91 protein-coding genes and 3 tRNA genes are annotated in these 91,680 nt (G+C 51.6%); 36 read left to right on the forward strand and 58 right to left on the reverse strand.

Annotated features, from left to right (window positions below; translation table 11 throughout):
* Positions 1 to 59 precede the first annotated feature (59 nt).
* From amtB to GTPT_RS14395, 5 genes are all read right to left on the reverse strand, one after another.
* Complete coding sequence (amtB, locus tag GTPT_RS14375) at positions 60 to 1,346, reverse strand: ammonium transporter AmtB (protein ID WP_025902463.1); 1,287 nt, start codon at positions 1,344 to 1,346, stop codon at positions 60 to 62.
* Positions 1,347 to 1,377: 31 nt separating this feature from the next.
* Positions 1,378 to 1,716: a P-II family nitrogen regulator gene (gene glnK, locus GTPT_RS14380; protein WP_025902464.1), complete on the reverse strand. Its 339-nt coding sequence runs from the start codon at positions 1,714 to 1,716 to the stop codon at positions 1,378 to 1,380.
* Between the two features lie 229 nt (positions 1,717 to 1,945).
* The gene (locus GTPT_RS14385; RefSeq protein WP_280513346.1) at positions 1,946 to 3,736 is read right to left on the reverse strand and encodes a SmdB family multidrug efflux ABC transporter permease/ATP-binding protein; all 1,791 of its coding nucleotides are present in this window, start codon (positions 3,734 to 3,736) and stop codon (positions 1,946 to 1,948) included.
* Positions 3,737 to 5,506, reverse strand: a complete 1,770-nt coding sequence (locus tag GTPT_RS14390) for a SmdA family multidrug ABC transporter permease/ATP-binding protein (RefSeq protein ID WP_029989989.1) — start codon at positions 5,504 to 5,506, stop codon at positions 3,737 to 3,739. It abuts the gene before it with no gap.
* Between the two features lie 24 nt (positions 5,507 to 5,530).
* A complete protein-coding gene (locus GTPT_RS14395; RefSeq protein ID WP_025902467.1) occupies positions 5,531 to 5,992 on the reverse strand; it encodes an Lrp/AsnC family transcriptional regulator in 462 nt (153 codons plus the stop codon).
* 112 nt (positions 5,993 to 6,104) lie between these two features.
* On the opposite strand from GTPT_RS14395, the gene GTPT_RS14400 reads away from it, so the two are divergent.
* Positions 6,105 to 7,142, forward strand: coding sequence for a PLP-dependent cysteine synthase family protein (locus tag GTPT_RS14400; RefSeq protein WP_025902468.1), 1,038 nt, complete (start codon positions 6,105 to 6,107; stop codon positions 7,140 to 7,142).
* A gap of 82 nt (positions 7,143 to 7,224) precedes the next feature.
* Positions 7,225 to 7,920, forward strand: a complete 696-nt coding sequence (queC, locus tag GTPT_RS14405) for a 7-cyano-7-deazaguanine synthase QueC (RefSeq protein ID WP_025902469.1) — start codon at positions 7,225 to 7,227, stop codon at positions 7,918 to 7,920.
* Between the two features lie 204 nt (positions 7,921 to 8,124).
* Here queC and GTPT_RS14410 read toward each other — a convergent pair whose 3' ends face one another.
* The 8 genes from GTPT_RS14410 to bolA form a co-directional block, all read right to left on the reverse strand.
* On the reverse strand, positions 8,125 to 8,460 hold the full coding sequence (locus GTPT_RS14410) for a ComEA family DNA-binding protein (protein WP_025902470.1): 336 nt from the start codon (positions 8,458 to 8,460) through the stop codon (positions 8,125 to 8,127).
* A gap of 142 nt (positions 8,461 to 8,602) precedes the next feature.
* Positions 8,603 to 10,471 (reverse strand): peptidylprolyl isomerase, encoded by a 1,869-nt coding sequence (ppiD, locus tag GTPT_RS14415; RefSeq protein WP_029989987.1) that lies wholly within the window; start codon positions 10,469 to 10,471, stop codon positions 8,603 to 8,605.
* A 243-nt stretch (positions 10,472 to 10,714) separates the two neighbouring features.
* On the reverse strand, positions 10,715 to 10,987 hold the full coding sequence (gene hupB / locus GTPT_RS14420) for a nucleoid-associated protein HU-beta (protein ID WP_025902472.1): 273 nt from the start codon (positions 10,985 to 10,987) through the stop codon (positions 10,715 to 10,717).
* A 198-nt stretch (positions 10,988 to 11,185) separates the two neighbouring features.
* Positions 11,186 to 13,537 (reverse strand): endopeptidase La, encoded by a 2,352-nt coding sequence (lon, locus tag GTPT_RS14425; protein ID WP_025902473.1) that lies wholly within the window; start codon positions 13,535 to 13,537, stop codon positions 11,186 to 11,188.
* A gap of 193 nt (positions 13,538 to 13,730) precedes the next feature.
* Positions 13,731 to 15,002, reverse strand: coding sequence for an ATP-dependent protease ATP-binding subunit ClpX (gene clpX / locus GTPT_RS14430; protein WP_025902474.1), 1,272 nt, complete (start codon positions 15,000 to 15,002; stop codon positions 13,731 to 13,733).
* A gap of 126 nt (positions 15,003 to 15,128) precedes the next feature.
* Positions 15,129 to 15,752, reverse strand: a complete 624-nt coding sequence (gene clpP / locus GTPT_RS14435) for an ATP-dependent Clp endopeptidase proteolytic subunit ClpP (protein WP_025902475.1) — start codon at positions 15,750 to 15,752, stop codon at positions 15,129 to 15,131.
* 343 nt (positions 15,753 to 16,095) lie between these two features.
* Positions 16,096 to 17,400, reverse strand: coding sequence for a trigger factor (tig, locus tag GTPT_RS14440; protein WP_025902476.1), 1,305 nt, complete (start codon positions 17,398 to 17,400; stop codon positions 16,096 to 16,098).
* A gap of 295 nt (positions 17,401 to 17,695) precedes the next feature.
* Positions 17,696 to 18,010 (reverse strand): transcriptional regulator BolA, encoded by a 315-nt coding sequence (gene bolA / locus GTPT_RS14445; RefSeq protein WP_025902477.1) that lies wholly within the window; start codon positions 18,008 to 18,010, stop codon positions 17,696 to 17,698.
* A 278-nt stretch (positions 18,011 to 18,288) separates the two neighbouring features.
* On the opposite strand from bolA, the gene GTPT_RS14450 reads away from it, so the two are divergent.
* From GTPT_RS14450 to GTPT_RS14485, 8 genes are all read left to right on the forward strand, one after another.
* Complete coding sequence (locus GTPT_RS14450) at positions 18,289 to 18,867, forward strand: lipoprotein (RefSeq protein WP_025902478.1); 579 nt, start codon at positions 18,289 to 18,291, stop codon at positions 18,865 to 18,867.
* A 44-nt stretch (positions 18,868 to 18,911) separates the two neighbouring features.
* Positions 18,912 to 20,378, forward strand: a complete 1,467-nt coding sequence (ampG, locus tag GTPT_RS14455) for a muropeptide MFS transporter AmpG (RefSeq protein WP_029989985.1) — start codon at positions 18,912 to 18,914, stop codon at positions 20,376 to 20,378.
* Positions 20,379 to 20,769: 391 nt separating this feature from the next.
* Positions 20,770 to 21,696 carry a cytochrome o ubiquinol oxidase subunit II gene (gene cyoA / locus GTPT_RS14460; RefSeq protein WP_025902480.1) on the forward strand — a complete coding sequence of 309 codons (927 nt, stop codon included), beginning with the start codon at positions 20,770 to 20,772 and terminating at the stop codon, positions 21,694 to 21,696.
* A gap of 3 nt (positions 21,697 to 21,699) precedes the next feature.
* The gene (gene cyoB, locus GTPT_RS14465; RefSeq protein ID WP_025902481.1) at positions 21,700 to 23,682 is read left to right on the forward strand and encodes a cytochrome o ubiquinol oxidase subunit I; all 1,983 of its coding nucleotides are present in this window, start codon (positions 21,700 to 21,702) and stop codon (positions 23,680 to 23,682) included.
* Positions 23,682 to 24,296: a cytochrome o ubiquinol oxidase subunit III gene (locus GTPT_RS14470; RefSeq protein ID WP_025902482.1), complete on the forward strand. Its 615-nt coding sequence runs from the start codon at positions 23,682 to 23,684 to the stop codon at positions 24,294 to 24,296. Before cyoB ends, GTPT_RS14470 begins: the two co-directional genes overlap by 1 nt.
* Entirely contained in the window at positions 24,296 to 24,625 is a 330-nt protein-coding gene (locus GTPT_RS14475; RefSeq protein WP_025902483.1) for a cytochrome o ubiquinol oxidase subunit IV, read from the forward strand. The genes GTPT_RS14470 and GTPT_RS14475 overlap by 1 nt, the downstream gene beginning before the upstream one ends.
* A gap of 12 nt (positions 24,626 to 24,637) precedes the next feature.
* Positions 24,638 to 25,528, forward strand: a complete 891-nt coding sequence (gene cyoE / locus GTPT_RS14480; RefSeq protein WP_025902484.1) for a heme o synthase — start codon at positions 24,638 to 24,640, stop codon at positions 25,526 to 25,528.
* Positions 25,529 to 25,664: 136 nt separating this feature from the next.
* Complete coding sequence (locus GTPT_RS14485; RefSeq protein WP_025902485.1) at positions 25,665 to 27,041, forward strand: MFS transporter; 1,377 nt, start codon at positions 25,665 to 25,667, stop codon at positions 27,039 to 27,041.
* A gap of 63 nt (positions 27,042 to 27,104) precedes the next feature.
* On the opposite strand, the gene GTPT_RS14490 is transcribed toward GTPT_RS14485, so the two are convergent.
* Positions 27,105 to 27,596, reverse strand: coding sequence for a YajQ family cyclic di-GMP-binding protein (locus GTPT_RS14490; protein WP_025902486.1), 492 nt, complete (start codon positions 27,594 to 27,596; stop codon positions 27,105 to 27,107).
* Positions 27,597 to 27,727: 131 nt separating this feature from the next.
* Here GTPT_RS14490 and panE point away from each other — a divergent pair, with 131 nt between their 5' ends.
* Entirely contained in the window at positions 27,728 to 28,648 is a 921-nt protein-coding gene (gene panE, locus GTPT_RS14495) for a 2-dehydropantoate 2-reductase (RefSeq protein WP_029989983.1), read from the forward strand.
* The gene (gene yajL, locus GTPT_RS14500) at positions 28,602 to 29,201 is read left to right on the forward strand and encodes a protein deglycase YajL (RefSeq protein WP_025902488.1); all 600 of its coding nucleotides are present in this window, start codon (positions 28,602 to 28,604) and stop codon (positions 29,199 to 29,201) included. The genes panE and yajL overlap by 47 nt, the downstream gene beginning before the upstream one ends.
* Positions 29,202 to 29,257: 56 nt before the next feature.
* On the opposite strand, the gene thiI is transcribed toward yajL, so the two are convergent.
* Positions 29,258 to 30,706: a tRNA uracil 4-sulfurtransferase ThiI gene (gene thiI / locus GTPT_RS14505; RefSeq protein WP_025902489.1), complete on the reverse strand. Its 1,449-nt coding sequence runs from the start codon at positions 30,704 to 30,706 to the stop codon at positions 29,258 to 29,260.
* 238 nt (positions 30,707 to 30,944) lie between these two features.
* On the opposite strand from thiI, the gene xseB reads away from it, so the two are divergent.
* The 3 genes from xseB to dxs are packed head-to-tail and all read left to right on the forward strand — an operon-like array spanning position 30,945 to position 33,971.
* A complete protein-coding gene (xseB, locus tag GTPT_RS14510) occupies positions 30,945 to 31,187 on the forward strand; it encodes an exodeoxyribonuclease VII small subunit (RefSeq protein ID WP_025902490.1) in 243 nt (80 codons plus the stop codon).
* The gene (gene ispA / locus GTPT_RS14515; protein WP_029989981.1) at positions 31,187 to 32,086 is read left to right on the forward strand and encodes a (2E,6E)-farnesyl diphosphate synthase; all 900 of its coding nucleotides are present in this window, start codon (positions 31,187 to 31,189) and stop codon (positions 32,084 to 32,086) included. The genes xseB and ispA overlap by 1 nt, the downstream gene beginning before the upstream one ends.
* A gap of 19 nt (positions 32,087 to 32,105) precedes the next feature.
* Entirely contained in the window at positions 32,106 to 33,971 is a 1,866-nt protein-coding gene (dxs, locus tag GTPT_RS14520) for a 1-deoxy-D-xylulose-5-phosphate synthase (RefSeq protein ID WP_025902492.1), read from the forward strand.
* 62 nt (positions 33,972 to 34,033) lie between these two features.
* On the opposite strand, the gene pgpA is transcribed toward dxs, so the two are convergent.
* The 6 genes from pgpA to nrdR form a co-directional block, all read right to left on the reverse strand.
* Positions 34,034 to 34,543, reverse strand: a complete 510-nt coding sequence (gene pgpA, locus GTPT_RS14525; protein WP_025902493.1) for a phosphatidylglycerophosphatase A — start codon at positions 34,541 to 34,543, stop codon at positions 34,034 to 34,036.
* On the reverse strand, positions 34,530 to 35,507 hold the full coding sequence (gene thiL, locus GTPT_RS14530; RefSeq protein ID WP_025902494.1) for a thiamine-phosphate kinase: 978 nt from the start codon (positions 35,505 to 35,507) through the stop codon (positions 34,530 to 34,532). Before thiL ends, pgpA begins: the two co-directional genes overlap by 14 nt.
* A 65-nt stretch (positions 35,508 to 35,572) precedes the next feature.
* On the reverse strand, positions 35,573 to 35,992 hold the full coding sequence (gene nusB / locus GTPT_RS14535; protein ID WP_025902495.1) for a transcription antitermination factor NusB: 420 nt from the start codon (positions 35,990 to 35,992) through the stop codon (positions 35,573 to 35,575).
* A gap of 16 nt (positions 35,993 to 36,008) precedes the next feature.
* Positions 36,009 to 36,479 (reverse strand): 6,7-dimethyl-8-ribityllumazine synthase, encoded by a 471-nt coding sequence (gene ribH / locus GTPT_RS14540; protein WP_025902496.1) that lies wholly within the window; start codon positions 36,477 to 36,479, stop codon positions 36,009 to 36,011.
* Positions 36,480 to 36,572: 93 nt separating this feature from the next.
* Positions 36,573 to 37,676 carry a bifunctional diaminohydroxyphosphoribosylaminopyrimidine deaminase/5-amino-6-(5-phosphoribosylamino)uracil reductase RibD gene (ribD, locus tag GTPT_RS14545; RefSeq protein WP_029989979.1) on the reverse strand — a complete coding sequence of 368 codons (1,104 nt, stop codon included), beginning with the start codon at positions 37,674 to 37,676 and terminating at the stop codon, positions 36,573 to 36,575.
* Positions 37,673 to 38,131 (reverse strand): transcriptional regulator NrdR, encoded by a 459-nt coding sequence (gene nrdR / locus GTPT_RS14550; protein ID WP_025902498.1) that lies wholly within the window; start codon positions 38,129 to 38,131, stop codon positions 37,673 to 37,675. The genes ribD and nrdR overlap by 4 nt, the downstream gene beginning before the upstream one ends.
* Positions 38,132 to 38,313: 182 nt before the next feature.
* On the opposite strand from nrdR, the gene lysM reads away from it, so the two are divergent.
* The 3 genes from lysM to GTPT_RS17175 all read left to right on the forward strand — a co-directional run bounded on the left by lysM (position 38,314) and on the right by GTPT_RS17175 (position 39,930).
* Entirely contained in the window at positions 38,314 to 38,748 is a 435-nt protein-coding gene (gene lysM / locus GTPT_RS14555) for a peptidoglycan-binding protein LysM (protein WP_029989977.1), read from the forward strand.
* A gap of 7 nt (positions 38,749 to 38,755) precedes the next feature.
* Positions 38,756 to 39,307, forward strand: coding sequence for a DUF3251 domain-containing protein (locus tag GTPT_RS16780; protein WP_051170724.1), 552 nt, complete (start codon positions 38,756 to 38,758; stop codon positions 39,305 to 39,307).
* A gap of 224 nt (positions 39,308 to 39,531) precedes the next feature.
* Positions 39,532 to 39,930 (forward strand): GFA family protein, encoded by a 399-nt coding sequence (locus GTPT_RS17175; RefSeq protein ID WP_071780102.1) that lies wholly within the window; start codon positions 39,532 to 39,534, stop codon positions 39,928 to 39,930.
* 98 nt (positions 39,931 to 40,028) lie between these two features.
* Here GTPT_RS17175 and GTPT_RS14565 read toward each other — a convergent pair whose 3' ends face one another.
* From GTPT_RS14565 to queA, 6 genes are all read right to left on the reverse strand, one after another.
* Positions 40,029 to 40,451: a GNAT family N-acetyltransferase gene (locus GTPT_RS14565; RefSeq protein WP_029989974.1), complete on the reverse strand. Its 423-nt coding sequence runs from the start codon at positions 40,449 to 40,451 to the stop codon at positions 40,029 to 40,031.
* 736 nt (positions 40,452 to 41,187) lie between these two features.
* The gene (gene secF / locus GTPT_RS14575) at positions 41,188 to 42,156 is read right to left on the reverse strand and encodes a protein translocase subunit SecF (RefSeq protein WP_025902501.1); all 969 of its coding nucleotides are present in this window, start codon (positions 42,154 to 42,156) and stop codon (positions 41,188 to 41,190) included.
* A gap of 10 nt (positions 42,157 to 42,166) precedes the next feature.
* Positions 42,167 to 44,014, reverse strand: a complete 1,848-nt coding sequence (gene secD, locus GTPT_RS14580) for a protein translocase subunit SecD (protein ID WP_071780097.1) — start codon at positions 44,012 to 44,014, stop codon at positions 42,167 to 42,169.
* 25 nt (positions 44,015 to 44,039) lie between these two features.
* Positions 44,040 to 44,372, reverse strand: coding sequence for a preprotein translocase subunit YajC (gene yajC, locus GTPT_RS14585; RefSeq protein ID WP_025902503.1), 333 nt, complete (start codon positions 44,370 to 44,372; stop codon positions 44,040 to 44,042).
* Positions 44,373 to 44,397: 25 nt separating this feature from the next.
* Positions 44,398 to 45,522 carry a tRNA guanosine(34) transglycosylase Tgt gene (gene tgt / locus GTPT_RS14590; RefSeq protein WP_025902504.1) on the reverse strand — a complete coding sequence of 375 codons (1,125 nt, stop codon included), beginning with the start codon at positions 45,520 to 45,522 and terminating at the stop codon, positions 44,398 to 44,400.
* Between the two features lie 84 nt (positions 45,523 to 45,606).
* Positions 45,607 to 46,677 carry a tRNA preQ1(34) S-adenosylmethionine ribosyltransferase-isomerase QueA gene (gene queA, locus GTPT_RS14595; protein WP_029989970.1) on the reverse strand — a complete coding sequence of 357 codons (1,071 nt, stop codon included), beginning with the start codon at positions 46,675 to 46,677 and terminating at the stop codon, positions 45,607 to 45,609.
* 102 nt (positions 46,678 to 46,779) lie between these two features.
* On the opposite strand from queA, the gene GTPT_RS14600 reads away from it, so the two are divergent.
* From GTPT_RS14600 to GTPT_RS14610, 3 genes are all read left to right on the forward strand, one after another.
* Positions 46,780 to 47,361, forward strand: coding sequence for an acyl carrier protein phosphodiesterase (locus GTPT_RS14600; protein ID WP_029989968.1), 582 nt, complete (start codon positions 46,780 to 46,782; stop codon positions 47,359 to 47,361).
* Positions 47,362 to 47,474: 113 nt separating this feature from the next.
* The gene (locus GTPT_RS14605; protein ID WP_025902507.1) at positions 47,475 to 48,077 is read left to right on the forward strand and encodes a peroxiredoxin C; all 603 of its coding nucleotides are present in this window, start codon (positions 47,475 to 47,477) and stop codon (positions 48,075 to 48,077) included.
* A gap of 480 nt (positions 48,078 to 48,557) precedes the next feature.
* On the forward strand, positions 48,558 to 49,856 hold the full coding sequence (locus tag GTPT_RS14610) for a mechanosensitive ion channel family protein (protein WP_051170723.1): 1,299 nt from the start codon (positions 48,558 to 48,560) through the stop codon (positions 49,854 to 49,856).
* A gap of 39 nt (positions 49,857 to 49,895) precedes the next feature.
* On the opposite strand, the gene proY is transcribed toward GTPT_RS14610, so the two are convergent.
* From proY to phoB, 5 genes are all read right to left on the reverse strand, one after another.
* Entirely contained in the window at positions 49,896 to 51,266 is a 1,371-nt protein-coding gene (proY, locus tag GTPT_RS14615; protein WP_029989965.1) for a proline-specific permease ProY, read from the reverse strand.
* A 66-nt stretch (positions 51,267 to 51,332) separates the two neighbouring features.
* A complete protein-coding gene (brnQ, locus tag GTPT_RS14620) occupies positions 51,333 to 52,652 on the reverse strand; it encodes a branched-chain amino acid transport system II carrier protein (protein ID WP_025902510.1) in 1,320 nt (439 codons plus the stop codon).
* A 390-nt stretch (positions 52,653 to 53,042) separates the two neighbouring features.
* Entirely contained in the window at positions 53,043 to 54,146 is a 1,104-nt protein-coding gene (locus tag GTPT_RS14625; protein ID WP_029989963.1) for a cobalamin-independent methionine synthase II family protein, read from the reverse strand.
* A gap of 221 nt (positions 54,147 to 54,367) precedes the next feature.
* The gene (gene phoR / locus GTPT_RS14630) at positions 54,368 to 55,684 is read right to left on the reverse strand and encodes a phosphate regulon sensor histidine kinase PhoR (protein ID WP_025902512.1); all 1,317 of its coding nucleotides are present in this window, start codon (positions 55,682 to 55,684) and stop codon (positions 54,368 to 54,370) included.
* A 14-nt stretch (positions 55,685 to 55,698) separates the two neighbouring features.
* A complete protein-coding gene (gene phoB / locus GTPT_RS14635) occupies positions 55,699 to 56,388 on the reverse strand; it encodes a phosphate response regulator transcription factor PhoB (RefSeq protein WP_025902513.1) in 690 nt (229 codons plus the stop codon).
* A 193-nt stretch (positions 56,389 to 56,581) separates the two neighbouring features.
* On the opposite strand from phoB, the gene sbcD reads away from it, so the two are divergent.
* On the forward strand, positions 56,582 to 57,814 hold the full coding sequence (gene sbcD, locus GTPT_RS14640) for an exonuclease subunit SbcD (RefSeq protein WP_025902514.1): 1,233 nt from the start codon (positions 56,582 to 56,584) through the stop codon (positions 57,812 to 57,814).
* The gene (locus GTPT_RS14645; RefSeq protein ID WP_029989961.1) at positions 57,811 to 61,488 is read left to right on the forward strand and encodes an SbcC/MukB-like Walker B domain-containing protein; all 3,678 of its coding nucleotides are present in this window, start codon (positions 57,811 to 57,813) and stop codon (positions 61,486 to 61,488) included. Before sbcD ends, GTPT_RS14645 begins: the two co-directional genes overlap by 4 nt.
* A 41-nt stretch (positions 61,489 to 61,529) precedes the next feature.
* Here GTPT_RS14645 and qhpR read toward each other — a convergent pair whose 3' ends face one another.
* Together qhpR and GTPT_RS14655 are read right to left on the reverse strand one after the other, a co-directional pair.
* The gene (gene qhpR, locus GTPT_RS14650; RefSeq protein WP_025902516.1) at positions 61,530 to 62,600 is read right to left on the reverse strand and encodes an AraC-like transcriptional regulator QhpR; all 1,071 of its coding nucleotides are present in this window, start codon (positions 62,598 to 62,600) and stop codon (positions 61,530 to 61,532) included.
* Between the two features lie 151 nt (positions 62,601 to 62,751).
* Positions 62,752 to 63,756, reverse strand: coding sequence for a phosphotransferase enzyme family protein (locus GTPT_RS14655; protein ID WP_029989960.1), 1,005 nt, complete (start codon positions 63,754 to 63,756; stop codon positions 62,752 to 62,754).
* Positions 63,757 to 64,021: 265 nt separating this feature from the next.
* On the opposite strand from GTPT_RS14655, the gene eat reads away from it, so the two are divergent.
* Both eat and rdgC read left to right on the forward strand, forming a co-directional pair.
* Positions 64,022 to 65,389 carry an ethanolamine permease gene (gene eat / locus GTPT_RS14660; RefSeq protein WP_025902518.1) on the forward strand — a complete coding sequence of 456 codons (1,368 nt, stop codon included), beginning with the start codon at positions 64,022 to 64,024 and terminating at the stop codon, positions 65,387 to 65,389.
* Positions 65,390 to 65,597: 208 nt separating this feature from the next.
* The gene (rdgC, locus tag GTPT_RS14665) at positions 65,598 to 66,509 is read left to right on the forward strand and encodes a recombination-associated protein RdgC (RefSeq protein ID WP_029989958.1); all 912 of its coding nucleotides are present in this window, start codon (positions 65,598 to 65,600) and stop codon (positions 66,507 to 66,509) included.
* Between the two features lie 45 nt (positions 66,510 to 66,554).
* Here rdgC and ppnP read toward each other — a convergent pair whose 3' ends face one another.
* Positions 66,555 to 66,839: a pyrimidine/purine nucleoside phosphorylase gene (gene ppnP / locus GTPT_RS14670; RefSeq protein ID WP_025902520.1), complete on the reverse strand. Its 285-nt coding sequence runs from the start codon at positions 66,837 to 66,839 to the stop codon at positions 66,555 to 66,557.
* A gap of 382 nt (positions 66,840 to 67,221) precedes the next feature.
* The gene (gene aroL, locus GTPT_RS14675) at positions 67,222 to 67,746 is read right to left on the reverse strand and encodes a shikimate kinase AroL (RefSeq protein ID WP_025902521.1); all 525 of its coding nucleotides are present in this window, start codon (positions 67,744 to 67,746) and stop codon (positions 67,222 to 67,224) included.
* 356 nt (positions 67,747 to 68,102) lie between these two features.
* Between aroL and GTPT_RS14685 the strand changes: the two genes are divergently transcribed.
* Complete coding sequence (locus tag GTPT_RS14685) at positions 68,103 to 68,786, forward strand: DUF2076 domain-containing protein (protein WP_025902523.1); 684 nt, start codon at positions 68,103 to 68,105, stop codon at positions 68,784 to 68,786.
* Between the two features lie 30 nt (positions 68,787 to 68,816).
* Here the strand turns inward: GTPT_RS14685 and GTPT_RS14690 are convergent, their stop codons facing one another.
* Positions 68,817 to 69,260, reverse strand: a complete 444-nt coding sequence (locus tag GTPT_RS14690) for a YaiI/YqxD family protein (RefSeq protein ID WP_029989957.1) — start codon at positions 69,258 to 69,260, stop codon at positions 68,817 to 68,819.
* Positions 69,261 to 69,411: 151 nt separating this feature from the next.
* Between GTPT_RS14690 and proC the strand changes: the two genes are divergently transcribed.
* Entirely contained in the window at positions 69,412 to 70,224 is an 813-nt protein-coding gene (gene proC, locus GTPT_RS14695) for a pyrroline-5-carboxylate reductase (protein ID WP_025902525.1), read from the forward strand.
* A 257-nt stretch (positions 70,225 to 70,481) separates the two neighbouring features.
* On the opposite strand, the gene GTPT_RS14700 is transcribed toward proC, so the two are convergent.
* The 4 genes from GTPT_RS14700 to GTPT_RS14710 all read right to left on the reverse strand — a co-directional run bounded on the left by GTPT_RS14700 (position 70,482) and on the right by GTPT_RS14710 (position 72,002).
* Positions 70,482 to 70,787, reverse strand: a complete 306-nt coding sequence (locus GTPT_RS14700; protein ID WP_025902526.1) for a PsiF family protein — start codon at positions 70,785 to 70,787, stop codon at positions 70,482 to 70,484.
* 100 nt (positions 70,788 to 70,887) lie between these two features.
* Positions 70,888 to 71,145, reverse strand: a complete 258-nt coding sequence (locus GTPT_RS14705) for a sigma-S stabilization anti-adapter protein IraP (protein WP_025902527.1) — start codon at positions 71,143 to 71,145, stop codon at positions 70,888 to 70,890.
* Positions 71,146 to 71,370: 225 nt separating this feature from the next.
* Positions 71,371 to 71,532, reverse strand: a complete 162-nt coding sequence (locus tag GTPT_RS17670) for a hypothetical protein (RefSeq protein ID WP_162832846.1) — start codon at positions 71,530 to 71,532, stop codon at positions 71,371 to 71,373.
* 176 nt (positions 71,533 to 71,708) lie between these two features.
* Entirely contained in the window at positions 71,709 to 72,002 is a 294-nt protein-coding gene (locus GTPT_RS14710; RefSeq protein WP_025902529.1) for an I78 family peptidase inhibitor, read from the reverse strand.
* A 355-nt stretch (positions 72,003 to 72,357) separates the two neighbouring features.
* On the opposite strand from GTPT_RS14710, the gene GTPT_RS14715 reads away from it, so the two are divergent.
* A complete protein-coding gene (locus GTPT_RS14715; protein WP_025902530.1) occupies positions 72,358 to 73,011 on the forward strand; it encodes a CPBP family intramembrane glutamic endopeptidase in 654 nt (217 codons plus the stop codon).
* 38 nt (positions 73,012 to 73,049) lie between these two features.
* Here the strand turns inward: GTPT_RS14715 and GTPT_RS17590 are convergent, their stop codons facing one another.
* A complete protein-coding gene (locus tag GTPT_RS17590; protein WP_145959570.1) occupies positions 73,050 to 73,247 on the reverse strand; it encodes a hypothetical protein in 198 nt (65 codons plus the stop codon).
* Between the two features lie 160 nt (positions 73,248 to 73,407).
* On the opposite strand from GTPT_RS17590, the gene GTPT_RS14725 reads away from it, so the two are divergent.
* Both GTPT_RS14725 and GTPT_RS14730 read left to right on the forward strand, forming a co-directional pair.
* Complete coding sequence (locus GTPT_RS14725) at positions 73,408 to 73,599, forward strand: hypothetical protein (protein ID WP_025902531.1); 192 nt, start codon at positions 73,408 to 73,410, stop codon at positions 73,597 to 73,599.
* 58 nt (positions 73,600 to 73,657) lie between these two features.
* Positions 73,658 to 73,894 (forward strand): hypothetical protein, encoded by a 237-nt coding sequence (locus tag GTPT_RS14730; protein WP_025902532.1) that lies wholly within the window; start codon positions 73,658 to 73,660, stop codon positions 73,892 to 73,894.
* Positions 73,895 to 73,938: 44 nt separating this feature from the next.
* On the opposite strand, the gene GTPT_RS14735 is transcribed toward GTPT_RS14730, so the two are convergent.
* The 4 genes from GTPT_RS14735 to adhP form a co-directional block, all read right to left on the reverse strand.
* Positions 73,939 to 74,367: an OsmC family protein gene (locus GTPT_RS14735; RefSeq protein WP_025902533.1), complete on the reverse strand. Its 429-nt coding sequence runs from the start codon at positions 74,365 to 74,367 to the stop codon at positions 73,939 to 73,941.
* A gap of 90 nt (positions 74,368 to 74,457) precedes the next feature.
* Entirely contained in the window at positions 74,458 to 75,606 is a 1,149-nt protein-coding gene (gene lldD / locus GTPT_RS14740) for an FMN-dependent L-lactate dehydrogenase LldD (RefSeq protein WP_025902534.1), read from the reverse strand.
* A 2-nt stretch (positions 75,607 to 75,608) separates the two neighbouring features.
* Positions 75,609 to 76,388, reverse strand: a complete 780-nt coding sequence (lldR, locus tag GTPT_RS14745) for a transcriptional regulator LldR (RefSeq protein WP_025902535.1) — start codon at positions 76,386 to 76,388, stop codon at positions 75,609 to 75,611.
* A 345-nt stretch (positions 76,389 to 76,733) separates the two neighbouring features.
* On the reverse strand, positions 76,734 to 77,753 hold the full coding sequence (gene adhP / locus GTPT_RS14750; protein ID WP_029989956.1) for an alcohol dehydrogenase AdhP: 1,020 nt from the start codon (positions 77,751 to 77,753) through the stop codon (positions 76,734 to 76,736).
* A gap of 396 nt (positions 77,754 to 78,149) precedes the next feature.
* Here adhP and GTPT_RS14760 point away from each other — a divergent pair, with 396 nt between their 5' ends.
* Positions 78,150 to 78,749, forward strand: a complete 600-nt coding sequence (locus tag GTPT_RS14760; RefSeq protein ID WP_025902538.1) for a nitroreductase family protein — start codon at positions 78,150 to 78,152, stop codon at positions 78,747 to 78,749.
* A 42-nt stretch (positions 78,750 to 78,791) separates the two neighbouring features.
* Here the strand turns inward: GTPT_RS14760 and GTPT_RS14765 are convergent, their stop codons facing one another.
* Positions 78,792 to 80,081 (reverse strand): cystathionine gamma-synthase family protein, encoded by a 1,290-nt coding sequence (locus tag GTPT_RS14765; protein WP_029989955.1) that lies wholly within the window; start codon positions 80,079 to 80,081, stop codon positions 78,792 to 78,794.
* A gap of 464 nt (positions 80,082 to 80,545) precedes the next feature.
* On the opposite strand from GTPT_RS14765, the gene GTPT_RS17880 reads away from it, so the two are divergent.
* The 3 genes from GTPT_RS17880 (at position 80,546) to GTPT_RS14775 (ending at position 81,708) form a co-directional block, all read left to right on the forward strand.
* Positions 80,546 to 80,761 (forward strand): hypothetical protein, encoded by a 216-nt coding sequence (locus GTPT_RS17880; RefSeq protein ID WP_241964886.1) that lies wholly within the window; start codon positions 80,546 to 80,548, stop codon positions 80,759 to 80,761.
* Positions 80,762 to 80,848: 87 nt separating this feature from the next.
* Positions 80,849 to 81,361: an RNase A-like domain-containing protein gene (locus GTPT_RS17885; RefSeq protein WP_244875082.1), complete on the forward strand. Its 513-nt coding sequence runs from the start codon at positions 80,849 to 80,851 to the stop codon at positions 81,359 to 81,361.
* A gap of 20 nt (positions 81,362 to 81,381) precedes the next feature.
* On the forward strand, positions 81,382 to 81,708 hold the full coding sequence (locus tag GTPT_RS14775) for a contact-dependent growth inhibition system immunity protein (protein WP_235501119.1): 327 nt from the start codon (positions 81,382 to 81,384) through the stop codon (positions 81,706 to 81,708).
* Between the two features lie 238 nt (positions 81,709 to 81,946).
* Here GTPT_RS14775 and rplS read toward each other — a convergent pair whose 3' ends face one another.
* From rplS to ffh, 5 genes are all read right to left on the reverse strand, one after another.
* The gene (gene rplS / locus GTPT_RS14780; protein ID WP_025902542.1) at positions 81,947 to 82,294 is read right to left on the reverse strand and encodes a 50S ribosomal protein L19; all 348 of its coding nucleotides are present in this window, start codon (positions 82,292 to 82,294) and stop codon (positions 81,947 to 81,949) included.
* 42 nt (positions 82,295 to 82,336) lie between these two features.
* On the reverse strand, positions 82,337 to 83,101 hold the full coding sequence (gene trmD / locus GTPT_RS14785) for a tRNA (guanosine(37)-N1)-methyltransferase TrmD (RefSeq protein WP_025902543.1): 765 nt from the start codon (positions 83,099 to 83,101) through the stop codon (positions 82,337 to 82,339).
* A gap of 35 nt (positions 83,102 to 83,136) precedes the next feature.
* Entirely contained in the window at positions 83,137 to 83,685 is a 549-nt protein-coding gene (gene rimM / locus GTPT_RS14790; RefSeq protein WP_025902544.1) for a ribosome maturation factor RimM, read from the reverse strand.
* 24 nt (positions 83,686 to 83,709) lie between these two features.
* On the reverse strand, positions 83,710 to 83,958 hold the full coding sequence (gene rpsP, locus GTPT_RS14795; protein ID WP_025902545.1) for a 30S ribosomal protein S16: 249 nt from the start codon (positions 83,956 to 83,958) through the stop codon (positions 83,710 to 83,712).
* A gap of 146 nt (positions 83,959 to 84,104) precedes the next feature.
* The gene (gene ffh, locus GTPT_RS14800; RefSeq protein WP_025902546.1) at positions 84,105 to 85,466 is read right to left on the reverse strand and encodes a signal recognition particle protein; all 1,362 of its coding nucleotides are present in this window, start codon (positions 85,464 to 85,466) and stop codon (positions 84,105 to 84,107) included.
* Between the two features lie 170 nt (positions 85,467 to 85,636).
* Between ffh and GTPT_RS14805 the strand changes: the two genes are divergently transcribed.
* Together GTPT_RS14805 and GTPT_RS14810 are read left to right on the forward strand one after the other, a co-directional pair.
* The gene (locus tag GTPT_RS14805; protein ID WP_029989951.1) at positions 85,637 to 86,428 is read left to right on the forward strand and encodes a cytochrome C assembly family protein; all 792 of its coding nucleotides are present in this window, start codon (positions 85,637 to 85,639) and stop codon (positions 86,426 to 86,428) included.
* A 27-nt stretch (positions 86,429 to 86,455) separates the two neighbouring features.
* Positions 86,456 to 87,739 (forward strand): HlyC/CorC family transporter, encoded by a 1,284-nt coding sequence (locus tag GTPT_RS14810; protein ID WP_025902548.1) that lies wholly within the window; start codon positions 86,456 to 86,458, stop codon positions 87,737 to 87,739.
* Positions 87,740 to 87,831: 92 nt separating this feature from the next.
* Here GTPT_RS14810 and luxS read toward each other — a convergent pair whose 3' ends face one another.
* The 6 genes from luxS to GTPT_RS14845 all read right to left on the reverse strand — a co-directional run bounded on the left by luxS (position 87,832) and on the right by GTPT_RS14845 (position 91,638).
* Positions 87,832 to 88,347 (reverse strand): S-ribosylhomocysteine lyase, encoded by a 516-nt coding sequence (gene luxS / locus GTPT_RS14815; protein WP_029989949.1) that lies wholly within the window; start codon positions 88,345 to 88,347, stop codon positions 87,832 to 87,834.
* A 147-nt stretch (positions 88,348 to 88,494) separates the two neighbouring features.
* Entirely contained in the window at positions 88,495 to 90,057 is a 1,563-nt protein-coding gene (gene gshA, locus GTPT_RS14820) for a glutamate--cysteine ligase (protein ID WP_029989947.1), read from the reverse strand.
* Positions 90,058 to 90,277: 220 nt separating this feature from the next.
* Complete coding sequence (yqaB, locus tag GTPT_RS14825; protein ID WP_025902551.1) at positions 90,278 to 90,844, reverse strand: fructose-1-phosphate/6-phosphogluconate phosphatase; 567 nt, start codon at positions 90,842 to 90,844, stop codon at positions 90,278 to 90,280.
* A 468-nt stretch (positions 90,845 to 91,312) separates the two neighbouring features.
* Positions 91,313 to 91,389: transfer RNA gene (locus GTPT_RS14835), tRNA-Arg, on the reverse strand.
* Positions 91,390 to 91,433: 44 nt separating this feature from the next.
* Positions 91,434 to 91,510: transfer RNA gene (locus tag GTPT_RS14840), tRNA-Arg, on the reverse strand.
* Between the two features lie 51 nt (positions 91,511 to 91,561).
* Positions 91,562 to 91,638 (reverse strand) — tRNA-Arg (locus GTPT_RS14845).
* Positions 91,639 to 91,680: the final 42 nt, after the last annotated feature.

Below are 91,680 nucleotides of genomic sequence, written 5' to 3' on the forward strand. Positions count from 1 at the left end.
AGGGCGATAATCTATCGCCCTTTTTACATTCCGGGTCATCGCCCGGTATAAAGACTCACTTACTGGTTGTAAGCATTCTCGCCATGACTGTTAACATCCAGACCTTCACGCTCCTGATCTTCAGGAACACGCAGTCCGACAAGCAGGTCAGCCACTTTAAAGGCGATAAAGGCAACCACACCTGACCAGACCAGCGTGACCAGGCAGCTCAGCAGCTGAACCCAAATCTGATGGCCCATCGTGACACCGGCAGCATAGCCTACGCCACCCAGTGAAGAAGAGGCGAAGACACCGGTCAGGATACAACCTATGATCCCGCACACACCGTGAACACCAAACACGTCACAAGGGTCATCAACACGCAGGAAACGTTTCAGCGAGGTAACACCCCACAGACCTGCCAGACCCGCTACCAGACCAATGATCAGCGCGCCGCCAACACCGACATAACCACAAGCCGGTGTGATAGCGACCAGACCAGCGATGAAACCAGAGCTTGCACCCAGCAGTGAAGGTTTACCACGCAGAACCCACTCACCGAACACCCAGGTCAGAACCGCACCTGCCGTTGCAACCACCGTATTCAGGAATGCCAGGGCAGCGATTTCGTTAGCAGAAGCCGCCGAACCGGCGTTGAAACCAAACCAGCCAACATACAGGATAGCAGTACCGATAAAGACCATCGGCAGGTTATGAGGTTTAAACGCCTCTTTACCGAAACCGGCACGTTTGCCCAGCATGTAGGCCCCCACCAGCGCAGCAACTGCCGCATTAATATGGACAACGGTACCGCCGGCAAAATCCAGCGCACCATCCAGAGCCAGCAGACCACCGCCCCAGACCATGTGAGCAATCGGGAAATAAGAGAACGTTGCCCAGATCAAAGTGAAGATCAGCACTGCAGAGAAACGTACACGTTCAGCTAAACCACCCAGTACCAGGCCCACGGTAATACAGGCGAAAGAGGCCTGGAAGGCAACATGGATATACTGATAGATAGTGCCCATGACAGCTTTCAGCTCAATCCCTTTCAGCATCACCCACTGGAAACCGCCAAAGTAGTTGTTACCGTCAGCAAATGTCAGAGAATAACCGTAGATAACCCAAATGACACACACCAGAGAGAACGTTACCGCGACCTGGGTCATCATAGAAAGAACGTTTTTACCGCGGATCAGACCACCATAAAAAAGCGCGATACCCGGCACTGACATAAATAATACCAGTGCGGTACAAATCATCATAAATGCATTATCTGCCTGGTCTGCAACTGCAGGCGCAGCAAACGCCAGTGAAGGCGAAAGGGCCGCTCCGGCTAAGGCCAGTTTTGTCAGAAGTTTATTCATTTTTTCCTTACCTCAACAATCAACGGCTAAATTAAAGCGCAGCTTCGTCTGTTTCACCGGTACGGATACGAATGACCCGCTGCAGTTCAGACACGAAAATTTTCCCATCACCAATCTTACCGGTGTAAGCAGCTTTACTAATAATATCAATAACTTCATCCAGCTGATCTTCGGCGATAGCAATATCAATTTTTACTTTAGGTAAAAAATTCACACTATACTCCGCACCGCGATACAGCTCAGCGTGCCCTTTCTGGCGACCGAAGCCTTTCACTTCAGTGACGGTCAGGCCCTGGATACCCACGGAAGATAATGCTTCACGCACGTCTTCTAACTTAAATGGCTTAATCACCACGGTTACCAGCTTCATATCACTCCCTCCGGGTATTGAAATTATCAGTTACATTGAACCTGAACTATCTTAAGCAAATGGCATGCCATCTGTTTAATTTCATGAATTATTTTTCCGGTGTGCGACCAGCGCGGGATTTTCAGACGACAGAGAGTGGCGGGGATAAAAAAAAACAGATCCGATGCACCACAATAAGGCCGGAGGCACTATTGTGGTGCATTCGTCAGAACAGTCTGATTAAAATGTCCTAATTCAGTGCATTGCAGGTTGAAGTTAACTCAGGGGTGCGATGTGATAGTTCATTACAGGCCTGCTGTAGCTGATACATCTGCAGATAGCGTCCGCGGTGTTCCAGTAATTGCTGATGTGTCCCCTGTTCAATAATTTCTCCCCGGTCCAGGACCAGGATCTTATCCGCAGAAGTGATGGTAGATAACCGGTGAGCGATCACCACCAGGGTGGTATTTTTGCGTACCTGTTGGAGTACCTGCTGGATCGCTTGTTCGGTACCGGAATCGATACTGGCCGTTGCTTCGTCCAGAATAAGTAACATCGGGATATCGACCAGGATCCTGGCCAGTGCCAGCAATTGCTTTTGCCCTGCGGATAAACTTTTCCCCTGCTCTCCCATCAGGGTATGAAGCCCCCCGGGCAGAGACTGAAACCAGTCCATAAGTTTCACCTGTTTCAGCGCATCGATAACCTTTGCTTCTGAAATCTCTCTGCCCAGACAAATATTCTCCAGTAACGAATCGGCCAGGATCACCGGATCCTGTTGAACCATGCCAATCCCCTGACGAAGCACATCATGGCTTAACTGAGAAATTTTCCGTCCATCCAGCGTTATTTCCCCCTCCGCAACGGGGTAATAGCCCATCAGCAAACTTGCCAGGGTACTTTTTCCGCTTCCCGTATGTCCTGCCAGCGCCAGAAAGCCGCCGGAGGATAAATGGCAGTGAATATTTTTCAGTACAGGCTGACCCGGCTTATAGGCAAAGGATAAATTATTAATGGTCAGGGTTCCGGTTTTCAGTGCCCGGCTATCCGTGCCATATTGCTGGGCCGGCGCATCCATCAGTTCAAAAATCCGTTCGGCCGAGACTACCGCCTGCTGTAACAATGACTGCCGGGTGGTGAGTTCAATTAGCGGTTCCTCGATACGTCCCAGATAGGCGATAAACGCATACAGTACCCCCACTTCAAAATGTCCGGGAGCCGACAGGCTGAATAACAGTACCAGCAGAGACAAGATAATCGCCGAAAACAGATTTAATAACGGACGCAGTAAGAAAGCGTCCAGCCGCAGTATTTTCATACGCGCCTGATAGTGGTTTTCGTTGTGTTGGCGGAGCTGCTCCGCAAAATGCTTCTGCCGCCGGAACTGCTGGATCACCGTCATTCCGCTGATCACCTCATTGAGGCTGTTATTAATATCGGCAAGAAAGGTTCGTACCTGACGGGCGATACCGGTACTGTAACGCTGGTAGATAATCATCACGGCGATAACCAGAGGAAAAATACAGGCGGCAATCAGCGCCATTTTCCAGTCCAGAATAAACATGGCCACCAGCATCGAAATAATCAGGATCCCGCTGCGTAATGCACTGCCTACTACCGAGATGTATAAATCCCTGACCACTTCACTGTCATTGGTCACCCGGGAGACAAGCTGCCCCACCGGCCGGGTATCGAAGGCCGATAAAGGCTGCCGTAATGCTGCATCCATCACTTCGCAACGAATTTTTCTGACCACACCGATGGCCACCTGGTTAAACAATAATGACTGACGGTAATTAAAAACCGCCGCCAGAATTTGTAACAGTAAAAAACCGCCCCCCAGAGCCAACACCGGCACCCACTGCCATTGTCGTGTACTGATAATATGATCAATAAAATAACTCACCAGCGCGGGGCCGGTCACCTGTGCCGCTGATGCCATCACCAGTAAAAGTACCGCTACGATCAGCTGCTTTTTCCAGCCCCGTCCGTAGGACAGCAAACGCATTAATGTTTTCAGGAAAGAGACCGGCTGCGACACTTAGTGCTCCTTTGGCTGCGGGTGTTCGATATGCTGAGAAAGGGATTCAGCCATTTTCTGATATTGCGACATCTCCCGGTACCATCCTGCCTCTTCCGCCAGCACTGCCGCTGTTCCGCGCTGGGTGATACGGCCCTGCTGCAGCACCAGAATCTCATCGGCTCCCCTTAACGCAGAAAGACGGTGAGCTGTGATGATCACGGTTTTACCTGCACGCCACTCCTGCAGACGAGACAGGATGCGATGTTCTGTTTCACCGTCAACCGCCGAGAGCGCATCATCCAGGATCAGAATTTCCGCATTCATCAACAGCGCCCGGGCCAGTGAGATCCGTTGTTTTTGTCCGCCGGAAAGCATGACGCCCCGCTCTCCCACCTGCGTATCATATCCGTCCGGTAAGTGCAGAATATCTTCATGGACAGAGGCGAGCATGGCCGCCTGCTCTATCTGATCCCGGCTGGCCTGCGGGGCCCCCAGCGCAATATTATTCGCAATAGTGTCTGAAAACAGGAACGGTGTCTGATTAACCACCGCCAGGCGCTGACGCCAGCCATCCAGCAATAATGCAGGCAATGGATAGCCGTGATAGTCAATATGTCCTTCACTAAGATCATAATGGCGCTGAATCAGTGAAAGTAAGGTCGTTTTACCACTGCCTGTCGGCCCGCAGATCCCCAGCATCCCCCCTGGCGGTAAACGAAAATGGATCCCGCAGAGGATATCAGTATCCGTACCGGGATAGCTGAAACGGGTAATCTCAGCCTCCAGCTCCCCGCGGGTTTCCGGCAGCGACTGATCCCCGTCGGGTAACAAAGAAGGAAGCGACAGCAGTGCAGAAATACGCGTCCACGCCGCACTCCCCCGTTCGACGATATTGAACATCCAGGCCAGTGCCAGCATCGGCCAAATCATTAAGCCCAGATACATGACAAAACTGGTGAGCTGTCCCAGAGTCAGTTGCTGGTGCCAGACCATCCAGCCCCCTCCGGCAATGGCCAGAAAGTTTGAACAGGCGATGGCCAGATAGATCGTCGGCTCAAACAGAGCATCTACCCGCGAGACACGAAGGTTATCCCTGCTGGTCTGTTCCGTAGTCTCAGCAAACTGAGCCGAACGATGATGTTCGAGCCCGAAGGCTTTGATCATTCGGATACTGGTCAGACTTTCCTGGGCCTGATCGTTCAGTGACGAGAAAGCGGCCTGTGCGGAACGGAAACGCTGATGTAATTTTTTACCACAACGATTAATGACCCATGCCATTAACGGCATGGGTAGCAGTGCCGCCAGTGTGAGCTGCCAGCTGATTTGTGTGCTCATCACCACCAGCACCGCCAGCCCCATCACCAGCGAATCAATCAGCGTCAGAACCCCTTCTCCGGCAGCAAAGACGACCCGGTCCACATCGTTGGTGGCCCGGGCGAGCAGATCCCCGGTCCGGTACTGACTGTAAAACATCTGACTTTGCTGGCTGAGCTGACGATAGTATTTTTCACGCAGTACCAGCGCCAGCCGGTAAGATGCGCCGAACAGAAGGATCCGCCAGACATATCGCAACAGATAGGTCAGCAGTGCTGTAATTAAGATAAGCGCAATCCAGCCCGTCAGCTGTCGCGTCCCCAGGGTATGGTGAGTCACCCCATCCACAATAATACCGACCAGCCGGGGCGGGACTAACTGCATCAGAGAAATAATAATCAGCAGACTGACCGCGCCGGAGTAGCGCCGCCATTCTGAAGAGAAATACTCACGTAAATAGCTAAATAACTGCACAAAGAGATCTCATGATGTCGCGTATCAGACGCTGAGCGGAATGGCCGTGGTATATTTAATTTCTTCCATCGCGAAACTGGAGGTGACTTCAGTCAGACCATCAAGGCTTTCGGCCAGCTTTTTATACAGGGCATCATAACTTTTCATATCAGCGACCTGAATACGCAGCAAATAATCATATTCCCCTGCCATCCGGTAACACCCCATCACTTCCGGTAAGCCGTTGATCAGGTCAGAAAAGATCTGATACCACGCTTTGCTGTGTTGCCGCGTTTTTACAAACATAAAGGCGGTCAGCCCCAGCCCCAGCTTTTCACCATCCAGCAGGGTGACGCGGCGGCGTATAATGCCATTATCTTCCAGTTTTTTCAGCCGCTTCCAGCAAGGCGTGGACGTCAGGTTTACCGCCCCGGCCAGTTCCTGAAGGGACAATGTGCTGTCCTCCTGCAACAGAGAAAGCAGCTTTCGGTCAGTTTTATCTATCATTTTGTCCTCGGGGAGAATAATTTTCTCTTATCCTGGCATTTTAAACCGTATTTGGTGACCTTTTTTTCCGCAGGGTGCTTTATGCTATTTTTTTATTTCCGGAGATAAAACCATGGCTGACACCTGGGTACGCGATGCTGTTAACGAAATTAATGCTGACTTCCGGCGCTCTGCCGATACACACCTGATACGCTTTAGCCTGAAAGAGTTTCCGGGAATTCATTTCTATCTGAAAGATGAGAGTACACATCCCAGTGGCAGTCTGAAACACCGGCTGGCACGTTCACTCTTCCTTTATGGCCTGAGCAATGGATGGATTAATCAGCATACACCGGTCATCGAAGCCTCTTCCGGTAGCACAGCCGTTTCTGAAGCCTATTTTGCCCGTCTGCTGGGGTTACCGTTTATCGCCGTAATGCCAGCCAGCACAGCCCGGCGAAAAACAGAACAAATCAACTTCTATGGCGGGCAGTGTCATTTCGTGGCAACCTCATCTGAGATCTATCATCAGTCTGCACAGCTGGCCCGCGAACAGCAGGGACATTATATGGATCAGTTCACCTACGCGGAACGGGCCACTGACTGGCGCAGCAATAATAATATTGCAGAAAGTATTTTTCGTCAGATGCAGGATGAACCCTACCCGGTGCCCCATACTCTGGTAATGAGTGCAGGTACCGGGGGTACCTCTGCCACGCTCGGTCGTTACATCCGCTATCGCGGTGCCCCTACCCGCCTTCTGGTGACCGATCCTGAAAACTCCGTTTTTTATGACTACTGGAAACACCGGGATCCCGGACTGACGCATCCTTCCGGTAGCAGGATTGAGGGTATTGGTCGTCCGCGGGTAGAGCCGTCGTTTCTTCCGGATGTTATCGATGAAATGCTGAAAGTCCCCGACGGAGCCTCACTGGCCGGGATGTACGCACTGGAGAAAATCCTCGGTCGACGTGTAGGGCCTTCTACCGGGACTAATTTCATCGGTATGCTGCATGTTGCTGAGAAAATGAAAGCCCGCGGTGAGCGAGGCTCACTGGTAACATTAATCTGTGACAGTGGCGAACGTTACCCGGATACCTATTACAACCCAGAATGGGTCGCAGAAAATATCGGTGACATCAGCAAATTTCAGTCACAACTTTCCTGCTAAAAAAACGTTCTGTGCCGTCGGTTTTGTTCTTTTGTCCGTCAGGCGGTAACATAGGCAGGTATTTTTGACGGGAATAGTGATAATGAAAAGCGCTGTTGTAGTTTTTAGTGGCGGGCAGGATTCCACTACCTGCCTGATTCAGGCCCTGAATCAGTATGATGAAGTACATTGCGTCACTTTTGATTACGGTCAACGTCATCGTCAGGAAATTGACGTTGCCCGCCAGCTCAGCCAGCAACTCGGTGCCTGCGCCCATAAGGTACTGGATGTAACGTTACTCAACGAACTGGCGATTAGCAGCCTGACCAGAGACAATATTCCGGTACCTGCTTATAGCCCGGACAGTAATGGACTGCCGAGTACCTTCGTCCCGGGCCGGAATATTCTGTTTCTGACCCTCGCTTCCATTTATGCCTATCAGGTGGATGCAGAGGCCGTCATTACCGGTGTATGTGAAACTGATTTTTCCGGCTATCCGGACTGCAGAAACGATTTCGTCAAGGCACTGAACCATGCCGTCGAACTGGGTATGGCCCGTAATGTTCGTTTCGAAACGCCCCTGATGTGGCTGAATAAAGCAGAGACCTGGGCACTGGCCGATTACTGGAAACAACTGCCTCTGGTACGCACTGCAACACTGACCTGTTATAACGGTATTCAGGGCGATGGCTGTGGCGAATGTGCGGCCTGCCATCTCAGGGCCCGGGGCCTGGAGGATTACCAGCAAAACGCGCATGCCGTCATGGATGCGATGAAGCAAAAAACCGGTCTGGCATAATCGCTCTGAAGCACAGGGAAACGTAACAAGCGTTACCCTGTGCTTTCAGACGCACAACTCCCGGGTTAATGTGACTCCCTCGCTGTTTTTATCCTTTTCATTCTCCCCGCCTGCATCCCCTCTGCGGCTTCCCGCGGTCGGTCGTCAACGGTGTAATATGCTTTGTCCCTTCGCTGAACGGTAACCCCCCAAAGCGGACCGGTGTCAGAGTGTCAGCCGGCTGAGATTGCGTTCGACCAGGCTGGTGCCCATTCCCGGAACTTCTGCCAACTGCTCCACCGAGGTAAAAGGCCCGTACTGCTCACGATATTCCACAATCGACCGGGCTTTCTTTAATCCAACCCCGTTCATCGCCTCTGCCAGCATTTCTGCCGTGGCCTGATTAATGCTGACTTTTCCGGTACCGCTCTGTTCTTCCGCCGCCGGGGGGACCGGACGACCACTGACTGTTGCGGTATGAGCGGCCAGGCTCTGAAAACTGCAGGCTGCAATGGCTAAACAGAGTGAAAAAATCCAGAAGCGTAATTGTCCCTGTAACATAGTAATGGCTCTCCATCGGTGAAAGTTCAGCCATACAATGACAGAGCGGCTTGTCTCGTGACAAAGAGCTCCGCCTGAAAAAACGAAAGGCTGCAAGAAGCAGCCTTTCGGGTTACAGAGTGACATTATTTTATGCGATCAATTACTCGGATTGTGCCGCAGCTCCGAACTTGATTTTCGCATCATGACGCAGGTTCTGTAAAAGCGCGGCAAAGACCAGTTGCGCGTTATTCTGGGTTACGCCATTAACCAGCTGAGTCACCTGGGCTGCCGGTAAGGTCCCCGGGGTAACCTTATCCAGTGACAGAATAACAACATTACCCAGCATGTCTTCACTGACGCCATAAGCTGGTTTACCGGCTTCCGGCTGTGGCAGTTCAAAGGCCGCCGCTGTCACAGCATTCTGGCTGTTACGGCTCAGCGTCTCAGAAGCACCAAACTTCAGTCCCGCAGCGTCAAAGGCGGTTGTTTTACCGGCTTTCAGTTCATCAATAACAGACGCTGCCTGAGTGCGGGCCAGCTGCATCGCTTTATCATGTTTAATACGATCAGCAATCTGCGCTTTTACCTGATCCAGCGGTTTCACTGCTTCAGGTTTGTGGTCTGAAATGCGGACCACAAAGGCTCTGTCGCCGTCGACAGTGATAATGTCAGAATTGCTGCCCGCAGCACCATTACTCCCGAGCAACGTACCGCCAAACACTACCTGCTTAACCGGATCAAAGTTCAGCGCCGCAGGCACAGAGTCACGGCTGAACCAGTCAGTTTCAACAGATTTCACCCCGGCAGCACTTTCTGCACCGGCAAGTGAGGTATTGTTATTGCTCGCGGCATCACTCACTTTCTGCTGTAATTTATAGAACTCGCTAACCGCAGCATCCTGAGCGGCTTGCTGCGCCACTGCGTTATAAACCGCGGACAGTGGCTGAACCTGCTCAGGATGGATGTCATCCAGACGGGCAATCAGGTAACCGACAGAACTTTTGATCACGCCCGACAACTGACCTTTCTGCGTCAGTCCGGCATTTTTCAGCTCATCCGGCAGCGTGTCCTGCTCCAGCCAGCCCATATCTCCGCCTTTACGTGCAGAAATGGCATCAATAGACTTTTCTTTTGCGAGGGTAGCAAAATCCGCCCCCTGCTTCAGTTGTGCCAGAATAGCCTGAGCATCAGCCTCAGTTTTTACCTGGATAACACTGAAGCGGGTCTGCTGTTCCTGAGTATAATCGCTCTTATGGCTGTCATACCATGCCTGAACCTGTTGCTGAGTCGGCGTTTTTTGCAGCGCCGAAGCATCCAGTTCAATATAGCTGACGCGGAATTGTTCCGGAGTCATAAAGCTGTCTTTATGCTGCTGATAATAGCTGCTGATTTCGTCATCAGATGCGGTCTGTTTCGCCGCAAGAGCATCTGTATTGAACGCTGCTTCACGAATATCCCGGGTCTGGGCCACCAGACTGACTAACTGCTGAGTCTCGTTCTTCAGCATAAAATCAGTGTTAGTCAATGCATTGACAATCTGACTGGTCACCAGGCTTTTACGCAGCGCCGCAGCATACTGGTCGGCCGTGTAACCCATATTGTTAATCAGGCTATTAAAACGGGCATTATCAAACTGGCCGTTAGTCTGGAAGGCTTTCTGGGCGAAAATAGCGTCTTTGATTTGCGCATCACTGACATCAAGGTTCAATGACTTCACATATTGTTGCATCAGAGTCTGGTCAATCAGATCAGACATGGCCTGCTGACGCATCTGCTGCATAAATTGCGGGTTAGCGGCCAGTTGAGAGAACTGCGCTCCCAGCTGTTGCTGTTCCCGGTTGCGTTCGTTGTTAAACGCATTCTCAAGCTCTGCCCTGCTAATCGTCGTGCCATTAACTTTTGCAGCGTAATCGCTATTACCACCAATCAAATAGTTACCCACGCCGGTCAGCACGAATGAAACAATGATCAGTCCCAGTATAATCTTCAGCACGATGTGGCTAGAGGCCGTGCGTAAATTGTCCATCATGGTATGGCAACACTCCGCTGTAGTGTAAATATGACGCTTTACCGTCGCCGTTCAACTCAAAAACCAGCTGACTGCGATGTCAGTAGTTTTTCATCGTTTTTGGTGATGCAGCCGTCGGATCTGATTTTTACCGGTATCCGGTAAAAAAAAGGCACATCACCATGATGTGCCTGTATGTTACATGAGAACGTCTGCACAGTCCTCAATGCATGAAAGAAATTCCTTTCATGTTGCTAAAATTTATTAATTAACAGAGTCTTTCAGCGCTTTACCTGCACGGAAGCCCGGAACTTTACCGGCCGGGATAGTAATTTCTTTACCGGTCTGAGGGTTACGTCCGGTGCGCTCAGCCCTTTCGCGTACTGAGAAAGTCCCGAAACCGACCAGAGCGACTTCATCACCCTCTTTCAGTGAATCAGTCACTGCGCCCATAAAGGCATCCAATACACGTCCGGCCGCAGCCTTGGAGATATCCGCATTTGCAGCAATTTTGTCGATCAGTTGTGATTTATTCACTCTATCATCCCCTTTTAATTTTTCACTTCACCACAAGGCTTTTGCCCGGGTAAAGAACCGCCTTGTTATAGCAAGCATCTTAGCCCGATACAACGGTATTCAATCTTAATCTTCATTTCCGGCATTCGCTGACTGAAATCCGGTAAATATCGCCGGGTAACGACGATATTTACCGTTCAGCGGAGCCCCGCGGACGAACTATTTACTGACAACCTCAAACCCTTCCGGCGCACGTTCCAGCGCCAGACGCAGGACTTCTTCGATACGTTTAACCGGGTGAATTTTCAGGTCAGCAATCACATTATCCGGAATCTCTTCCAGGTCACGCTTGTTTTCGTCAGGGATCAATACAGTTTTAATCCCGCCGCGGTGTGCCGCCAGCAGTTTTTCTTTCAGGCCACCGATAGGTAACACCTGGCCACGGAGCGTTATTTCCCCGGTCATCGCCACATCGGCACGAACAGGGTTGCCTGTCAGGCTGGAGACCAGCGCGGTACACATAGCGATACCTGCACTCGGGCCGTCTTTCGGTGTTGCCCCTTCCGGAACGTGGACGTGGATATCCCGTTTCTCATAGAAATCACTGCTGATCCCCAGAGAATCGGCACGGGCACGGACAACGGTCAGTGCCGCCTGGATAGATTCCTGCATCACCTCGCCCAGAGAGCCGGTATACGTCAGCTTACCTTTACCCGGTACACTGGCGGTTTCGATGGTCAGCAGATCCCCGCCGACTTCAGTCCATGCCAGACCGGTGACCTGACCGATACGGTTTTCCTCGTCGGCTCGTCCGTAGTCAAAACGCTGTACGCCCAGGAACTCCTTCAGGTTGTCGCTATTGATGGTGATATGTTTCTGGTTTTTATCCAGTAACAACGCCTTCACTGCTTTACGACACAGCTTGGACAATTCACGTTCCAGGCTACGCACGCCGGCTTCCCGGGTGTAATAACGGATAATCCCCATCAGCGCACTGTCTTCAACCGTAATCTCTTTCGGCTTCAGCGCATTACGCTCAATCTGTTTCGGTAACAGGTGACGTTTAGCAATGTTCAGCTTTTCGTCTTCGGTATAACCGGACAGACGGATCACTTCCATACGGTCCAGCAGCGGTGCCGGAATGTTCATGGAGTTTGAGGTCGCGACAAACATCACGTCGGACAGGTCATAATCCACTTCCAGGTAGTGATCGTTAAATGCGATATTCTGTTCCGGGTCCAGCACTTCCAGCAATGCTGAGGCCGGGTCGCCGCGCATATCAGACGACATTTTGTCAATTTCATCCAGCAGGAACAGCGGGTTTTTCACCCCGACTTTCGCCATTTTCTGGATGAGTTTGCCTGGCATTGAGCCAATGTACGTCCTGCGGTGCCCACGGATTTCTGCCTCATCACGAACGCCGCCCAGTGCCATACGCACATATTTACGGCCGGTCGCTTTAGCGATGGACTGACCCAGAGAGGTTTTACCAACACCCGGAGGCCCCACCAGGCAAAGGATAGGCCCTTTGATTTTATTCACACGGCTCTGAACCGCTAAATATTCAAGGATACGATCCTTAACACGCTCCAGACCGTAATGGTCGGTATCCAATGTCTCCTGTGCCTTACGCAGATCTTTTTTGACCTTGCTTCGGCCCGTCCAGGGAACCTGAACCATCCAGTCAATATAACCACGCACCACTGTCGCTTCTGCAGACATCGGTGACATCATTTTCAATTTCTGCAGCTCAGCTTCCGTTTTTTCTTTTGCCTCTTTCGGCATTCTGGCAGCATCAATTTTACGTTGCAGCGCTTCAAATTCGTCGGGTGCGTCGTCCATCTCGCCGAGTTCTTTCTGAATCGCTTTCATTTGCTCATTCAGATAGTACTCGCGCTGGCTTTTTTCCATCTGCTTCTTGACGCGGTTACGGATGCGTTTTTCAACCTGCAGCAGGTCAATTTCAGACTCCATCATCGCCATCAGGTATTCGAGGCGCTCAGTGATGTCAGTCATCTCAAGCACAGACTGTTTATCCGCCAGCTTCAGCGGCATATGCGCAGCAATCGTATCCGCCAGACGCGCCGCATCATCGATATTATTAAGCGATGTCAGCACTTCCGGAGGGATTTTTTTGTTCAGTTTTATGTAGCCTTCAAACTGATTGACTGCGGTACGGACCAGAACTTCCTGTTCACGTTCTTCAATCTCTGCAGACGCCAGAAAGTCTGCACGGGCTACAAAATGGTCACCGTCATCGGCGAGGGTTTCGATATGTGCACGCTGTAACCCTTCAACCAGTACTTTGACCGTACCATCAGGAAGTTTCAGCATTTGCAGGACAGAAGCAACAGTACCGACTGAAAAAAGATCACCGACGGCGGGTTCATCTGTTGATGCTTCTTTCTGAGCCACCAGCAGGATCTTTTTATCGTTGTCCATCGCTGCTTCCAGACAGCGTATCGATTTCTCGCGCCCAACAAACAACGGAATAACCATGTGCGGATAAACCACCACATCGCGTAATGGCAATACGGGGATTTCAATGCGTTCGGAACGCTCAGAAGTCATAGAGCTCTCTCTTAGTTAATTTCCGCCAGGTAACAGGCTGCCACCCTATTTGTCTGACCAGGGTGCTTAAGGCCCAAAGATAATTGAGTATATGGGGATGTTGACACGACATTCAATGTCATAAATGCGAGAAAAATGAAAGGGGAAGCAATTTTCCCCTTTCATTGGTTACCGGAGTGCAGAAATTGCTGAATTATTCGCCGGAAGCCTGTACTTCCTGCGTGCTGTAGATCAGCATAGGTTCGGATTTGCCTTCAATGACAGAATCATCAATGACGACTTTTTCAATCCCTTCCATAGACGGTAAATCGTACATGGTATCCAGTAAAGCGGCTTCCACGATTGAACGCAGACCACGGGCACCGGTTTTACGGGCCATCGCTTTTTTGGCAATCGCCGTCAGTGCTTCATCGCGGAACTCAAGCTCTGCACCTTCGAGGCCGAATAATGCCTGATACTGCTTGGTCAGGGCATTTTTAGGCTCACGCAGGATCTGGATCAGCGCTTCTTCACTCAGTTCGTTCAGCGTAGCCACCACCGGCAGACGACCGATAAACTCAGGGATCAGACCAAATTTAATTAAGTCTTCAGGTTCAACCTGAGACAGTAATTCACCTTCAGTCGCTTTCTGAGACTTATCTTTCACCGTGGCACCAAAACCAATTCCTGAGCCGGTTTCGACACGCTGAGCAATGACTTTATCCAGTCCGGCAAAAGCACCACCGCAGATAAACAGAATTTTAGAGGTATCGACCTGTAAAAATTCCTGTTGCGGATGTTTACGTCCACCCTGAGGCGGAACGGCAGCCACCGTACCTTCAATCAGTTTCAGTAAGGCTTGCTGAACGCCCTCACCGGAAACATCGCGGGTGATTGACGGGTTATCCGATTTACGGGAAATTTTGTCAATTTCGTCAATATAGACGATACCGCGCTGTGCTTTCTGCACATCATAATCACATTTTTGCAGCAGTTTCTGGATGATGTTTTCCACATCCTCACCCACATAACCTGCTTCGGTCAGGGTGGTGGCATCTGCCATCGTGAAAGGCACATCCAGTAAACGCGCCAGGGTTTCAGCCAGTAAGGTTTTACCGCTACCGGTCGGGCCAATCAGCAAAATGTTACTTTTACCCAGTTCAACGCCGTTGCTGGTATCCCCATTACGCAGACGCTTGTAGTGGTTGTACACCGCTACTGACAGAACTTTTTTGGCTTTTTCCTGGCCAATCACGTAATCATCCAGATGAACACGTATTTCACGTGGCGTAGGCAGGGCGCTACGTTCACGATGCGGTGCAACTTCTTTAATTTCCTCTCGGATAATGTCGTTGCATAAATCGACGCATTCATCACAGATATACACTGACGGTCCGGCAATCAGTTTACGCACTTCATGCTGGCTCTTGCCGCAAAAAGAGCAGTACAGCAACTTACCTGAACCGTCTTTGCGCTTCTCTGTCATCAGTTAACCTCTTTATAGTTTCGGCTGCCCGCCTGTGACCCGGGGTCTGGCGGGCGATACCCGGCAATACACTCTCTGCTACTTCAGACTGCACGTCTGACATTGAGTGCAGTGTAGCAAAAAGTTTTATTTACGTTGCGTCAGAATTGAGTCGACCAGACCATACTCTACCGCTTCTGATGCTGAGAGGAAACGGTCACGCTCGGTATCCTCAATGATCTGTTCCAGCGGTTTGCCGGTATGTTTGGCCATCAATTCATTCATGCGCTGTTTCACCTTCAGGATTTCACGGGCATGGATTTCGATGTCCGATGCCTGTCCCTGGAATCCACCCAACGGCTGGTGGATCATGACACGTGAATTCGGCAGGCAGAAACGTTTACCTTCTGCGCCCGCCGTCAACAGGAATGCCCCCATTGAACACGCCTGCCCCATACAAATGGTGCTCACATCAGGCTTGATAAACTGCATGGTGTCATAAATTGACATCCCGGCGGTAATTACGCCACCTGGTGAGTTAATGTACAGGTAGATATCTTTCTCAGGGTTTTCAGCTTCCAGAAAAAGCATCTGAGCCACAATCAGGTTAGCCATGTGGTCTTCAACCTGACCAGTCAGGAAAATCACTCGCTCTTTAAGTAAGCGGGAAAAAATGTCGTATGAACGCTCACCGCGCGAGGTCTGCTCAACCACCATTGGCACCAGAGCCATCTGTGATGCTGTCATTTCACGTTCGCCACTGTATGACATAACCGTCTCCTGAATAAAGTTCGTTGGTAACACTCTGTACCGATTTTACGTTAGGAAAGCTACGATTCCCACGAAACCTGCCTCCCTCCGACAACGTCAGGACGGTTAATCAGCCAGTTTCTTTTCACACTCCCTCATATGTGGGGATAACTGCCAGTAATTCAAGCATAACAATCTTTTGAGGATTCGCGAAGATTATGCATGAGTTTGCCGGATAATCTGCCAGTAAATTGAGGAAATATAAAGAAAAAGTATGCCTGCCCGCCGGAAGGTCGCGGTATAAGTAAAAAAGCCCGTGACCATCAGGTTCACGGGCTTCATTTCAGTACACTTCAGACATCGCTTATGCTGTCTGAGCCTGGTTCATCAGGTCCTGGAAGCTGGCCGCTTTTTCGGTAACTTTTGCTTTTTCAAGCAGAACATCTACCGCTTGCTCTTCCAGAGCGACATTACGCATGTTTTCCATCAGCTCTTTGTTTTTGCCGTAGAATTCGATCACTTCCTGTGGATCTTCATACGCAGAAGCCATTTCTTCGATCAGACCTTTAACGCGGTCTTCGTCAGCTTTCAGTTCGCTGGTGCGGATAACTTCACCCAGCAGTAAACCGACAACAACGCGACGTTTAGCCTGCTCTTCGAACAGTTCACGTGGTAATTCCAGCGCCTGAGCTTCGTTACCACCAAAACGCTGTGCCGCCTGACGACGCAGAACATCAATTTCGCTGTCGATCAGCGCAGCCGGAACATCGATATCATTGGCTTTGATCAGGCCATCGATAGTCTGGGTTTTGATGTTGTTACGTACAGCATTTTTCAGTTCACGTTCCATGTTCTTACGAACTTCGGTACGCAGACCGGCAACCGATCCGTCAGCCACACCGAAACGTTTCACGAACTCTTCGGTGAATTCAGGCAGTTCACGCTGTTCTACTTTTTTCAGAACAATCGCAAACTTCGCTTCTTTACCTTTCAGGTTCTCGGCGTGGTAATCTTCCGGGAACTGAACGTCGATGGTGAATTCTTCACCGGCTTTGTGACCCACCAGGCCATCTTCGAAACCAGGGATCATGCGACCCTGTCCCATTGCCAGTACGAAGTCAGATGATTTTCCGCCTTCAAACTCTTCACCGTCAACAGACCCTGTGAAGTCGATAGTGACACGGTCTTCAGCAGTGGCGGCTTCGCTGGTTTCTTTCCAGTCAGCCTGCTGTTTACGCAGAGTATCCAGCATGGTATCGACATCTTCGTCTTTCACTTCTACCTGTGGTTTTTCAACCTCGATAGCGTCCAGACCTTGCAGTTCGATTTCCGGGTAAACTTCAAACTCTACCGCGTAGGTGAAATCTTCACCGGCTTTGTACTCACCAGGGACATACTTAGGAGCGCCCGCCGGGTTAATTTTTTCTTTGATGATCGCATCAATAAAGTTGCGGGACATCAGTTCGCCCAGCACGTCCTGACGCACGGAAGCACCGTAACGTTGTTCGATGATGTTGGCAGGCACTTTGCCTTTACGGAAACCATCGATGCGGACTTTCTTAGCTACATCAATCAGTTCTTTCTTCACCGCAGTCTCAATGCTGTCAGCAGCAACTGTGATGGTAATGCGACGGCCCAGGCCCTGTGTGGTTTCAACTGAAACTTGCATCTTGTTACCTCAAAAAATCACGTGCTCGGTCAACTTCAGACATCACGCATTAATGAATACGCACTATCCAACAACCGGGACGGCTTCCGTGAAGAATACTCCGTTCCCTGTTACCAGAAGCGTCCCGAAGACATTCCGGAAAAATAGACGCAGCATTATAGCGGCATCGGCTGAATGAGTCGAGGTGCCACATGCAGTGGATCAGGGCACTGACGCTGATTTTTGATCCATGCTGGTTATTTTTCATAAAAAAAACGGCCGGATGGCCGTTACCGGGAGTGGATCGCGTGACGGGTTATGCCTGTAACCCGGCTCCGCGGCAGTCAGGAGACGCGGGAACCGTATCCTGCAAGCCCTGCCATTCAGTCGTCGTATAGGTATGGAGCGCAAGGGCATGAACCGGGCCCGCAAGCTCTTCAGATAACACACTGTAGATTGCGCGATGCCGGGCCAGAAAACGCTGCCCCGCAAAGCGGTCAGTGACTATCACCACTTTAAAGTGGCTTTCTGAACCGGCAGGCACGTTGTGACGATAGCTCTCATCCTGAACATCAAGATGGACAGGCTGAAATTCGTTGCGTAACTTTTCTTCTATTAATCCCCGAATCATCTCTGTTACTCCTGGCTTGCGAGCACGCTGCCCTTCATTATCAATATTAGTTTGTTTTTCAGGAACACGGCACCTGTCTGCAAAAAATTACGTGCTATTTAATAGACGATTAAGCATGATAGTGCGGTGACATCCGCGGACTATGGATGAGTTATTCGCTGAAATCCAGAGACTTTTACAGATTCTTCTGACAGCATTCCCGGGTATGCTGCCTCAGGTTCTGCCGGCACACTTTGTTGCGGGCTATATTGTTTTTATCATGTGATGAGAAAATTTGTATGTTAAAACGCGTAATCTTCCCTCTGCTGGCGGCGTTTGCCCTCGCTGGCTGCGCTACCAGCAGTAACACACTTGATGTCACCCCTAAAATGACATTGCCTCAGCAGGATCCCAGCCTGATGGGTGTCACGATTAGCGTAAACGGTGCTGACCAACGTACCAGCCAGGCGCTGGCCCAGGTCAATCGTGATAACCAGCTGGTTACCCTGACGCCGTCACGTGATTTGCGTTACCTGTTGCAGGAAGTGCTGGAAAAACAGATGACCGCGCGCGGTTATATGATTGGCCCTAACGGTGCCGTTGACCTGCAGATTATTGTCAACAAACTCTATGCTAACGTCACCCAGGGGAATCTGCGTTACAGCATTACCACTAATGCGGATATTTCTATTATCGCAACGGCGAAGAATGGTAACCGTCAGGTCAAAACCTATCGTCAGACTTATAGTGTTGAAGGAGCCTTCAATGCGACTAACGAGAAGATTACCAATGCCGTGAATACTGCGATGAGCGATGTCATTTCTGATATGGCTCAGGACACCAGCATCAATGACTTCATTAAACAAAACGCCCGCTGAATGATATGATTGCTGCATGAATTTTCATCATGCAGCAGGGTGTCATGCGTTCAGACTATTTAAAAATTTTCAGCCAGCGTAACTTTACTGTTCTGCTATTACTGGGGTTTTCGTCAGGCTTACCGCTGGCATTAACGTCCGGTACACTTCAGGCCTGGATGACCGTTGAAAATATCGACCTGAAAACTATCGGTATTTTCTCTCTGGTCGGACAGGCCTACGTCTTTAAGTTTCTCTGGTCCCCCTTCCTGGACCGTTATTCTCCGCCGGTACTGAGCCGTCGCCGGGGATGGTTATTAATCGCGCAATGTGCCCTATTGATAACCATCGCTGCCATGGGCTTTGTTCAGCCGTCCGGTCATCTGACCTTACTGGCATTGCTGGCCGTGCTGGTCGCCTTTTGTTCGGCCTCACAGGATATCGTGTTTGATGCCTGGAAAACGGATGTGCTGCCGGCAGAGCAACGCGGGAGCGGTGCGGCAATTACCGTACTCGGTTACCGGCTCGCCATGCTGGTATCCGGGGGGCTGGCCCTCTGGCTGGCGGACCGTTTCCTTGGCTGGCATGCTACCTACTGGCTGATGGCTCTGCTGATGCTGCCCGGGATCCTCGGAACCCTGATAGCAAAAGAGCCGGAAATAACCGCCGTCCGTCCGCTGACCCTTCGTGAAGCCGTGGTCGCCCCCCTGCTTGACTTCTTCGGCCGTAATAATGCCTGGTTGATGATCACTCTGATTATCCTGTATAAACTCGGTGATGCTTTTGCGGGCGCGCTGAGTACCACCTTCCTGATCCGTGGCCTGGGCTTCAATGCCGGCGATGTCGGGCTGGTGAATAAAACGTTCGGGTTACTGGCAACCATCATCGGTGCCCTGTATGGCGGGGTTCTGATGCAACGGCTAACCCTGTTCCGCGCACTGATGTGGTTTGGTATCTTTCAGACGGTGTCCAATCTGGCTTACTGGTTACTGAGTATCACTCCGGCACACCTGTGGAGTATGGCCAGCGCCGTCTTTATCGAAAATCTGTGCGGGGGGATGGGCACTGCTGCATTCGTCGCTCTGCTGATGGCCTTGTGTAACGCATCATTTTCAGCCACACAGTTCGCATTACTGTCTGCACTCTCAGCGGTGGGCCGGGTCTATGTGGGGCCGGCCGCTGGCTGGCTGGTCGAACTTTGGGGATGGCCGCTGTTCTATGCCTTCACCGTCTTCGCCGGTGTTCCCGGGTTGTTGTTGTTGCTGATTAGCCGTCACAGCCTCAACGGACTGACTCAGCAAACCTCTTTTCCTCGGCGAACCACCTTTCCTGCCGCCTATCGTCTGGCTTTCCGGGTGTTTCTCGCCGGTTGTCTGGTACTTTTGGCCTGGCTGTCTACACTTATTCTGTCAGCGTTACATTGGTTACCCGCCGGATTTCAGGATGCGCCTGTTTTTGAAACAGGAATGGCCATTCTCTGCCTCGCCGTATTGTTCGGCGTGACACTCGATTTCCGGCAGATCAAAAAGTGACGTTAACTGCGTCACCTGAAGCAGGGTGAAACGTTATTTTACTTCACCCGCTTCACCTCTGTTAACAACTGCCCCAATGACAGCCAGCCGGTTGCGGTCATTATCGGTAAAATTGTTAACAAAAGGTTAAATTCTGATTTTTTGTAAAGAACGGGGAGCATTATAGCGATTAAGGAATAGTCGCGGGGAGTGCAGACCTGCCGGATAGAGTACTGACTAACTGACTGACGTATCTTAGTTTTTTAACCAAAGCCCACTTTTGTTAAATTTATCTAAAGGAAAGGATACATCCTCATGACAAAACCTCAATTTAGTTTACAGTAAAGAAACCTTACCGTAAAATGCCACCACACTTAAACGACAATAAGCCCTTTGTCATTGAGGTCGTTAAATGAGACTCAGGAAATACAGTAAAAGTTTGGGGATTTTGTCACTTATCACCGGCGCAGTGTTACTCAGTGGTTGTGATAGTGCCTTATTAAATCCCAAAGGTCAGATTGCAATGGAGCAACGTTCACTGATTATGACAGCCTTCGGCTTGATGTTAGTGGTGGTGATCCCTGTGATCTTTATGGCTATCGTGTTTGCCTGGAAATATCGGGCGTCGAATACGAACGCTAAATATTCACCTAACTGGTCACACTCAAATAAAGTAGAAGCTGTGGTGTGGATAGTGCCTATCCTTATCATTCTCTTCCTGGGTGTGTTGACATGGAAATCAACCCACGCACTTGAGCCCGCAAAACCTATTGCTTCAGATGTAAAACCTGTACAGATTGACGTCATTGCCCTCGACTGGAAATGGTTGTTTATCTATCCGGAACAAGGGATAGCAACCGTCAACCAGATTGCCTTCCCGGTCAATACGCCGGTCAGTTTCAGAATTACCTCGAACTCCGTCATGAACTCCTTCTTTATTCCTACTCTTGGCAGCCAGATCTATGCGATGGCGGGAATGCAGACCAAACTGCACCTGATTGCCAATCAGCCGGGAATTTTTGATGGTATTTCGTCGAACTTCAGCGGTCGCGGTTTCTCTGGTATGAAGTTCAAAGCCATTGCGACCAAAGATAACGCAGACTTCCTGCAGTGGGTAGATAAAGTGAAGGCGTCGTCAAATACGCTGACCACCATGGATCAATTCAACCAACTGGCAGCACCGAGTGAGAATAATCCCGTGGAGTACTTCTCTACCGCTAATCCGCAACTGTTCAACGAAGTTGTCGATAAGTTCATGGCACATGACGGGAATATGACCATGTCTCAGCACGAAGGCATGGATATGAGCCATCAGGCTACCGCCGGAGCAGGGGAATAAACCATGTTAGGAAAATTAAGTTTAGCGGCGATCCCATTTGACGTACCTATCGTTATGGTGACCTGTTCCGCTATTATTATTGTGGGTATCGCTATCCTGGCGGCTATCACTTACTTCGGTAAGTGGCAGTATCTGTGGTCGGAATGGATCACCTCCATCGACCATAAAAAGCTCGGTATCATGTACATTATCCTGGCGTTCGTCATGCTGTTGCGTGGTTTCGCCGATGCTATCATGATGCGTAGCCAGCAGGTACTGGCTTCAGCAGGTGAGGCAGGCTTCCTGCCCCCCCATCACTACGATCAGATCTTCACCGCTCACGGCGTGATTATGATCTTCTTCGTGGCGATGCCTTTTGTCGTCGGACTGATGAACATTGCCGTGCCTCTGCAAATTGGTGCGCGTGATGTCGCCTTTCCGTTCCTCAATAACCTCAGCTTCTGGTTTACCGCAATCGGTGTGATTCTGGTGAACCTGTCTCTCGGGGTCGGGGAATTTGCACAGACTGGCTGGCTGGCCTATCCGCCGCTTTCCGGGAGCGAATACAGTCCCGGGGTCGGGGTCGACTACTGGATCTGGAGTCTGCAATTATCCGGTATCGGGACGACGCTGACAGGGATCAACTTCTTCGTGACTATTCTGAAGATGCGTGCACCTGGCATGACGATGTTCAAAATGCCGATCTTTACCTGGGCATCGCTCTGTACCAACGTACTGATTATTGCTGCGTTCCCGGTACTGACGGTGACTCTGGCACTGCTGACGCTTGACCGTTATCTGGGCTTCCATTTCTTTACTAATGAAATGGGCGGCAACATGATGATGTACGTCAACCTGATCTGGGTCTGGGGACATCCGGAAGTGTATATTCTGGTGCTGCCGGTCTTCGGGGTCTTCTCTGAAGTCACTGCGACCTTCTCCAAAAAGCGGATGTTCGGCTACACCTCAATGGTGTGGGCAACCGTGGCAATTACCGTACTGTCGTTTGTTGTCTGGCTCCACCACTTCTTTACCATGGGTGCCGGAGCGAACGTCAACGCCTTCTTCGGTATTATGACCATGATTATCGCTATCCCTACCGGGGTAAAAATCTTCAACTGGCTGTTCACCATGTATCAGGGTCGCGTTCAGATGACCGCGCCGATGCTCTGGACCGTAGGTTTTATTATCACCTTCTCTGTGGGCGGAATGACCGGGGTGCTTCTGGCCGTGCCGGGTGCTGACTTTGTCCTGCATAACAGCCTGTTCCTGATTGCTCACTTCCACAACGTGATTATCGGTGGTGTGGTCTTCGGTTGTATGGCGGGTGTCACTTACTGGTTCCCGAAAGCGTTCGGCTTCACGCTGAATGAAACCTGGGGTAAACGTTCTTTCTGGTGCTGGATCATCGGTTTCTTCGTCGCCTTTATGCCGCTGTATGCGTTAGGCTTCATGGGAATGACCCGTCGTCTGAGTCAGAACATCGACCCGCAATTCCATCCGCTGCTGGTGGTGGCCGCCTGTGGTGCCGGGATTATCGCGCTGGGTATTCTGTGTCAGCTCATTATGTTCTGGGTGTCTGTCCGTGACCGCGACCAAAACCGTGATCTGACCGGTGACCCGTGGGGTGCCCGTACACTGGAGTGGTCTATCTCCTCCCCTCCTCCGGTTTATAACTTTGCCGTGATCCCTGAAATTCATGAACGTGATGCTTTCTGGGAAATGAAGGAACGCGGTGAGGCGTACCAGCAGCCCGCGCATTATGAAGCGATTCATATGCCGAAAAATAGCGGCGTTCCGGCCATTATCGCGCTGTTTGCCACCATTTTCGGTTTTGCCATGATCTGGTGGATTTGGTGGCTGGCGGGAATTTCCTTTGTTGCCATTATCGCGCTGTGGATTGCTAAAAGCTTCGATGAAGATGTGGATTACTATGTCTCTGCCGAAGAGGTCGAACGGACTGAACGCAAACACTTTGAAGAACTCAGCAAAGCAGGTGTGAAATAATGTCTTCTCCAACTCTGTCTAAACAGCACGACGCCCATGCAGCGCATGGGCATCACGATGCAGGAGCCAATAAAGTCTTTGGCTTCTGGATCTACCTGATGAGTGACTGCATTATCTTTGCAACACTGTTTGCTACCTATGCGGTGATGGTGCATAACACCGCCGGGGGGCCTTCAGGTAAGAATTTCTTCGAACTGCCTTATGTTCTGGGTGAAACAGCACTATTGTTGTTCAGCTCAATAACCTACGGCTTCTCTGTCATCGCCATGAACAGAAACAGCAAAAATGCCGTAGTCGGCTGGCTGGTGCTGACTTTCCTGCTCGGCCTTGGCTTTATCGGTATGGAGATCAATGAGTTCCACCATCTGATTGCCGAAGGCTGGGGGCCGCAACGCAGTGGTTTCCTGTCCGCTTTCTTCACGCTGGTCGGCACGCATGGTCTGCACGTGACCTGTGGCCTGATCTGGATGCTGGTTCTGATGTATCAGGTCGCGACCCGTGGGCTGAATGCGGCTAACCGTACCCGTATCATGTGTCTGAGCCTGTTCTGGCACTTCCTGGATGTGGTTTGGATCTGTGTATTTACCATTGTCTATCTGATGGGGGCCATGTAATGAGTCATACTGTAAATGAGCATGGTGCATCTCACGGGAGTCTGAAGTCTTATATTACGGGCTTTATTCTTTCTGTCATCCTGACGGGGATCCCGTTCTGGATGGTGATGGAGGGCAGTGCAGAAAAAAGCACAACGCTTGTGGTGGTCGTTCTCTGTGCGGTGGTTCAGGTGATCGTTCACCTTGTCTGCTTCCTGCATCTGGACCGTAAGTCAGAGGGGGGCTGGAACCTGGTGGCCATCGTCTTCTCAGCAATCATTATTCTGATTGTTGTCGTTGGCTCACTCTGGATCATGTGGAATCTTAACTACAACATGATGCCCCACTAAGAGTTATACGTCATGATTAAGCAATACCTGCAAGTGACAAAACCAGGAATTATTTTCGGAAATCTAATTTCTGTGGTGGGTGGGTTTTTACTGGCCTCCAAGGGCAGTATTAATTACACCTTATTCCTCACATCTATGGTCGGCGTATCATTAGTGGTGGCATCGGGTTGTGTCTTTAACAACGTGATCGACCGTGATATCGACCGGAAAATGGAGAGAACGAAGAACAGGGTTCTCGTGAAAGGACTCATTTCCGCGAAAACCAGCCTGGTGTATGCGACCCTTCTGGGTATTGCTGGCTTTATGATGTTGTATTTTGGCGCCAATCCACTGGCAATGTGGTTATCAGTGATTGGCTTCATCGTCTACGTCGGCATCTACAGCCTCTATATGAAGCGTCATTCGGTGTACGGCACGTTAATCGGGAGTCTTTCAGGGGCAGCCCCCCCTGTTATCGGTTACTGTGCCGTATCGAATGAATTTGATGCCGGAGCCATTATCCTGCTGGCAATCTTTAGCCTCTGGCAAATGCCGCATTCCTATGCCATTGCCATTTACCGGTTTAAAGATTACCAGGCCGCTAATATTCCGGTATTACCGGTGGTGAAAGGGATCCCGGTCGCTAAACATCATATTACCATTTATATTCTGGCCTTTATGATAGCAACACTGATGCTCTCTCTGGGCGGATATGCAGGCTACAAGTATCTGGTGGTAGCTGCGGTGGTGAGTCTCTGGTGGCTCGGTATGGCCCTTTCCGGCTATAAGCGTACCAATGATGATCGCCTCTGGGCCAGGAAGTTATTTGTCTTCTCTATTGTTGCCATTACCGCTCTCAGCGTGATGATGTCCGTCGATTTTATGACCCCGACATCAAAAGATCTGCTGACTTACGTCTGGTAACTCCCCTCCCCTGTCAGATCAACAAAGGCGCGACATACGCGCCTTTTCTTTTTTTGTTACTTCTGTTTGTAAAGTATTATTTTACCGGGCTTGTTGTGCACCTTACTATAGCGTCAGTCAATAAAAAGAGGTTTTGATGAACGATAATAAAATGACGTCGCTGGAACGGAGAGCAACATGGGGACTCGGCACCGTCTTTTCGCTACGGATGCTGGGTATGTTTATGGTGCTGCCCGTATTAACGACCTATGGTATGGCCCTGCAGGGGGCCTCTGAAGCGCTGATTGGTTTAGCCATTGGCATCTATGGTTTAGCTCAGGCCGTATTCCAGATCCCGTTCGGGTTACTGTCTGACCGTATTGGCCGCAAACCCTTAATCGTCGGAGGGCTGTTGTTATTTGTACTGGGTAGCGTCATCGCCGCCTGTACGCAGTCTATCTGGGGAATTATTCTCGGGCGCGCTTTACAGGGTTCCGGGGCCATTGCCGCGGCAGTGATGGCGCTGCTTTCTGACCTGACCCGTGAACAGAACCGTACCAAAGCGATGGCATTTATCGGTATCAGCTTTGGGGTCACTTTTGCCATTGCCATGGTGATAGGCCCGGTGGTTACCCATATCCTGGGTCTGCATGCCCTGTTCTGGATGATTGCGATACTGGCTACCCTCGGCATTATTATTACGCTGGCCATTGTCCCTTCCGCCAAAGATCATGTACTGAACCGTGAGTCCGGCATGGTAAAAGGCAGCTTTAAAAAGGTGCTGGCCAGCCCGCGGTTACTGAAGCTGAATTTCGGGATCCTTTGCTTACATATCCTGCTCATGTCGAGCTTTGTGGCTCTGCCAGGTCAGTTCGAAAATGCAGGTTTCCCGCCATCACAGCACTGGAAAGTCTATTTTGTCACCATGCTGATTGCATTTGTGGTCGTCATGCCTTTCGTCATCATTGCCGAAGTAAAACGCAGGATGAAAGCGGTATTTATCAGTTGTGTCGCCCTGCTGGTCATTGCAGAAATTATTCTTTGGGGAGCAGGCACACACTTCTGGACCCTGGTGGTCGGCGTACAGGTGTTCTTTATCGGTTTTAATCTGATGGAAGCGATTCTGCCTTCACTGATCAGTAAAGAATCACCGGCAGGCTATAAAGGAACGGCGATGGGCGTCTATTCCACCAGCCAGTTTATCGGTGTCGCTATTGGCGGTAGCCTGGGCGGCTGGATCTTCGGTCATATGGATGCGCAAACCGTTTTCCTGGCCGGAACCCTGCTGGCCGTGGTCTGGCTGCTGGTCAGTCTGACCATGAAAGAGCCACCGTATGTCAGCAGCCTGCGACTGGTGTCAGATCAGCTGCACCATACTCCCGGCCTTGAGCAGAAATTATCCGCCGTCGAGGGTGTTTCCTCGGTCATGATGGTACCGGACGAAAACAGTATCTATGTAAAAATTGACAGTAAAGTCACCAGCCGCGAAGCGCTGGAAACGCTGATTGCAGAGTATCAGCCTCAGCAGGCGTAATATCAGCCCCTGTCATACAAAAACGCGGCCCGGAGAGAGCCGCGTTTTTTTTACCGGAACCAGTTAGTCACGGAAGTTTTTGAACTGGAAAGGCTGGCCCAGGTTGCCGCCGCGAACCAGTGCCATCGCACCCTGAAGATCATCGCGGGATTTTCCGGTCACCCGTAATGACTCCCCCTGGATCTGCGTCTGGACTTTCAGCTTGCTGTCTTTGATCAGTTTTACGATTTTTTTGGCGACATCCGTTTCGATGCCCTTTTTCAGTTTCGCGTCCACAGACCAGTTTTTACCGCTGTGTTCGATCTCTTCAGGCACTTCCAGCGCTGCCCCTTCAATTCCGCGCTTTAATAATTTCTCACGCAGAATATCCACCAGTTGTTTCACCTGAAAATCCGATTCCGAACTGATCTTAATGGTTTCATTTTTTTCGTTTAATTCAACCGCAGCAACCACGTTACGAAAATCAAAACGGGTAGATAATTCGCGGCTGGCATTTTCTACCGCATTGCGCACTTCCTGAAGTTCAACTTCAGAAACAATATCGAAAGATGGCATATTCTCTTCTCCTGATTCGGTGTTGCCATGCATAATACGCAGATCGACGCGGTAAAAAAATGCCTGAGCCTGAAAACATCAGACCCGGCAGCGAAAACCGGTATTTTTGTCGCCGGCTATCCGGAGTTATTATGAAAATTACGGTACTGGGGTGCGGAGCCCTGGGACAACTATGGCTGTCAGCCTTACACCGTCAGGGACATGAGGTTCAGGGATGGCTACGCAATGCTCATTCCGGCACCCACGTTCATATCACCGCTCCTGACGGAGAAATGCATCGTCACTGGTTTCCGGCCAATCGCCAGGCATTGCTTGCGGACTGCGAGTTACTACTGGTAACGCTTAAAGCAGCACAAATTTCGTCCGCCGTTCTGCAAATTCAGCCCTTATTGCCCTCCCGCTGCATTATCGTACTGATGCATAACGGGATGGGGGTGGTTGATGAGTTACCTCCCCTGCCCCAGACTGTACTGCGGGCGATTACGACGCATTCCGCCTGGCGTCAACAGGGACGGGTCATCCATGTTGCCCATGGGGTCACGCATATCGGGCCTGTGGCCAGCAATGAAAACCATCTCAGTCCGCTGGCTGACCTGCTGCATGAGGCATTACCGGAAGTGGCCTGGCATAACGATATCCTGCCCGCCTGCTGGAATAAGCTGGCCATCAATTGTGTGATCAATCCGCTCAGCATTAAATACGACTGTACTAACGGTGAACTCCTGCAGTACGGCGGTGAAATTACCACGCTCTGTGAGGAGATAGCCGCAGTAATGAACCGTGAGGGCCTGCATGCCGATGCCAGGCAACTGGAGCAGAATGTGACCCATGTCATGCAGAACAGCGCGGCTAACTATTCATCTATGCTGCAGGATATCCGCACGGGGCGCACAACAGAAACAGACTATATTACCGGCTACCTGCTGCGTAAGGCTGCCGGGTATGGTCTTGCGGCCCCCGCAAATCGCGAATTATATCAGAGAGTAAAAATAAAGGAGTCGGCCAATGGGCACCCAAAAATCAGTGCTGGTTTGTCTGGCGCATGGCAGTGAAGAAACCGAAGCGGTTACCGTTATCGACCTGCTGGTCAGGGCAGGCATTCACGTCACTACAGCCAGTACAGAAAGCGATGGTGAACTGCTGATCACCTGCTCCCGTGGCGTCAGATTACAATGCGATACCGCGCTGGTCTCCGTTGCGGATCAGCCTTTTGATGCACTGGTTCTGCCAGGGGGACAGAAAGGGGCTGAAACCTTCAGCGAAAGCGTCCTGTTGCTGGAAACCCTCCGTCAGTACCGGACAACCGACCGGATTGTCGCTGCCATTTGCGCAGCACCGGCGCTGGTGCTGGCAGCCCATGAGCTTTTCCCGGACGGAAATATGACCGGCTTCCCTGGCCTGCGCGAAAGTATTCCGGCAAAACAGTGGGTCGAACGCCGGGTCGTCTGGGATCCACGAGTGAACCTGCTGACCAGTCAGGGACCGGGGACCGCGTTTGATTTTGGGCTGAAACTGATTGATCTGCTGGCAGGCCCTGACACCGCCCGGGAAGTGGCTGAACCTCTGGTTCTGGCCCCGGGGATCTATAACTACCAGGAAATCTGATACAAAAAAGCCCGTGATAAGGTGAGTTATCACGGGCTTTCAGAGGTTATCTGCCGTTACGGACGATACACTTTCACATTCGTATAGCCCTGCTCATGCAGGTAAAGTGCCTGCAGACGACTCATCACTCCCCGATCACAATACAGAAGCCAGGTACGGCTCTGGTCAAGGTCAGCAAACTGGCTGCCGAGCTTATAAAACGGCAGCGATTTGATCTCGACATTCCCCGCCTGTAACGGGTTCTCTTCGTATTCATCGACCGACCGGATATCCAGGATACTGTCGTTTTCACCGAACGCATCCACCGTTTCAATCTCAACCACATCGCGGGCCGCTTGCTCCGCAATCTCGCGAATATCCAGATTGCTGGCTTCTTCAACCACTTTTTCCAGGATACCGAAATCGAAGTTTTCTTCTTCGGCCAGGATCTTACTCTTCAGCGCTTTCACTGTCGGACTTTTGGAGATCACACCACAGTATTCCGGCATGGTACGGGCAAAATCTTCCGTCCCGATCTTACGCGCCACATCAATGATATGTTCTTTATCATGAGAGATCAGCGGGCGCAGGATCAGTGTGTCACTGGCATTATCAATTAAGCGCAGATTGGTCAGCGTCTGGCTGGAGACCTGGCCGAGTGCTTCACCGGTCACCAGCGCCTGCACGCCATAGCGCTCTGCCACCATGGAGGCAGCACGAACCATCATGCGCTTAAGCACAACCCCCATCTGGCCGTCATCGATATTTTCGAGGATGGCACCCACAACAGGTTCAAAGTCGATGGCGACAAACCGGACACGGTGCGAACGACCGTAACGGGTCCAGAGGTAATGAGCCACCTGCCGCACACCAATCTCATGGGCAGCGCCCCCGAGATTGAAGAAACAATAGTGCACCCGGCATCCGCGACGCATCAGCATATAGCTGGACACACCGGAATCGAACCCACCGGAGATTAGCGATAAAACATCTTCCTGCGTCCCGATAGGGAAGCCGCCAATACCTTCATGCCGTTCGGTCACCAGCAACAGACGGTCATCGTCGATTTCCAGGTTAACCGTCACTTCCGGACGGGTTAACCGGACAGAGGCGGAAGGAATGTGCTGGTTCAGTCCGCCGCCAACATAACGCTCAACATCCTGTGAGCTGAACTCATGTTTCCCGCGGCGTTTAGCACGGACACAGAAGGTTTTACCTTCCAGTCTTTCACGGTTTAATGCCAGGGTCTGCTCAAAGATGTCGTGCATATCGGTGTAAGTATGTTCTTCCACCGCCAGGATATGATGGATCCCGGGAATACGCGTCAACTCTTCGGCAATTACCGGTTTCAGCGCTTCATTTTTTGAACGGACGACAATGTGGTCCCAGTGACGAACAACTTTGATCTCTTCGTCGACGGTTTTCAGGATATTGCGAATATTTCCGTTAAGGATTTTAATAAAACGCAGTCGTACAGACTGGCTTTTAATCGTGATTTCCGGAAACAGTTTTATGATAAACTTCATGGCGGCACAGGCTTATTCAGGGAAAATAAGTGTTAATAACTTACACACTTAACTGTTAAAATCAGAGAATGGCGGACAGCTTCGGAGATGTCCCGCATCCAGGATGCGCGAGTATATCATCTTTGTTGCGACTCTGCTTCTGCAACCTCTGTCACATTGATCATTTTGCTAATCGTTTGTGGTCAGCTACCATAAGTGATTACAATTGAATATATAAATCGTTGAGCCGGTGTCTACTATGCCTAAAAAAACCGAACCTTCTGTCAGCTTTGAACAAGCGCTGCAGGAGCTGGAAAGCATTGTCCGTCGTCTGGAAGGGGGGGAATTGCCATTAGAAGAAGCCCTGAACGAATTTGAAAAAGGCGTAAAGCTTGCCAAAACCGGCCAGCAAACATTACAGAAAGCCGAGCAACGGGTGCAGATCTTACTGAAACCGGATGAAAATGCCGGCCTGAATGCCTTCACCCCGGACAGTCACTAATGGATTTGTCGATATTACTGGCCACCTATCGTCAGCGGGTGGATAACACATTAACCCGATTACTTAATGACCTGCCCTTTCAGAGTTCTCCACTGGTGAATGCCATGGAGCACGGCGTATTGTTAGGCGGCAAGCGTATGCGGCCGTTTCTGGTCTATGCTACCGGTCATATGCTGGGGGTTCCGCTCCCGGTGCTGGATATCCCTGCCGCGGCCATTGAATGTATTCATGCCTACTCATTGATCCATGATGATCTGCCTGCGATGGATGATGATGCATTACGACGGGGGCAACCGACCTGTCATATCGCTTTTGGTGAAGATACCGCCATTCTGGCCGGTGACGCCTTACAGACTCTGGCTTTCACTGCCCTGAGTACTCATCCGATGCAGGACGTCACGGCAGAAACCCGGCTGGCCATGATCTCCGAACTCGCCACCGCCAGTGGCGCTGCAGGTATGTGTGGCGGACAGGCGCTGGATTTAGCCGCGGAAGGAAAATCCGTCGGTCTGGAGGCACTGGAGACTATCCATCGCCATAAAACCGGCGCATTAATTCGTGCGGCAGTCAGAATAGGTGCCTGTTGTGCCGGCGAAAAAGCCCTGCCGTTGCTGCCGGAACTTGATCGTTATGCCAGTTCTATCGGGCTGGCTTTTCAGGTTCAGGATGACATCCTCGATGTTGTCGGCGACACCGAGGTTATCGGTAAACGCCAGGGGGCCGATATCGCCCTCGGGAAAAGCACCTACCCGGCCCTGCTTGGCCTTGAAGGGGCCCGCGAAAAGGCCCGCCTGCTCTGCCAGGAAGCCATGGATGCATTGGATAAGCTCGCCGAAAAATCTTTCGATACCGCCTCATTACAGGCGCTGGCGGGTTATATAATTGAACGTGATAAATAACATCCATAATGAGTCACTGATGAGTTTTGATACCACCCAATACCCGACACTGGCGCTGGCAAGCACAGTGCAGGAATTACGTCTATTGCCAAAAGAGAAGCTCCCTGCCCTGTGTGGTGAGCTGCGTCAATACCTGCTCGACAGTGTCAGCCAGTCCAGCGGCCATTTTGCCTCCGGACTGGGGGTCGTCGAACTGACGGTCGCTCTGCACTATGTTTACAATACACCGTTCGATCATCTGGTCTGGGATGTCGGTCATCAGGCATATCCGCACAAGATCCTGACCGGCCGTCGTGACCGTATCGGCACTATCCGTCAGAAAAACGGGCTGCACCCGTTTCCGTGGCGCGATGAAAGTGAACACGACGTACTGAGTGTTGGTCATTCATCAACCTCGATCAGTGCCGGACTGGGCATGGCGGTAGCGGCAGAAAAAGAAGCCGCAGGACGCCGCACCGTCTGTGTGATAGGTGACGGTGCCATTACCGCAGGTATGGCCTTTGAAGCCATGAACCATGCCGGCGATATTAAGCCGGACATGCTGGTGATCCTGAACGATAACGATATGTCGATTTCAGAGAATGTCGGGGCGCTGAATAACCGGGTGGCCCAAATCCTCTCCGGAAAAACCTATTCACGGTTGCGGGAAAGTGGCAAACGCGTTCTGACCGGGCTGCCGCCAATCAAAGAGCTGGTAAAACGTACCGAAGAACACCTGAAAGGAATGGTTTCCCCGGGTACATTATTCGAAGAGCTTGGCTTTAATTATATCGGTCCGGTCGACGGTCATGATGTGCTGACACTGGTCAGTACATTAACCAATATGCGTAACCTGAGCGGCCCGCAATTTCTGCATATCATCACCCGTAAAGGGAAAGGCTACGCACCGGCAGAACAGGATCCTATTGCCTGGCATGCGGTACCGAAGTTTGACCCGGCCAGCGGAGCGCTGCCTAAGAGCAAAGACGGCATTCCCACCTATTCCAAAATCTTCGGCGACTGGCTGTGTGAAATGGCTGCACAGGACGATAAGCTGATGGGGATCACCCCTGCGATGCGTGAAGGCTCCGGGATGGTCCGTTTTTCCCGCGAATATCCGCAGCAATATTTTGATGTCGCGATTGCCGAACAACATGCGGTGACCTTTGCCGCAGGCATGGCCATTGGCGGCTATAAACCGGTCGTGGCGATTTACTCGACCTTTCTGCAACGTGCCTACGATCAATTGATCCATGATGTTGCTATTCAGAAACTGCCGGTGTTGTTTGCTATTGACCGCGGAGGTATTGTCGGTGCCGACGGACAGACCCACCAGGGCGCCTTCGATATTGCCTTCCTGCGCTGTATTCCGGACCTGGTGATCATGACCCCGAGTGACGAAAATGAATGCCGGAACATGCTGTATACCGGTTATCACCATCAGCAGGGGCCAAGTGCGGTGCGCTATCCGCGGGGTAATGGTCGCGGGCTGGAAAGTGAGCCGCTGCAACAGTTACCGCTGGGTAAAGGCCTCGTGAAACGTCAGGGAGAAAAAATCGCTATTCTGAACTTCGGGACGCTGTTGCCTGAAGCCGAAAGCGTGGCCGAATCACTGAATGCTACCCTGGCTGATATGCGCTTTGTGAAGCCTATGGATGAAGCTCTGGTGCTGCAACTGGCAGAAAGCCACGACATGCTGGTGACGCTGGAAGAAGGTGCTATTAGCGGGGGTGCCGGTAGCGGAGTGAATGAAATTCTGATGGCAGCACGTCGCATGACACCGGTACTGAACCTGGGGCTGCCTGACCGCTTTATTTCACAGGGCACTCAGGATGAAGTTCGTCATGACCTGGGGCTGGATGCAGAGGGAATTCTGGCGGCTATCGAACGCTGGCAGGCGCTGTAAGCAGAAAGTCAGATTCGGCAACGGGTTTGCCGAATCTGACCCGTTTCTGATTGGGACAAGACTCAGAAAGGAATGAATGCAGGAAAGTAGTGCGCTACCGCAAAGATTAACGCCGCAGAGATCACCCCGGCGACAATATCATCAACCATGATCCCCATACCTCCCCGGACATTGCGGTCAAACCAGCGGATTGGCCAGGGCTTCCAGATATCGAAAACGCGGAAAACAACGAACCCTATCGCAATCCATTGCCAGTGGTGATTCGGGATCGCCACCAGCGTTATCCACATACCGATAAATTCATCCCAGACAATACTGCCGTGATCATGAACACCCATATCTTTTGCGGTTCTGTGGCAGAGATAAACGCCCAGACAGATCCCCAGCAACACAATCAGATAATAGAGTTCCTGCGGTAACTGGATCAGAAAATACCAGAACGGTATCGCCGCCAGCGACCCGGCCGTCCCCGGCATCACCGGGCTAAGCCCGCTACCGAAACCTACGGCAAGCAGGTGCCACGGATTAGTCAGTCGCAGACGTGAGATGACTTGCTGTCTATTTCCGGCCAAAATGATCGTATCCTTTCACATGTATCGTGGCAGGTTTACCCTGATCCAGCAGAACCAGCCCTTCACTCTCCGGCGCAATCTGGCCGATACAGTGATAGGGAACCCCCAGGTGGTCAAGGGACACCGCCAGCGCACCCCGATTGATCTCCGGTACGGTGAAGCATAGCTCATAATCTTCGCCGCCACTGAGTGCCCAGCGCTGTGCCTGCTCTTTACCAAACCCTTCTTTCAGTGCTGTAGAAAGTGGCAAGGTATCAATATTAATTCTGGCACCGACCCGGCTGTTCTTCAGAATATGGCCTAAGTCTGCCAGCAGGCCGTCCGAAATATCAATCGCTGACGTGGCGAGATCTCTTAACGCCTGCCCCTGAAGAATACGCGGTACCGGACGAAGGTGACGCTTGATCAATGCCTCATAGATGGCCGGGTCATCGGTACGGACATGATGCTGCAACAGCGCCAGCCCTGCGGCACTGTCCCCCAGGGTTCCGGTCACAAAGATCCAGTCTCCGGGTTTCGCACCATTACGTTTCAGCGCCCGCCCTTCCGGGATCAGCCCGTGAATACCGAGCGTCATACTGAGCGGACCCCGGGTGGTATCCCCGCCAATCAATTGCATGTCGTAATAATTCAGAAGTTCAAACAGGCTGTCACTGAATGCCTGCAACCACTCTTCATCGACAGAGGGTAATGTCAGTGCCAGTGTCAGCCAGGCAGGATCTGCGCCCATGGCAGCAAGGTCACTGAGATTGACCGCTAAGGCTTTGTAACCAAGGTCTGAAGGGTGGATATCACGCAGGAAATGTATCCCTTCCACCAGCGTATCGGTACTGATCGCCAGGGTCTTTTTTTCAGGGACATTAAGAAGAGCGCAATCGTCTCCGATGCCTTTAACAACATCACGACGAGAGCTGGTAACACGATTAAAATAACGAGCAATGAGCTCAAATTCGCCACAGGACATAAGCGGGATCACTAAGCAGGTACGTTATTGATATAAAAAAGGCCGGAGAACCGGCCTGAGTATCATTACTTACGATTCGGACGAATTTGTGGTGCTGCTTTATCCAGAACGCCATTCACAAACTTATGGCTGTCTTCGGCACCAAAGACCTTCGCCAGCTCAATGCCTTCATTGATAGCGACTTTATAAGGCACGTCGTCACGTTTGCTCAGTTCGTACAGCGCAATACGTAAGGCGGCTTTTTCAACCTGGCCCAGTTCATCCAGACGACGGGTCAGGTAAGGCTGCATCAGACCATCAAGATAGGCACTGTTGTTCGCGACACCAGCCAGTATTTCGCGGAAATAGTTAACATCAACATCTTTGACGTCCTGTTCCGCCAGAAACTGGTATTCCACATCGGAAATGTCATTATTGGATATCTGCCAGGAATAGAGTGCCTGGAGGGCACACTCCCGGGCACGGCGGCGAGCAGCAGGTTTCACAAAATTCCCCTTAAGATCAGGCGTTAATAGCTTCTAATACATTAATCATTTCAAGTGCGGTCAGTGCCGCTTCGGCACCTTTATTACCCGCTTTAGTACCGGCACGCTCAATAGCCTGCTCGATATTTTCGGTCGTTAACACTCCGAAGGCGACAGGAATGTCACTGTTCATTGCCACGCTGGCAATCCCTGAACTGGCTTCCCCGGCCACAAATTCAAAGTGCGCTGTTCCGCCACGGATCACCGTGCCAAGCGCGATCACCGCGTTATATTTGCCGGTGTTGCACAGCGCGCGCGCAGCCAGAGGTAATTCGTAAGCTCCGGGTACCCAGACGACGGTAATATTTTCATCTTTCACCTGACCAATACGTTTCAGCGCATCGATAGCACCGTCCAGCAGACTGTCATTGATAAAATTATTAAAACGGGCAATGACAATGGCAACGTTAGCTTCAGGCGTTGCTACAGCAGCTTCGATAATTTTCATACACTTCCTTTCAGGTAAAAGTCGGGTCGCCCGGCAAGGGGGGCGAATTTTAGCATACTCTTTCGCGCTCTGCTCTCGCTTTTGCGCAAACTCTCATTCCGGGCGTAAAATAACCCGTAAGTCATCACCGATACGGCGAACATCCTCAAAACAAAATGCCGGGGCCTCGGCCAGCCGGGTAAGCCCCGGTAAGGCACAGAGCCCGCGGGCTTCATTACCGAGAAGCTTCGGCGCCAGGTAAACAATTAATTCATCCACCACCCCGGCACGTATCAGAGCACCGGCCAGGGTCGCCCCGGCTTCGGTCCAGACACTGTTGATCTGCTGGCGGCCTAACTGCATCATCAGCGCGACGAGATCAAACCCGCCGTTGTGTTCCGGCACCACTATCTGCTTCACCGTGTCAGGCCATTCCCCGTCGGGGCGGGAACGTATCAGCCAGGTTTCGCCTGGCCCGGAAAACACCGACTGTGCTGGCTGTAATTGCTGCTGCCGGTCGGCTATTACGCGGATGGGCTGGCGAAGACAGGCTTCTCCGCCGATGGCCGCCAGCGTCTGACTGTCCAGTGAACCGGCACGCACGGTGAGCGCGGCATTATCCGCAATAACCGTTTTCGCCGTGCTGAGAATGGCATGACTCTGTGCGCGGAACTGCTGCACATCCCTGCGGGCGGCATCGGAGGTGATCCACTGGCTTTCGCCGCTCGCCATGGCCGTTCTGCCATCCAGCGAAGCCCCCAGTTTCAACTGTAGCCACGGAAATCCGGTACGCATACGCTTCAGAAAACCACGGTTCAGGGCTTCCGCTTCCTGTTGCATCAGACCATGACTGACCTCAATCCCGGCCTGGCGCAGCCGATACAGCCCCCGGCCTGCCACTTCCGGATTCGGATCCTGCATCGCCGCAACCACACGGGAGACTCCGGCCGCAATTAAGGCATCACAACAGGGAGGGGTCCGGCCAAAATGGCTGCATGGCTCCAGCGTGACATAAGCCGTGCCGCCGCGCGCTGCCTCTCCGGCGGCACGCAAGGCATGGACTTCCGCATGAGGCTCCCCGGCCCGCTGATGCCACCCTTCCCCGACAATCTGCCCGTCACGGACAATCACACACCCGACATTCGGGTTCGGTGCGGTGGTAAAGCGGCCCCGTCTGGCAAGTTCCAGCGCCCTGGCCATAAATACCTGATCAGTCATTCACGTTTATCCTGTAACCGGGCAATTTCTTCGCCGAACTCGCGGATATCCTCGAAACTGCGATACACAGAGGCAAAGCGAATATAAGCCACTTTATCCAGCATTTTCAGCTCATCCATCACCAGATTACCCAGCATTTTACTGGGCACTTCTCTCTCTCCGGTGGCCCGCAGATGTGCTTTAATCCGGTGAACTGCACTGTCCAGCGCGTCCGAACTCACCGGACGCTTTTCCAGTGCTTTCATCATGCCGCGCATCAGTTTATCTTCGTCAAAGGGTTCACGCACATCGTCACTTTTTACCACTCTTGGCATCACCAGTTCCGCGACCTCAAACGTGGTAAACCGCTCATGGCAGACCAGACACTGACGACGACGGCGTACCGACGACCCCTCACTGACCAGCCGGGAGTCTATGACCTTGGTATCTACGGCTGCGCAAAACGGACAATGCATCGAATTATTCCCAAGCTTAAGTAATCATTCAGTCTAGTGTAACGCGAAGACATCGTTAACTAAATGTATTCACGTGCGGTGACTTTCATTTTGCCGCAACCACGTTATTCTTTATCTCTGTTTACGACTATGCTTAATGTGTTTATCGTAAATATTCACAAAAAAATCAGGAGTCAATGAGTATGGGTTTATTTAGTTTTGTTAAAGAAGCGGGTGAAAAACTGTGGGATTCCGTCTCTGCCGATGATGGCAGCAAAATCCAGGATCATTTAAAAAAGCTGGGCATTCCTGACAGCGATAAAGTGAATGTCAGTGTTAATGACGGGACAGCAACCGTGACCGGTGATGGCCTGAGCCAGGAACTGAAAGAAAAAATCCTGGTTGCCGTCGGTAACGTGGCAGGGATCACCCATGTGGATGACCAGGTCAGCACCAGCGGCCCGGAAACTACCCCGACAATCTATACCGTAAAATCCGGAGACACACTGAGTGCTATCTCTAAGCAGGTTTACGGAGATGCTAACCAGTACAACAAAATCTTTGAAGCGAACAAGCCTATGCTGACAAGCCCGGACAAAATTTATCCGGGCCAGGCACTGCGTATTCCACAGGCATAATATCCGCATGAAGAGTACCCGTCTCAGCATCATTGCCGTTTCATTATTACTTGCGGGATGCAGTTCGTCACAGCCCCCGGCACGGCTGACCGACAGTGTCGGTCAGCTAAACCGGGATCTGAGCCGGTTATCCGCCCAGTCAGAGGCCGTCACTTATCAGCGGCAGCTCAATGCGGCGTCCACCCGCGGTGCCTGGCTACTGCCTCTGGCGGACAGCCCGGTGTCTCTCATTACCGCGCAAGGTAAGGTGCTGACCCGGCTGGCCCCGGTAAGCCCCGGGGGCTTGCCGGTATTGCTGGTCAAAAACCAGCAGACCGGGTCGCTGCCCCCTTTTACCATCACAGCCGAACTGGCGGTAGTTTCTGCTAAGGAAGGATACCGGAATGCTGTGCCGGTTATTCTGAAACGCCAGGTACTACAGCGGGCTGTCCCGCTGGCACCGTCTGAACAGGCCCGCTTTATTCTGCCGGAAGTCAGGCTTAAAGGTGACCAGGTGCTGGTGGTCAATGTTCATCAGTTTATGCCGGAAATTTCAGCCGCAGTGACGCGCCCCCGCTAACGGGGAGACGAGTCCTGATATCGGTTGACCGTTTTCTGACGGTAAAACGCCTGATGAATCTTATCAGGCGTTTTGTATTATGGACTATGCCCCGAAATCGCTATAAAGCCGTTTAAGCGGTGAGCGCAATAAGGCTTATGTTAAACGGACTGAATAATGAGAGACCTTACAACAAAATCTATGGTAAGAATCAGATACCAGAAAGGGGAAATTTAAGGGTGAAAATGAAAGGAAGTTGCCTTTGTAAAAGTATCCATTATGAGTGTGATGCGTTAATTAATGGGATAGTCAATTGCCATTGTAATACATGCAGAAAGGCGCATGCGGCTCCTTATGCTCCAACTGCCGGGGTTAAACGAGAACATTTCAGGTGGCTTGAAGGAATTGAATATTTAAACTCCTATGAATCTTCCGCTGGAAAAGTTCGCCACTTTTGTTCGGTTTGCGGCTCTCATCTTATGGCGGAGCGTGTGTCTCAAGATCATGTGATACTACGTGTAGCCACTTTAGACGAGGCTCCCCCTGATACAGTTATTTCTCATATTTGGTGTTCACATGATGTTTCATGGCTAAAAGAAAATAAGGGAGTACCTCATTTCGATGAGTGGCAAACGGATGAGTGATCGAAATACCTATCGGCCCCTTACAGATATCTGATGTGGTCAGAGGGTATTTATGTCAGGAAAAAGCCGTCCATTGCCGTTATACTCAACTGAAGGGCTTATGTTAAATCTGTTTTAGTCAGATAATGCCTCTGAATTCCTTCATCCGGAAAATCGGGCAGGCTCATCTGAAGTTGATAGCCTTGCTTCACGTAAAACGGGAGCGCTTGAAAGCTAAAAGTATCAACTAAACCATGCTTACAACCTGTTCGCTTCCCCTCCTGCTCTGCCGCTTTCATTAGCATGCTTCCCAGGCCGGAGCCTCTGGTCTCTTCGCTTACCCACAGGTAATCGATACAAACCCACTTCCCCTTCTTAGATGCAATCAGTCCGCCTACCATTAACCCTGCCTCATTCCGGCAATAAGCGCCAAACTGCCCCCATGCACGCGTATCAATGAATTGGTTATTATAGTTCCGTAATCCGCTGAAAAGCTCTTCCCGATCAGAATCTGTAACGTTCGATACTATTTCTACCTGCATCCTTAATACCTTTTATTGAAATAATGATTCAATATTAAAAAGTTAAATAGATATGTCAACATGCATTGATTTTAGAATGTCTGGGTTAGTGATAGATGAGCTTATGTTAAGTAAGTCGATGTCATGACCCGGGGAAAACCTTCTTTTATGCTCTTTTCAGGCAGGCATTTTCGGGGATTAATAAATACTGGCGAAAAATAGGCTCATAACCTAAGAAGGATACCCTGAAAATATACAGAAAAACGTTATATCTACTTAAGACGCTAAAGCATAACAATGCCCTACTTGAAAACATCAATCACAGAAAACTGGACAGGTACGACAACACGAAGATCCTTCGCGATGCCTGTAACACTATAGAGGCTGAATGACGACATCGGTGAGTTTTTTAACCGAAGCCTGCTATGTGAGCTTTATTGCTACAGGCGTATGTTAAAAGAGAGTATGTTGAGTATTGTGCCTGAAACCTAACGGAGCTGTAGTGTCCAACTAAAACTGGCCAGCGGGTTAGCGTTTTTTAACTCTCTGTTTTCCGATGCGTTGGGTGGTCATCCACCGTTTATTCGTTCTGCCAGCAGTTACCGGCAACTGTCATGAAGCGGGTAATACCGTTCCTCTGTCACGCTCTCCGCAAGAAGATCAGGAACGTGTCAACGCTATTCAGGACCGGTCACGGGAAATAAAAAAGGCAGCCCGCAACGGGCTGCCTTTTTCAGAGTAATGACGGGAAATCGTATTACGGTAACAACGATTTCTGATCCGCACCCTCTTTTTCAACTTTCTGAACCAGCATATGTTCACGCTTCATGCCCAGCTTCAGTGCCAGTGCAGATGCCACATAGATAGATGACACTGTACCGATAGTGATACCGATTAACATGGTCAGCGAGAAGCCACGCAGTAATTCACCACCGAACAGGAACAACATCAGTACTACCACCAGGGTGGTTGCTGAGGTCATAATGGTTCGGCTCAGAGTCTGCGTCAGTGAAACGTTAACGATGTCATACGGTGTTCCGCGGCGGATCTTACGGAAGTTCTCACGAATACGGTCAGAAACCACGATGCTATCGTTCAGAGAGTAACCGATAACCGACATCAGAGAGGCGATAATGGTCAGATCAATTTCGATATGGAATAACGACAGAACCCCCATCGTAATCACTACATCGTGCGCCAGCGCCAGTACCGCCCCCAGAGCCAGTCGCCACTCAAAACGGAAACCGACATACACCAGGATACAGATCAACGCGACAAGCAGTGCCATCGCCCCTGACTGGGCGAGATCACTACCGACACTCGGTCCGACAAACTCGATGCGTTTCACTATCGCCGTCTGGCTGGTCGCCTGATTAATGACAGAAACGACTTTCTCCCCCAGCTCCTGCCCGACATTTCCGGCATTCGGGGATAAGCGAACTACCACATCACGGCTGCTGCCAAAGTTCTGGACTTCCGGCTCCATGAATCCGGCATGTTGTAATGCCTGACGCATGATATCCAGCTCACCGGGTTTCTCCAGAGTAATTTCAATCACCGTACCGCCGGTGAAATCCAGACCCCAGTTAAATCCGCGGACACCCATGACGACGATAGACGCTATCAGCAGGATCCCGGAGATAGCGAAAGCCAGATAGTCCCAGCGCATGAAGTCATAGACTTTACGGCCATAATTTAACTGTTCAACACTATATTGCTGTGCCACTACGCGCTCCTCAAATTGACAGCTTGTTGATACGTTTGCCGCCATACAGCAGGTTCACGACTGCACGTGTCCCGACAATTGCTGTGAACATGGAGGTCGCAACACCGATGGCCGTTGTGATAGCAAATCCTTTAATGGACCCGGTACCGACGGCGTACAGGATGATTGCAGTAATCAGCGTCGTAACGTTGGCATCTACAATACTGGAGAACGCACCGCGATAGCCTTCGTGGATGGCCTGCTGCACACTGCGACCATTACGAAGTTCTTCTTTTATGCGTTCATTAATCAACACATTCGCATCGACGGCGACCGCAAGGGTTAACACAATCCCCGCAATACCCGGCATGGTTAAGGTTGCCCCCGGCAGCAGCGACATTATCCCGACAATCAGGACCAGGTTGGCAATCAACGCTGTCGTGGCAATTACACCAAACTTTTTATAGTACAGGACCATAAACAGGATAGAGGCAATCAGTCCCCACAGGCAGGCATGCAGACCCTGATTAATGTTCTGTTGACCCATGGTCGGACCGATAGTGCGTTCTTCAACAATCTGAATCGGCGCAATCAGTGCCCCGGCACGCAGCAGTAACGATAACTGACGGGCTTCGTTCGGATTGCTGATACCGGTAATACGGAAGCTGTTACCCAGACGTGACTGAATATTTGCCACGTTGATAACTTCTTCTTCTTTTTCCAGAATCGCACGACCTTTGGCATCTTTCTTACCGCTGTCTTTGTACTGCACAAACAGGGTTGCCATCGGTTTACCGATATTGTCCTTGGTATAATCAGACATCATATTTCCGCCGGCACTGTCGAGGGAAATGTTGACCTGAGGCTGGTTATACTCATCCATACTGGACGTGGAATCGGTAATATGGTCACCGGTCAGGATCACACGCTTGTACAGCACCACAGGCTGACCATCACGGGTCATCTTAACTTCAGAATCTCCCGGCACACGGCCCTGAGCTGCCGCCGCAGGATCAACGGAGGTGTTGACCGGACGGAACTCCAGCGTTGCTGTCGCGCCCAGGATCTCTTTAGCGCGCGCAGTATCCTGGATACCCGGTAATTCGACAACGATACGGTCAGTTCCCTGACGCTGTACCAGTGGCTCTGCCACACCCAGCTGATTCACACGGTTACGCAGAATATTAATGTTCTGCTGAACTGCGTATTCACGGGCTTCGCTCATCCGGGCATCGGTCATGACTGCGGTCAGGGAGTTATTTCCTGCAGAGTTAATGACTAAATCACTGTGACGCGGGGTGAGGTAGCTGATGGCTTTATCACGATCAGCGGCATTCGCGAAACTGATGGTGACACCATAGTTGGCCGCTTTACCGATAGTGGTGTACGGGATGTTCTGAGCACGTAAATCACTACGCAGGCTGTCGGAGTTTTGTTCCTGCAGCTTACCCAGTGCTGTGTCCATATCCACTTCCATCAGGAAGTGAACACCACCACGCAGGTCCAGGCCCAGTTTCATCGGTTCTGCTGATACCATTGCCATCCAGGCCGGGGTTGCCGGTGCCAGGTTTAGAGCCACAACATAGTTGTCACCCAACCCGCTCACCAGGGCTTCACGGGCACGGAGCTGGATATCGGTATTATTAAAGCGGGCAAGAATGGCACCATTTTCCAGGGCAATGGATTTACTCTGGATATGGTCCTGCCGGAGAATATTCTGGATCTGATCCAACGTTTGCTCACTGGCGGCGGCACCCCGCGCGCCAGTGACTTGCACGGCCGGATCCTCACCATACAGGTTGGGAAGTGCATACAGCAGACCGAGAAGGAGAACCACGATCAGCATGATGTACTTCCACAAAGGATAACGGTTTAACACGGCAATTCCCTTAGGGAAGAAAAAATTACAGCGCCTTCATTGTGCCTTTCGGCAGGACGGCAGCCACGAAATCACGTTTGATCACGACTTCAGTCGTATCATTCAGAGCAATAACCACATAACCGGTCTCTGACACTTTGCTGATGCGGCCCACTAATCCGCCGTTGGTTAATACTTCATCGCCTTTGGTGATTGAGTCCATCAGCTTCTTGTGTTCTTTAGAACGCTTCTGCTGCGGGCGCAGAATCATGAAGTAAAAGATCAATCCAAATACGACCAGCATGATCACCATAGAATACGGACTTCCCTGGGACGGGGCACCCGTAGCGGCAACAGCGTCAGAAATGAAAAAACTCATTAAATTTCCCTCATTGGATTTATAGTCAAACGTTTAAGGCAGGGACGTCTTTCCCCTTCCTTTGATAAAAATCAGTGACAAATTGCTCTAAATTACCGTCTTCAATCGCCTGACGTAAACCGGCCATCAAACGCTGATAGTAACGCAAATTGTGAATAGTGTTCAGCCTTGCACCTAAAATTTCATTACAACGGTCCAGATGATGCAAATATGCACGGGTGTAATGGCGACAAGTGTAACAATCACACTCTGCATCCAGTGGTGAGGTATCATCTTTATGCTTAGCATTACGGATTTTCACCACCCCGTCGGTCACGAACAGATGACCATTACGGGCGTTGCGTGTTGGCATCACGCAATCGAACATATCGACACCACGACGTACGCCTTCAACCAGGTCTTCGGGTTTTCCGACGCCCATCAGGTAACGAGGCTTGTCTTCAGGGATCTGCGGACACACATGCTCAAGGATGCGATGCATATCTTCTTTCGGCTCACCGACAGCCAGACCGCCCACAGCGTACCCATCAAATCCTATCTCTACCAGTCCTTTAACAGAGACATCTCGTAAATCTTCGTAAACACTGCCCTGGATAATACCGAACAATGCATTTTTATTCCCGAGAGAATCAAAGCGGTCCCGGCTACGTTTTGCCCAGCGCAGCGACATTTCCATGGAGCGCTTCGCATAATCGTGGTCGGCAGGATAAGGCGTACACTCATCGAAAATCATCACGATATCGGACCCGAGATCGTACTGAATTTCCATCGACTTTTCGGGATCCAGGAAAATGGCATCTCCGTTAATCGGGTTACGGAAATGTACCCCGGCCTCGGTGATCTTACGGATATCCCCCAGGCTGAAGACCTGGAAACCGCCGGAGTCGGTCAGGATAGGCCCCTGCCACTGCATGAAGTCGTGTAAGTCACCATGTAACTTCATGATTTCCTGACCAGGACGCAACCATAAATGGAAGGTATTCCCCAGGATAATCTGCGCTCCGGTGTCTTTGACTTCTTCCGGCGTCATTCCTTTGACCGTACCATAGGTGCCCACCGGCATAAATGCCGGGGTTTCGACCACACCGCGATCGAATACTAAACGACCGCGACGGGCACGACCTTCGGTAGTAATTAATTCAAACTTCACACAACCTCCACCAGAGAAACAGTCTGATGTTAAGAGTTAAACATCTGAGCAGCGGCGGTTTCCGGACGGAAAACGCCAGCCATTTTATTCCCCGACCTGCTGTTCAGCCGCCTGAGGATTTTTAGTAATAAACATCGCATCACCGTAACTAAAGAAACGGTATTGCTCTGCGACCGCCTGCTGATATGCCTGCATCGTATTCCGGTAACCGGCAAACGCGGAGACCAGCATGATAAGCGTGGATTCAGGCAGGTGGAAGTTGGTGATCAAAGCATCAATCACCTGATATTGATATCCCGGATAAATAAATATCTGCGTATCATCAAAAAACGGCGCGATCAGGCTCTCTCCGGCGGCCTGCGCGGCGCTCTCCAGAGAACGCACAGAGGTCGTTCCGACGGCGACCACTTTATTGCCACGGGCTTTACAGGCCAGCACAGCATCCACCACGTCCTGAGGGACTTCGGCATATTCCGAGTGCATTATGTGGTCTTCAATACTGTCCACCCGTACCGGCTGGAACGTACCGGCACCCACATGCAGGGTGACAAACGCCATTTCAACGCCTTTCGCGCGCAGAGCCTCCAGCAGACCACCATCAAAATGCAGACCAGCGGTCGGTGCTGCCACGGCGCCGGGACGGGCACTGTAGACCGTCTGGTAGAGTTCACGATCAGACTCTTCATCCGGGCGGTCAATATAAGGCGGCAAGGGCATATGCCCGACCTGATTCAGGATCTCCAGGACGGTACGTTCATCGTCAAAAGCAATCTCGAATAAAGTGTCATGCCGGGCCACCATGGTGGCTTTCACACTTTCGTCATCGCCTAACAGCAAGTCGCTGCCAGGCTTCGGCGCTTTTGAAGCACGAACATGGGCCAGCACCCGGTGCTCATCCAGCACCCGCTCGACCAGCATCTCTATCTTACCGCCACTGGCTTTGCGTCCGAAGACTCTGGCCGGGATCACCCGGGTGTTGTTGAACACCAGTAAATCACCGGCATGCAGTTTTTCCAGCACATCGGTAAACACCCCGTGGGTGAGCTCGCCTGTCGGGCCGTCGAGGGACAGCAGGCGGCAGCTGCTTCGTTCTGCCCGCGGGTAATGGGCAATCAGTGACTCAGGCAGTTCAAAATTAAAATCAGCAACGCGCATGGCGGAATATTCCGGGCAAAAAATCAGGCGGCATAGTGTAACGGAAAAGCCGGGATTACTGAACCTCTGGCTGTCAGGTCGGAGTTCGGCCTATAATACCCTATGAATTTTCTTGCACATCTGCACCTGGCCACACTGGCCGAAAGCTCGCTGCTCGGGAACCTGATGGCCGACTTTGTCCGCGGTGATCCGGACACCCAATGGGATAGCGCCACCGCTGAAGGTATCCGTCTGCATCGCCGGCTGGATAGCCTGACCGATGCGTTACCGGAAGTCCGTGCTGCCCGCCTGCTCTTCCGGGAGGAGACCCGCCGTGTCGCCCCGATAACCCTGGATGTCATCTGGGACCATTTTCTGGCCCGCCATTGGGATCATTACTGTCCGGCAACCCCGCTAAGTACCTTTTGCCGGCAGGCCGAACGGCAAATCCGCCCGTTTCTGCCTGATACGTCTGACTCTTTTCGCAAACTCAACCAACTGATGTGGCCGGAACGCTGGCTGGAAAAATACGGTCAGCCGGAACGGCTGGAGCTGGTGCTGAACGGCATGGCGAACCGTCGCCCGAAACTCGACCAGTTACGTCATTCTTATCAGGATTTTGTGGAGAATTATTCAGCACTGGATGCGTTATTTTCTGTTTTTTATCCGCGCCTTATGCAACTTGCAACAGAAAAAAGGCTGTAAAAGCACGTTTCGGCTGTCATACTCTTGTCAGCAAATGAAACGATGATAATCTACAGAAAATGACATACCTCTGTGGTGTGTTGTTGTTAATCCCTTAACCGATTGGAGTGATTATGGTACTGGTTACCCGTCAGGCCCCTGACTTCACGGCAGCAGCCGTACTGGGCAATGGTGAAATTGTTGAGAATTTCAACTTTAAAAAACACATTGCAGGTAAACCTGCCGTCCTGTTTTTCTGGCCAATGGACTTCACTTTTGTATGTCCTTCAGAATTAATCGCTTTTGATAAGCGTTATGCTGAGTTTGAAAAACGCGGTGTGGAAGTCGTTGGTGTTTCTTTCGACTCCGAGTTCGTCCATAACGCATGGCGTAACACCCCTATCAATGATGGCGGTATTGGTCCGGTGAAATATGCGATGGTTGCTGACATTAAACGTGAAATTCAGCAGGCGTATGGCATCGAACATCCGGATGCAGGCGTTGCTCTGCGTGGCTCTTTCCTGATCGACAAAGACGGTGTGGTTCGTCACCAGGTGGTTAACGATCTGCCACTGGGCCGTAACGTTGACGAAATGCTGCGTATGGTTGATGCGCTGCAGTTCCACGAAGAGCACGGCGAAGTCTGCCCTGCACAGTGGGAAAAAGGCCAGGAAGGTATGGGCGCGTCTCCGGAAGGTGTTGCGAAATACCTGACCGCAAACGCCGGCAAGCTGTAAGTTACCTTGCTGAAATAACCCGCTGCGGCGGGTTATTTTTTTGCTCTCCCCTGCCTTATCCTCTGCCAGCCTCTGCCGGTAATAACCTCCGTTTTGCCCGCCGCTTATTATCGTTTTGCTGCCGATCGGCACAATTCAGACGCAATCTATTTGTCACCGCCGACGCTTATGGTGTTCTGAGGGGAACTCCTGTGCCCGGGCCCGGCGAAACTGTATCCCTGATCACTGCCTACCGCCTGAGTCCGTTAATGGCAGATATCTGTATCCGGCGGTGATACGCAGGGGAAACTTACCCCACCTCAGTGGCAGGGCTATCACCCGATAGGGATGGCCTGACGTTATCTCCTGGGCCGCATCGCAGGCCCCGGCCGCCTGTAGGTAAAGATTTGTATTAGCGGCCCCAATTTTTGTTTGTCATTCGCACTCCCCTGCTGAAAGCCTTAAGCTAATATAGTTGAGATCATTAACGCAGGGAGCTTTATGCAACAGCAAATCATCGAATGGCTGCAGTCACTGGGCCTGACACATTACACCAATGCATTGTCGGTCGTCGCGGTACTGGTCGCCATCGTGTTTATTTCACTGGTCATACACCTTCTGCTGCATAAATTGATGTTGCCGATGTTCAAGCGACGTGCGGAAGCAAGCCCGTACCAGTGGCCAAAGGCGTTACTGCGCCATAAGCTGTTTCACCGTGTCGCCTGGCTGTTACAGGGAATTTTATTTCAACTGCTGATCCAGGCCTGCCTGGACAGCAACTCGGCGCTGTTCAGCACATTAATGACGGCGGTTCAGCTTTGGATGATCCTGTTCACCTTGCTGATCGGGTTTTCACTGCTGGATGTGGTGCAGTCGGTCACTGCCCGCAGCATGCTGGCCCGGCAACTCCCGCTGAGGGGCATTCTGCAAAGTGTTAAGCTGGTCGCCGCTATCCTTATCAGCATTCTGATGATTTCCGTGCTGCTCGGGAAATCTCCGGGAGTGTTACTGACCGGACTGGGCGCAATGACCGCAGTCCTGATGCTGGTCTTCAAAGATCCTATCCTCGGCCTGGTTGCAGGGATCCAGCTTGCCGCCAATGATATGCTGAAGCTGAATGACTGGCTGGATATGCCAAAGTACGGTGCTAACGGTTCCGTTATAGATATCAACCTGACCACCGTGAAGGTTCAGAACTTTGATAACACTATCGTGACCATCCCCGCCTATGCGCTGATTTCAGATTCCTTTAAGAACTGGCGTGGCATGTCAGAGTCCGGCGGCCGCCGGATCATGCGCAGCCTGAATATCGATGCGACCAGTATCCATTTTCTTTCAGAGCAGGAAGCTGAACAGCTCAGTCAGGCCCATTTTCTGGTGCCCTATATGAACCAAAAGCGCCAGGAAGTCACCGAGTGGAATAAGAAAAATGCCGAAGGCAGTGCCTCTGCCCTCAATTACCGGGCACTGACAAATGTGGGAACCTTCCGGATCTGGCTGGAAAACTGGCTGCGTAATCATCCGCGGATCCGCCAGGATATGACCCTGATGGTCCGGCAACTGGCACCGACAGACAGTGGATTACCGATTCAGATTTATGCCTTTACTAACACAACCGTCTGGGGTGAATACGAGAATATTCAGAGTGATATTTTCGATTATATTTATGCCGCACTTCCGGCGTTCAGTCTGCAGGTATTTCAGCATCCGACGGGAAGTGATATGCGGGCTTTGGGAGGAGGGTTAGCCGGTGCGGTTGCCACAGCACGTCCCCCTGCCGGGGAGACCTCAGCGCATTAACTGACGGCCGGACCGGGAAACCCCGGTCCGGCGGGCTGATTAGCCTTGTGAAGAGACGATATTTTTCTTCTTAAACAGACGATAACTTAACAGCAGTAATACCACCCAAATCGCTCCGGCATAAAGTGACAGCCGGGTATCCGGGAAGTAACCAATCAGCGCTATAATAAACACCAGGAACAGGATCCCGATAACAGACATCACTGAGCCCCCCGGTAACGGGAACTTGATCTGGCTGCGACCTTCCGCGCCCAGTTTCTTACGGAAACCAATCTGCGCCAGCAAAATCATGATCCAGACCCAGACCGTGGCAAAGGTTGCCAGCGAGGCAATGACCAGGAAGACTTTTTCCGGCATCAGGTAGTTCAGCAATACGGCAATCAGCAGAGCGACCATCATCACCACCACCGTCAGCCATGGGGTACCGCGTTTAGAGACCGCGGTAAACATCTTAGGCGCATCCCCCTGTTCAGCCATGCCATGCAGCATACGACCGACCCCGAAGATATCGCTGTTAATCGCCGATAGCGAGGCGGTGATCACCACAAAGTTCAGTACCGCGGCGGCGGCGGCGACTCCCAGGTGCTGGAAGGTCAGGACAAACGGACTGCCATTGGTCCCTACCTGATCCCACGGATAGATGGACATAATGACAAACAGCGTACCGACGTAAAATACCAGAATACGCCAGGGAACGGAGTTGATAGCTTTGGGGATCGTGTTTTCCGGTTTGTCCGCTTCACCGGCGGTGATCCCGATAATCTCAATCCCGCCGTAAGCAAACATCACCATCTGTAAAGACAGCAGCATTCCGGTGAGTCCGTGTGCAAAGAAACCGCCATGGCTCCACAGGTTACTGATACCGGTCGGATGACCGCCGTTACCTATTCCCCAAATAATGATACCCAGGCCTGCCAGGATCATCAGAACAATGGTGGCGACTTTGAAGAAGGAGAACCAGAACTCAAGCTCACCGAACACCTTTACGCTCATCATATTGATGGCACCGATGATCAGCACCACACTGAGTACCCATATCCAGTGAGGCACCTCCGGGAACCACACGCCCATATACACTCCGAAGGCGGTGACATCGGCGATGGCGACGATCAGAATTTCAAAGCAGTAAGTCCAGCCCGTAATATACCCCGCCATCGGGCCAAGGTAATCCCTGGCATAACGGGAAAAGGAACCGGCATTCGGATTATTTACCGACATCTCACCCAGTGCGCGCATAATAATATAGGCGACAGCACCACCGATAATATAGGCCAGCAGAACACTCGGTCCCGCCATACGGATAGCATCCGCCGAGCCATAAAATAACCCGGTTCCGATAGCGGAACCCAATGCCATAAACCTGATATGTCTGGTGCTGAGCCCCCGACGCAGTGTATTTGTTTTTTGCATAACGACCTGTACCTGTAAAAAAGAAAACCACGGGCAGGCCCGTGGTTTATACTTCAGTATTCCGGTTTACTGATGTACTTTTGCCGGATAACTCCCTTTAATCCGGTCAATGACCACACAAACCACCAGGATGACGAGTGTCGGTGGCAGCCATGACAGTCCCTGGTCGGCCAGCGGCAGATTCTGACAGAATCCCGGTAACAAGTCTTTAAATTCGCTGCCTTTAATCGCATCGATGGCACCAAAAATCAGGCTGACCAGCATTGCCGGTGCAATAATCCGCGAGCTGCGGTTCCACCAGCGCAGAGTGAAGCTCAGTACCACCAGCACAATGCACGGCGGGTAAATGGCGGTCAGTACCGGAATAGATAACTGGATCAGATGGCTCAGTCCCAGGTTAGAGACCAGCATTGAAAAGCCGCCCAGAATAAAGACCAGCGCACGATAGGAAAGCGGCAGTAGCTGTGCAAAAAACTCAGCACAGGCACAGGTCAGTCCGACCGCAGTGACCATACAGGCAACAAAGATTAAGGCACCCAGGAACAGGCTGCCTGCCCCGCCGAAGGTATGTTGCACATACGCATGCAGGATAGTCGCACCGTTAGCGCCAGCCGGCACCAGGTGACCACTGCCGGACCCGAGACGGAACAGCGCCAGATAGACCAGCGTCAGGCCGATACCGGCAATAATTCCTGCCAGCATGGTATAGCGGGTCAGCAGACCGGCTTCTTCAATGCCGCGTGAACGTGCCGCATTGACGATAACAATACCGAAGACCAGTGCGCCAAGCGTATCCATGGTCAGGTAACCGTTAACAAAACCGTTCGAAAATGCTGCCGTCTGATAGACATCGACTGCCGGGATTTCACCGCCCGCCGGCCAGAGCATCGCCGCCACACCCAGGATAGCCAGTGCCACAATTTTCAGCGGCGCCAGAAAGTGCCCTACGGTATCCAGCAGTTTCCCCGGATAGAGAGAAATCAGAATGACCAGCGCAAAATAGATCAGGCTGTAAATGAATAAAGGCATTGCCCCGTCACCGGCCAGCGGCGCAATTCCGATTTCAAAAGAGACAGTCGCGGTACGCGGTGTCGCAAACAGTGGACCGACAGCGAGGTAACAGACTGTCGCCAGCACCAGGCCCGCCACTTTCCCGATAGGCGAGCTGAGGGCATCAATACCGCCCCCCACACGAGCCAGGGCAATGACCGTCAGCACCGGTAGTCCGACGGCAGTAATAAGGAAACCACCGGCAGCCGTCCAGACATGTTCTCCGGCCTGAACACCTACCATCGGCGGGAAGATTATATTGCCGGCGCCAACAAACAGGGCAAAAGTCATAAAGCCCAGCGCAAGGATATCTTTAGTCGTTAATTGTTTAGTCATAAATCACTCTGCACATCATGTGCTGACAGAAGCAGGAAGTTGGGTTTGGTTATCATCCATCCACGAATAATTTTTCACCTGATACTGACGCCCTGCCGGGCGCCGGACTGAAAGCAGCGAAATATTCAGTTTATTATTTTTCACCAGAGGATTTGATGATAACGGTCATAAGTAAAACTTTTATAGCGATGAAAGGCAATAACGGATCGCCAAACCAGTAGGAAATGCCATATTTACTCAGAAAGGCAGTGAATATCACGGTTTTTACAGCAAGCAGGCGGGGATGATGTGTTTATTATTTGAACTGAGCATAAGGATATATACATTTTTCATATGACAGGCAAAGAAAAGGCGCGGAACCCGCGCCTTTCCGGCAGAGACTTTCCGGGGCTACCAGACTTCTCCGGCAATCGCCACCACACTGCGGATTTTCTGCCATTGCTCGTCTTCAGTGATGCTATTCCCTTCTTCGGTGGAAGCAAAACCGCACTGCGGACTGAGGCAGAGTTGTTCAATACTGAGAAATTGCGCAGCTTCTGCAATACGGGCTTTCACCTGTGCAGGATCTTCCGGGGTGCCGTTTTTGGTGGTGATCAGACCGAGCACCGCCTGCTGGTGTCCGGGGCGGATAAAACGCAGCGGTTCAAACCCTCCTGAACGCTCATTGTCATATTCCAGGAAGAAGGCATCGACATTCACCTGGCCAAACAAAACTTCGGCCACCGGCTCATAACCCCCTTCAGAAATCCAGGTCGAACGGAAATTTCCGCGACAGACATGCAATCCGACGGTGAGATCAGAGGGTTTACCAATCAGCGCCTGGTTCAGGACTCTGGCGTACGTTTCCGCCAGCGCTTCCGGGTCATCACCACGGGCACGGACCTGCGCTTTCTGGTCTTCGGAACATAAATAGGCCCAGACCGTATCATCGAGTTGCAGATAACGGCATCCGGCCTGGTAAAAGGCATGGATCGCCTCGCGCCATGTGGCAGCCAGATCATCAAAATAGTCATTCAGATCCGGGTAGACCGTTTCGTCGATATATTCCCGGCCACCACGGAAATGCAGCACGCTCGGGCTGGGGATGGTCATTTTAGCCACGGCATCACCGGCAATACTCTGCAGATAACGGAAATCTTCCAGCATCGGATGGTCTTTGAACCCCAGTTTCCCGGTCACACGGACGCCCCGGGCTTTGGTTTCTACCCCTTTGAACTGAATACCGTGGGCGGCTTCAAAGGGTTCTACCCCTTCCAGCCCTTCAAAAAAGTCAAAATGCCACCAGGCACGACGAAACTCACCATCGGTGACGACCTGTAAACCGGCTGCCCGTTGTTTCTCCACCACATCAAGGATGGCGGCATTTTCAATTTCTCTGAGTTCTTCTGCGCCCAGTGTACCGTTCGCAAATTCTGAACGAGCCTGTTTAATGGATTCAGGGCGTAAAAAACTACCAACAGTCTCTGCACGAAATGGGGCGTGTTCTCTTTGCATTGTTATTCTCCGGGTCCGCTACCGTTCCGGCCACTGGCAGTAAAAAGCCATCCGGACGGCTAAATATCTTTCTGTAGCATGACATGAGGAAAATTCCTCATCAATTGATGAAATTTCAGTATAGATGAATTTTTTTCATTGGTGACTTCAGGAAAGTTCATTTTCCCGGAGAGAACATGACAGAAGAGACGGGACGCAGACACCGCGCCCCGGGGAAGTCATCAGGACGTCGATATATCAGTACGGCTTTCTTTGCCGACAATCAGACGGGAGGCAAGCTGAAAACTAAAGCAGGTCGCCTTTCCGGGAATACTGGAAACCGATAACCGGCTGCCATGATGCCCCAGCGCATGCTTCACAATCGCCAGGCCCAGGCCACTGCCCCCGGTCTGCCGGGAACGGGCCTTATCCACCCGGTAAAAGCGCTCGGTCAGATGAGGAATATGCTCAGCGGCGATCCCCGGGCCATTATCGGTCACCGAGAAGAGCGCGCCCTGCGCATCCCGCTGCCAGACGATATCAATGCGGGTATTTTCCGGAGTATGACTGAGTGCATTGTAAACCAGGTTAGAAATTGCGCTGCGCAACTGTTCATCATTACCATACACCCGCAGGTCGCTGTCCACCGAGAAACTGACCACCTGCCCCGGATGTTTCAGACTATCGGCTTCCTGTTGCAACATCGACAGCATTCCCGGGACATCAACGACCTCCCGGATATTCATCGCAGGGGCAGCTTCTATCCGGGTCAGGGTCATCAGTTGCCTGATAAGCCCCTCCATACGCCGCGACTGCTCCTGCATGGTACCTACCGCTTTCATCCGCAACGGCGCATTCATCTGGTCATCTTCCATCATTTCCAGATAGCCCTGAAGCACGGTGAGCGGAGTACGTAATTCATGGCTGACATTGGCAAAAAAGTGCCGGCGCATATTTTCGAGCTGGCGCATCTGCGTCATATCCCTTGCACTGATCATCCATTGGCCTTCAGTATAAGGCACAATTCTGAACTCCATATGACGGCCATTATTCAGTAACTGCGTCAGAGGTTTTTCAAAATCGGCAGTCTGTAAATAACGACTGAATTCGGGGTAGCGCAGCAGATTAAGAATATTTTGTCCGCTATCTTCCGGCCAGCGCAGACCCAGATATTCCTGAGCCAGCCCGTTACACCAGAAGATATTCCCCTCTTCGGTGGTCAGCACCAGTGCATCCGGCAGCGACTCAGCGCCACTTCGGAAGCGTTTGATCAGGCTTCGCAGTTCACGGCGACGGTGCCGGTTACGTGCCTGCATCAGATACAGACCGTGAAACAGCGGTTCCCAGCTCCCCTTACCGGTCGGGGGGGTCATACTTTTATCCACCCATAACCAATGGGACAGGCGCATCAGTTGAAAGAAATGCCAGAAAAGTAAAAGGGCGACGGCCAGAAACAGACACCCGCCCGGATACCCGCTCACCAGGCCGACAATGCCCCCTGCAACGCAGACAAGAAAGAATTCTGACAACAGGGTACGCCACGAAAGTTTATCCAGCAAAAGTCACACTCCTGTCAGAAACGGGCTGAAAACCGGTAACCGGTGCCACGGACAGTCTGAACCATACGTTCATGACCACTGATTTCAAGCGCTTTACGCAACCGGCGGATATGCACATCCACGGTCCTGTCTTCCACGTAAACATTCGTTCCCCAGACGTGATTCAGTAATTGCTCACGACTGTAAACACGTTCGGGATGGGTCATAAAAAAGTGCAGGAGTTTATATTCTGTCGGCCCCATATCCAGCGGGGTTTCGCCGGCCATCACCCGATGAGAGGTCGGGTCTAATGTCAGCCCCTGAATATCGATAAGTTCATCATCGGCCATCGGAGAAATACGACGGATCACTGCTTTTATCCTGGCAATCAGCTCCCGGGGAGAAAAAGGCTTAGTAATATAGTCATCAGCCCCCGCATCCAGACCACGGACACGATCTTCCTCTTCTCCGCGGGCCGTCAGCATCACCACCGGAATATCACGGGTCATGGCTTCTTTTTTAATATATTTAATCAATTGAATACCACTGCCCCCCGGGAGCATCCAGTCAAGCAGGATCAGGTCGGGCCAGGGTTCAATCAGTTGCTTCACCGCGCTGTCATAATCTTCGGCTTCGATGGGATGGTAACCATTCTGCTCCAGCACAAAACATAACATTTCACGGATTGGAGCTTCATCTTCCACGACAAGAATGCGTTTAGCCATTGTTTCTCCAGAGGATATTTCCGGATTCTTCCGGTATACGCGGCACATTATGAGACAGTTTTATGACAGATTTATGAAGGAATGTCAGGGATATTTTTGCCGGCTTCCCCGGCGGGTACCGGTGCAGAGATACTTTTTTATCCCTGCACCGTCTGCAGGTATACTACGGGCAGCAGGCAATTTCGGGAGCATCATGAAAATTATCCATACCTCCGACTGGCATCTGGGCCAGTTTTTTTATTCCCGTAGCCGGGCGCGGGAACATCAGGCTTTCCTCGACTGGCTTCTCGCGCAGATCACTCTGCATCAGGTCAATGCCCTGATTGTTGCCGGAGATATTTTTGATACCGGTTCCCCGCCCAGTTATGCCCGGGAAATGTATAATCATTTTGTGGTTGAGCTGCAAAAAACCGGTTGCCGGCTGGTGATCCTGGCGGGAAACCATGACTCTGTCGCGATGCTGAACGAATCACGGGAACTGCTGGCCTGTCTGAATACCCGGGTGATCGCCAGTGCCAGCCCTGACGGCGAAGATCAGTTGGTGGTGCTGAAAGATGCTCAGGATCTGCCTGCCGCCATTTTATGTGCTATCCCGTATTTACGTCCGCGGGATATCCAGCTCAGCCAGGCCGGGCTGGACAGTCAGCAAAAACAGCAAAATCTGCTGCAGGCCATTGCAGACCATTACCGGCACTGTTATCAGGCCGCCCTGCGGCTTCGCGAGACGCTGGGTGACCCGTCACTGCCGATCATAGCGACCGGCCATCTGACTGCCCTGGGGGTCAGTAAAAGCGATTCCGTACGCGATATTTATATCGGTACCCTGGACGCCTTTCCGGCCTCCGCCTTTCCGCCCGCAGATTATATCGCCTTAGGCCATATCCACCGCCCGCAACAGGTGGGGGGGCAGCCTCATATCCGTTACAGCGGCTCGCCCATCGCACTGAGTTTTGATGAGTCTTCCACAGAAAAAAGCGTGTGTCTGGTGGAGTTCAGCCCGCAATCCGCCCCGGTGATCACACAGTTACCGATCCCCTGCGTTCAGCCACTGAAGACCCTGAAAGGATCACTGGCAGAAATTGAACAACAACTGGACTTACTGACACCGCTTGCCGGGGCCCCACCGGTCTGGCTGGATATAGAAGTCACGCAGCAGGAGTACCTCAGTGATCTGCAGCAACGGGTGGAGGCACTGATTGAGGGCCGCCCGGCGGAAGTGCTGCTGTTACGGCGCAGCCGAAACAGCACAACAACCGGTATTGCCCGCGAAACGAATGAAACCCTGAACGAACTGACCGCAGAAGAAGTGTTCCTGCGTCGTCTGAGCCGCGAAGAAGCGTTACCGGAAGAAGAGCAGCAGCGACTCCTGACCCTGTTTCTTCAGACCCTGGAACTGGTCCGGGATGCCGGCACGGAGAATGAATGAAAATACTGACATTACGGTTTAAGAATCTGAATGCACTGCGCGGGGAATGGTTTATTGATTTCCGGCGTGAACCCTTTGCCGGTAACGGGCTGTTTGCCATTACCGGGGATACCGGTGCAGGTAAAACCACGCTGCTGGATGCTATCTGCCTGGCGCTTTATCACCAGACCCCCAGGCTGACGAACATCAGCCAATCGCAGAATGCACTGATGAGCCGCGGCTGCAGTGATTGTCTTGCCGAAGTTGAATTTGAAATTCGCGGTGAGGCCTGGCGGGCATTCTGGAGCCAGAACCGTGCCCGCAACCAGCCGGACGGAAAACTGCAACCGCCCCGGGCGGAACTGGCCCGCTGTGCGGATAATGTGATTGTTGCAGATAAACTCCAGGATAAGCTGCGCTACACCGAACAGCTCTCCGGACTCAATTTTCAGCGATTTACCCGGTCGATGATGCTCTCGCAGGGGCAGTTCGCGGCTTTCCTGAATGCGCCTCCGGGCGAGCGGGCTGAACTGCTGGAAGAACTGACCGGTACCGAAATCTACGGGCAGATCTCCCGCAGTGTATTTGAACAACATAAAGCCTTACGGCAGCAACTGGAGACACTGCGGGCCGGGTTGTCAGGGGTCGTCTTGCTGGATGACGTTGCCCGCCAGCAGATCCTGCACCAACAGCAGGAACTGCAAACTACAGAGCAGCAACTGCAGCAGGAACTCACCCGCCATGAACAGGCCTTACTCTGGCTGAACCAGACCCGGCAACTGAAAGACCAGCACCGGCAACGTGAACTGGCGCATCAGGAGACCCGCGAGCGTCTGGAACAGGCTGAACCCTGGCGTCTGCGTCTGCAACGCAGTGAGCCGGCGGAAAAAATCAGACCGCTGTGGCAGCAATTACAGAGCCGCCGTCAGTCGCAGCAGGAACTGTTCACCCAACAGACTCTTGCGGCCGAACGTCTGAAACAAACGGAGACCGCACACCGGCAAGCGCACGAACGATGGCAGTCTGCTGAGCAAGACTATCGCCGGCAACAGATGCAGCAACAGCAACTGGAAACCCTGCTCAGTGAACAGGTGATCCCGCTGGATCACACGCTTGCCAGCGAAGAACAACAACTGAACCGGTCTCTGCAACAGCTTAAAGAGCAACAACAGCAACAGGCGGAGACCCGTCAGCAGATCACTCAGACAGAACAGCAACTGCAACAACTGAACAGCCAGCGGGAACACTGGCTGAACTGGCACCAGCAACATGCAGGCCTGGCAGAGTGGGGCCCTGCCCTGCCCCTGTGGCGCGAGCGGCTGAGTCAATGGCAACAGCAGGCACTGACTGCCAGGACGCTGCATGAGCAGATGACGAAGCAACAGCAGGAACTCAGCCAGCAGGCCCTTGTGCTGACCGGCCTGCATAATACTCTGCCGCCCCTGCAGCAGGCAGAATCCGCTGCCGCCACCGATCTCGAACGTCTGACGCAACAGCAGCAGTCTCTGGAAAACGAGCATACCCGCGATGCGCTGCGTCAGACGCTGGAGAATGCGCAGTCCCGACGTGCCCGCCAGCAGCAACTGCTGCTGCTGGCCACAAAATCTGAGCCGTTACATCACCAGTTGAATAAGCTGCAACCACAGGTCGCCGCGCTGCAACAAAAGATAGCTGCCGATGAACAGTCGCTGACACAGTTTCGCGAGCTGTTCCAGACTGAGCGCAAACAACTCCAGGCGCTGATCACCCTGTGTGAACTGGATGCGAGGATCACCGATCTTGCCGCATTGCGGGAGACCCTCGAGGCCGGACATCCCTGCCCGCTGTGCGGCTCCTGTGAACATCCGTCGGTCACGGAATATAAACAACTACAGCCCGCCGAAAATCAGCAACTGAAACTGGCGCAGGAAAAGCGGGTGGCTGAACTGCAGGAACAAGGCGTCCGGCGTAAAGAGCAACTCGCCCAGGCCCGCCAGCAGTACGGGCAAATGACGGAGGAGATCACCACCCTGACCGCTGCACTTGCGGAGTCAGAAGCACAATGGCAATCGCTGTGCCTGGCTGAAGGACTGACGCTGAAGCTCACTGAAATGCCGCTGCTGCAACACTATCTGCAGGAGACAGAAGCCAGGGAACAGCAGGTCCGTCACCAGTTACAGCTGCGGGAACAGGCAGCCCTGGCCTGTCAGCAGGCCCGGGAACACTACTACCAAAGCCGTGACCGATTACAGCACCACCAGCAACAAACCGCATTGATGACGGAACAGCAAAATACCCGTCAGGCCGCCGTTGAAGAGAGCAGTAAAAATTACCGGCAGACAACAGAACAGGCTGAACGATTGCTGTCCTCATTACGGGAAGAGATCTCCCGCTACGCACTGTCGCTGCCGGAAGAAATTCAGGCGGCAGACGCGTGGCTGAACACGCAGCAGGAGCTCTGGAAAAAGTGGCAACACAATGAACAACAGCTTCGCGATACGGAACCGGAACAGATCCGTCTGACGACGTCGCTGGAAAGAATGCAGCAGGATCTCCAGCGGCAGATGACGGTGAGCGCGCAAACAGAACAGACTGTCACACAACAACGCGGACAGCTGTCAGCCTTGCGGGAGAAACGCCACAGCTTATTTGCGGATAAAGACGTCAATGAGGCACGGCAGTCCATGCAGCGAGAGTTGACACAACTTCAGCAACAGCAGCAGGATCTCCTGGAAAAATCCCATGCGTTGCAGCGTGAACTCAGCCTGCAGGATGGTCAGCATCGCCAGCAGGAGCAACAATATCGCCAGCTGGCAGAACAGCGGCAGAACGACGAATTGCAGTTTACCGATGCCCTGCAGAAACAGGGCTTCAGCGACAGCGATGCTTTTACTGCTGCCCTGCTGGACGAAGAGACCGCCACTTCCCTGCGCCGGCAACTGCAGGAACTGGAACAAGCCAGCGATCAGACCGGGATCCTGTTAAAACAGGTGCATGAGAGCCTGCAGCAACATCTGCAACAGCGGCCGGAGGGCATTCCGGACGAGAGCAACGTACTGGCAGAAATAACCGTCACTCTGAAACAGCGCCTGAATGAAACTATCGGCCAGCAGGGAGGACTTCGCGAACAGCTTAAGGCCGATGATCACTACCGTCAGCAACAACAGCAGTTAATCGAAAAGATCAGTCAGCAACAGAGGCTGCTGGCTGACTGGGATCATCTTAACCATCTGATCGGATCGGCCAGCGGGGATCGGTTCCGCCGGTTTGCCCAGGGCCTGACGCTGGATCATCTGGTCTGGCTGGCCAACCAGCAACTGGCGCGTCTTCACGGGCGCTATCTGTTGCAGCGTCAGTCGGATGACACTCTGGAACTGGCGGTCATTGATCGCTGGCAGGCGGACAATTGCCGGGATACACGTACATTATCCGGCGGGGAAAGTTTCCTGGTCAGCCTGGCGCTGGCGCTGGCGTTATCCGACCTGGTGAGCGAGAAGAACCGGATTGAGTCACTCTTCCTCGATGAAGGCTTTGGCACGCTGGATGCGGAAACACTCGACGTGGCACTCGATGCGCTGGATAGCCTGAACGCCAGCGGTAAAACCATCGGTGTGATCAGCCATGTTGACGCCATGAAAGAACGGATCCCGTTACAAATCCGGGTCATCAAAAATAATGGCCTCGGTTACAGCAAACTCGAACTGCCGCAGCCCTGAGGCCAGGCCGCCGGCCATTCTGCGTTACCGCATGGCCGGGGTCAGGCCTGCGGGTTCTCCTGCTGACGCCACTGGCGGGGGCTGATGCCATACCAGCGGCGGCAGGCCCGGGAGAAGGCACTGACTTCAGAGTACCCCAGCAGCATCGCCATCGCAGAAACGGACAAGGATTGCTGTTTCAGATAATGAGCCGCCAGTTCACTGCGTACCGCATCCAGCAGACGCGAGAAACTGACATCCTGTTCACGTAAGCGACGCTGTAAGGTCCATTCAGATAACCCCATATTCTCTGCCACCTGTTCCAGGGTCGGTTCGCCATTGCTCAGCAACAGATGAATACAGGCTCTGACCTTACCGATCAGCCCCTGACTTTCACGGGTGGTATTCAGGCGCTGCAGGGCATCTTTCACGACCATCAGCAGCATAGGATCATTATCCGGCATCGCCCGCTGCAGTTCGCGACGGCTAATCAGCAGAGAATTGTAGGGTTGATCAAAGTAGACGGGGGCATCAAAAATTTTACAGTGTTCGTGCCAGTTTTCCGGGCGGGAGTGTTCAAAATGGACTTCACGGGGAGCCCAGTGCTGACCGGCTGAGTGACGGATCAGGTTCATGAACATCCCCATCGTCAGCTCTGCATCCTGACGACGCGATAAAATGGCCCCGTGGCGCACCTGATAATCGAGCCGCCAGTAATCCCCTTTATCGACCATCCGGGTCAGGGTATCGTGCTGATGGCAGGGGAAAAATTGCACCACATTCTGTAATGCCGATTCAAGCGTTGGCGAACAGAGGCCGATGTAGCCAATCAATCCCAGTGACTGCGGCTTAAACTGACGACCATAATGCAGGCCGAAATTACGGGTGGAAGAGTGCCTGGCTGCTTCCTCCAGTACACGACAGTAATTTGCCAGCCCCAGACTCAGGGTCGGGCTGCCCAGCAGTTCCGGGTCGACACCACTCAGCCCGAAGATGCGATCACTGTCGCCCCCCTGACTGCTGATAAAATCACTCAATCCGGTCGCTGCCGCTGCCAGAACACCCCGGTTACCGGACGAGAGACCGGCCATAGACTGAGATGCTGTGGTTAAGAGAGTCATTGTACTGTTCATACCTGTCCCGGAATTTACCTGCATTAAACACATAGGCTAATGTAATGCAAAATCCGTACCACCCTCTATGTCAGTTCTGTGACAATCCCGGGGTCAGCTGACAGGAGCAACAGTGCACCAACAGCGGGCACTGCCACGGTGCAAAAGAGGGTCACGCCCCGACGGGCCAGCGATCGGTTTCCAGATAGCGGCGGCACAGGCGAACCGTGTCTGCCGACCACTGATCCTCCAGGCTTTTTGCCATGTCGGTTCCGGCATGTGAACCCATCCAGGCACTGAGTTGCAGACGACGCTGCATCAGCAGATCAGGCAGCACCGCCAGATCTTCATCACTGACATGTGCAATTTTTTCATACCCGGTCAGCCAGTTTTCGATCCATTCACCGGCACGCGGATGATGTTCAAAAAAACTGACCGCGGCTGCCAGGTCATGCATATACCAGCCAAAACCGCAGTCATCGAAATCAATGATCCGGGTTTGCCCCTGATGATGTAATAAGTTGGTCAGTCGCAGATCCGCATGGATCAAGCCGTAACGATCCGCCGATTGTCCGTACACCGACAGTTTACGACCGATGTTTCCGATGGCCCCGGTGATCAGCGCATGATCCTCCCGGTTCAGCCGGGGAGCATCCTGCCAGCGTCCCCAGTGCCCGGCATCTCCCACCATGGTCTGGTGATCCCAGATAATGCGCTGAAAACTTGCCGGACGCTGCCACTGACGGCTGTGCTGATGCAGGCGGGCGGTCACTTCCCCCAGTGCCTGAAATGCGACCGGGTCCACATTGGTGGTCGGCATTTCACCGTCCATCCATTCAAAAATAACCACATGACGGACGCTGCCCTCCCCGGTGACCACGGTCTGAACCGTTTCCCCTTCACCGTCTTTGACGGCTTCCGGGACTTCGATTCCGCTTTCTCTCAGCGCGTCCAGCCACAGCAATTCACTCAGGATATCGGCTTTCTGGTGGTAATCTGCCCGATGCAGACGTAACGCATAACGGCTGTCCGCTGTTTTCAGTAAAAAGGTCGCGTTTTCCGAACGGCAGATCAGTGACAACTCCCCCTGGCAGAGGGCCGGATAACGACTAAGCGCCTGATGCGCCACCCGGTAAATTTGTGCTTCAGTCATTGGATCATTCTGTTTTACTTCCATTGCGTGGCCCTCTTTACTCAATATCGTCCGTCAGTCTGTGATCCAGCATGCCCGTGGTGAACGACGTATTTCCTGACACCGCAATAGCAAAACCTGGCTTCAGACGACAATATCAGTCCTTCCCCCGCCGGAGTTGACTTCAGACGACAAACTCTGACCGGTACGGTCAGGTATTTACCCGCTAGCCCGCGGCATTATGCCCGTGACAGATCATTTTGCAGGCCACTGGCCGGGCAGAGGGTTAATTCACGATGGGGATACTAAGATGACAACAAAACTAAAACCCACACTTGGCACATTCTCCCTGTGGGGGATCGCTGTTGGTCTGGTGATATCCGGCGAGTATTTTGGCTGGAGCTATGGCTGGGGCGTGGCCGGGACGCTGGGGTTCCTGATCACGACGCTGCTGATTGCATTAATGTATGGCTGCTTTATTTTCAGTTTTACCGAGCTCACCACCGCTATCCCGCATGCGGGGGGACCGTTTGCTTACAGTCGCCGGGCATTTGGTGAAACCGGCGGCCTGATCGCCGGGCTTGCCACGCTGATTGAATTTGTTTTTGCGCCCCCGGCGATCGCTCTGGCCATCGGAGCCTACCTGAATATCCAGTTTCCGGCGCTTGACCCTAAGGTGGCCGCGGTCGGGGCTTATATCATTTTTATGGGGCTGAATATCCTCGGCGTGAAACTGGCGGCGATGTTTGAACTGATTGTCACCATCCTTGCGGTGATTGAGCTGCTGGTGTTTATGGGCGTCGTCTCTCCGGGCTTCAGCATGGCGAATTTTACCGCCCACGGCTGGGCGGGTGACCACGGCTTTGGCCTGCAGGCGCTGAGCGGTGTTTTTGCGGCGATCCCCTTTGCCATCTGGTTTTTCCTGGCCATCGAAGGGGCGGCCATGGCCGCTGAAGAAGCGAAAGACCCCCGCAAAAATATCCCGCGGGCCTATATCTCCGGTATTCTGACGCTGGTCGTGCTGGCTATCGGGGTGATGCTGCTGGCAGGCGGTGCCGGTGACTGGCGTAAACTTTCAGATATTAATGATCCGTTACCTCAGGCGATGAAAATGATTGTCGGGGAACATTCGCGCTGGATGCATATGCTGGTCTGGATCGGATTATTTGGTCTGATTGCCAGCTTCCATGGCATTATTCTTGGTTTCTCACGTCAGTTCTTTGCCCTGTCCCGGGCCGGCTATTTACCCCCGGCGCTGGCAAAGTTATCCCGTCATCAGACCCCGTACCGTGCCACCCTTGCGGGCGGTGTAATCGGTATCCTGGCTATCTTCAGCGATAACTGGATCCACCTGCAGGGGATGTCTCTGACCGCTGCCATGATCACCCTGGCCGTTTTTGGTGCCATTGTCATGTACATCATGAGCATGCTGAGTCTGTTCCGGTTACGCCGCACTGCACCGGACATGCCACGCAGCTTCCGGGCGCCGGGGTATCCGCTGGTACCGGGCATTGCGCTGGTACTGGCCGTACTTTGCCTGGTCTCTATGGTCTGGTTCAATCCGGTGATCGCCCTGCTGTTTGTGGTCATCATGCTGGCCGGTTACGGGTATTTCCGCCTGACAACCACTCAGCGAGCACAGGCCCCGCATGATGAATTACTGATGGATCGCGAGTAACCTCTGCAGCAGCACAGGGAATACCCTGTGTTGCTGTTTTTCTGTCCCGGGGCTTCCCGTCCGCTGACCTCTTACTGCCGTTCTCCCGCCCCTGTTTTTGCCTTCTCTGCCCGGTACTGTTGTTAATTCTTATCCCGGTTGCTGAAACCCGGCCCCTGATTGGGTATCATCTGCCCTCTGTCCGGAAATGCTGGCTTAAGGAATTAAGATGCTGTGGTTTAAAAATATGATGGTGTATCGTCTGAACCGGGAAATCCCGCTGTCTGTTGACGATATGGAACGACAACTCAGTGCCTGCAGTTTCACCCCCTGCGGAAGCCAGGACCAGTCAAAATCCGGCTGGGTCTCCCCTCTGAATGATAAGAGTGATTCTCTGCTGCATGTGAGTCAAGGTCAGATCCTGCTCTGCGCACGTAAAGAAGAGAAGATCCTGCCGGCACCGGTGATCAAACAAGCGCTGGAAGCAAAAATCCATCATCTGGAAACAGAACAACAGCGTAAGCTGAAAAAAACCGAAAAAGATGCCCTGAAAGATGAGGTGATCCATAGACTGCTCCCGCGGGCCTTCAGCCGTTACAGCCAGACATGGTTATGGATCGACCCTCAGCATCAGCTGATTATGGTCGACAGTGCCAGTGCGAAAAAAGCCGAAGATTTACTGGCCCTGCTGCGTAAAAGCCTGGGGTCATTACCTGTGGTCCCGCTGGCTCTGGAAACCCCAATCGAACTGACTCTGACAGAATGGGTTCGCTCCGGCACCCTGCCGACAGGATTTGCGCTGCTGGACGAAGCTGAGCTGAAAGCCACGTTGGAAGAAGGCGGTGTGATCCGTTGTAAACAGCAGGAACTGGTTAGTGATGAAATTGCGCATCACATTGAAGCCGGTAAGCGGGTGACTAAGCTGGCCATTGACTGGCAGGAACGTTTGCAATGTATCGTTTGTGATGACGGTTCACTGAAACGCCTGAAATTCAGTGACACCCTGCGTGAACAGAATGATGATATTGACCGGGAAGATTTCGCGCTGCGTTTTGATGCCGATTTCTCGCTGATGACCGGCGAACTGGCTGCCTTTACAGAAGCATTAATTTCAGCGCTGGGCGGCGAAGCACAGCACTGAGACTGACGGTCATGCCCTGTGATACAGGGCATGACCGTGACAGAATTACAGGTAGCGGCAAAGGTAAGCGCTTTCTTCCGCAACCTGCAAATAAAACTCACTGCTGCCCGGGACATTGAAGACCTGACCGGCCTCAAACCACTGCCATTCTGTTTCGCCCGGCAGCAGCACTTTCAATGCACCGCTGACCACGGTCATTTCTTCAGGCTTACCGGTACCAAAAGTATATTCTCCGGCAGACATCACCCCGACACTCGCTTCACCAGACAGCGAATTTTCAAAACCAATAGATTTCACTTTACCTTCAAAATACTCATTCGACTTCAGCATCTCTTTTCCTCTGTAGTTCGCGGGGGTGTACCGACAGTGTAAAAGCAGTCAGATCACCTTGTCACGTGAATAATCAGCCACATCATCAGCTTAGCGTTTTCCTCTCCTCGCCTGCCCCGCCGCCGGACAACTTACCGACATAAGGGGCTACCCGGGGGACTCTGTACTAAGCTCTTTTGAGGTTCAGGTCAGTCGTTTTGAGAATGTTGAGATTCTGGCGGACTACAGGAGCGTTATGCACGCCCGGTGAGTGCTGTAAAATATTGGTCTTTTTTACCTGCTAACGGTCTTCATTGCAGGGTCACAACGTATTACCTGTCATGTCCCGGTCGGGAAATACGGGTAATACGGTGACAGAAGACCCGGCGGAGCATACAACCGTTTATCCCGCACGCTGCTGCGACAATACCTGCAGGATATGGTCGACCACTTCCTGAGGAGGCAGAGTGGCATCGATAATATGATGAGCGGTTGAAGAATACAGCGGGCTACGGACTTTCAGGATATCGCTCATCTCTTCGGTGATAGGACGCCCTGTCAATGTGGGACGTTGTTCATTTTCGGGTTCAGCATCCAGCCGTTTTGCCAGTTCGTCCGGCTCCACACTCAGCCAGAATACCCGGCCATTATCCCGCATAAACTGACAGTTTTCCGGACGCAGAATGATCCCTCCGCCGGTCGCGACCACCGAGGAGTCCGCGGTCACCGCGATCAGTGAATCACGCTCCTTCATCCTGAAGCTTTCCCATCCCTCTTCCGCAACAATCTGTGCAATCGTACACTGCAGTGATGTTTGCAAATGATGGTCCGTATCATGGAATGCATAGCCCAATGTCTTTGATAACAGATGTCCGACCGTTGTTTTTCCACACCCCCGGGCACCTATCAGATAAATAGGTAATGACATAAAGGCTAATCCTCCGCCGGAATATTCGCAAAGTGACTGAAATTAAAAACCCGTGCATGATAACCGGAATTCACGCCGACAGCCACCCGCACATCGGTTTCAGGCCGGGGGGCTCCCGCGGACAGGGCTGGCAGCCCCTCTGAAATATTTTTTACTGCGCTCTCATTTACTTTGCGCAGAGGTATCCCCATATATAATAAGGCTGTCGCGGGTGTGAACCCGAAGCACCGGCGCTATAATTTCAGGACGCAGGCATCTGTCGTGACCACGGCCTGTGTTGGTTGCTATGGAATGTCACAAACATTATCTCCGGATCAACGGCGATAATGCATTAAAAGATGATGAGAGGTTTCACCATGCAGAGCGAAGAGCAAAAAATAATTGATGGCTTGTTCAGCCGGTTACAACAGGCAGAAAGCCAGTCCGGTCCGCGTGATGCGGGCGCTGAACAGTTGATCAAAAATCATCTGCAAAATCAGCCGGCAGCCGCGTATTACATGGCTCAGGCCATCCTGATTCAGGAAGCGGCACTGAAAAAACTGAATGAGCAGGTCAGCAGCCTGGAAAACCAGTTAAAACAGCAGCAACAGCCTCAGCAAAGCAGTGGCGGTTTTCTGTCCGGACTGTTTGGCGGCGGAAATTCCCAGCCTCGCCAGGCTGCACCGGCTCAGCCCGCCTGGGGCTCGCAACCACAACAGCCGGCACAGCAACCGGGCTATACTTCCGCCCCTGCCGCTGCACCACGCGGAACCGGATTCCTGGGAGGAGCATTACAAACAGCAGCAGGTGTCGCCGGGGGTGTCGTGCTGGCGGATATGCTGACCAGCATGTTCCATCATTCACAGCCGGAAGAGATCGTGAATATTATTAACGAACCGCCGCTGGAAACCCCGGACTACGATCAGGGACTGGATACCTTTAATCAGGGTGACAATGCCTTCCCGGCCGATGATAACCGCTGGGATGACAACAGTTCCGGAGGGTTTGACAGCTTCCTGGGCGACGATAGCTTTAACGATGACGACGACAGCTTCCTGTAAACACTAAGCCGTCCTCCCGTTCAGGCAGCATTATTGCTGCCTGAACCATTTATCCAGTTCATTGGCAAATAACTGCCGGTCTTTCTGATTCAGTGCCGCCGGTCCGCCGGAAGCCATACCACTGGCCCGCAATGTCTCCATAAAATCCCGCATGGTCAACCGCTCGCGGATAGTTGCCGGTGAATACCGTTCTCCCCGTGGATTAAGTGCTGCTCCGCCTTTTTCAAGCACCTCTGCAGCCAGAGGAATATCTGCCGTCACCACTAAATCCCCGGCTTCAACACGACGGACAATTTCATTGTCAGCCACATCAAACCCTGCAGCCACCTGTAACGTATGGAGCCAGGGAGAAGCGGGGATCCGTAATCCCTGATTAGCAACAAAAGTAATATGTGTTTGCGTTCTGTCAGCTGCACGATAAAGTATTTCTTTAATAACAGCAGGACAAGCGTCTGCGTCTACCCAGATAGCCATAGTTTTTCCTGAAAGAGACTGAACAGGAATTGTGGATCATTATGGCTGTGCAGAACAACTTTTTATCCCGACGGGGTAAAGTCAGGCTGCAGATTGCCGGGTCTGTAAAAGGTATCACTGCTGATTTTCTGATTAACACAAAGGACAGATAATGCTGAACAAAAAAGTGGGGTTCATTGGTTGCGGTAATATGGCCAAAGCGATTATCAATGGGATGATTGAAAGCCGGATCATCGCCCCGGAAAATGTGTGGGTCTTTGATCGTAAACCTGAAACAAACCAGGCGATGGCAGAAAAATACGGACTTCATGCGGCAGAAAGCCTGGAATCAATGGCCCGTGAAGTGGATATTCTGGTCGGAGCGATTAAGCCGAATGTCATGCTGAAACTGCTGGGGAGCATTGCCGGGTTACTTAAAAAAGAGACACTGGTGGTCTCTATCGCCGCAGGGATCACGCTGGATGCCCTCGCCACGGTACTGGGACATGACCGGAAGATTATTCGTGTCATGCCAAACACCCCGGCATTAGTCGGTACCGGGATGACCTCCGTGACTCCTAATGTGCTGGTGAATGAAGAAGAAACCGATATTATCCTGAAAATATTCAGAAGCTTCGGGAATGCCGAGCTGGTCAGTGAATATCTTATCCACTCGGTCGTGGGTGTCAGCGGCTCCGCCCCGGCCTATGTGTTTATTATGATTGAAGCCATGGCGGATGCGGCAGTTCTGGGGGGAATGCCCCGGAAACAGGCCTACGAATTTGCAGCTCAGACCGTCAAAGGGGCTGCACAGATGGTGCTGGAAACCGGGCAGCATCCGGCGGCGCTGAAAGACAGTGTCTGTTCTCCTGGCGGTACGACCATCGAAGCCGTGAAGACCCTGGAAAGTAAAGGGTTCCGTGCCGCTATCATGGAAGCCATGCAGAAATGTATGGAAAAGTCAGAACAGCTCAGCAAAGCCTGATAAGTTAGCAGCCCCGGTACGCTTAGCCGGGGCGGCTAAACGCGTATCCACGGACACTGTCGCCCGGGATCATCGGCACTTTCACTCCGGTAACGGGTGAATTATCCGGGAGGACAAGCTCAGTGACCGGGATTATCTGCGGCAGGAGGATCACCTGAATCCGACGCCTGCGTTAAGCGTAGCCAGATGCTGACAGATAAAAAAACAGCCCCGGCTGAGGCTGTTCTGAGGTACCGGGGGGTGTATTTCCGGAGTAATTAGCCTTTTTTCAGGCAGCTTTTCATAAAGCTTTTACGGTCAGCACCCTTCAGCGCTTTCCCTTTCGCATCCGCATTACAGGTTTTCATTTTCTGCTGCTGTGCAGTCAGCACTTTTGGCGCTTTATGATCTTTTTTCAGGCAGGTACTCATAAAGCCTTTACGTGCTTCACCTTTCAGGGACTGTGTCGATGCCTGATGGTTACAGTCAGTCATTTTTTGCTGCTGCGCTGTTTTTTCCGCCGCAGATGCCTGTCCCGCCATTAATAATCCGCCCAGAACCGCGGCTACGATCATTTTATTCATGATTACTCCTGTCAATAAAAAACCGGTAAATAACCGGTGATAGCCGACAACACTTCGCTGAAGTTAATTATCGGTAATGTGGTAACTCTTATCCGTCAGGCTATGATCGGCTGATGCCCGTTATCTTTTCAAGATAGCGGATATTCGATAATGCGCGACTTTTTTCTGACGAAGTCTCGTTGGCATTATCCACCAGGTGTTCGATTTTTTTCTGAAATAACAAGCGGGCTTCGGGTGAAAGGGTTTCTACCAGTGCCGATAAAACTAACTCCATCGTGGCCTGGCGCTCTTGCTGAAGTTTATATTCTTCATCCCTTTCCGCCAGTTTAATTAAAAGCTCAGCAATAATATTTTTCATACATAAGCCTCAGAATCATCTGATCCTGAACTTAACATTGCGAATACCAAAAAAACAGGCTTTTTATAAAACTGAAACAGTTAATTGCATAAACGAATAGAAATTTAAATACCGGGACATAGCCTCAGGAGGAGAGCATCCCGGTTCACGGGGCAGCGCCCGGGCGGGAAGTCGCTCAGACACACCCGCGATGATACCGGGTGTGCCTTCAGCAGTTCAGCGGGATCAATTACCGGAGTAGTGCGGACCACCGCCACCGCCACCCCAGCCACCACCACCACCGCCGTGACCACCGCCACCCCAGCCGCCGCCAGGAGGCGGGAAAATACAGCCATTCAGCATTACTACGACGCCCAGAACAGCAGCAATTTTTAACAGTCGTACCATAGTTGACCTCTATTCGGGTTGTTTCTGCTTCCGGTCTTCAGTATATAGGCAGTATTGCTCAGAAAAATCCGTATCCTCCCTGTATTTATTCACTGAAACCAGCCTTAACACTTTTCTGACACTGCCCCTACAGCACCCTGTCGTTTTCGCTAACCCCGGCGGCAGGCATAGCAGTTTCAGCCACAATAGACCCGGGTAATTTTCCCTTGCTCATCCGCCATAAAATTCAGACGGCGCAGGTTAAAGTCCATCGTAACAACCGAATTATAGGCAATCGCCCTGGACTCGGTCCCGAACCGCATATTTTCTATAGAGGTCAATGGCTTGCCAATAAAATTCTGGAACTGAGAGGCTCCGCACATATCATCATCCGGGACATAAGCCGGTGCCTGCTGACGGTGGCTGGCAGACTGGCAGGAGGCCAGTAGTACAATTCCGCTTAACAGAGCGAGTTTTCCGTAAAATGTCATCATAACTCCTGAAACGCCACACTGAGACACTTCTCCGCGGGCTTTGTACAACATAAAATACTGATCCGGGCCACACTTGTACTGATGTCATCATGGAATGCCGGGTATCACACGGGAAAGATATCTTCAGCCAGCCATACTCTTCACTGTAGCGGTTTTCTGTTACAAAGAGACGTGGTTATCTTACTCACTGGCCATCTCTGATACTGACTGACCGGCGGCCCCTGATTGCATCCTCCCGCGGGAAAATGGATCACACTAAGTGACGTCAATGGCCTCTGCGATTATCGCTGATGACTCGACAGTGATCTTTACCATTGATATTATTCAGAAGATTCTTAACTCCGGACTGCCGATGAATACACATTCCGATAAAATCACACTCACCGCGTTTTATCTTGGAAGTTTTGTTATCTACTACGTGATAACCCTGATGATAACGCTGTTTCCTGACTTTCTGGCACTGCGGACCAGTGGCTTGCTGGTGCCGGTGATCTGCCTGCTTGAATTTGCAGTGATTTATCCGTTGTATCGTTTTTACTGCCAGCGCCGGGACGACATTCCTTTCGGTCAGTTATTACTGGTACCGACATTACTATTCACGGCAGCGTTACTGATCCTGATGGTTGCGGAGACCCAATATTTAGTCCCGGAAGTCTGGCTGTCCGAACAAGCCAATCAGCCGCGGAACTCTCAATTGATTCTGCTGATCACTGCCGTCTGTCTGGCACCGGTATTTGAAGAAATTTTATTCCGTGGGTTTCTTCTGCAAGCGTTTTTATTATGGGCTCCTGAAAGCCGGCTGGCCTGTACCTTACTGACGTCATTGCTTTTTGCCGCCATGCATACTCAGTATATTCACTGGCAGTCCATCGTAGCGCTGACACTCTTCTCACTCTTATTGTGCTGGGCCAGAATCAAAAGCAAAGGACTCGCCTTACCGGTTTTTTTGCATACCCTGAACAACCTGATAGCCCTGGTGCCGGCATTATATCTTTCTGCAGCTTAGTACGGGCAGTCCATCGCCCGTATGCAGTGATATCACTCTCACGACTCAGCGCCAGACTCCTGCTCAAAGTGCGTTTTGAACTGCTCGTAAATCGACAGCATATTTGAGGCATCTCCCTGTAGCGGGCTCAGTTTGCCGGCCCGGACCAGCTCGATCACCACCTGTAGGGCGGCCTGCTTTGGGTTTTCAGAAGGGCGGGCGATGGGTTCATTCATTATCTTGTTACCTGTTAACATTGAGAGCGATCCTGGATAAAAATTAAATTGTAACGCAGCTACGCACCGTCTTGCAGAAAAACCTGCCATGCCGGTGCGGGTCATCATCGCGTTATCGGCAAGAATGCTATACTGATCCGCCCGGCAATCATGGCCTGTGCCCGGGTATAAGGAGCTAGTCATGTTAATCGGATTCGTGCTATTAGTCAGTGCCTGTGGTAACGATGCCTGCGATGCTTTGCCGGTTTCGGAGCATATTTTTCCGACGCAGGGTAGCTGTGAGGTGATGGCAGATCGTATTCGTAAGGCGCGTCCGCATGCGGTGTTGCTCTGCGGTGAAGTGCATCGGCGTTCAGGAGCAGAGTCCGAATAAGGGCTGTTTTCCCGGATAAGCTGCAGGACTCAACGGTTAGCGCGGATAGCGGATAGTTATGAAGTCACAAAAAAACAAGCGGCCACGTAAACCCGGGGGACGCTGGATTTATTATTTGCTGTATCAGGATATTATCTGGCCCTGTCCCGTGCGCTGGGAATGGGAAGCGGGCTATGGTGGCTGGCTGCCTTTCTACTATGCCCCGACATTAGAATTTATTGCCGCCGATCCGGCCCGGGTGATCCGGGTACCGCGCGGGTCAAAATCGCCCGGAAAGACCGGGACAAAGAACTGACAGGGACGGGAGGCCGTAACCTCCCTGACTCTGACACGCCTGAATTAGTTTTCCAGGACGTAATCCAGTGTAATTTCAGTATTCAGCAACTGAGAGACCGGGCAGCCGGATTTGGCTTTATTAATGATCTCTTCAAATTTTTTCTCATCAATCCCCGGAAGTTCAATAACACTTTTCAGTGCCACTTTGGTGATGGCAAAACCTTCACCCTTTTTATCCAGAGAAACATCGGCGGTGGTATCGATGCTTTTCGGCGTATGCCCTGCCTGACCCAGCATCAGAGAAAGCGCCATGGAGAAACAGGCCGCATGGGCTGCGCCAATCAGCTCTTCAGGGTTAGTCCCGGGTTTATCTTCAAAACGGGTGTTAAAGCCATAAGGTTGCTGACTGAGCGCGCCGCTTTCGGTGCTGACAGTCCCTTTACCTTTAATATCGCCTTCCCAGTGAGCCGAACCTTTCTTATGAATCGTCATACTCTCCTCCGTAATAAGATACTCAGTATTCAGTATAGTCGCTCTGTCAGTATTGCCTTGTTTTACCGTGTTACAGGCTATGTTTGCGAATTATCCGGGTAGCTGAAGATTAGCCAGCAAGTCACGGTTTATCTCCGCCACCGATTTTGCCCCGGTCAGGGTCATGGCAACCCGCATTTCGTTGGCGATCAGCGTCAGCAGATTCTCAACCCCCTTCTGCCCGTGAGCCGCCAGAGCATAGATAAATGCACGTCCCAGTAATACGGTGTCAGCGCCCAGCGCCAGCATGCGTACAACATCCAGTCCGTTACGGATACCGCTGTCTGCCAGTAAGGTCAGGTCGCCTTTAACGGCATCGGCTATCGCAGGCATGGCCCTGGCCGTAGAAAGTACGCCATCCAGTTGCCGGCCGCCGTGGTTAGACACCACGATACCATCGGCACCAAAACGTACGGCATCTTTAGCATCTTCCGGGTCGAGAATACCTTTAATGACCATCGGGCCGTCCCAGAAATCACGGATCCATTCCAGATCTTTCCAGGAGATAGACTGATCAAAGTTATTCGCCAGCCAGCCAATATAATCTTCCAATGCCGTCGGTTTGCCGAGATACGCTGAAACATTACCCAGATCATGCGGACGGCCCATAACCCCCACATCCCATGCCCAGGAAGGATGCTGCACTGACTGCAGATAACGGCGTGACGCTGCAAACGGACCACTCATCCCGGAATGGGCATCACGATAACGCGCTCCGGGCGTCGGCATATCTACCGTAAAGACCAGCGTTGAACAGCCCGCAGCTTTGGCTCGTTCCAGTACATTGCGCATAAAACCGCGGTCACGTAAGACATACAACTGAAACCACATGGGGCGGTCAATTGCCGGAGTGACTTCTTCAATCGGACAGACGGACACCGTGGATAATGTGAAAGGGATCCCTGCTTTTGCTGCGGCTTTCGCAGCCTGAACTTCTCCCCTGCGGGCATACATTCCCGTCAGACCTACCGGCCCCAGCGCCACCGGCATCGATAATGTCTCATTAAACAGTTTTGTTTCCAGACTCAGCGAGGACATATTTTTTAATACCCGCTGACGTAATGCGATACCGGACAGGTCATCGGTATTACGTTTCATGGTGTATTCGGTATAAGCCCCGCCATCGATATAATGGAACAGGAAAGGAGGTAAACGTCGCTCCGCGGCGGCACGATAGTCAGATGAAGCAGAAATAATCATGATTAATTCTCTGTGCGTTGCAGAAGGCTGTCAGGCAAACGAATAACTCTGAGTTGTCTGGCATAGTCTTCATCAAGTTGTTGTGTTGTCCTGTGCACGAAACTGAGATGGCAATTGGCTGCGTTACGCGCAGCATCGGCATCACCCCTGAGAATGGCCTGCAACAGATGATCATGTTGTTCCGATAACCGGCTGACAATATCCTCACTGGAAAACATTTGCTGACGACTCTGTAATACCGAGCTGTGCAATAAATCAAACAGTCCGCGCATAGTCTGTAACAACACAGTATTGTGTGACGCTTCAGCAATCATCAGATGAAAACGGGCATCGGCCTGAGCCACGAGGCTGGCATCTCCGCCTTCCTGTAACTCACTCATGGCATCAAAGCAGTACTGTAACCGTTGCTTATCTTCCGCGGTGGCCCTGAGCGCCGCATGCCATGCCGTTCCCGCTTCCAGCGTATGTCTTGCCTCCAGAATATCGGAACGAAAGCCGGGGTTGTCGGGCATCTGTGCCTGCAAAGGCTCGACGATCACCCTTTCCGACCATGGGGAGAGTGCTTTACACACATAGGTCCCGCCCCCCCTGTGCGTGGTCACCACCCCGGCACTGTTCAGTTTCTGAAGTGCTTCCCTGACCGATGCCCGGGAAACCTGCAGCTCCGCCGCAAGTTTACGTTCTGAAGGTAATCGCATTCCGGCCGTCAGTGACTGCTCCCTGATCAGTGTTTGCAGGCGCCTGACCAGCAAATCACTGAGTTTATCTGACGACTTTTCCATTTTTCCCTCCGGCGCGAGCCTCTGTTTCAGACGTTTATCCCGAACAAATGATCTCCTGAAGTTAACGCTGTGTTGTCGGGAGACATCCTAACGACAATGTAAAACCATTGTTAAGTTTATTCGAAACCGATCACAAAATTAGTCTCAGAAGTGTGATTCAGCTTACTTTACAACGAAAACCGGTCTGACCAATTTAACCCGGAATACATTCAGTCGTCCTGTCGTTCCGGCGGGATTTTTTGCCATGCGGGCCGGTGCTTGTCCTTTTTTCTGCGACGCAACATTCTCTGCAACAAAAAAAAAACCCTGACTTTTCGGGTCAGGGCCTGTTTTGCATTCGGGGGGTTAGTGATCGTGTGAACAGAAATCAATCACCATACGACCTTTGATTTTCCCCTGCTCCATCTCATGGAAAATATCATTAATATCTTCAACCTTCCGTTTCTCGACTTTCGGCACCACTTTGCCTTCAGCCGCGAAGCGGAAAGCTTCACTCAGATCTTTACGGGTACCGACCAGCGAACCGACGACTTCAATACCATCCAGTACCAGACGAGGAATATCCAGACTCATAGACTCCGGAGGCAGCCCCACCGCAACCACACGTCCGCCTGCACGTACGCAATCGACGGCTGAATTAAAGGCTGATTTTGCGACCGCTGTAACGACTGCGGCATGAGCTCCGCCACATTTTTCCTGCATCACCTTCGCTGCGTCTTCATTTAACGGGTTAATGGTCAGGTCAGCGCCCATCTCTTTGGCAAATTCAAGCTGGTTTTCATTAACATCAACAGCGACCACTTTCGCATTAAAGACATTCTTCGCATACTGCAGCGCAAGGTTCCCCAGACCGCCCAGACCATAAATGGCAATCCACTGTCCTGGCTGAATATGAGAAACTTTGACCGCTTTATAAGTGGTAACCCCGGCACAGGTAATACTACTGGCGGCGGCAGAATCCAGACCCTCCGGGACTTTAACCGCATAATCCGCGACCACAATACATTCTTCAGCCATACCGCCATCGACGGTATAACCGGCATTTTTTACGCTACGACACAGGGTTTCATTACCGCTGTTACAATACTCACAGTATCCGCATCCCTGGAAGAACCAGGCCACACTGGCACGATCGCCGGGCTTCAGTGAGGTTACGCCCGGACCGATTTCTTTGACCACCCCGATACCTTCATGCCCCAGAATAACGCCGGTTTTATCACCAAAATCACCGTTTTTTACATGAAGATCCGTATGGCATACGCCACAGTACTCCATCTTTAACAGGGCCTCTCCGTGCCCGAGAGGGCGCAGTTTCTTATCAACAATGTCTACACTATGATCTTTAGTTACGACTGCTGCTTTCATGGAAGAACTCCTTAAGACGGGAACAGTGAAAGTAGATATCTCTTACACCAGAGTGTATCGATATATCAGGGTAAAAGAGTTGATATTCATCAGAAAAATTAAATATCCCGGGATATTTTTAGCTCAGTTTACTGACGAGATCGCCCTGTTGTTGATATTACCGCCAAAATCAGACCCGGTACAGGTTAAGGGTTCCGGTAGAAAAAATAGCGGGCAGAGTTATTCACCAGCAAAGAAACACCGCTACACTCTTTGATACTATCAATCATGTTTGTTACTTAGTGTCCGGAGGTATTATTTACGAGGTAAGCATCCCCCTGTCACTCAGACAGGCGAATACCTCACAGCCCCCTCGCGGAACTCCCGGGGACGTGACCCCATAACGAAGGAGACGATATGTCGCAAAGTTTTAATGCACTGGCCGAAAAACGCAGAACTATCTACGCCCTGGGTCCCACGCTGCCGCTGGCAGAAGATGAGGTTATAGCTCTTATCCGGACGGCTATCCGAAATGCCCCCTCGGCCTTCAACTCGCAGAGTTCGCGGGCGCTGATCCTGCTGGGCGAGGAACATAAAAAATTCTGGGCACTGACCGGTGATCAACTGAAAAAACGTGTTGCGGCCGATGCTTTCGTTAACACCGAAAAAAAACTGGCCGGCTTTGCAGCCGCAGCAGGTTCCGTCCTGTTTTTTGAAGACCAGCAGGTGGTGAGCGGACTGCAGCAGCAGTTCCCGTCCTATGCGGATAATTTCCCGATCTGGTCAGAACACAGTACAGGAATTGCCCAATATGCTGTCTGGCTGGCACTGGCAGAAAAAGGTATCGGGGCGAACCTGCAGCACTATAACCCGCTGGTAGATGAGGATGTACAGCAGACATGGAATATTCCGGCAAGCTGGAAACTGCGGGCGCAGATGAACTTCGGTTCCATCGAAGCCCCGGCGGGAGAGAAAACCTATATTCCTGACAGCGAGCGTTTTATCGTTGCTCGCTAAGCGTTAAGCCTTATGCCGGCCGGCTGGCCGGCATAAAAAGCATTACTCAGACAGAGATTCCAGCGCCTGTTGCAGGTCGGCAATCAGATCTGCCGGGTGCTCGATCCCGATAGACACGCGGACCGTAGTCTCGTAGATGGCAAAAGCTTCGCGGGTTTCTTTTGCGACACCGGAGTGTGTGGTCGTTGCCGGGTGGCTTGCCAGCGATTCAGTTCCCCCCAGACTGACAGCCAGCCTGAAAATTTTCAGGTGGTTCAGGAAACGGAAGGCATCCGCCTGTGTCTGTCCGACATCAAAGGAAAAGGTGGAACCTGCCCCCTGGCATTGCTGCTGATACAGTTTACCTTCCGGAGTCTCTGCACCTTTGAACGGCAGATAATTGACCGCCGAAATTCCGGGATGTTGTTGCAGAAATTCAGCCACTTTCTGTGCGTTATTATTCGCTTTTTCCATGCGTAACTGCAACGTTTCCAGAGAACGCCCCAGCATCCAGCAGGAGTGCGGGTCAAGCTGTGTACCTATCGCACTACGCATCTGCCTGACCGGTGCCATCAGCGCACGACTGCCCATTGCTGCACCGGCCACCAGGTCAGAATGCCCGCCGACATATTTTGTCAGGGAGTACACACTGATATCCGCACCAAGCGCCAGCGGACGCTGAAAGACCGGCCCGAGCAATGTATTATCGCAGACTACCGGCGGACGGAAGCCCTGTAACGTTTCGATTTCATCGGCAAGTCTGGCAAGCAGACGGATATCCGCCAGAGAGTTCGTCGGGTTAGCCGGTGTTTCCACAAAAATAGCCGCCACACGACCGGTGCTGAGTGCAGCTTTGGCCGACGCCAGCATCGGCGCATATTCCAGCGCATGACTCAACGGATGACTGCTGATCCCTAACCGGGCCAGGGTTTTATTGAACAGGGTTTCTGTCCCCCCGTAAAGCGGCTGGGTTTTCAGAACCACATCCCCTGGCTGGCACAGCGTCAGTAATACTGAGCTTATCGCAGACATCCCGGATGAAAACAGGGCACAACGTTCGGCACCTTCATACAGCGCCAGACGATCTTCCACAATTTCACTGTTTGGATGGTTAAAACGGGAATACACCAGCCCTTCGCGGGTTCCGTCCGGGGCAGCCTGACGCCCGCTGGCGACATCAAAGAAGGTTTTCCCTTCTTCTGCGGTGCGAAAAATAAAGGTTGAGGTAAGGAAAACCGGAGGCTTCACCGCACCTTCAGATAACATCGGGTCATAACCATAGCTGGTCATCAATGTTTCCGGGTGCAACTGATGCTCTCCCTGGCGGGTTTTAATGGTTTTACCGTCACTCATAACATGTTCCTGTCGTCGTCAGTCCCCGTATTCACGGGCCCGGGTCTACAGCGTCAGACTATCTGACCTGCAACCGCGGATGAATGAACACATGATAACATTTCCGGACGAAAAGTTGTGTCAGTCCCGCATAAATGCCTGGCAGCCAGAGGCTGTGGTCGGGAGATATTCAGTCAGGTATTGAATAAGGTTAGCAATTCCACATCACCGGTCATAGAAGGGAGTCCTGTCAGTCATTTCAGAGAGACTCATATGACTAAGACCGGAAATCGTCCTGACAAATCCGGCCAGCGCCCGGATTAGCAAAGTCATCAGCCGCTGACCGTTAAAGACCCAGTCCCGGGCAGATAAACTTTTGGAAAACCGTGAGGAAGGCTATCAAAACTGGCATCTCCCTACAGGAAGTACTTTCAAAAATTAAATCTCCGTAATAGCCTTACCTCTGCGATTAAAAGGATTTGATAATGAATAAGGATGAAGGGCTAAGTTTTGTTTTATCACCCGTACAATTGGCAGCTATCGTTCGCTACGAGACAGTAAGCGAAGGTGAGGTCCTCAGTAATCGCCTTTGGGGAGGTTTAAGTGTCGTTGGTAGTGTTGCGGAAATTTTCGGTGCTGGCATTTTATGCATTGTGCCTGAACCTACCATGATCACCAAAACAGGTTGTATTGTTGTTTGAGCTCATAGTCTTGATGCTCTTAATGCCTCTTTGAGACAGGTTTGGAGCGGGCGTCGATCAGAAACAGCGACTTCCCGATTAGCCGAAATGGCTGCGGAGCAACTTGGGGCTGATTCTGCCACCGCTTACAGAGTGGGTATAACCGTTGACCTTACCGTACCCTTTATTTTCGCTTCAGCGGCAGGCGTAGCAAGAATCGCCTCAGTATATTCTGGTCGTATCAGGCTGAAAGAGCATGAGGGGGGAAGATTGGGGCATACAATAGCCCGTCATGTTGGAAGAACACCAGAACAACTTATTGCCCGTTTATCAGAGCCGCGTGCCCCTCATATCTCAGCCAGTTTTAAAAATATCAGACAGGCTGAACTGATTATTTCTGAAGTACTCTCTGTTAAGAGCCGACAGATTGAATATGCCCTGAAATACACATATACCCGCGCTACACTCGTTTATGCACACCGATTTAATTTTCCAATAGGAACCTACGTAGAGCGGGGGGCGACTGAGGTTAAAAAGGCCTATGGTATCCGGCTCGTCATCAGGCCTGCAACATTCAATGGCAGACAATATTATCTGGTTACGGCCTTCCCAACACCATAAGGGGTGATATGGATACTGATATGACTAAATCCTGTGAGATGGATAACCTCGTTGTGGCGTACTATGGCCAGGATTGTGATATTTTCGATCCCGGGTGTAATTTCGATAACTTACTGAATGAATACATGGCCACTTCTTCCCCATTCCATCTAAGAATGCTGCTGGCTAACATTCAGGAATTTGAGCAGGAGCCGATGGGTCTGAAGGTTTTTACCGTGCGATACAGCGTTGATTTTGCGCCCGACAGATGGAATATGACAGCAGCAGAATGGCTCAGTGCCGTTAAAATGAGAGTCATCGAATACCTTCACGCGAATGGCAACTCCTCAGAATTATCAAAATTTTGAGATCTCCGGCAAAAAACCCCGCTGAGCCGGATCCGTTAAACAAAATTCTTCTGTATCGTTATCACGAAAATTCAGCGGCACTACGCTCCCCAATAAGTCTGCAACATCGTTCTTTTACACGGGTTACCCGCAGACTTATGACCGCCGCCGGGTGGTTGCCCGGCAGGTAAAAAAAAGGGGCTGGCCACTGGCCAACCCCTTTCTGCTATTAACTTTCAGATGTCGCGTTAGCGATACCTTAGTTAAGACGCTCTTTGATACGAGCAGCCTTACCAGTACGCTCACGCAGGTAGTACAGTTTGGCCTGACGTACAGCACCACGACGTTTAACAGCAATGCTGTCAATTACTGGTGAGTGAGTCTGGAATACACGCTCAACACCTTCGCCGTTAGAAATCTTACGAACAGTGAATGCAGAGTGCAGACCGCGGTTACGAATAGCGATAACCACGCCCTCGAATGCCTGCAGACGTTTTTTAGAACCTTCAACGACCCATACTTTCACTTCCACGGAGTCACCCGGACGGAATGAAGGTACATCCTGTTTCATCTGTTCTTGTTCAATTTGTTTAATAATGTTGCTCATAATTAAATCTCTTATCCTGGGTAAACTGATATTCAGGGAAGATTACTCTTCCATATCATCATGTTGTTGCTGCTGATGTTCCTTACGGAACTCACGCAACAATTTAGTTTGCTCTTCAGTCAGAGCCAGGTTTTCCAGAAGCTCAGGTCTTCTTAGCCAGGTACGGCCTAACGACTGCTTCAGGCGCCAGCGGCGGATTTCAGCATGGTTTCCCGACAGCAGAACCGGCGGTACCTCCACACCCTCTAACACTTCAGGTCGGGTATAATGCGGACAATCCAGCAATCCGTCAGAAAACGAGTCTTCTTCCGCCGATGCCTGTTTCCCGAGAACTCCCGGAATAAACCGGGCGACCGAGTCAATCATCGTCATTGCCGGCAGTTCCCCGCCGCTGAGCACATAATCACCGATTGACCATTCTTCATCAATTTCGGCGTCGATTACCCGCTCATCAATACCTTCATACCTGCCACAAACCAGAATCAGCTTCCGGTCGGCGGCGAGTTCGCAAACGCCCTGTTGGTCCAGTTTGCGTCCCTGAGGTGAAAGGTAAATCACCTTAGCACCTTCACCTGCCGCTGCTTTCGCTGCATGGATAGCATCCCGCAAAGGTTGCACCATCATCAGCATTCCCGGCCCGCCCCCATAAGGACGGTCGTCGACAGTACGATGCCTGTCATGTGTGAAATCTCTTGGACTCCAGCACTGAATGCTGAGCAGACCGTTTTTTACAGCCCGGCCAGTTACCCCGTAATCGGTAATCGAACGAAACATCTCTGGAAAGAGGCTAATCACACCAATCCACATAGCGTTCGCCGTTGGTTTACCGTTATGCCCGGAGATCAAAAACCAGGATCCCAATCTACTTCAATTGTGCCAGCAGAGAGATCGACTTTTCTGATAACCTGTTCATAAAGAAACGGGATTAACCGCTCTTTAGCGCCAAAAGCATCTTTCAGGTTTGCCTTTACAACCATAACGTCGTTCGACCCGGTTTCCATCATATCAATGACTTTCCCCATCGCGTAACCTTCAACGTTAACTACCTGGCAACCAATAAGGTCTTTCCAGTAGTAGTCACCGTCTTCCAGTTCGGGCAACTGCGTCGAATCAACCACAATTTCGCAATTGGTTAATTGAGCCGCCGCATCACGATCATCAATGCCTTTGACTTTGATAATCATGTCCTGATTGTGATTTTTCCAGCCTTCCAGTTCAACCTGCTGCCATTGACCGGCACGCTGAATAAACCAGGGTTGGTAATCAAAGATACGCTCAGCGTCTTCAGTGGAAGAAAACACTTTGAGCCAACCACGAATACCGTAGGCCGCTCCCATCTTTCCTAACGTAAGAGAATTAACAGGAGGTTGTGCGGTAGATTTTCTGGTCATGCTCATGTTCGCCACCGTGACAGATTAAGCTGCTTTTTTCGCTTCTTTAACCAGCGCGTTAACGCGGTCAGAAACAGTTGCGCCTAAGCCAACCCAGTGCTCAATGCGATCCAGGTCCAGACGCAGTCCTTCAGCCTGACCAGATGCAACCGGGTTGAAGAAACCAACGCGCTCAATAAAACGACCATTACGCGCATTACGGCTGTCAGTAACGACAACCTGATAGAATGGACGCTTTTTAGCGCCGTGACGTGCCAAACGAATTGTTACCATAACATCCTCTTTAGTTAATAAAACAACCGGGCCCCATCGAGGAACGGGGCCCGGGTGCAATATAAAAAGCCCGAAAATTTTACTCATTTTGGCGCAAAAAGCAACCTGTTAAGTCAATAAGACGCCGGGCTTTTCATTATTCCGGCTTAACGGCCTGGAAATCCTGGCGGCATCGCCCCTTTCATGCCACGTAACATCTTGGCCATGCCACCTTTTTTCATCTTTTTCATCATCCGCTGCATATCATCAAATTGTTTCAGCAGGCGGTTGACATCCTGAACCTGTAAACCACAACCGGTCGCAATACGACGCTTACGCGAACCTTTGATGATTTCCGGCTTCTCACGCTCTTTACGTGTCATAGAGTTGATAATGGCTTCCATACGGACCAGCACCTTATCATCCATCTGTGATTTTACGTTGTCCGGTAACTGCCCCATGCCCGGCAGTTTACCCATCAGGCTGGCCATGCCACCCATATTACGCATCTGCTTCAATTGTTGCAGGAAGTCATTCAGGTCAAAACCGTCGCCGGTTTTCAGCTTCTTCGCCAGCTTTTCAGCCTGATCGCGGTCAACTTTACTCTCAATATCTTCGATAAGCGACAACATGTCGCCCATGCCGAGAATACGTGAAGCAATACGCTCCGGGTAGAAAGCTTCCAGAGCTTCTGTTTTTTCACCCATACCCATAAACTTGATCGGTTTACCGGTAATATGGCGAATAGACAGCGCAGCCCCTCCGCGGGCATCACCATCCACTTTCGTCAGGATAACCCCGGTCAGAGGCAGGGCTTCGTTAAAGGCTTTCGCGGTATTGGCCGCATCCTGACCGGTCATGGCATCGACAACAAACAGGGTTTCTACCGGGTTGATCGCAGCATGAACCTGTTTGATTTCATCCATCATCGCTTCATCGACATGCAAACGACCGGCGGTATCCACCAGCAGCACATCGTAAAACTTCAGTCTGGCTTCATTTAACGCCTGGCTGACAATTTCTACCGGTTTCTGAGAAATATCAGAAGGACAGAAATCCACCCCCACCTGTTCCGCCAGGGTTTCCAATTGTTTGATCGCCGCAGGGCGATAGACGTCGGCAGAGACCACAAGGACTTTCTTCTTGTGTTTCTCTTTCAGGAATTTACCTAATTTCCCGACGCTGGTCGTCTTACCAGCCCCCTGCAAACCTGCCATCAGAACCACGGCCGGTGGCTGTGCAGCAAGGTTCAGAGTGTTGTTCTCGGCCCCCATCGCAGCCACCAGTTCATCACGAACTATCTTGATGAACTCCTGGCCCGGGGTCAGGCTTTTATTAACATCGTGCCCGACGGCACTCTCTTTAACCCTGGAGATAAAATCACGGACTACCGGCAGGGCAACATCTGCCTCCAGTAATGCCATGCGCACTTCACGCAGAGTGTCTTTAATATTGTCTTCTGTCAGCCTTCCGCGGCCGCTGATATTGCGCAGTGTTTGCGACAAACGATCGGTTAAATTATCAAACATTATCTATCACTCAGAATATATAGCGAAGCCGCCTGTGCGACATTTTCCGTGCAGTATAACATGAAGCGTCAGCGATCTCTGCAATTGACCATCAGATCGTTTGGCGCAAGTCGCTGCTAACGCTATACTGCCCTTCTGAACACTCACTGATGGCTAACACGAAACCTTTTATGTCAGTTTTTGCGATTTTGGCGCTATTCGCCTATTCACTGAGTCTCGCATTGATCATACCAAGCCTGCTGACCCGGAGCAGTGGCTGGCGGCGCATGGCTATGCTTTCGGCGGTCATCGCGCTGATCTCTCATGGCGTTGCTATTGAACAGCGGATTTTCCTGCCAGGCCCAGTACAGAACTTCAGTTTACTGAACACAGGTTCACTGGTCAGCCTGATGATTTGTGCGGTGATGACGATTGTCGCGTCACGTAACCGGGGCTGGCTGCTACTGCCATTTGTCTACAGTTTCTCACTGATCAACCTGACCTTTGCCACCTTTGTTCCTAATGCCTTCCTGACGCACCTGGAAGCTACGCCCGGGATACTGGTTCACATCGGCCTGGCGCTTTTCGCCTATGCAACACTGATTATCGCGGCTCTGTATGCCCTGCAACTGGCATGGATTGATTACCAACTGAAAAACAAGAAGCTGGCTTTCAGCCATGATATGCCTCCACTGATGGTGATTGAACGCAAAATGTTCCACATTACTCAGGTCGGTGTGGTGCTTCTGACGCTGGTGCTGTGTAGCGGCCTGTTCTATATGCATGACCTCTTTTCGGAAGATAATATCGATAAAGCCGTACTTTCCATACTCGCCTGGTTTGTCTATATCGTATTGCTATGGGGACATTACCGTGAAGGCTGGCGTGGTCGCCGGGTGGTCTGGTTTAACTGCGGCGGAGCCGTGCTCCTGACGATGGCCTATTTTGGCAGCCGTACGCTTGAATATCTGTTAACCCGCTAATTTATTAAAACAAAAGGAAATTTCTCGTTGGATCAGGTTTCAACCTCTACGCTAATTATCATACTGGTCATCATGATCCTGGTCTCCGCCTGGTTTGCCGGCTCTGAAACCGGCATGATGACGCTGAATCGTTATAAACTGCGTCACAATGCACGCAATGGTGACCGTGCCGCAAAACGGGTCGAGAAACTGTTATCCAAACCTGACCGCCTGATCAGTCTGGTACTGATCGGCAACAACCTGGTAAATATTCTGGCCTCCTCGCTGGCAACGATTGTCGGTATCCGTCTGTACGGAAATACCGGGGTGGCCATTGCCACCGGGATCCTGACCTTCGTCGTGCTGGTCTTTGCAGAGGTTCTGCCGAAGACGATTGCTGCGCTCTACCCGGAAAAAGTGGCCTATCCGAGCAGTTTTTTACTGGCCCCCTTGCAGATCATTATGATGCCCATCGTCTGGCTGCTGAACTCCATCACCCGTGTTCTGATGCGGCTTGTCGGTATTCGTACCAGTGGTGCCGTCAACTCTGCGCTGAGTAAAGAGGAGTTACGCACCATTGTCCACGAATCGCGCTCGCTGATGTCACGACGGAATCAGGATATGCTGCTGTCCGTGCTGGACCTGGAAAAAGTCACCGTCGATGACATTATGGTGCCCCGCAATGAAATCGTCGGGATCAATGTCAATGATGACTGGAAATCCATCATCCGTCAGCTGACCCACTCCCCTCATGGCCGCATTGTTTTATTCCGCGATACACTGGATGACACCGTCGGTATGCTGCGGGTTCGGGAAGCCTGGCGCATGATGACGGAAAAGAAAGAGTTCACCAAAGAAAACCTGCTGCGGGCGGCCGATGAGATTTATTACGTGCCTCAGGGGACGGCATTGAATATGCAACTGGTGAAGTTCCAGAGGAATAAGAAGAAAGCGGGTCTGATCGTCGATGAATATGGTGACATCAAAGGTCTGGTGACTATTGAAGATATTCTGGAAGAGATTGTCGGCGACTTCACCACCTCGATGTCCCCTTCTCTGGCAGAAGAGGTGATGCCGCAGAATGATGGTTCTGTACTGATAGATGGCAGTGCGAATGTCCGGGAAATCAATAAAGCCTTTAACTGGACGCTGCCGGAAGATGGTGCGCGTACCATTAATGGCATGTTACTGGAAGCACTGGAAGAGATCCCTCAGGTCCAGCGAAAAGTACAGATTGGGCACTACGCTGTCGAGATCCTGGATGTTCAGGACAATATGATCAAGCAGACGCGGATCACGCCACATACCACCCTCCAGGAATCTCTGGGATAAATACTCCGGCATCAAAAAAGGCGACGAACCTTCCGGTTCCGTCGCCTTTTTTATCTCAGGAGCCTGATGGCTGCTCCCGATTTGTCTTAAAACTAAATATGTAACTCTTTCAGTGTTTCAGCCGGTAGCGCCAGTTCATCATTGTGGTTCACGCGAACATCATGGCTGATAATGTGACGGGCGATATCCTGAGCTTCTTCCAGAGAGTGCATCTCGTAAGTACCGCACTGGAACTCATTCAGTTCAGGAATTTTGCGCTGGTCAGTCACTTTCAGGACATCTTCCATCGCCGCTTTCCAGGCATCTGCCACACGCTGCTCTTCCGGCGTACCGATCAGGCTCATGTAGAACCCTGTGCGACAGCCCATCGGAGAAATATCGATAATTTCCACGTCCTGACCGTTCAGGTGATTACGCATGAAACCTGCAAACAGGTGTTCAAGAGTGTGGATCCCGCGTTCAGGCATCACTTCTTTGTTAGGGATGCAAAAACGCAGATCGAACACAGTAATAGTGTCGCCATGAGGAGTGTTCATGGTTTTCGCAACACGAACCGCAGGCGCTGCCATACGGGTATGATCAACAGTAAAACTATCCAGCAATGGCATATCGTTACCTCTTTTAAAAAAAATTTTTATCTTTTATGAACTTTTTCACCGGGCGTGCGTCTGAGTATATGAAAGACGCGCATTTGTTATCATCATCCCTGACAACAGAGATGTTTATTTGGCCACAGTGATGTGGCCTTTCTTTTTTCAGCCTTTCCTGCCCGCCAGATACTCTTCGAAACTCAGTGTATCATTCGCTTCAATTTTCTTCTGTGCAAGAACCGATGCTTCAGCCTGGTGACGGAACTGTTCATCCGTAAGCACCTCCAGCGGTTCAGACACTAACATCTGATGGTAGTGTTCTGCCAGTGTGATCCCTGCGCCTGCCAGACCTTGCTGCTGCATATCCCGCAGGATACGCGCAGAATACGTCTGCTCCGGGTCTTCCACCGAGCGTAACAGGTTTTGGCAAACCTGCTGATAGTGGTCACCTTCCTGAGTCGAATCCAGAACCTTCGCGATACGTTCCAGTCCCTCAAACAAACCAAGCCCCGCTTCTTTAAGGGGATAAACGAATTCTCCGCAACCTGAACGTAAGGTCAACCCGGGCTTACGCCCTTCCATCACCACCCGATTCCAGTTACCACGGGTGCATTGGAGTTCGTCTGCACTCATTTCCGGAGCTTCAGCCAGCGCACACCAGATCAGGAACATATCCAGGAAGCGCACCTGCTCATCATTAATACCGATCGGCGTGAACGGGTTCACATCAAGAGAACGAACTTCAATATATTCTATTCCGCCCCGTTTCAGTGCTTCTGAAGGCGCTTCTCCGGAACGGATAACCCGTTTCGGACGGATAGGCGCATAGAGTTCATTCTCAATCTGTAGCACATTCGTATTCAACTGAATACGTTTACCCTCACTGTCCGTCACTCCCAGTTTAGCATACTGTTCTGAAGGGGTTTTGATCGCCTTTTTCAGCGCCGCAACATACCCTTCAAGGGAATTGAAGGTAATGCCCAATGCACTCTGTGATTTATTGGTATATCCGAGGTCACTCAGACGCAGTGACGTTGCATACGGCAGCCACAGCGTACCTTTGCCGTTACCCTCCAGCGGCAGGTCTCCTGCGCCCTGAGGAAGAAAAGTCTCACAGATAGCCGGGGATGCGCCAAACAGGTAAGGAATAACCCAGCCAAAACGGTAATAGTTACGAATGAGCTGCAGATAACCGTCAGAGACGTCATCTTTATCCGGAGCGGCATCCTTTTCTGCGAACTTTGCTTTCCAGAAGGCTTCAGGCAGAGAGAAATTGTAATGCAGTCCTGAAATCACCTGCATCAGTGAGCCATAACGATGTTTCAGCCCTTCGCGATAGACCGTTTTCATCCGTCCGATATTCGAGGTGCCGTACTGCGCCAGAGTGATATTTTCAGGATCCCGGATGATACAGGGCATACTGAACGGCCACAGGCGCTCGTTCCCCAGTTCACGGCTCACATGACGGTGGATATCCCGTAAAAAGGCCAGTAAATGAGAAACATCACGATCCACGGGAGTGACAAATTCCAGCAACGATTCGGCAAAATCGGTGATTATCCACTCATGAGTCAGTGCGGACCCCAACGTGCCAGGATGCCCCTGCTGTGATAAATGCCCGTCAGGCTGAACCCTCAGGGATTCACGTTCAATACCACGACCAATGCCGGTTAAGGCTTCAGGATGCTTTTCCAGCCAGCTTAATGCTTCAGATACGTCAGGTATCACTGTCACCTCCCACGGTGATAATAATGTCTTATAGTTCTGTTCACAGTCGCAGTGTAGCAACGAACCAAAAGATACGAAAAACCCAAAGAGTCGGAACTGCGGCCAGGATCGGGCCACTGATGATCACTCTTGCAGACTGTCTGCGGGTAACGCCCGACAGAACTGCGTAAAACTCTCGTTTGCACAGAAAAAAGGACGCTGGTCTGCATAACATCATGCGTCAGTGTGTTCGCACATCAACGGCATCCATTCCTGCCGCCTTTGCCGCACGGAGACCAAAATCAGCGTCTTCAAACACCACACATTTCTCAGGTGTCACGCCCATAAGCCTGGCACATTCCAGGAAGGTCTGCGGGTCCGGTTTATGGTGCTGTACATCATCAGCACCGACCAGCACATCAAAAAGGTGCCGGACACCGTGGTGAGTCAGTAAACGGTCGGCCATGGCATGGCTGCTTCCTGTACCGACAGCCAGCGGCAGACGTCCGTGATACTGTCTGGCCACACTGATTAATGGTAAAAGCGCTGAGTGTGTCAGTAATATTTTATCCAGATACTGCTCTTTTTCTGCTGCTAACTGATACGAATCGAATGTAACGTTATTCGCAATGATAATCTGATGGGCTATTTTCCAGGACGGTGCACCGTTAAGTGCGATCATTTGTTCGAAAGAGAACGTCAGGCGGTACTTTTCTAACACTTGCGTCCATGCCTGTCGGTGTGCCGGCTCACTGTTTACCAGCGTGCCATCCATATCAAAAATAAGCCCGTCATAATGATCGTACATAGTGACTCCAGACTAAACCGATAAGTCGTTACTTTATATTAATGAAGATGAATTGTCGCTGTCCTGAGTAAACCGTAAATGCTAATGCAAAAAAACTGCTAACGAACTGATGCCCAATGGAAATCACTGCACTATTGTTCGTGCTGCTGTTCGTGCCGCGCTCTGACGAAACCGGCTTTTCGTCTGTCAGTGCCGGCGCAGAGACAGCCACAGACGGGCACAGGCTTCCGGCAGAGAGAAACACTAAAGACAGACAGATTCAGAGCACCACTGGCAGACGGCGGCAGGAAACGTGTTTACACGGAATAAAGGATGGGGATGCCGTTCGCGACGCGTTGATCCCGCGGTGGCAGTCGGTGGCTTTCAGTAAGCAGTAAGCAGTAAGCAGTAAGCAGTAAGCAGTAAGCAGTAAGCAGTAAGCAGTAAATATACAGAAAAAAACAGGGGGGAAAGCAGAACATTCAGAAATGGTGCATCCGGGAGGATTCGAACCTCCGACCGCCCGGTTCGTAGCCGGGTACTCTATCCAGCTGAGCTACGGATGCATTGGAAAAGCTAATATAACGGTGACAACGGGTAATACATAAAATGGTGCATCCGGGAGGATTCGAACCTCCGACCGCTCGGTTCGTAGCCGAGTACTCTATCCAGCTGAGCTACGGATGCATCGGAAAAACTTTATTGATGGACTGTACAACCTGGGATACTACACGAGAATGGTGCATCCGGGAGGATTCGAACCTCCGACCGCTCGGTTCGTAGCCGAGTACTCTATCCAGCTGAGCTACGGATGCATTTTAGAATTCTTGTATAATGCAGAGTGCTGCTATCACATC

Origin of the sequence: Tatumella ptyseos ATCC 33301, assembly GCF_000735525.1 — a bacterium.
GTDB lineage: Bacteria > Pseudomonadota > Gammaproteobacteria > Enterobacterales > Enterobacteriaceae > Tatumella > Tatumella ptyseos.

What these genes read in the sequence shown, in the direction of transcription:
- amtB (WP_025902463.1), bottom strand. Translation starts at nt 1,346, where the DNA reads ATGAATAAACTTCTGACAAAACTGGCCTTAGCCGGAGCGGCCCTTTCG.
- glnK (WP_025902464.1), bottom strand. Translation starts at nt 1,716, where the DNA reads ATGAAGCTGGTAACCGTGGTGATTAAGCCATTTAAGTTAGAAGACGTG.
- GTPT_RS14395 (WP_025902467.1), bottom strand. Translation starts at nt 5,992, where the DNA reads ATGATAGATAAAACTGACCGAAAGCTGCTTTCTCTGTTGCAGGAGGAC.
- GTPT_RS14400 (WP_025902468.1), top strand. Translation starts at nt 6,105, where the DNA reads ATGGCTGACACCTGGGTACGCGATGCTGTTAACGAAATTAATGCTGAC.
- queC (WP_025902469.1), top strand. Translation starts at nt 7,225, where the DNA reads ATGAAAAGCGCTGTTGTAGTTTTTAGTGGCGGGCAGGATTCCACTACC.
- GTPT_RS14410 (WP_025902470.1), bottom strand. Translation starts at nt 8,460, where the DNA reads ATGTTACAGGGACAATTACGCTTCTGGATTTTTTCACTCTGTTTAGCC.
- ppiD (WP_029989987.1), bottom strand. Translation starts at nt 10,471, where the DNA reads ATGATGGACAATTTACGCACGGCCTCTAGCCACATCGTGCTGAAGATT.
- lon (WP_025902473.1), bottom strand. Translation starts at nt 13,537, where the DNA reads ATGACTTCTGAGCGTTCCGAACGCATTGAAATCCCCGTATTGCCATTA.
- clpX (WP_025902474.1), bottom strand. Translation starts at nt 15,002, where the DNA reads ATGACAGAGAAGCGCAAAGACGGTTCAGGTAAGTTGCTGTACTGCTCT.
- clpP (WP_025902475.1), bottom strand. Translation starts at nt 15,752, where the DNA reads ATGTCATACAGTGGCGAACGTGAAATGACAGCATCACAGATGGCTCTG.
- tig (WP_025902476.1), bottom strand. Translation starts at nt 17,400, where the DNA reads ATGCAAGTTTCAGTTGAAACCACACAGGGCCTGGGCCGTCGCATTACC.
- bolA (WP_025902477.1), bottom strand. Translation starts at nt 18,010, where the DNA reads ATGATTCGGGGATTAATAGAAGAAAAGTTACGCAACGAATTTCAGCCT.
- GTPT_RS14450 (WP_025902478.1), top strand. Translation starts at nt 18,289, where the DNA reads ATGTTAAAACGCGTAATCTTCCCTCTGCTGGCGGCGTTTGCCCTCGCT.
- ampG (WP_029989985.1), top strand. Translation starts at nt 18,912, where the DNA reads ATGCGTTCAGACTATTTAAAAATTTTCAGCCAGCGTAACTTTACTGTT.
- cyoA (WP_025902480.1), top strand. Translation starts at nt 20,770, where the DNA reads ATGAGACTCAGGAAATACAGTAAAAGTTTGGGGATTTTGTCACTTATC.
- cyoB (WP_025902481.1), top strand. Translation starts at nt 21,700, where the DNA reads ATGTTAGGAAAATTAAGTTTAGCGGCGATCCCATTTGACGTACCTATC.
- GTPT_RS14470 (WP_025902482.1), top strand. Translation starts at nt 23,682, where the DNA reads ATGTCTTCTCCAACTCTGTCTAAACAGCACGACGCCCATGCAGCGCAT.
- GTPT_RS14475 (WP_025902483.1), top strand. Translation starts at nt 24,296, where the DNA reads ATGAGTCATACTGTAAATGAGCATGGTGCATCTCACGGGAGTCTGAAG.
- cyoE (WP_025902484.1), top strand. Translation starts at nt 24,638, where the DNA reads ATGATTAAGCAATACCTGCAAGTGACAAAACCAGGAATTATTTTCGGA.
- GTPT_RS14485 (WP_025902485.1), top strand. Translation starts at nt 25,665, where the DNA reads ATGAACGATAATAAAATGACGTCGCTGGAACGGAGAGCAACATGGGGA.
- GTPT_RS14490 (WP_025902486.1), bottom strand. Translation starts at nt 27,596, where the DNA reads ATGCCATCTTTCGATATTGTTTCTGAAGTTGAACTTCAGGAAGTGCGC.
- panE (WP_029989983.1), top strand. Translation starts at nt 27,728, where the DNA reads ATGAAAATTACGGTACTGGGGTGCGGAGCCCTGGGACAACTATGGCTG.
- yajL (WP_025902488.1), top strand. Translation starts at nt 28,602, where the DNA reads ATGGGCACCCAAAAATCAGTGCTGGTTTGTCTGGCGCATGGCAGTGAA.
- thiI (WP_025902489.1), bottom strand. Translation starts at nt 30,706, where the DNA reads ATGAAGTTTATCATAAAACTGTTTCCGGAAATCACGATTAAAAGCCAG.
- xseB (WP_025902490.1), top strand. Translation starts at nt 30,945, where the DNA reads ATGCCTAAAAAAACCGAACCTTCTGTCAGCTTTGAACAAGCGCTGCAG.
- ispA (WP_029989981.1), top strand. Translation starts at nt 31,187, where the DNA reads ATGGATTTGTCGATATTACTGGCCACCTATCGTCAGCGGGTGGATAAC.
- dxs (WP_025902492.1), top strand. Translation starts at nt 32,106, where the DNA reads ATGAGTTTTGATACCACCCAATACCCGACACTGGCGCTGGCAAGCACA.
- thiL (WP_025902494.1), bottom strand. Translation starts at nt 35,507, where the DNA reads ATGTCCTGTGGCGAATTTGAGCTCATTGCTCGTTATTTTAATCGTGTT.
- ribH (WP_025902496.1), bottom strand. Translation starts at nt 36,479, where the DNA reads ATGAAAATTATCGAAGCTGCTGTAGCAACGCCTGAAGCTAACGTTGCC.
- ribD (WP_029989979.1), bottom strand. Translation starts at nt 37,676, where the DNA reads ATGACTGATCAGGTATTTATGGCCAGGGCGCTGGAACTTGCCAGACGG.
- nrdR (WP_025902498.1), bottom strand. Translation starts at nt 38,131, where the DNA reads ATGCATTGTCCGTTTTGCGCAGCCGTAGATACCAAGGTCATAGACTCC.
- lysM (WP_029989977.1), top strand. Translation starts at nt 38,314, where the DNA reads ATGGGTTTATTTAGTTTTGTTAAAGAAGCGGGTGAAAAACTGTGGGAT.
- GTPT_RS16780 (WP_051170724.1), top strand. Translation starts at nt 38,756, where the DNA reads ATGAAGAGTACCCGTCTCAGCATCATTGCCGTTTCATTATTACTTGCG.
- GTPT_RS17175 (WP_071780102.1), top strand. Translation starts at nt 39,532, where the DNA reads ATGAAAGGAAGTTGCCTTTGTAAAAGTATCCATTATGAGTGTGATGCG.
- GTPT_RS14565 (WP_029989974.1), bottom strand. Translation starts at nt 40,451, where the DNA reads ATGCAGGTAGAAATAGTATCGAACGTTACAGATTCTGATCGGGAAGAG.
- yajC (WP_025902503.1), bottom strand. Translation starts at nt 44,372, where the DNA reads ATGAGTTTTTTCATTTCTGACGCTGTTGCCGCTACGGGTGCCCCGTCC.
- queA (WP_029989970.1), bottom strand. Translation starts at nt 46,677, where the DNA reads ATGCGCGTTGCTGATTTTAATTTTGAACTGCCTGAGTCACTGATTGCC.
- GTPT_RS14600 (WP_029989968.1), top strand. Translation starts at nt 46,780, where the DNA reads ATGAATTTTCTTGCACATCTGCACCTGGCCACACTGGCCGAAAGCTCG.
- GTPT_RS14605 (WP_025902507.1), top strand. Translation starts at nt 47,475, where the DNA reads ATGGTACTGGTTACCCGTCAGGCCCCTGACTTCACGGCAGCAGCCGTA.
- GTPT_RS14610 (WP_051170723.1), top strand. Translation starts at nt 48,558, where the DNA reads ATGCAACAGCAAATCATCGAATGGCTGCAGTCACTGGGCCTGACACAT.
- proY (WP_029989965.1), bottom strand. Translation starts at nt 51,266, where the DNA reads ATGCAAAAAACAAATACACTGCGTCGGGGGCTCAGCACCAGACATATC.
- brnQ (WP_025902510.1), bottom strand. Translation starts at nt 52,652, where the DNA reads ATGACTAAACAATTAACGACTAAAGATATCCTTGCGCTGGGCTTTATG.
- GTPT_RS14625 (WP_029989963.1), bottom strand. Translation starts at nt 54,146, where the DNA reads ATGCAAAGAGAACACGCCCCATTTCGTGCAGAGACTGTTGGTAGTTTT.
- phoB (WP_025902513.1), bottom strand. Translation starts at nt 56,388, where the DNA reads ATGGCTAAACGCATTCTTGTCGTGGAAGATGAAGCTCCAATCCGTGAA.
- sbcD (WP_025902514.1), top strand. Translation starts at nt 56,582, where the DNA reads ATGAAAATTATCCATACCTCCGACTGGCATCTGGGCCAGTTTTTTTAT.
- GTPT_RS14645 (WP_029989961.1), top strand. Translation starts at nt 57,811, where the DNA reads ATGAAAATACTGACATTACGGTTTAAGAATCTGAATGCACTGCGCGGG.
- qhpR (WP_025902516.1), bottom strand. Translation starts at nt 62,600, where the DNA reads ATGAACAGTACAATGACTCTCTTAACCACAGCATCTCAGTCTATGGCC.
- GTPT_RS14655 (WP_029989960.1), bottom strand. Translation starts at nt 63,756, where the DNA reads ATGGAAGTAAAACAGAATGATCCAATGACTGAAGCACAAATTTACCGG.
- eat (WP_025902518.1), top strand. Translation starts at nt 64,022, where the DNA reads ATGACAACAAAACTAAAACCCACACTTGGCACATTCTCCCTGTGGGGG.
- rdgC (WP_029989958.1), top strand. Translation starts at nt 65,598, where the DNA reads ATGCTGTGGTTTAAAAATATGATGGTGTATCGTCTGAACCGGGAAATC.
- ppnP (WP_025902520.1), bottom strand. Translation starts at nt 66,839, where the DNA reads ATGCTGAAGTCGAATGAGTATTTTGAAGGTAAAGTGAAATCTATTGGT.
- aroL (WP_025902521.1), bottom strand. Translation starts at nt 67,746, where the DNA reads ATGTCATTACCTATTTATCTGATAGGTGCCCGGGGGTGTGGAAAAACA.
- GTPT_RS14685 (WP_025902523.1), top strand. Translation starts at nt 68,103, where the DNA reads ATGCAGAGCGAAGAGCAAAAAATAATTGATGGCTTGTTCAGCCGGTTA.
- GTPT_RS14690 (WP_029989957.1), bottom strand. Translation starts at nt 69,260, where the DNA reads ATGGCTATCTGGGTAGACGCAGACGCTTGTCCTGCTGTTATTAAAGAA.
- proC (WP_025902525.1), top strand. Translation starts at nt 69,412, where the DNA reads ATGCTGAACAAAAAAGTGGGGTTCATTGGTTGCGGTAATATGGCCAAA.
- GTPT_RS14700 (WP_025902526.1), bottom strand. Translation starts at nt 70,787, where the DNA reads ATGAATAAAATGATCGTAGCCGCGGTTCTGGGCGGATTATTAATGGCG.
- GTPT_RS14705 (WP_025902527.1), bottom strand. Translation starts at nt 71,145, where the DNA reads ATGAAAAATATTATTGCTGAGCTTTTAATTAAACTGGCGGAAAGGGAT.
- GTPT_RS17670 (WP_162832846.1), bottom strand. Translation starts at nt 71,532, where the DNA reads ATGGTACGACTGTTAAAAATTGCTGCTGTTCTGGGCGTCGTAGTAATG.
- GTPT_RS14710 (WP_025902529.1), bottom strand. Translation starts at nt 72,002, where the DNA reads ATGACATTTTACGGAAAACTCGCTCTGTTAAGCGGAATTGTACTACTG.
- GTPT_RS14715 (WP_025902530.1), top strand. Translation starts at nt 72,358, where the DNA reads ATGAATACACATTCCGATAAAATCACACTCACCGCGTTTTATCTTGGA.
- GTPT_RS17590 (WP_145959570.1), bottom strand. Translation starts at nt 73,247, where the DNA reads ATGTTAACAGGTAACAAGATAATGAATGAACCCATCGCCCGCCCTTCT.
- GTPT_RS14725 (WP_025902531.1), top strand. Translation starts at nt 73,408, where the DNA reads ATGTTAATCGGATTCGTGCTATTAGTCAGTGCCTGTGGTAACGATGCC.
- GTPT_RS14730 (WP_025902532.1), top strand. Translation starts at nt 73,658, where the DNA reads ATGAAGTCACAAAAAAACAAGCGGCCACGTAAACCCGGGGGACGCTGG.
- GTPT_RS14735 (WP_025902533.1), bottom strand. Translation starts at nt 74,367, where the DNA reads ATGACGATTCATAAGAAAGGTTCGGCTCACTGGGAAGGCGATATTAAA.
- lldD (WP_025902534.1), bottom strand. Translation starts at nt 75,606, where the DNA reads ATGATTATTTCTGCTTCATCTGACTATCGTGCCGCCGCGGAGCGACGT.
- lldR (WP_025902535.1), bottom strand. Translation starts at nt 76,388, where the DNA reads ATGGAAAAGTCGTCAGATAAACTCAGTGATTTGCTGGTCAGGCGCCTG.
- adhP (WP_029989956.1), bottom strand. Translation starts at nt 77,753, where the DNA reads ATGAAAGCAGCAGTCGTAACTAAAGATCATAGTGTAGACATTGTTGAT.
- GTPT_RS14760 (WP_025902538.1), top strand. Translation starts at nt 78,150, where the DNA reads ATGTCGCAAAGTTTTAATGCACTGGCCGAAAAACGCAGAACTATCTAC.
- GTPT_RS14765 (WP_029989955.1), bottom strand. Translation starts at nt 80,081, where the DNA reads ATGAGTGACGGTAAAACCATTAAAACCCGCCAGGGAGAGCATCAGTTG.
- GTPT_RS17880 (WP_241964886.1), top strand. Translation starts at nt 80,546, where the DNA reads ATGAATAAGGATGAAGGGCTAAGTTTTGTTTTATCACCCGTACAATTG.
- GTPT_RS17885 (WP_244875082.1), top strand. Translation starts at nt 80,849, where the DNA reads ATGGCTGCGGAGCAACTTGGGGCTGATTCTGCCACCGCTTACAGAGTG.
- GTPT_RS14775 (WP_235501119.1), top strand. Translation starts at nt 81,382, where the DNA reads ATGACTAAATCCTGTGAGATGGATAACCTCGTTGTGGCGTACTATGGC.
- rplS (WP_025902542.1), bottom strand. Translation starts at nt 82,294, where the DNA reads ATGAGCAACATTATTAAACAAATTGAACAAGAACAGATGAAACAGGAT.
- trmD (WP_025902543.1), bottom strand. Translation starts at nt 83,101, where the DNA reads ATGTGGATTGGTGTGATTAGCCTCTTTCCAGAGATGTTTCGTTCGATT.
- rimM (WP_025902544.1), bottom strand. Translation starts at nt 83,685, where the DNA reads ATGACCAGAAAATCTACCGCACAACCTCCTGTTAATTCTCTTACGTTA.
- rpsP (WP_025902545.1), bottom strand. Translation starts at nt 83,958, where the DNA reads ATGGTAACAATTCGTTTGGCACGTCACGGCGCTAAAAAGCGTCCATTC.
- ffh (WP_025902546.1), bottom strand. Translation starts at nt 85,466, where the DNA reads ATGTTTGATAATTTAACCGATCGTTTGTCGCAAACACTGCGCAATATC.
- GTPT_RS14805 (WP_029989951.1), top strand. Translation starts at nt 85,637, where the DNA reads ATGTCAGTTTTTGCGATTTTGGCGCTATTCGCCTATTCACTGAGTCTC.
- luxS (WP_029989949.1), bottom strand. Translation starts at nt 88,347, where the DNA reads ATGCCATTGCTGGATAGTTTTACTGTTGATCATACCCGTATGGCAGCG.
- yqaB (WP_025902551.1), bottom strand. Translation starts at nt 90,844, where the DNA reads ATGTACGATCATTATGACGGGCTTATTTTTGATATGGATGGCACGCTG.